The organism is Sulfitobacter sp. IGS-18, from assembly GCF_059628195.1.
Map to the genome: position 1 here is coordinate 3,644,418 of NZ_CM184556.1, position 90,153 is coordinate 3,734,570.

Annotated in this window: 87 protein-coding genes and 1 tRNA gene (1 of these 88 cut by a window edge); 38 read left to right on the forward strand and 50 right to left on the reverse strand. The window is 60.8% G+C overall.

Annotation, left to right across the window (positions count from 1 at the left end; translation table 11 throughout):
- Nucleotides 1-320 carry the 5' portion of a sugar transferase gene (locus ACWNZ3_RS17705; protein ID WP_269362585.1) on the reverse strand. The gene continues 316 nt to the left of window position 1, outside the view, so the window shows 320 of its 636 coding nt (coding positions 1-320); it begins with the start codon at nt 318-320; its stop codon lies beyond the left edge, outside the window.
- Between the two features lie 10 nt (nt 321-330).
- Complete coding sequence (locus ACWNZ3_RS17710; protein WP_496900729.1) at nt 331-1,185, reverse strand: NAD-dependent epimerase/dehydratase family protein; 855 nt, start codon at nt 1,183-1,185, stop codon at nt 331-333.
- Nucleotides 1,186-1,361: 176 nt separating this feature from the next.
- On the opposite strand from ACWNZ3_RS17710, the gene ACWNZ3_RS17715 reads away from it, so the two are divergent.
- On the forward strand, nt 1,362-2,477 hold the full coding sequence (locus ACWNZ3_RS17715) for a polysaccharide biosynthesis/export family protein (RefSeq protein ID WP_269362583.1): 1,116 nt from the start codon (nt 1,362-1,364) through the stop codon (nt 2,475-2,477).
- Between the two features lie 10 nt (nt 2,478-2,487).
- Here the strand turns inward: ACWNZ3_RS17715 and ACWNZ3_RS17720 are convergent, their stop codons facing one another.
- From ACWNZ3_RS17720 to ACWNZ3_RS17730, 3 genes are all read right to left on the reverse strand, one after another.
- Complete coding sequence (locus ACWNZ3_RS17720; protein WP_496900730.1) at nt 2,488-3,483, reverse strand: GlxA family transcriptional regulator; 996 nt, start codon at nt 3,481-3,483, stop codon at nt 2,488-2,490.
- 70 nt (nt 3,484-3,553) lie between these two features.
- Nucleotides 3,554-4,423 carry a DMT family transporter gene (locus ACWNZ3_RS17725; RefSeq protein WP_114273869.1) on the reverse strand — a complete coding sequence of 290 codons (870 nt, stop codon included), beginning with the start codon at nt 4,421-4,423 and terminating at the stop codon, nt 3,554-3,556.
- 101 nt (nt 4,424-4,524) lie between these two features.
- Nucleotides 4,525-4,962, reverse strand: a complete 438-nt coding sequence (locus tag ACWNZ3_RS17730; RefSeq protein ID WP_496900731.1) for a MarR family winged helix-turn-helix transcriptional regulator — start codon at nt 4,960-4,962, stop codon at nt 4,525-4,527.
- Between the two features lie 102 nt (nt 4,963-5,064).
- On the opposite strand from ACWNZ3_RS17730, the gene ACWNZ3_RS17735 reads away from it, so the two are divergent.
- On the forward strand, nt 5,065-5,433 hold the full coding sequence (locus ACWNZ3_RS17735) for an antibiotic biosynthesis monooxygenase family protein (RefSeq protein ID WP_496900732.1): 369 nt from the start codon (nt 5,065-5,067) through the stop codon (nt 5,431-5,433).
- Between the two features lie 55 nt (nt 5,434-5,488).
- On the opposite strand, the gene ACWNZ3_RS17740 is transcribed toward ACWNZ3_RS17735, so the two are convergent.
- The 3 genes from ACWNZ3_RS17740 to ade all read right to left on the reverse strand — a co-directional run bounded on the left by ACWNZ3_RS17740 (nt 5,489) and on the right by ade (nt 9,232).
- A complete protein-coding gene (locus ACWNZ3_RS17740; RefSeq protein WP_067297928.1) occupies nt 5,489-5,779 on the reverse strand; it encodes an HU family DNA-binding protein in 291 nt (96 codons plus the stop codon).
- A 129-nt stretch (nt 5,780-5,908) separates the two neighbouring features.
- The gene (locus ACWNZ3_RS17745; RefSeq protein WP_269362577.1) at nt 5,909-7,369 is read right to left on the reverse strand and encodes an AMP nucleosidase; all 1,461 of its coding nucleotides are present in this window, start codon (nt 7,367-7,369) and stop codon (nt 5,909-5,911) included.
- A 66-nt stretch (nt 7,370-7,435) separates the two neighbouring features.
- Nucleotides 7,436-9,232 (reverse strand): adenine deaminase, encoded by a 1,797-nt coding sequence (ade, locus tag ACWNZ3_RS17750; RefSeq protein WP_496900733.1) that lies wholly within the window; start codon nt 9,230-9,232, stop codon nt 7,436-7,438.
- Between the two features lie 87 nt (nt 9,233-9,319).
- On the opposite strand from ade, the gene arsC reads away from it, so the two are divergent.
- The 4 genes from arsC to ACWNZ3_RS17770 all read left to right on the forward strand — a co-directional run bounded on the left by arsC (nt 9,320) and on the right by ACWNZ3_RS17770 (nt 12,408).
- Complete coding sequence (gene arsC, locus ACWNZ3_RS17755) at nt 9,320-9,739, forward strand: arsenate reductase (glutaredoxin) (RefSeq protein ID WP_114273874.1); 420 nt, start codon at nt 9,320-9,322, stop codon at nt 9,737-9,739.
- 29 nt (nt 9,740-9,768) lie between these two features.
- Complete coding sequence (locus ACWNZ3_RS17760) at nt 9,769-10,191, forward strand: VOC family protein (protein ID WP_496900734.1); 423 nt, start codon at nt 9,769-9,771, stop codon at nt 10,189-10,191.
- A gap of 109 nt (nt 10,192-10,300) precedes the next feature.
- Entirely contained in the window at nt 10,301-11,056 is a 756-nt protein-coding gene (locus ACWNZ3_RS17765) for a class II aldolase and adducin N-terminal domain-containing protein (RefSeq protein ID WP_496900735.1), read from the forward strand.
- 95 nt (nt 11,057-11,151) lie between these two features.
- Nucleotides 11,152-12,408: a glycosyltransferase family 4 protein gene (locus ACWNZ3_RS17770; protein ID WP_496900736.1), complete on the forward strand. Its 1,257-nt coding sequence runs from the start codon at nt 11,152-11,154 to the stop codon at nt 12,406-12,408.
- Between the two features lies 1 nt (nt 12,409).
- On the opposite strand, the gene ACWNZ3_RS17775 is transcribed toward ACWNZ3_RS17770, so the two are convergent.
- The gene (locus tag ACWNZ3_RS17775) at nt 12,410-13,036 is read right to left on the reverse strand and encodes a class I SAM-dependent DNA methyltransferase (RefSeq protein ID WP_496900737.1); all 627 of its coding nucleotides are present in this window, start codon (nt 13,034-13,036) and stop codon (nt 12,410-12,412) included.
- A 21-nt stretch (nt 13,037-13,057) separates the two neighbouring features.
- Nucleotides 13,058-13,576: a glutathione peroxidase gene (locus ACWNZ3_RS17780; RefSeq protein ID WP_496900738.1), complete on the reverse strand. Its 519-nt coding sequence runs from the start codon at nt 13,574-13,576 to the stop codon at nt 13,058-13,060.
- Nucleotides 13,577-13,709: 133 nt separating this feature from the next.
- Here ACWNZ3_RS17780 and msrB point away from each other — a divergent pair, with 133 nt between their 5' ends.
- Together msrB and msrA are read left to right on the forward strand one after the other, a co-directional pair.
- Complete coding sequence (gene msrB / locus ACWNZ3_RS17785; RefSeq protein WP_496900739.1) at nt 13,710-14,153, forward strand: peptide-methionine (R)-S-oxide reductase MsrB; 444 nt, start codon at nt 13,710-13,712, stop codon at nt 14,151-14,153.
- On the forward strand, nt 14,150-14,659 hold the full coding sequence (gene msrA / locus ACWNZ3_RS17790) for a peptide-methionine (S)-S-oxide reductase MsrA (protein ID WP_269362561.1): 510 nt from the start codon (nt 14,150-14,152) through the stop codon (nt 14,657-14,659). The genes msrB and msrA overlap by 4 nt, the downstream gene beginning before the upstream one ends.
- Nucleotides 14,660-14,742: 83 nt before the next feature.
- Here msrA and ACWNZ3_RS17795 read toward each other — a convergent pair whose 3' ends face one another.
- The 14 genes from ACWNZ3_RS17795 to ACWNZ3_RS17860 all read right to left on the reverse strand — a co-directional run bounded on the left by ACWNZ3_RS17795 (nt 14,743) and on the right by ACWNZ3_RS17860 (nt 32,109).
- Nucleotides 14,743-16,005: a SulP family inorganic anion transporter gene (locus ACWNZ3_RS17795; RefSeq protein WP_496900740.1), complete on the reverse strand. Its 1,263-nt coding sequence runs from the start codon at nt 16,003-16,005 to the stop codon at nt 14,743-14,745.
- Nucleotides 16,006-16,092: 87 nt separating this feature from the next.
- Nucleotides 16,093-18,099 (reverse strand): hydantoinase/oxoprolinase N-terminal domain-containing protein, encoded by a 2,007-nt coding sequence (locus ACWNZ3_RS17800; RefSeq protein WP_496900741.1) that lies wholly within the window; start codon nt 18,097-18,099, stop codon nt 16,093-16,095.
- 81 nt (nt 18,100-18,180) lie between these two features.
- A complete protein-coding gene (gene queG / locus ACWNZ3_RS17805) occupies nt 18,181-19,209 on the reverse strand; it encodes a tRNA epoxyqueuosine(34) reductase QueG (RefSeq protein ID WP_496900742.1) in 1,029 nt (342 codons plus the stop codon).
- Between the two features lie 61 nt (nt 19,210-19,270).
- On the reverse strand, nt 19,271-19,936 hold the full coding sequence (gene fzlA / locus ACWNZ3_RS17810; protein WP_114273884.1) for an FtsZ-binding protein FzlA: 666 nt from the start codon (nt 19,934-19,936) through the stop codon (nt 19,271-19,273).
- A 58-nt stretch (nt 19,937-19,994) separates the two neighbouring features.
- On the reverse strand, nt 19,995-20,726 hold the full coding sequence (gene mtgA / locus ACWNZ3_RS17815; protein ID WP_496900743.1) for a monofunctional biosynthetic peptidoglycan transglycosylase: 732 nt from the start codon (nt 20,724-20,726) through the stop codon (nt 19,995-19,997).
- Between the two features lie 19 nt (nt 20,727-20,745).
- Complete coding sequence (locus ACWNZ3_RS17820; protein WP_496900744.1) at nt 20,746-21,444, reverse strand: SGNH/GDSL hydrolase family protein; 699 nt, start codon at nt 21,442-21,444, stop codon at nt 20,746-20,748.
- 53 nt (nt 21,445-21,497) lie between these two features.
- A complete protein-coding gene (locus tag ACWNZ3_RS17825; RefSeq protein ID WP_496900745.1) occupies nt 21,498-22,412 on the reverse strand; it encodes a Hint domain-containing protein in 915 nt (304 codons plus the stop codon).
- A 138-nt stretch (nt 22,413-22,550) separates the two neighbouring features.
- A complete protein-coding gene (gene gltB / locus ACWNZ3_RS17830; protein ID WP_269362549.1) occupies nt 22,551-27,080 on the reverse strand; it encodes a glutamate synthase large subunit in 4,530 nt (1,509 codons plus the stop codon).
- A gap of 14 nt (nt 27,081-27,094) precedes the next feature.
- Nucleotides 27,095-27,766 carry a hypothetical protein gene (locus ACWNZ3_RS17835; protein ID WP_269362548.1) on the reverse strand — a complete coding sequence of 224 codons (672 nt, stop codon included), beginning with the start codon at nt 27,764-27,766 and terminating at the stop codon, nt 27,095-27,097.
- Nucleotides 27,763-28,179 carry a GFA family protein gene (locus tag ACWNZ3_RS17840; RefSeq protein WP_269362547.1) on the reverse strand — a complete coding sequence of 139 codons (417 nt, stop codon included), beginning with the start codon at nt 28,177-28,179 and terminating at the stop codon, nt 27,763-27,765. The genes ACWNZ3_RS17835 and ACWNZ3_RS17840 overlap by 4 nt, the downstream gene beginning before the upstream one ends.
- Entirely contained in the window at nt 28,172-28,618 is a 447-nt protein-coding gene (locus ACWNZ3_RS17845; RefSeq protein ID WP_269362546.1) for a GFA family protein, read from the reverse strand. Before ACWNZ3_RS17845 ends, ACWNZ3_RS17840 begins: the two co-directional genes overlap by 8 nt.
- A gap of 110 nt (nt 28,619-28,728) precedes the next feature.
- Nucleotides 28,729-30,165: an NAD(P)-dependent oxidoreductase gene (locus ACWNZ3_RS17850; protein WP_496900746.1), complete on the reverse strand. Its 1,437-nt coding sequence runs from the start codon at nt 30,163-30,165 to the stop codon at nt 28,729-28,731.
- A 157-nt stretch (nt 30,166-30,322) separates the two neighbouring features.
- The gene (locus ACWNZ3_RS17855; protein ID WP_274573626.1) at nt 30,323-31,123 is read right to left on the reverse strand and encodes an undecaprenyl-diphosphate phosphatase; all 801 of its coding nucleotides are present in this window, start codon (nt 31,121-31,123) and stop codon (nt 30,323-30,325) included.
- The gene (locus ACWNZ3_RS17860; RefSeq protein ID WP_496900747.1) at nt 31,123-32,109 is read right to left on the reverse strand and encodes a complex I NDUFA9 subunit family protein; all 987 of its coding nucleotides are present in this window, start codon (nt 32,107-32,109) and stop codon (nt 31,123-31,125) included. The genes ACWNZ3_RS17855 and ACWNZ3_RS17860 overlap by 1 nt, the downstream gene beginning before the upstream one ends.
- Before the next feature lie 172 nt (nt 32,110-32,281).
- Here ACWNZ3_RS17860 and ACWNZ3_RS17865 point away from each other — a divergent pair.
- The 8 genes from ACWNZ3_RS17865 (at nt 32,282) to ACWNZ3_RS17900 (ending at nt 39,096) form a co-directional block, all read left to right on the forward strand.
- Nucleotides 32,282-32,367, forward strand: a tRNA-Leu gene (locus ACWNZ3_RS17865).
- Between the two features lie 435 nt (nt 32,368-32,802).
- Entirely contained in the window at nt 32,803-33,933 is a 1,131-nt protein-coding gene (locus tag ACWNZ3_RS17870; RefSeq protein WP_496900748.1) for a DUF3734 domain-containing protein, read from the forward strand.
- Nucleotides 33,930-34,673, forward strand: a complete 744-nt coding sequence (locus ACWNZ3_RS17875; RefSeq protein WP_496900749.1) for an acetoacetate decarboxylase — start codon at nt 33,930-33,932, stop codon at nt 34,671-34,673. The genes ACWNZ3_RS17870 and ACWNZ3_RS17875 overlap by 4 nt, the downstream gene beginning before the upstream one ends.
- A 32-nt stretch (nt 34,674-34,705) precedes the next feature.
- Nucleotides 34,706-35,068: a SpoIIAA family protein gene (locus tag ACWNZ3_RS17880; protein ID WP_269362530.1), complete on the forward strand. Its 363-nt coding sequence runs from the start codon at nt 34,706-34,708 to the stop codon at nt 35,066-35,068.
- A gap of 28 nt (nt 35,069-35,096) precedes the next feature.
- A complete protein-coding gene (locus ACWNZ3_RS17885; protein ID WP_496900750.1) occupies nt 35,097-35,879 on the forward strand; it encodes a 3-hydroxybutyrate dehydrogenase in 783 nt (260 codons plus the stop codon).
- 85 nt (nt 35,880-35,964) lie between these two features.
- On the forward strand, nt 35,965-36,486 hold the full coding sequence (locus tag ACWNZ3_RS17890) for a DUF1269 domain-containing protein (protein ID WP_269362526.1): 522 nt from the start codon (nt 35,965-35,967) through the stop codon (nt 36,484-36,486).
- Nucleotides 36,487-36,562: 76 nt separating this feature from the next.
- Complete coding sequence (locus tag ACWNZ3_RS17895; protein WP_496900751.1) at nt 36,563-37,567, forward strand: HlyD family secretion protein; 1,005 nt, start codon at nt 36,563-36,565, stop codon at nt 37,565-37,567.
- The gene (locus ACWNZ3_RS17900) at nt 37,564-39,096 is read left to right on the forward strand and encodes a DHA2 family efflux MFS transporter permease subunit (protein ID WP_496900752.1); all 1,533 of its coding nucleotides are present in this window, start codon (nt 37,564-37,566) and stop codon (nt 39,094-39,096) included. The genes ACWNZ3_RS17895 and ACWNZ3_RS17900 overlap by 4 nt, the downstream gene beginning before the upstream one ends.
- Nucleotides 39,097-39,149: 53 nt before the next feature.
- Here the strand turns inward: ACWNZ3_RS17900 and ACWNZ3_RS17905 are convergent, their stop codons facing one another.
- Nucleotides 39,150-40,517 (reverse strand): sensor histidine kinase, encoded by a 1,368-nt coding sequence (locus tag ACWNZ3_RS17905; RefSeq protein WP_496900753.1) that lies wholly within the window; start codon nt 40,515-40,517, stop codon nt 39,150-39,152.
- Nucleotides 40,504-41,181: a response regulator transcription factor gene (locus tag ACWNZ3_RS17910; RefSeq protein ID WP_496900754.1), complete on the reverse strand. Its 678-nt coding sequence runs from the start codon at nt 41,179-41,181 to the stop codon at nt 40,504-40,506. Before ACWNZ3_RS17910 ends, ACWNZ3_RS17905 begins: the two co-directional genes overlap by 14 nt.
- A 201-nt stretch (nt 41,182-41,382) precedes the next feature.
- Here ACWNZ3_RS17910 and ACWNZ3_RS17915 point away from each other — a divergent pair, with 201 nt between their 5' ends.
- Nucleotides 41,383-41,946: an HdeD family acid-resistance protein gene (locus ACWNZ3_RS17915; RefSeq protein ID WP_496900755.1), complete on the forward strand. Its 564-nt coding sequence runs from the start codon at nt 41,383-41,385 to the stop codon at nt 41,944-41,946.
- 56 nt (nt 41,947-42,002) lie between these two features.
- Here ACWNZ3_RS17915 and ACWNZ3_RS17920 read toward each other — a convergent pair whose 3' ends face one another.
- Both ACWNZ3_RS17920 and ACWNZ3_RS17925 read right to left on the reverse strand, forming a co-directional pair.
- Complete coding sequence (locus ACWNZ3_RS17920; RefSeq protein WP_496900756.1) at nt 42,003-42,506, reverse strand: A24 family peptidase; 504 nt, start codon at nt 42,504-42,506, stop codon at nt 42,003-42,005.
- Entirely contained in the window at nt 42,503-43,087 is a 585-nt protein-coding gene (locus ACWNZ3_RS17925) for a helix-turn-helix transcriptional regulator (RefSeq protein WP_269362512.1), read from the reverse strand. Before ACWNZ3_RS17925 ends, ACWNZ3_RS17920 begins: the two co-directional genes overlap by 4 nt.
- A gap of 604 nt (nt 43,088-43,691) precedes the next feature.
- Between ACWNZ3_RS17925 and ACWNZ3_RS17930 the strand changes: the two genes are divergently transcribed.
- The 8 genes from ACWNZ3_RS17930 (at nt 43,692) to ACWNZ3_RS17965 (ending at nt 51,218) form a co-directional block, all read left to right on the forward strand.
- A complete protein-coding gene (locus ACWNZ3_RS17930; RefSeq protein ID WP_269362510.1) occupies nt 43,692-43,886 on the forward strand; it encodes a Flp family type IVb pilin in 195 nt (64 codons plus the stop codon).
- 125 nt (nt 43,887-44,011) lie between these two features.
- Nucleotides 44,012-45,472, forward strand: coding sequence for a pilus assembly protein TadG-related protein (locus ACWNZ3_RS17935; protein ID WP_496900757.1), 1,461 nt, complete (start codon nt 44,012-44,014; stop codon nt 45,470-45,472).
- Complete coding sequence (locus ACWNZ3_RS17940) at nt 45,469-45,954, forward strand: TadE/TadG family type IV pilus assembly protein (RefSeq protein ID WP_496900758.1); 486 nt, start codon at nt 45,469-45,471, stop codon at nt 45,952-45,954. The genes ACWNZ3_RS17935 and ACWNZ3_RS17940 overlap by 4 nt, the downstream gene beginning before the upstream one ends.
- Nucleotides 45,951-46,577 (forward strand): TadE/TadG family type IV pilus assembly protein, encoded by a 627-nt coding sequence (locus ACWNZ3_RS17945; RefSeq protein ID WP_274573615.1) that lies wholly within the window; start codon nt 45,951-45,953, stop codon nt 46,575-46,577. Before ACWNZ3_RS17940 ends, ACWNZ3_RS17945 begins: the two co-directional genes overlap by 4 nt.
- 10 nt (nt 46,578-46,587) lie before the next feature.
- Entirely contained in the window at nt 46,588-47,868 is a 1,281-nt protein-coding gene (locus ACWNZ3_RS17950) for a CpaE/TadZ family protein (protein ID WP_496900759.1), read from the forward strand.
- Between the two features lie 4 nt (nt 47,869-47,872).
- Complete coding sequence (locus ACWNZ3_RS17955) at nt 47,873-49,264, forward strand: TadA family conjugal transfer-associated ATPase (protein ID WP_496900760.1); 1,392 nt, start codon at nt 47,873-47,875, stop codon at nt 49,262-49,264.
- Entirely contained in the window at nt 49,261-50,226 is a 966-nt protein-coding gene (locus ACWNZ3_RS17960; RefSeq protein ID WP_496900761.1) for a type II secretion system F family protein, read from the forward strand. The genes ACWNZ3_RS17955 and ACWNZ3_RS17960 overlap by 4 nt, the downstream gene beginning before the upstream one ends.
- Before the next feature lie 8 nt (nt 50,227-50,234).
- A complete protein-coding gene (locus tag ACWNZ3_RS17965; RefSeq protein WP_496900762.1) occupies nt 50,235-51,218 on the forward strand; it encodes a type II secretion system F family protein in 984 nt (327 codons plus the stop codon).
- Nucleotides 51,219-51,266: 48 nt separating this feature from the next.
- Here the strand turns inward: ACWNZ3_RS17965 and ACWNZ3_RS17970 are convergent, their stop codons facing one another.
- Genes ACWNZ3_RS17970 through ACWNZ3_RS17985 form a run of 4 tightly spaced genes read right to left on the reverse strand, consistent with a single transcriptional unit; the run spans nt 51,267 to nt 55,541 of the window.
- A complete protein-coding gene (locus ACWNZ3_RS17970) occupies nt 51,267-51,833 on the reverse strand; it encodes a PqiC family protein (protein ID WP_269362498.1) in 567 nt (188 codons plus the stop codon).
- Nucleotides 51,834-51,836: 3 nt separating this feature from the next.
- Nucleotides 51,837-54,284: a PqiB family protein gene (locus ACWNZ3_RS17975; protein ID WP_496900763.1), complete on the reverse strand. Its 2,448-nt coding sequence runs from the start codon at nt 54,282-54,284 to the stop codon at nt 51,837-51,839.
- A complete protein-coding gene (locus ACWNZ3_RS17980) occupies nt 54,277-54,936 on the reverse strand; it encodes a paraquat-inducible protein A (protein ID WP_269362494.1) in 660 nt (219 codons plus the stop codon). Before ACWNZ3_RS17980 ends, ACWNZ3_RS17975 begins: the two co-directional genes overlap by 8 nt.
- Nucleotides 54,879-55,541 carry a paraquat-inducible protein A gene (locus ACWNZ3_RS17985; RefSeq protein WP_269362493.1) on the reverse strand — a complete coding sequence of 221 codons (663 nt, stop codon included), beginning with the start codon at nt 55,539-55,541 and terminating at the stop codon, nt 54,879-54,881. The genes ACWNZ3_RS17980 and ACWNZ3_RS17985 overlap by 58 nt, the downstream gene beginning before the upstream one ends.
- 154 nt (nt 55,542-55,695) lie before the next feature.
- Here ACWNZ3_RS17985 and ACWNZ3_RS17990 point away from each other — a divergent pair, with 154 nt between their 5' ends.
- The gene (locus ACWNZ3_RS17990) at nt 55,696-56,256 is read left to right on the forward strand and encodes a type 1 glutamine amidotransferase domain-containing protein (protein ID WP_269362491.1); all 561 of its coding nucleotides are present in this window, start codon (nt 55,696-55,698) and stop codon (nt 56,254-56,256) included.
- Nucleotides 56,257-56,381: 125 nt separating this feature from the next.
- Here the strand turns inward: ACWNZ3_RS17990 and ACWNZ3_RS17995 are convergent, their stop codons facing one another.
- The 6 genes from ACWNZ3_RS17995 to ACWNZ3_RS18020 all read right to left on the reverse strand — a co-directional run bounded on the left by ACWNZ3_RS17995 (nt 56,382) and on the right by ACWNZ3_RS18020 (nt 66,770).
- Complete coding sequence (locus ACWNZ3_RS17995; RefSeq protein WP_496900764.1) at nt 56,382-57,353, reverse strand: C45 family autoproteolytic acyltransferase/hydrolase; 972 nt, start codon at nt 57,351-57,353, stop codon at nt 56,382-56,384.
- A 27-nt stretch (nt 57,354-57,380) separates the two neighbouring features.
- Complete coding sequence (locus ACWNZ3_RS18000; RefSeq protein WP_114273916.1) at nt 57,381-58,838, reverse strand: biotin carboxylase; 1,458 nt, start codon at nt 58,836-58,838, stop codon at nt 57,381-57,383.
- 17 nt (nt 58,839-58,855) lie between these two features.
- Nucleotides 58,856-61,594, reverse strand: a complete 2,739-nt coding sequence (locus tag ACWNZ3_RS18005; protein WP_496900765.1) for an aminotransferase class I/II-fold pyridoxal phosphate-dependent enzyme — start codon at nt 61,592-61,594, stop codon at nt 58,856-58,858.
- A gap of 76 nt (nt 61,595-61,670) precedes the next feature.
- A complete protein-coding gene (locus tag ACWNZ3_RS18010) occupies nt 61,671-62,783 on the reverse strand; it encodes a carbon-nitrogen hydrolase family protein (protein WP_269362489.1) in 1,113 nt (370 codons plus the stop codon).
- A gap of 163 nt (nt 62,784-62,946) precedes the next feature.
- Entirely contained in the window at nt 62,947-65,697 is a 2,751-nt protein-coding gene (locus tag ACWNZ3_RS18015; protein ID WP_269362488.1) for a TRAP transporter permease, read from the reverse strand.
- A gap of 113 nt (nt 65,698-65,810) precedes the next feature.
- Nucleotides 65,811-66,770 (reverse strand): TAXI family TRAP transporter solute-binding subunit, encoded by a 960-nt coding sequence (locus ACWNZ3_RS18020; RefSeq protein WP_496900766.1) that lies wholly within the window; start codon nt 66,768-66,770, stop codon nt 65,811-65,813.
- A gap of 408 nt (nt 66,771-67,178) precedes the next feature.
- On the opposite strand from ACWNZ3_RS18020, the gene ACWNZ3_RS18025 reads away from it, so the two are divergent.
- Nucleotides 67,179-68,795, forward strand: coding sequence for an FMN-binding glutamate synthase family protein (locus tag ACWNZ3_RS18025; RefSeq protein WP_496900767.1), 1,617 nt, complete (start codon nt 67,179-67,181; stop codon nt 68,793-68,795).
- A gap of 99 nt (nt 68,796-68,894) precedes the next feature.
- On the opposite strand, the gene gabT is transcribed toward ACWNZ3_RS18025, so the two are convergent.
- A complete protein-coding gene (gene gabT, locus ACWNZ3_RS18030) occupies nt 68,895-70,307 on the reverse strand; it encodes a 4-aminobutyrate--2-oxoglutarate transaminase (protein ID WP_114273922.1) in 1,413 nt (470 codons plus the stop codon).
- A 192-nt stretch (nt 70,308-70,499) separates the two neighbouring features.
- Here gabT and ACWNZ3_RS18035 point away from each other — a divergent pair, with 192 nt between their 5' ends.
- Complete coding sequence (locus tag ACWNZ3_RS18035; RefSeq protein WP_496900768.1) at nt 70,500-71,051, forward strand: cupin domain-containing protein; 552 nt, start codon at nt 70,500-70,502, stop codon at nt 71,049-71,051.
- A gap of 75 nt (nt 71,052-71,126) precedes the next feature.
- Here the strand turns inward: ACWNZ3_RS18035 and ACWNZ3_RS18040 are convergent, their stop codons facing one another.
- From ACWNZ3_RS18040 to ACWNZ3_RS18055, 4 genes are all read right to left on the reverse strand, one after another.
- Nucleotides 71,127-71,264, reverse strand: a complete 138-nt coding sequence (locus ACWNZ3_RS18040) for a hypothetical protein (protein WP_269362484.1) — start codon at nt 71,262-71,264, stop codon at nt 71,127-71,129.
- Between the two features lie 108 nt (nt 71,265-71,372).
- On the reverse strand, nt 71,373-73,091 hold the full coding sequence (locus ACWNZ3_RS18045) for a sensor histidine kinase (protein ID WP_269362483.1): 1,719 nt from the start codon (nt 73,089-73,091) through the stop codon (nt 71,373-71,375).
- 2 nt (nt 73,092-73,093) lie between these two features.
- Nucleotides 73,094-73,651 (reverse strand): RNA polymerase sigma factor, encoded by a 558-nt coding sequence (locus tag ACWNZ3_RS18050; RefSeq protein WP_496900769.1) that lies wholly within the window; start codon nt 73,649-73,651, stop codon nt 73,094-73,096.
- Complete coding sequence (locus ACWNZ3_RS18055) at nt 73,644-73,808, reverse strand: NepR family anti-sigma factor (protein WP_205388149.1); 165 nt, start codon at nt 73,806-73,808, stop codon at nt 73,644-73,646. The genes ACWNZ3_RS18050 and ACWNZ3_RS18055 overlap by 8 nt, the downstream gene beginning before the upstream one ends.
- Nucleotides 73,809-73,915: 107 nt before the next feature.
- Here ACWNZ3_RS18055 and ACWNZ3_RS18060 point away from each other — a divergent pair, with 107 nt between their 5' ends.
- The 3 genes from ACWNZ3_RS18060 to ACWNZ3_RS18070 all read left to right on the forward strand — a co-directional run bounded on the left by ACWNZ3_RS18060 (nt 73,916) and on the right by ACWNZ3_RS18070 (nt 75,540).
- A complete protein-coding gene (locus ACWNZ3_RS18060; protein WP_269362482.1) occupies nt 73,916-74,725 on the forward strand; it encodes a response regulator in 810 nt (269 codons plus the stop codon).
- Nucleotides 74,726-74,856: 131 nt separating this feature from the next.
- Nucleotides 74,857-75,171, forward strand: a complete 315-nt coding sequence (locus ACWNZ3_RS18065; RefSeq protein ID WP_269362481.1) for an ElaB/YgaM/YqjD family protein — start codon at nt 74,857-74,859, stop codon at nt 75,169-75,171.
- Between the two features lie 60 nt (nt 75,172-75,231).
- Complete coding sequence (locus tag ACWNZ3_RS18070) at nt 75,232-75,540, forward strand: hypothetical protein (RefSeq protein ID WP_496900770.1); 309 nt, start codon at nt 75,232-75,234, stop codon at nt 75,538-75,540.
- Here the strand turns inward: ACWNZ3_RS18070 and ACWNZ3_RS18075 are convergent.
- On the reverse strand, nt 75,497-75,871 hold the full coding sequence (locus tag ACWNZ3_RS18075; protein WP_496900771.1) for a hypothetical protein: 375 nt from the start codon (nt 75,869-75,871) through the stop codon (nt 75,497-75,499). The genes ACWNZ3_RS18070 and ACWNZ3_RS18075 overlap by 44 nt on opposite strands.
- Nucleotides 75,872-75,959: 88 nt before the next feature.
- Between ACWNZ3_RS18075 and ACWNZ3_RS18080 the strand changes: the two genes are divergently transcribed.
- The gene (locus tag ACWNZ3_RS18080) at nt 75,960-76,688 is read left to right on the forward strand and encodes a Crp/Fnr family transcriptional regulator (protein WP_269362478.1); all 729 of its coding nucleotides are present in this window, start codon (nt 75,960-75,962) and stop codon (nt 76,686-76,688) included.
- A gap of 28 nt (nt 76,689-76,716) precedes the next feature.
- Here ACWNZ3_RS18080 and ACWNZ3_RS18085 read toward each other — a convergent pair whose 3' ends face one another.
- Nucleotides 76,717-77,610 (reverse strand): YihY/virulence factor BrkB family protein, encoded by an 894-nt coding sequence (locus ACWNZ3_RS18085; RefSeq protein WP_338019738.1) that lies wholly within the window; start codon nt 77,608-77,610, stop codon nt 76,717-76,719.
- A gap of 36 nt (nt 77,611-77,646) precedes the next feature.
- Nucleotides 77,647-78,492: a formate/nitrite transporter family protein gene (locus tag ACWNZ3_RS18090; protein WP_269362476.1), complete on the reverse strand. Its 846-nt coding sequence runs from the start codon at nt 78,490-78,492 to the stop codon at nt 77,647-77,649.
- 133 nt (nt 78,493-78,625) lie between these two features.
- Here ACWNZ3_RS18090 and ACWNZ3_RS18095 point away from each other — a divergent pair, with 133 nt between their 5' ends.
- Together ACWNZ3_RS18095 and ACWNZ3_RS18100 are read left to right on the forward strand one after the other, a co-directional pair.
- On the forward strand, nt 78,626-79,897 hold the full coding sequence (locus ACWNZ3_RS18095; protein ID WP_496900772.1) for an aminotransferase class V-fold PLP-dependent enzyme: 1,272 nt from the start codon (nt 78,626-78,628) through the stop codon (nt 79,895-79,897).
- Nucleotides 79,898-79,908: 11 nt separating this feature from the next.
- A complete protein-coding gene (locus ACWNZ3_RS18100; RefSeq protein ID WP_496900773.1) occupies nt 79,909-81,186 on the forward strand; it encodes an acetylornithine deacetylase/succinyl-diaminopimelate desuccinylase family protein in 1,278 nt (425 codons plus the stop codon).
- Here ACWNZ3_RS18100 and ACWNZ3_RS18105 read toward each other — a convergent pair.
- Entirely contained in the window at nt 81,183-82,439 is a 1,257-nt protein-coding gene (locus ACWNZ3_RS18105; RefSeq protein WP_496900774.1) for an Hsp70 family protein, read from the reverse strand. The two genes, ACWNZ3_RS18100 and ACWNZ3_RS18105, sit on opposite strands and share 4 nt — an antisense overlap.
- Nucleotides 82,440-82,573: 134 nt before the next feature.
- Here ACWNZ3_RS18105 and ACWNZ3_RS18110 point away from each other — a divergent pair, with 134 nt between their 5' ends.
- Nucleotides 82,574-84,052 (forward strand): ABC transporter substrate-binding protein, encoded by a 1,479-nt coding sequence (locus ACWNZ3_RS18110; RefSeq protein ID WP_496900775.1) that lies wholly within the window; start codon nt 82,574-82,576, stop codon nt 84,050-84,052.
- A 77-nt stretch (nt 84,053-84,129) separates the two neighbouring features.
- Here the strand turns inward: ACWNZ3_RS18110 and ACWNZ3_RS18115 are convergent, their stop codons facing one another.
- From ACWNZ3_RS18115 to ubiE, 3 genes are read right to left on the reverse strand one after another with little or no spacing between them, the layout of a single operon-like run.
- Nucleotides 84,130-85,020, reverse strand: a complete 891-nt coding sequence (locus ACWNZ3_RS18115) for a cation diffusion facilitator family transporter (RefSeq protein WP_496900776.1) — start codon at nt 85,018-85,020, stop codon at nt 84,130-84,132.
- Nucleotides 85,021-85,061: 41 nt separating this feature from the next.
- A complete protein-coding gene (gene ubiB / locus ACWNZ3_RS18120) occupies nt 85,062-86,594 on the reverse strand; it encodes a 2-polyprenylphenol 6-hydroxylase (RefSeq protein ID WP_269362470.1) in 1,533 nt (510 codons plus the stop codon).
- Nucleotides 86,595-87,338 carry a bifunctional demethylmenaquinone methyltransferase/2-methoxy-6-polyprenyl-1,4-benzoquinol methylase UbiE gene (gene ubiE / locus ACWNZ3_RS18125; protein WP_269362469.1) on the reverse strand — a complete coding sequence of 248 codons (744 nt, stop codon included), beginning with the start codon at nt 87,336-87,338 and terminating at the stop codon, nt 86,595-86,597.
- 102 nt (nt 87,339-87,440) lie between these two features.
- Here ubiE and mutM point away from each other — a divergent pair, with 102 nt between their 5' ends.
- From mutM to rpsT, 3 genes are all read left to right on the forward strand, one after another.
- A complete protein-coding gene (mutM, locus tag ACWNZ3_RS18130) occupies nt 87,441-88,292 on the forward strand; it encodes a bifunctional DNA-formamidopyrimidine glycosylase/DNA-(apurinic or apyrimidinic site) lyase (protein WP_496900777.1) in 852 nt (283 codons plus the stop codon).
- 64 nt (nt 88,293-88,356) lie between these two features.
- Entirely contained in the window at nt 88,357-89,133 is a 777-nt protein-coding gene (locus ACWNZ3_RS18135) for an enoyl-CoA hydratase (protein WP_114273940.1), read from the forward strand.
- Between the two features lie 239 nt (nt 89,134-89,372).
- Nucleotides 89,373-89,636, forward strand: a complete 264-nt coding sequence (gene rpsT / locus ACWNZ3_RS18140; protein WP_269362465.1) for a 30S ribosomal protein S20 — start codon at nt 89,373-89,375, stop codon at nt 89,634-89,636.
- Nucleotides 89,637-90,153: the final 517 nt, after the last annotated feature.

Genomic DNA, 90,153 nt, shown 5'->3' on the forward strand with positions numbered 1-90,153 from the left:
AAGCTCAGGTCCCCCCTGAGGATGTTCCAAAGCTGCGGGAACTCATCCAGCCGCTTGGCCCGCAACCAGGCACCCGTTTCCGTGATCCGGGATGATTTATTGCCCCCGGACACGCCCTGATCGCTGTCGACCACGGTCATCGTCCTCAGCTTCCAAAGATTGAACGGTTCATCCAGCCCCTTCATCCGCTCCGCCACAAAGAACAGCGGGCGGCCTTCCTTGATCAGCAGATAGATCAGCAGCCAGATCAGGACCGGTCCAAGGATCACCACCAGCAAAGAGGCAAAGAACAGATCGAAAATTCGTTTGCGCCAGGTCATTCGATCGCCTTCACTGAGAACTGTCGGGTTGCGCCAGGTAGGCCCGCCATTCCGCGACAAGGCCCTGCGCCTGTCCCGCGTTAGGCGCGAATTCGACAAGCTTTTCAAGTCGCTTCGTTTCCAGCTCCACCCGCGCGATCGCCGCAGGTCCGGCTTCGCGGGCAGTCCAGGCCCGACCGGCGGCATCCAGCAGCGCACCCATATGGACCACGCCGGGTGCCGCGACATTCACAATCCCGGGCAGGTCGTCCGCGGTGCATAGACGATGTATCGCACGGGAAAGGCTTGCCGGCCCGATATAGCTGCGCGCGGGTGTCGTCCCGTCAGGCAGAACATCAAGCTGCATGCCCTCCTTCCAGCCGCCGAGGATCGCATCGGCCCCGGCGACATTGCCGATACGCAACATCGTCACCGCCTGACCGCAGTCTCTGGCAGTGGCAAAGGCATCCCTTTCCATCTCCAGCTTTGCCTGTCCGTATTCCGAAGCCGGTTCACAGATCATGTCTTCGCTCAGCGGACCTTGGGCCGCGCCGTAAACAGCCGCGGAAGAGGCCAGCAGAAGCCGTGGCACCCCCGCCCGGCCCGCCGCGCGGACGGCGGCAAGCGCCAATGCCGCATTGAGAGAGAGCGGATTTCCGCTGGCGGCCGCATGTGCCGGCGTGATCCCCGAAAGGCACAACACCGCACGCCGCCCTTCCATCGCTGCGCAAAGCGCCTCGGCATCCGAAAGCGGGTCGAAACTGACATATCCCGGTCGCACAGACCTGCTGTGACATATCAGTTCCGTATCTGCCGGCCAGAAGGCCTGCACCATTCTGCCAAGACGCCCGGATGCCCCAAGCAGCAATACCCCGCTATTTCGCATCGTCCCGCCCGAAATCGTTGACCTGTACCTTACAGCAGGTATCTTGCCCGAAACAGATATCCAATCGCGACCCTTTTTTATACCGCCGTGCTTTTCAACAGCCGCGTCATTGCGTATGGGAACATTGAGCCCCGGTCTGCGGGATCACAAGAAGTGAGCAGAGTAGAATAATGCGCATGACTGTAAAACGGTGTTTTGGCGTCTTCCTCGCAGTGGCACTTTCCGCCTGCTCCCAACTTCCGCGCGGCGCTGCCGTACAGAACGAAATCACCCGCAACGCGGATTCGCCAACTTCTGACATCGCGGTCTATCCGGTGACCCGCGCCTTTCTGCCCAGCGTGCAGCACTGGCCCAGCGTTGGTGAAAAGAGACATGCCTGGATCGGAAACAGCCGCGGCTCTAACGCGCAGATCATCCGCCCCGGAGATGAGCTTGCCATCCTGGTCTGGGACAGCGGCGACAATTCCCTGCTGACCTCGAACGAACAACGGGTTGCAACTCTGCCCAACATCCGCGTGTCCGAGAGCGGCTCCGTCTTCGTGCCTTACATCGGCAAGGTTCAGGTGTCGGGACGGACCCCCGACAGCGCCCGCCAGCTGATCCAGCGACAGCTTGAGGCGATTGTCCCCTCGGCGCAGGTGCAGCTTTCGATGGCCGAAGGTCGCGGCAACTCCATCGACCTCGTCGGCGGCGTGAGCAAGCCGGGCAATATCCTGTTGCCGGACCAGAATTTCACCGTTCTGGCCGCAATTTCGGCCGGGGGCGGTGTCAGCGCGGCGCTGGATAACCCTCAGGTGAAACTGGTACGCGGCAGCAATATCTATGCAACCTCGGTCAGCACGCTTTACGAAAACCCCCATCTCGACACCCGTCTGCAAGGCGGTGACAAGGTGATCGTCGAGGCTGACAGGCGTTACTTCCTGTCGCTGGGTGCCGCCGGGCGCGAGGCGCAGCACGACTTCAACCGCGACCAGGTGTCCGCACTGGATGCCCTGGCCATCATCGGCGGCGTCAACGATGCCCGCGCCGACCCGCGCGGCATTCTTGTCCTGCGGGAGTATCCCGCTTCGGCCGTCAGTGCCGGCGTGCGGGGTCCCCGCAAGCAGCGGGTGGTCTTCACCATCGACCTGACCTCCTCTGACGGTCTTTTCTCGGCGCGGAACTTCATGATCCAGTCCGGCGATCTGGTTCTGGCGACCGAATCGAACCTGACCGATACACGTACCGTTCTTGGGCTGGTCGGATCGGTCTTTGGTGTGGTGAACACCGCCAGCAACCTTTCTTCGAACTGATCAGACCGGCTCAGGTCTGACCGGAGGGCTGCCAGAACGCCTTGCCATCCACCGACTGCGCGCCGGGCGGGATGCCAAATGTGGCCCGGTAGCTTTTCGAGAAATGCGAAAGCGACCGGAAACCGCAGGCCACGCAGACTTCCGTCACGCTCAGCCCGGTTTGCCGCAAGAGATGGCGCGCCTTCTCCAGCCGCAGCTGCAGGTAATAACGCTTGGGCGACGTGTTCAGATACCGCGCGAACAGCCGCTCCAGCTGGCGGCTCGACAGTTTGACCAATTCCGCGATCTCGTCCGGGCGTAGCGGCTCTTCGAGATTTGCCTGCATCAACTGCAAGGCCAGCAGCAACTTTGGATTTCGCACATCGGCACGGGGTTGCAGCGACCTGCGCTGCGCGTGGTTTTCCGGGCGCGGCAGGGAATATACCATCTGGTCAGCCACCCATGCGGCCAGGTCCTCCCCATAGTCTGCCTGGACCCGGTGCAGCATCATGTCCATCGAAGCCGCCCCGCCTGCCGAGGTAAAGATCCGGCCATCCACGGAATAGAGCGTGTCCTGCATGATGACATCGGGCAGCATCTCCGTCAGGGCGGTCTTGTACTCCCAATGGGTCGTCACACGCCTGCCGCCGATCAGCCCCGCCAGCGCCAGCGTATAGGTGCCGGAGGACAGGGCCCCGAAATCCATGCCCTTGCGCGTCTGGCGCCGCAGCCAGTCCAGCACGGCCCGCGAACTGCCCGCCCCTGCATTTTCGCCCGCACAAACGATCAGCGTCTCACGCCGGTCCAGTTCGACCAGCCCCGCATCCACATTCACCTGCACCCCGTTATAGGCCGCGACGGGCTGCCCCTTTTCGGACAACAGACGCCATGAATAGAACCGCCTGCCCGAAGGGTGATGATTGGCAAGTGACAGGCAATCCAAGGCACAGGCAAAGCCAAGCGTTGAAAAGCCGGGTATCAACAAGAACGCATAAGAACGCGGCAATGGATCAGGTTCAACCGACATGGCCTCATCTTGGGCCCGGCCCTGAGCGCGGCGCGATAATATCTGCGACAGCAGATGCCGCTTACGACACTTATTGCTTTTTTTGCCGCGAAATCTGCACCGCCAGAATGCCCAGCGCCACGATCAGGACACCCAGGATGTCACTGGCGCCCAGCGGCTCGGACAGCAGCAGCGCCGCAATGGCGACCCCGAAGAACGGGTTGAGGAAATGAAAGGTCGCCGCCCGCGTTGCCCCCAGTCGATTGACCAGCCAGAACCAGATCATCGTCGCGGCCAACCCCGGTACGAAACAGGTATAGACGAAGGCAAAGAACAGCGGCCAGCTGGGGTCCAGACGCGGCGTCTCGAACAGCAGCGCCGCCAGCGCCAGCGCAACACAGCCCGCCAGCATCTGCAGGCCCACGATCATCAGGAAATTCCCGCCCGAGGTCGCGCCGCGCACCAGCAGCGTTGCTGCCGTCAGCGCCATCACACCCAGGCCGCAAAGCAGGACGCCGGTCAGGTCCACGCCGCCGCTCAGCCGGGCGCTCATGATGATGAACACGCCGACCACCCCGGCCAGCAGCCCCGCCACCCCCAGCGGCCGCAACCGTTCGCCCAGAAAGGCCCAGGCGGCAAAGCCGACCAACAGGGGCATGGTTGAGGCAATGATCGCGGCCAGAGACGCTTCGACGGTCTGCATGGCGACAAAGTTCAGGCCAAGGTAGGTCGCGTTCTGCAAGACACCGAAAACAATCGTCGCCCGCCATTGCGCCGGGGTCAGCCGCCAGCTTTGGCCCAGCGCAAGCGCGATCCCCACGCCAATCAGGCCGGAAATCAGATAGCGCACCGAAAGCGCCCAGAGCGGCGATGCATATTCGACGATGATCCGGGCAGAGGAAAAGGCCGAGGACCACATCACGACAAAGACCAGACCCGCCAGAATTGCGCGAATATCCATGTTCTGCCTTTACGTAACTGCCTCGGATCACTTCAGGGAAGGGCAACCGTGTGCCTGCGCCTCTGCATCCTGTAACAATCAGGCAAGGCAATGGCCAGAAATCAATCGGACCCTTTGCGCAAGGTCTGGATCATGCGCGCTGCAAGGGAAAGAAAATGCGGCACCTCCTTGTCATCCAGATCTGCCAGCGCGCGGTCGTTTACCCCGGCCGCCAGGGCGAGTGCGCGCTCTTCCAACGCCTTTGCATGGGGTGTCAGGTAGATCAGTCGCGAGCGGGAATCATCGGGGTTCGGCTTGCGCCGGATCAACCCGTCCCGCTCCATCCGTTTGAGTGTCAGCGCCAGCGTCGCCTGTTCCACGTCCACCTCCCGGACCAGTTCAGCCTGTGTCCGCCCGTCCCGTTCCCAGAGGGCGAGAAGGGTGGGAAACTGCCCCGGCGACAGGCCCAGAGGGCCAATCGCTTCCGCCAGCGCCTGCTCCATGAGGCGGGCAAGATGATTGACCAGATAACCGGCCGATTGGTCCTTGAAGTGCGACATGAGGAGACCCTAACCGGAATTTCAACAGCATGCTATACAAAATCCTTGACCAGACCATCAGACAAATATACATAGCATGCTATTCAAGCCAGGAGAAATCACATGTTCCGATTGATTCCACCCGCCCTCACCACAGCCATTCTGATCGCAGGAGGTGCCGCCATGGCGCAGCAGACCGTTACACTCATCAACGTCTTTGAAGTGCCCGAAGAGCGCTATGAAGAAACCGTCGCCATGTGGGAAGCCGCCCGTGATGTGATGAAGGCCCAGCCGGGCTATGTCGCCACCAGCCTGCACACCGCCCTCGATGAAGGCGCGACATTCCGACTGGTCAATATCGCCGAATGGGAAAGCCCGGCGCATTTCCACGCAGCGGCCAAGGCACTGAAGGAAGCTGAGACGCCCAAGGTCCAGGGGCTGAAGTTTCACCCGATGCTCTATCGCATGCTGCGACAGGACCCTGAAAACTGAAAGAGCCGCCCGAAGGCGGCCCAGTCAATTGTTCAAGTCAGCGTAAGGTGACGGCTTAACCGTTCACGCTGTCCTTAAGCGCTTTCGCGATGGTCATCTTGACCACCTTGTCCGCGTCTTTCTTGAATTGTTCGCCGGTGGCGGGGTTGCGCACCATACGCTCGGGGCGTTCGCGGCAATAGATCTTGCCGACGCCGGGCAGGGTCACTGCGCCGCCTGCGGACACTTCCTTGGTGATCAGGTCGCAGACTGCTTCCAGTGCGGCGCCTGCCGATTTCTTGTCAGAACCCATCTGTTCCGCCAGCGCGGCGACGAGCTGAGTCTTTGTCATTGGTTTGGTTGCCATGTTCTTATCTCCTTAGACTGCCCGAATTTGGGGCCTCGTGTGCAGAATGTAACGGTATGTTGTGGGGCAACACAACGCGTTGTAGGTCGAAAATCCTTATTTTCTTCGCTTTTTCGCGGTTTTTCGCCGTCAAAGGAAGGCCGTTTCGTCAAATGACCGCAATTTCCGGCTGTGAATCCGCTCCAGGGGGGTGCTTCGCAGCGTTTCCATGGCCCGGATTCCGATCATCAGATGGCGCGAAACCTGTGTCTTGTAGAAGTCTGACGCCATGCCGGGCAGCTTCAATTCGCCATGCAGCGGCTTGTCCGAAACACACAAAAGCGTGCCATAGGGCACCCTGAACCGGAAACCGTTCGCGGCAATGGTCGCGCTTTCCATGTCCAGCGCGATGGATCGCGACTGGCTGAGCCGCTGCACCGGGCCGGACTGGTCGCGCAGCTCCCAGTTGCGGTTGTCGATGGTGGCGACGGTGCCGGTCCGCATGATCCGCTTCAGCTCATAGCCTTCAAGCTGGGTCACTTCGGCCACGGCCTTTTCCAGCGCGATCTGGATTTCCGCCAGCGCCGGGATCGGCACCCAGATCGGCAGGTCATCGTCCAGAACATGGTCTTCGCGCAGATAGGCATGGGCCAGCACGAAATCGCCCAGCGCCTGGGTGTTGCGCAGCCCGGCGCAATGGCCGACCATCAGCCAGGCATGGGGCCGCAACACCGCGATGTGATCGGTTGCCGTCTTGGCGTTGGACGGGCCGACACCGATGTTGACCAGCGTGATCCCCGACCCGTCCGCCCGCTTGAGGTGATAGGTGGGCATCTGCGGCGTCTTGATCGTATCCGGAATGGCTGTGTCGCCATCCGTGATCTCCACGTTTCCGGTGCTGACAAAGGAGGTATAGCCGCTGTCCGGGTCGTTCAGCTGCGCGCGGGCAAAGGCTTCGAACTCGGTCACGTAGAACTGGTAGTTGGTGAACATGACATGGCATTGGAAATGTTCGGGGGCCGTGGCGGTGTAATGCGCCAGACGCGCCAGCGAATAATCCACGCGCTGCGCGGTAAAGGGTGCCAGCGGGCGCACCCCGTCGGTTTCGACGAAGGTGCCGTTCACGATATCATCGTTTGTCGTGCTCAGGTCCGGCACGTCAAAGACATCGCGCAGGATGAAATTGCCCGCCCCTTCCTGCGGCAGGTTGATGGCAGTTTCCGAGGTGACCGCGAAATGGATCGGGATCGGCGTATCCGAGGTGCCGATGACAACCGGCTGGCCGTGGTTCTCGATCAGCAGGCCGATTTGCTGGATCAGGTAGTGCCGGAACAGGTCCGGCCGTGTGATCGTTGCCGAAAATGTGCCCGGCGAGGACACATGGCCAAACGAAAGCCGACTGTCCACATGCGCATAGCTTGAGGTGGTGAACCGCACCTCGGGGTAATAGGCGCGAATGCGGGTGCCATCCTCCGCTGCCTGTGTCACGGTTTCAAAGCTGTCGCGCAGAAAGGCCGTTGCCTGATTATAAAGTGCTGTCAGCCTGTCCACGGCTGCGGTGGCATCGGTAAAGGCCTCGGCCTTCGGGGTATCTGGTGTTTTCAGTTTCATATCGGTTCCTTCTTTTGTTTTTGGGGCGGTCCTGCCCTCGTTTCCCCGCGTGATAGCTGCGCGATGTTACGACACGATCACATCGGTAAATTCAAATCTGCGCACGTCCACCAGCCCCAGGTCAGAGATCCTCAATTCGGGGATCACCACCAGCGCCAGCAGGGAATGCTGCATATAGGCATTGTTCAGTTTGCAGCCGCAGTCGCGCATGGCCTGCATCATCGCCTGGGTCTTTGCCGCAACCTCCGCTGCCGGGCTGTCCGACATCAGGCCCGCGATGGGCAGTTCCACCAGCGCCAGCTCCTGCCCGTCGCGAAAGATCACGATACCGCCGCCGACGCCGCGCAGCCGGTTCGCCGCCAGCGCCATCTGGTCGGCATCGGTGCCCACCACGATCATGTGGTGGCTGTCGTGGGCCACGGTCGAGGCCATCGCCATCCGCCCCTCATAGCCAAAGCCCGAGACAAAGGCATTGACCACCCCGCCCGTCGCCCGGTGCCGTTCGACCAGCGCGATCTGGCAAACCTCGCCGGTGGCCTGAACCCGGCCTTCCGTCACCGGCAGCTCGAACTGCAGCGCCTTGGTGGGGGCCTGGTTTTCGACCACGCCGATCACATTGGCGGTGACACCATTGGCCCCCTCCGGCGCGGGAATGGCGAAATCATCGCCCACCAGATCACGTGCCATTTTCACCGTCTTCCGGGCCTCTTGCGGCCAGTCATAATGCGGGCATTCGGTCAGGCATACGCCGTCCTGCGCCACGATCTGCCCCCGTGCGATCACCAGTTCGATGGGCAGGGTCTTCAGATCCGACGTCAGGATCACATCGGCCCGCCGCCCCGGCGTGATCGACCCGATCTCACGCTCAAGCCCGAAATGCGTTGCCGTGTTGATCGTTGCCATCTGCAGCGCCACCAGCGGGTCGCAACCGCACTCAATGGCATGGCGCACCACCCGGTTCATGTGCCCGTCATTGACCAGCGTGCCGGAGTGGCAATCGTCGGTGCACAGGATCATGTTGCGCGAATCCAGCCCCTTTTCCGTGATCGCGGTGATCTGGCTTTCCACATCATACCAGGCGCTGCCCAGCCGGATCATCGAGCGCATGCCCTGCCGCATCCGCGCCACCGCATCCGCCTCGCAGGTGCCTTCGTGATCGTCCGCAGGCCCGCCCGCCACATAGGCCGCAAAGGCCGGGCCAAGATCGGGCGAGGCATAATGCCCGCCCACCGTCTTGCCCGCCCGCTGGGTTGCCGCGATCTCGGCCAGCATCTGGGGGTCGGCATTGGACACCCCGGGAAAGTTCATCATCTCGCCCAGCCCGATGATGCCGGGCCAGGCCATTGCCTCGGCCACATCCTCGGCGCTGATCTCGAAACCCGTGGTTTCCATTCCCGGCGCAGAAGGCGCGCAGGAGGGCATCTGGGTGAAGATGTTGACCGGCTGCATCAGCGCCTCGTCATGCATCATGCGCACGCCGGCCAGTCCCAGCACATTGGCGATCTCATGCGGGTCGGTGAACATCGAGGTGGTGCCATGCGGGATCACGGCGCGGGCAAATTCCGCCGGGGTCAGCATCCCGGATTCGATATGCATATGTCCGTCGCAAAGACCGGGGATCATGTAGCGGCCTTCGGCCTCGATGATCCGCGTGTGCGCGCCCCGGCAATGCCCTGCGTCCGGTCCGACAAAGGCGATCCGCCCCGCCACGATGGCAATGTCATGGTCGGCCAGGGTTTCGCGGGTATGGACATTGACCCAGACACCCCCCCGGATGATCGTGTCGGCAGGGGCGCGACCGGCGGCTACATCGACCAGTTGCGCGGCGCTATCGGGCCATGATGGAAAAATATCTTGCGTCATGGCGTAATGGATCAAGAATCGCGACCGCGTGCAAGGGGCGACGCCGGGTTTCTTGAAACTGTCATATTACCCGCCTATGCAGGCCGAATGGACATCGTGATCTTTCATAACCCTGACTGCGGCACATCGCGCAACGTGCTGCAGATCATCCGCGACGCGGGCTATCAGCCCGAAGTCATCCCCTATCTCGATACCGGCTGGACCCGTGGACAGCTTCTGGCGCTTTTTGCGGCGGCGGGGCTGACGCCGCGCACCGCCCTGCGCACCAGCAAAAGCCCGGCGGCGGAACTTGGGCTGCTTGACCCCGACGTCAGCGACGACACCCTGCTGGAGGCGATGCTGACCCATCCCGTGCTGGTCAACCGCCCCATCGTCGCCTGCCCGCAGGGCGTCCGGCTGTGCCGCCCCTCCGAAACCGTACTCGACCTGCTGCCGACCTGGCCCAAGGGACCCTACCACAAGGAAGACGGGGACTTGCTGATAGACGCCCAAGGCAACCGCGCCTAGACTGTTCGGGCAACAACCGGCAGGGCACCATGAACTACGACGACATTACCCCGGAAGATTTCGGTGCTTCCCTGCGCGGACTTGGGCTGAACCTGCTGGTGCGCGATGTGGCGCGGCAGGTCTCCTTCCTGGAACAGGTTTTCGGCATGAAGGCTTTTCAGCCCACCGCTGACTTTGCGATCATGACCTACGGCAATCAGGTGTTCCAATTGCACAGCGATGGCACCTATCACAGCAATCCGCTGCTGGGCCTGTTGCCCGAAAGCCCCCCGCGCGGCGGCGGCATCGAGATCAGGCTCTATGACAGCGACCCCGAAGCCAGCTGCAGCAAGGCAGAAACAGCGGGCGGCACCGTCCTGCAGGCCCCCACCGACAAACCCCACGGCCTGCGCGAAGCCTATATTCTGTGCGAAAACGGCTATGCCTGGGTGCCCAGCCGACCGCTGACCTGACCAGAACGCCGCCTTTTTCCGAGGCGCGGATCACAAACGACATGACCTGCCGGGCCGGGCCTTGGAAAATCTGTGTCATCGTCTAGTGTCAGCCCGAAGGAGCCGCATCATGACCGTTACCCAAATGAAACCGAACATGGATTACTGGCAGGAACGCGTGGACCTCGCCGCCGCTTTTCGCTGGACTGCAAGGCTGAACATGCACGAGGGGGTTGCGAACCATTTCTCTCTCGCCGTGGATGATGCCGGCACGCAATTCCTGATGAATCCCAATCAGGTGCATTTTTCGCGGGTCAAGGCCAGTGACCTTTTGCTGATTGACGCCAATGATCCAGAAACCCTGTCGGGGCCAAACGCGCCGGACCCCACGGCCTGGGGCCTGCACGGCGGCGTCCATCGCGCTTGCGCCCACGCGCGTTGCGTGATGCATGTCCATTCCATCCACGCCACGGTTCTGGCCTGCCTGCAGGACAGCCGCCTGCCCCCCATCGACCAGAATTGTTGCACCTTCTACAACCGTATCGTGATCGACGAGGATTACGGCGGCCTTGCCTTTGAGGACGAAGGCGACCGCTGCGCCGCCCTTCTGTCAGATCCGAAACACAAGGTCATGGTCATGGGATCGCACGGGGTCATGGTGATTGGCGAGACGGTGGCCGAGACGTTCAACCGCCTCTACTATTTCGAGCGTGCGGCAGAGACCTATATCAAGGCCCTGCAAACCGGCATGCCGCTGCGCCGCATCCCGGATGACATCGCGAAAAAGGCCGCGCAGGAACTTGAAAACTATCCCGAACAGGATGCACGGCACCTGACCGAACTCAAGGCGATCCTTGACTCGGAAGGGTCCGATTACGCGCGGTAACATCTGCCCTGTCAACCACAGCGATGCCGCACGCGTTGCCATTGCCACCCGGCTTTGGTTATCTGCCTGAAATCACGCGCTGACAGGGCCCGCACATGAACATTCTTTTCGTCCACCAGAACATGCCCGGCCAGTACCGCGAACTTGTGCAATGGCTGGCGGCGACCGGCCAGCACCGCATCTATTTCCTGACGCAACGCAAGAACGCGCCAGACCTGCCGGGGGTCGAGACCCGCAAGTACCAGACCCACCGCACCCCGGCGAAAGACGCCTATGGCCTGTCCCGTGTCTGGGAGGAAGCCACCGGCGCGGGCTTTGGCGCAGCGGTGGCCGCCCGCCGGATCGAACTGCAGGAAGGCTTCAGGCCCGACATCGTGGTCGGTCACGTTGGCTGGGGCGAACTGACCTTCTTCAAACAGATCTGGGCGGATGTGCCGATCATCGGCTTCTTTGAATATTACTATAACCTCACGGGCGGTTCCGTCGGCTTTGACCCCGATGAACCCATATCGGATCACGCCCCCTTCATGATGCATGCGCGCAATGCCGTGCCGCTGGCCAATATCGAAACCGTCGACCTGGGCCATTGCCCCACCTACTGGCAGCGCGACCGTTTCCCGCGCAGCTTTCATGACCGGATGTATGTCTGCCACGACGGGATCCGCACCGACAAACTGCGACCCGACCCCGATGTCAGCCTTGGCCTGGGGCGGCTGTCCCGCGAACTCACCCGCAAGGACGAGGTGGTGACCTATGTGTCCCGCAACCTCGAACGCACAAGGGGGTTTCACATCTTCATGCGCTCCCTGCCGCGCATCCTGCGCGAACGCCCGGAGGCCCGCATCCTGATCGTCGGCGGCAACGACGTCTCCTACGGCGGCAAAAGCCAGCACCCCGGCGGGCTGCGCGCCGAGATGGAAGCAGAGGTGGGCAAGAACCTCGACTGGGACCGCGTCCATTTCCTGGGCAATATCCCCTACCCCCTGTACCAGAAGATGATCCAGCTCAGCCGGTGCCACATCTACCTGACCATGCCATTTGTGCTGTCCTGGTCGCTGCTGGAATCCATGTCGATGGGGGCCACCATCGTGGCATCGGATGTGGCCCCGGTCCGCGAGGCGATCACCCACAACGAAACCGGCCTGCTGGTCGATTTCTTCGATCCCGACGCGGTGGCGGCACAGGTGGTCAAGGTGCTGGCCAACCCGCAGGATTATGCCCATATCGGCAAGGCAGCGCGGGACCACGTGGTGAAGGAATATGATTTCCTCACCAAATGCCTGCCGGAACACATCGCGCAGATCAATGCGCTGGTGCCTTTGGACAAACAGATCAGAATGCCGGGGAGCTGAGTTAGCGCTTCCGGAAAATGGCGATACTCGCCTGGTCGTCGCGGTGTTCCTTGGCCGCCTTGCCCCCGTAGATATTGACCAGCCGGTGCTCCACCTCCGCGATGGCCGGCGCCAATTGCTCGAATTTCGCCGCAAAACCGCGTGCCTCGAAATGTTCGGCGTTGATGGTAAGCACAAAAGCCGCGCCGGGACGGGCGATCCTGATGACCTCGTCCAGCGCATCCGGCCCCACATGCCCATGGGTAAAGGTGCCTGAGCTAACCACCGCATCATAGGTCGCATCAGGAATGTCCAACGGCCCGGTCAGATCCGCCTCGATCGTCCGGCGGTAATGGCCCTTGGAGGCGGCCGTGGCCAGCATCTGCGGCGAGATATCCAGCGCATCAATTGCCATCGTTCCGCGCATCAGCATGTGATCCGCGATCAGCCCGGTGCCAGCACCAAGGTCCAGCACCGGCCCCTCCCCCTGATAGGTCTCGGCCAGGATCAGCGCCACCATACGCGGCAACTGATAATCCATCTCCCTGGCAAATCCGCTGTCATAGCTGTCGGCCCAATCGGCATAGAGCTTGCGGTTGTCGTCAGGTGTCTGCAGCGCATAGGCCTTTTCAAGGTCGGGATCGGTCATGAACACTCCTTTTCCACGACCCTACCGCGACTTTAACAATGCCTCAATCGCACCGACAATCGCCGGGGATTCCGGCTTTACCGGCGCGCCCCATGTGCCAGCCACCCGGCCATCCGGCCCGATCAGAACCTTGTTGAAATTCCAGCGCGGCTCAAACCCCGTCTCGGCCTTCACCGCCCGGTAGAACGGATGCGCCTTGCTGCCCCGAACCGGGGTGATGTCGGTCATCGGCAGGTCAAGGCCAAAGGAAACCTCGCAGAATTCCTTGACCTCCGCCGCGCTTGCCAGCTCCTGATTGAAATCATCGGAGGGCACCGCCAGCACAACCAGCCCGCGCGCCCTGTAGCGGTCGTAAAGCGCCTGCAACCCGTCATATTGCCCGGTGTAGCCGCATTGCGACGCGGTGTTCACCACCAGCACCGGCTGTCCGGCCCATTGGCTGAACCGGTGTTCGCCCCCGTCGATATTCGAAAACACCACATCGCGCGGCGCCGCCTGCGCCAGCGTTGCACTCAGGATCAAAGCCAGGAACCACCGCATGATCATTCTCCGTTCAGCAATCTGCACCATCAGACACGGCGCGGGATCACATTGAGTTGCACGGAAAGGTAAACCCTTTCATTCTTGCGCGAAAACACCATCTATTGCACTGAGAGTTTCACGGAGGGATTGCATGCCAACCTACACCAAAAACCCCGACGCCATTGCAGCACTTAGTGCGGAAGAATTCTATGTCACACAGGAAAGCGGCACGGAACGCCCCGGCACTGGCAAGCTGCTGGGCAACAAGGAGCCGGGCATCTACGTTGACATCGTGTCAGGCGAACCCCTGTTCGCCAGCGCCGACAAATACGAAAGCGGCTGCGGCTGGCCCAGCTTCACCAAACCCATCGACAATGTGACCGAACACCGCGACGTCACGCTCGGCATGGTCCGGACCGAGGTGCGGTCCAAACATGGTGACAGCCACCTTGGCCATGTGTTCCCTGACGGCCCCCGCGACCGCGGCGGCCTGCGCTATTGCATCAATTCCGCCTCGCTCCGCTTCGTCCACCGCGACGACATGGAGGCCGAGGGATACGGTGAATACCTTGACCAGGTGGAGGACGTGGCATGAGTACCGAACGCGCAGTACTGGCAGGCGGATGTTTCTGGGGCATGCAGGACCTGATCCGCAAACGGCCCGGTGTGGTTTCGACCCGGGTGGGCTACACGGGCGGCGATGTGCCCAATGCAACCTATCGCAATCACGGCACCCATGCCGAGGGGATCGAGATCATCTTCGACCCGGAGAAGACATCCTATCGCGCGCTGCTGGAGTTCTTCTTTCAGATTCACGACCCCACCACGCTGAACCGGCAGGGCAACGACCGCGGGATGAGCTATCGCTCGGCGATCTACTACGTCAACGAGGCCCAGAAAGAGACCGCGCTGGAGACGATTGCCGACGTCGAGGCCTCTGGCATCTGGCCCGGCAAGGTCGTGACCGAGGTCGAACCCGTCAGCGATTTCTGGGAGGCCGAGCCGGAGCATCAGGATTACCTGGAGCGCATCCCGAACGGCTATACCTGCCACTTCCCCCGCGCCGATTGGGTCCTACCCAAACGCGCCGCAGCGGAATAGACCGCGATCACAATTCAAATCCGACAGACCCGGGAACCATCCCGGGCCTGTTGACCGTGCCGCCAGGTTATTACCGTTTTGATCTAGCGATCCGGCTCGGACCAGTCTGACGCAGCGCTGTTGCTGCGTTGCAGTCTGAAGGCCAGGCCCAGGGCAACGCCGACCCCGATGGCAACCGTCAGATCAGCGAGCACCGTCAGCACCAGGGTCAGGAACAGCAGGAAAACATCGGATTTCCGGGCCGACAGATAGCCCCGCCACTTCTGGGGCTCGCTCATGTTCCAGGCGGTCAGGATCAACAGCCCGGCAAGCGCGGGCATCGCCATGTATCCGACCAGCCGCGATGCCAGCAGCATGACAACCAGAATCGTCACCGCATGGATCAGACCGGCCACCGGTGTCTTGCCGCCCGCCCTAATGTTCGTGGCCGTCCGCGCGATTGCCCCGGTTGCGGGCAACCCGCCAAAGAAGGAGGACCCGATGTTTGCGGCCCCCTGGGCCAGCAGTTCTGCATTGGGGCGGTGATGCCCGGAAATCATCCTGTCGGCCACCATGGCGGACAGCAGCGATTCCACACCGGCCAGAAACGCGATGATGACAGCCGAGGGCAGCAGCTCGATCACCCGGTCGAACCCAACGACAGGCAGTGTCGGCCAGGCCGGGGCACTCGGCAACTCCCCGAACTGCGACCGAATGGTCTCCACCGGCAGGTCGAGGATCGCCACACATGCGGATGTGCAGGCAACCGCGACAATCAACCCCGGTAGTTTTGGCGCCGCCCGGCGGAAAAGCACGATCAGCACCATCGTGACACACCCGATCAGCGCCGAGGCGACAGAGAAACTTGAACCAGCTTCCCAAAGGACCTCCAGCTTCGCAAGAAACGCCGCAGGAACCCCCGCCACATCCAGCCCGAAAAGATCCTTGAGCTGACTGGTCGCGATGATGATGGCAATGCCGATGGTGAACCCGTTGATCACAGGCTCCGGAATATGCCGGATCAGGACCCCGGCCCGGAAATATCCGGCCACCAGCAGGATCAAACCAGCCATGAAGGTGGCCATGACCAACCCGTCATAGCCATGTTCCGCGATCACCCCGAACACGACGACGATGAACGCCCCCGTCGGGCCGCCGATCTGAACCCGGCTCCCGCCCAGCAGCGAGATCAGGAAGCCTGCGACAATGGCGGTCACCAGCCCTTTCGCCGGATCAGCGCCGGAGGCAATCGCGATGGCAAGGCTCAGGAGCAGCGCCACCATCGCAACGGTCACGCCCGCAATCGCATCCTGAATCAGAAGCGATCCCGTATAACCCCGCATTGTCGTCAGTATCTTCGGTTTCATGAGCAGACGTTAGGACTCCGACAATCTGTTGTCATTCAAAAGCAGAGCGCCAGATTGCCGCGCCCGCAGGGCATGCACGCCCCGGGGTCAGCCCTCCGCCACCCTTGGCCGCCCAGAGGCCTCCACCGTCACCACCGCTTCGATGAACACTTCGCGCGCCTCGACACCTGCGGTGCGAATGTCGCGGTTCACGGAAATCTGGATGTCAGCGGCACCCGCAGCCTGCGCATCCGCCATCGCAAGGCCGCGCAGGACCTCTTCCAGACGGTCCAGTGCCGCATGCTGATCGCCAAAGTCCTGCGGCCCCTCCACCAGATGCACCCGGTACTTCCCCTCGCTGGGTGCCGTCACGGTGCCGCTCTGGCGCATCGTCACGCGCCCCACCACCGCCCCGATGGCATTGGCGACACCGGCATGCTCCGGCAGGATCATCTCGCAACCCAGCCGCGCACCCACCGCCGGATAATAACTGGCGGCAGAGGCCCCCAATCCGATCACCGGCACATCCAGCCCGGTCTGCAACCGCACCAGCCCGCGATGTCCCGCCATGCCGCGTTGCATCAGCACATGTTGCGCCAGCGCCTCCGGCGCGATCCCGAAAACCGTATCTTCCTCGGCAAACGCGGTTTCGAGAAGCGCCAGACAGGTCTGATGGGTCAGCCGGTCCACGATCATCTGCGCCACATCCTCGGCGCTGTTGGACAGCACATCGCCCGCCCCGGTCCGCCTGCGCCCGAACAATTGCAACGCCTTGCGCGCGGCAGCGGTGTCCCACTCCAGCACCCGGCCCAGCACGTGGCTGGCATCAGAGGGCGTGACTCCCGCAATCTGCACCAGCCCCCGCTCCACCAGCCGCTTCAGCGCACCCTGTTCGATCCGCGCACGCAACACGTCGCCAAGGGGATGCACCCCGGCCCCGATCCGCTCCAGCAAGGCCGCCTCGCGCAGGCCCAGCCCCTCTGTGGTCTGGCCGGGCACCGCCCGCACAAACCGCGCGTCATGTTCGCCCGGCGTCACCGCCCGCAACTGCGCATCCAGCGCATCATGAACCACTTCCGGCGCATCGACCGCCACCAGTGACACCGGCAACAACCGGCGCGGCCCCAGCGTGACACCACCGCGCAGCCCCTCGCTGATGAAATGCACCTCGCTGTCGCCGCCCAGACCGGTGGTGCGCATCGCCACCGCCTCGACCATCGTGCGATAGGGGCCGACCCGCGCCCCCGCCGGGTCAATCGCCGGCCTGCCGCCGCGCAACAGCGCCACATCCGTCGTTGTCCCCCCGATGTCGCTCACCAGTGCCAGTTCTGCCCCGGTCAGCCAGCGCGCCCCCACGATAGAGGCGGCAGGCCCGCTCAGGATTGTCTCGATCGGGCGCTCGCGGGCCTGGGCGCTGGAAATCAGCGCACCATCGCCCCGCACGACCATCATGGGCGACGTGATCCCCAGCGACTTCAGCTCATCCTCGGCGCGTCCGATCAGCCGGTCGATCATCCCGATCAGCCGCGCATTCAACACAGCCGTCATCGCGCGCTTGGGGCCGTTCAGCTTTGCCGACAACTGATGCGAGGCCGAAACCGGCCGCCCGGTCACCTGCGCCACCAGTTCCGCCGCCCGCAGTTCATGTGCCGGATTCCGGGTGGCAAACTGACCGGCCACGGCAAAGCCGCTGACATCCTGTCGGTGACGCTCCAGAAAGGCGATCAGCCCGGCCTCGTCCAGCGCCTGCACTTCCGCGCCAGCGTGATCATGACCACCCGCCAGCACGATGGCCGGATCCCCCTTCAAAGCGTCGGACAGCCCATGCGCCTCAAGATCCCGCTCTCGGAAACCGATATAGATCAGCGCAACGCGCCCGCCCTGCCCCTCTACCAGCGCATTGGTGGCAAGTGTGGTCGACAGCGACGCCAGCGAAATCTCCGACGGCGCGATGTCGGCCGAGGCAAGCACCGCACGGACGGCACCGCCAATCCCTTCGGCCAGATCATGCCGGGTGGTGAGTGACTTGGCCGAGGCGACCACCACCTCATCATCGCGGATCAGCACCGCATCCGTATAAGTTCCGCCCGTGTCCACGCCCAACAGCAACGCCATGCCAGTCTCCACTCTGTTCCGCTAACGGTGTACCTGACCCCGCGCCGTGGTCCATACCCCAGGGCTCAGGCCGCGTTAATCCTACGCAGGCTCCAGACACGCAACCGCCCAGCGCGCAGCATCGGCCACCGTGGCGTCCGCGTCCTCGCACAATGCCTGCGCAGCCTGCCGCAATTCGGGCAGGCCAGAGTTCCCGATGGCGTAAAGCACGTTGCGCACAAACCGGTCCCGCCCGATCCGCTTGATCGCCGAACCTGAAAAACGCGCGCGAAAGGCCGTGTCGTCAAGCGCCGCCAGCGCCACAAGATCCGCCGCGCGCACCTCTGGCCCGTGATAGCGCAGATCGCTGGCGGCGACGGCGAACTTGTTCCAGGGACAGACCGCAAGGCAATCGTCGCAGCCATAGATGCGGTTGCCCATCAGGCCGCGCAATTCGAGGTCCACCGGGCCCTTGTGCTCGATCGTCAGATAGGAAATGCAGCGTCGCGCATCCAAACGGTAAGCGGCGGGAAAGGCACCTGTCGGACATATATCCAGACAGGCCCGGCAAGACCCGCAATGGTCAGCCTCCGGCGCATCCACCGGCAGGTCCAGTGTGGTGAATACCGACCCCAGAAAGGCCCAGTTCCCCCAGTCCCGGCTCAACAGGTTGGTATGTTTGCCCTGCCAGCCCAGCCCGGCGGCCTGCGCCAGGGCCTTTTCCGGCACCGGGGCAGTATCGACAAAGACTTTCACCTCGCAAGGCTCCTGCGCGATCAGCCAGCGCGCCAGCCGTTTGAGCCGTTTCTTGACAATATCATGATAATCGCGCCCCTGGGCATAGACCGAAATCGCCGCCTTTTCCGGGTGTTCCAGCACCGCCAGCGGGTCCTGCTCCGGCGCATAGCTTTCTGCCAGCATGATCACCGACCGCGCCTCCGGCCAAAGCGCCGCAGGGTTGCCGCGCCAGTGCATCCGCTCGGCCATCCAGCCCATCTGCCCGTGATATCCCGCCTCGACAAAGGCCTGCAGCCGCCCCGGCACCTCAGGCACGGCATCGGGCCTGCAGATCCGCGCGGAGACGAACCCCTCGCGCAGCGCCTCTGCCACCAGCTTCGCCTTCAGGTCCATTCTTTTTGGCCTCAAATATCCGCGGGGGGTCCGGGGGGCAAAAAGCCCCCCGGCGCGCGGCTTAAAAATCCAGGTCGTTGTAATGTTTCGGAGGCGGGAAACCGGGCACCTGATCCGCCAGCAAGGCGCGGAACGCAGGCCGCGACTTGATCTTGGCATACCAGTCCTTGACCACATCACTGCGGTTCCAGTCCACGTCCGAGATATAATCCAAAGACGACAGATGCGCCGCCGCGGCGAAATCCGCCAGGGTCATCACATCGCCCGCCAGCCAGCGGCGATGGTCCAGCAGCCAGGCCATGTAATCCAGATGATACTTGATCGCCTTGGCACCCGCCTTGACGTTGGTGCTGTCCGGGTAACCCTGTTTCATCACCTTCTTGTTGACCCGCTCATAAAGCAGTTTGGAGGTCACTTCGCGGTGGAACTTGTCATCGAACCAGCTCACCAGCCGCCGTACTTCAAGCCGCTGCACCGGGTCGACGGGCATCAGCGGCGGCTCGGGGCGGGTTTCCTCGATATATTCGCAGATCGCAGCACTCTCGGCCATCATGATCCCGTCGAGCCGCAGCACCGGCACCTTGCCTGCCGGATTGCGCCGCATGAAATCGGGGTCCTGTTCCCAATAGCGTTCCTCGACCAGTTCCACCTCGATCTTCTTTTCGGCGAGGCTCAGGCGGACCTTGCGGCAAAAAGGCGATAGCGGGACGTGAAACAGACGGGCCATACTCAGCTTTCGGATAATAAAGGAGTGGAGCCATCCATGCCCCTAATCCCGGTGGTTTTCAACTCTCGAAACAGGCCGCACGTCCGTCATTGCGGATCGTTGCCGCCCCGTCGCGCACCTGCCGGGCGCGTTTGAGAACATAATCACTGGGCTTTGCCGCGGACCTCTTCTTGGGCGCGGGCAGGATCGCCGCCAGCCGTGCGGCCTGGTTTGCAGACAGGTCGGAGGCCGGGACACCAAAATAATGCTGCGCCGCAGCTTCGACCCCGAAAACACCCTCGTCGAATTCGGCAATGTTCAGATAAACCTCGACAATCCGCCGCTTGGACCAGACTGCCTCCATCACCGGGGTGATCAGCGCCTCCATGGCTTTGCGCAGCCAGGTGCGGCCATGCCACAGATAGACGTTCTTGACCGTCTGCTGGCTGATCGTCGATGCGCCCCGGTTCGACCCCGCCGCAATCGCCTTGCGGATCGCGATCATGTCGAACCCCCAGTGCTGACAGAAATTCGCATCCTCCGCCGCCACGGCAGACCGCGCCATCACGGGTGCCATCCTGTCCAGGGACACCCAGGTCTGCTTGACCCCGCCCAGCCGGCGGCTTTCAGAGAACATATAGGCTGTCGTCGGCGGATTGATCACCGCGCCCAGCACCACCAGGAACACCACCAGCAGAAACACCGCCGATACCGCCCGCAGCACCAGCCGCGTCACCCGCTTTTTGAACGAGCGCCGGGCGGGCGGCTTTGACGTGGTCTTTTTCAGTGTGGTTTTCGATGCGCGGGCCATCCCCCAGCTATAGGGGGGCTCAGGGGTTTTGTGAACGCCCCGCTTGTGCAATCTGCCGCGCCAGGTAGGCCCCGATCAGTGCCGAGGCCCGGGCCGATGGATGGGTGTTGTCCGCGGCGTAGTTCCCCGGTTCGGTCGGGTCGATCACATCCTCGGAATCCACGAACAGGACATGGGGGCTGGCATTGGCAAACCGCGCAAGGCGTGTTTCCATCCGCACCAGATCGTCGCGACAGCCGTTGAACGACCCTTTGCCGTTGCCCGCGTAATAGCCCATCCACAGGATCCGCGCGCCACTTTCTGCCCGAAGCCTGCTGACAAAAGCCGGAATCGCACCGGACATCCCGTCTGCCCCGATCAGCCTGTCCACAACCCCGGCGCAAGCGCCGCAACCACAGTCGGACCCCAAATCATTCGCGCCGCCGTTGATCACGATCCAGTTCCACCGCCCGCCGGGAAACTGCCGCCTGATGTCAAAGCCCACCGCCCCGGCAAGACCGGAGTCATTGTCGAACTGTGCCCCCGGCACCGCCTTGCTGACCACATTGCGGCCCAGTGCCGCCTGCATCGCATCGGGAATCGCGGCATCGCTGCCCCCGTTCCAGGCCATGACGGAATCGCCCAGCACCAGAATGTCCCCGCCGCCACGCCGGGTCGCGTCGGTGCAGGCGGTCAGCAATGCAACAGCCAGAAGGAAAAGGGAAAGCAGTCTGATCATCAGGCAAGGCAGCTAGCCTGCCCCGGCCCGAGGTAAAGGGCGGGGGTGTCGGTTCAGGCGGCGATCATCTGCGCCTCTGCCCGCCGCAGAACCCTGCGCACGGCACGCCCGTCATCCGCCGGACCTGCAATCTGGTCGGGGAAAAGCGCCAGCAACTCCGCCTGTGCCGCCGTCCCTGCCGCATCCAGCGCATAGGCGGGCAGACAGCTTTCCGACGGGATGCCCTGGCCAAAAATGATCTGATGGCGGTCAAAGACAAGATGGACATAGGTCACCACACCGCCGGACACCTGCCGCACGGTATCTCCGTTGACCAGATGTTTGGCCGCAACCAGCACTTCGTCCTGGCCAAAGTACAATTCCGCCCGCCACCCGGACACAAGTATCCGGTGCTGCGGTGACACCAGCAGAGGTGCCGTGTTTCCGATGGCCCCAAGCGCAAAGCGGATCGGTGCGACATCGCCCGCCGCCCGAAACCTGTCCGCCAGAATCTGACGGATCGGCTGTGCGCCGTGGTCCAGCGTCTCGACTTCATCTCCGATCTCCAGGGTCTCGATGGCCCGCAGCCCCCCAGGCGTCCGGATCATCGTGCCGGGCGTGAAACATGTGGGGCCGAAACTGCCCACCGGCGTCTGTGTGCTGTTGGTGACGAAGGTGGAGGAAACGAAGGTCCCGTTCTGCAAGACCTGCCCGTCTGTCGGAGTAAAGACCGGGGCGCCGGAAGCGAGGTAGAAGGTCACGCCGGTATATGTCACCGTGGAATTGTCCGGCAACCGGATGGTCAGTGTATCGCCCACCCAGACATCGGTGATCGCCGTGCCGTTGAACGTGTCGCCCGAGTTGTTCCGGATCAGACCATCGTCATTCTGATCGGTGAACGTCACCAGCTGGAAGGTCAGCGGCGTGCCCACGGGCGGTGCGGCGCCGGGATCGACGGTGAAAAACTGGTCCTGATAGGATGCGGGCATGGATACACCTTCGGCTCTTGCGGGCTTTGTGTATCGCCGGAAAATCAGGTCTCATTATGACCGGATTTTAGTCAATTATGACCTAATAAAGGGTCCGCGCGCCCCAATTCAAAGCGGGGCGCGCGGCATTTCACAGCCTCATTCGGCGGGGACGGCCGCCTTGTCCAGGCTCAGCGGCGCAGGCAGATGCGCCAGCATCTCCTTTGGGCAAACCTGGATAAAGTTGTGCTTTTCGGTGTCCCAATGCTGCAGGATCTCCTCTGCCTTGCGGCTTTGGGTTTCCTCCAGATGACGCTCCAGCAGCTCTTCCAGCTCGCCCAGCCAGTGGTCGACCGTGACCGGGCAGGTCACAATTGTCTCCCGGTTCATCAACGCCTTGACGGTATTTTCAGGGTCATACAGATAGGCCATCCCACCGGTCATCCCGGCCCCGAAATTCGCGCCGATCTCGCCCAGGATCACCGCGACGCCACCGGTCATATATTCGCAACCGTTGCTGCCGCAGCCCTCGATCACCACTTTCGCACCGGAGTTCCGCACGGCAAAGCGCTCACCGGCGCGACCGGCCGCAAACAGATAGCCGGATGTCGCCCCGTAAAGCACGGTATTGCCGATGATCGTATTCTCCGAGGCCACGATGGGGCTCGCCATATTGGGCCGGACCACGATCGTGCCGCCCGACAGGCCCTTGCCGACATAATCATTTGCATCGCCCGATACTTCGAGCTTCAGGCCCTTGGCCGCAAATGCGCCCAGCGACTGCCCGGCCGATCCGGTCAGTTTCACCGTCAGGTGATCCGCCTGCAGCTTGTTGCGCATGCCGAACTTCTTGATGATATGGCTGGAAACGCGGGTGCCCACGGTCCTGTGCGTGTTCTGCACCGCATAGGACAATTGCATCTTCTCGCCATCCTCAAGGAAACGCGCCGCATCGCGCACGATCTGGGCGTCCAAAGTGTCCAGCACCGCCTGCCGGGGCTTGTCCCGGTCATAGACATTGTGCTGCGCCCCATCGACCGCGATCAACAGCGGGTTGAGGTCCAGGTCGTCCAGATGCGCGGAGCCACGGCTGACCTGCGCCAGCAGATCGGCACGCCCGATCACCTCGTCCAGGCTGCGCGCCCCGAGGCTTGCCAGAATCTCGCGCACTTCCTGCGCGTAGAAGGTGATCAGGTTGACCACCTTGTCGGCACTGCCGGTGAACCTGCCACGCAGCGCCTCGTCCTGGGTGCAGACACCCACCGGGCAGGTGTTGGACTGGCACTGGCGGACCATGATGCAGCCCATGGCAATCAGCGCGGCGGTGCCGATGCCATATTCCTCGGCCCCCATCATCGCCGCCATGACGATGTCACGCCCGGTGCGCAGCCCGCCATCGGTCCGCAGGGTCACGCGGTCGCGCAGGTTGTTCATCGACAGCACCTGATGCGCCTCGGTCAGGCCCATTTCCCAGGGCAGACCCGCATATTTGATACTGGTCGCGGGGGATGCCCCGGTGCCGCCATTGTGGCCCGAGATCAGGATGATGTCCGCCTTGGCCTTGGCCACGCCGGCGGCAATCGTGCCGACACCGCTTGAGGCCACCAGTTTCACCGTCACCTTGCAGCGCGGGTTGATCTGCTTGAGGTCATAGATCAGCTGAGCCAGGTCCTCGATCGAATAGATGTCGTGGTGCGGCGGCGGGGAAATCAGCGTGACCCCCTTGGTCGAATGCCGCAGCCGCGCGATCAGGTCGGTGACCTTCATCCCCGGCAACTGACCACCTTCGCCGGGCTTGGCCCCCTGCGCCACCTTGATCTCCAGTTCTTCACACTGGTTCAGGTATTCCGCCGTGACGCCGAAACGCCCGGACGCCACCTGCTTGATCTTGGCCGAAGGGTTGTCGCCATTGGGTTCCGGCACGAAATGCGCCGGATCCTCGCCACCTTCGCCCGAATCCGATTTTGCCCCGATCCGGTTCATCGCCACGTTCAGCGTCTTGTGCGCCTCAGGGCTGAGCGCGCCCAGCGACATGCCGGGCGTCACGAAACGCTTGCGGATCGACGTAATGCTTTCCACCTCTTCCAGCCCGATCGGTGCGCCCAGGGGCTTGATGTCGAGCAGATCGCGCAGGTGGATCGGCGGGTTCGACTTCATCTTGGCCGAATATTGCTGCCACATCTGATAGGATGCCTTGTTGCAGGCCATCTGCAGCATGTGCATGGAAGAGGCTTCCCAGGCGTGGGTCTCGCCGGATTTGCGCGCCTTGTAGAAGCCGCCGATGGGCAGAACGCTGCCATCGCCCGACCAGCCCCGCGCATGGACCTCTTCGGACTTGCGCTGGATACCGGTCACGCCGATGCCGCTGATCCGGCTGGTCATGCCGGGGAAATACTCCGCGCACATGGCCCGGGACAGGCCCACGGCCTCGAAGTTCAGACCGCCGCGATAGGAGGACACCACACTGATGCCCATCTTCGCCATGATCTTGAGCAGCCCCTGGTCAATCGCATTGCGATAGCGCGCGATTGCGGTGGTCAGCGAGATGTCCAGCAGGCCGCGCTCGATCCGGTCGGCCAGCGAATCCTCTGCCAGGTAGGCGTTGACCACGGTTGCACCGCAGCCGATCAGCACCGCAAAGTAATGCGGATCCACACATTCCGCCGACCGCACGTTCAGCGATGTAAAGGTCCGCAGCCCCTGACGGGTCAGATGGCTGTGTACCGCCGAGGTGGCCAGGATCATCGGCATGGCGACCCTGTCCTTGCCGCTCAGGTGATCGGTCAGCACCAGATGCCCCGCACCGGAACGCACGGCGTCTTCCGCCTCTGCCCGGATGCGTTTCAGGCCCGCGCTGAGGCTGCCCTCACCCGGGGCGAAGGAACAATCGATGGTCACCACGTCCGCGTTGAAATGGCTGAACAACGCGTCGAACTGCGCATTGCCGACAAAGGGGCTGTCCAGCACCAGGATCTCGGTCTGGCTGCTGTCCTCGTCCAGCACGTTCTTGAGGTTCCCGAACCGTGTCTTCAGGCTCATCACCCGGTATTCGCGCAGGGAGTCAATCGGCGGGTTGGTCACCTGGCTGAAGTTCTGGCGGAAGAAATGGCTCAGCGGCCGGTACTGGTTCGACAGCACGGCAGAGGGCGTGTCATCACCCATCGACGCCAGCGCCTCCTTGCCGTCCTCGGCCATCGGCGCCAGGATCTGCTCAAGATCCTCGATGGAATAACCCGCAGCCACCTGCCGCCGGCGCAGTTCATTGCCGGTAAAGACCGGCTTTTCGGTCACCTGCGCAAGCGGCTCGTCCAATTCCACGATCTTGCCGACCCACTCGCCAAACGGCAAAGCCGCGGCCAGCTTGTTCTTGATCTGGGCATCGCCGTAAAGCTTGCCCTTCTTCATATCGACGGAAATCAGCTGTCCCGGCCCCAGCGCGCCCTTGCGCACCACATTGGCCTCGTCCAGCGGAATCATCCCCGCCTCGGACCCTGCGATCAGCATGCCGTTGCTTGTCACCACATAGCGCATCGGGCGCAGACCGTTCCGGTCCAGCCCCGCGCAGACCCAGCGGCCATCGGTCATCGCCAATGCTGCCGGGCCGTCCCAGGGCTCCATCACCGAGTTGCAATAGGAATACATGTCGCGCCAGGCCTGGGGCAGTTCCACGGCCTGTTTGGACCAGCTTTCAGGCACCAGCATGGTCTTGGCCATCGGCGCGGAGCGCCCGGCCCGCACCAGCACCTCGAACACCGAATCCAGCGCCGCACTGTCGCTGGACCCCGCCGCGACGATCGGCTTGATCTCATCCGCCATTTCCCCAAAGGCGGCAGAGGCCATCCTGATCTCGTGGCTTTTCATCCAGTTCATGTTGCCGCGAAGCGTGTTGATCTCGCCGTTATGGGCCAGCATGCGGAAGGGCTGGGCCAGCCACCACTGCGGGAAAGTGTTGGTGGAATAGCGCTGGTGATAGATCGCAAAGGCGGAAATGAACCTTTCATCCTTCAGGTCGGGATAGAATTCCGCCACCTGCTCGGCCAGCATCATCCCCTTGTAGATGATGCTGCGGCAGGACATCGACGCGATGTAGAAATTCGGCACCTGTGCCGCGATCACGGCCTTCTCCACCCGGCGGCGGATCACGTAAAGCTCCCGCTCGAAGGTTTCCTCGTCCACGCCCTTGGCGTTGGAAATCAGGATCTGCTCGATCTCCGGGCGGGTCGCATTGGCCTTTTCACCCAGCACCGAAATATCCACCGGCACATGCCGCCAGCCATAGATGTAATAGCCCATCCGCAGCACTTCGGCTTCCACGATGGTCCGGCATGTCTCCTGCGCGCTGAAGTTCGTGCGCGGCAGGAACACCTGGCCCACGGCAATCAGCTCGTTCTCGCGCGGGGTATGGCCGGTGCGCTGCACCTGGTCGTAAAAGAACGGCACCGGGATCTGTACATGGATACCCGCGCCATCGCCTGTCATCCCGTCCGCATCCACGGCGCCCCGGTGCCAGATCGCCTTGAGCGCCTTGATACCGTTCTCCACCACCGCGCGCGACTTGGACCCGTCGATATTGACCACCAGACCCACCCCGCAGGAGGAATGCTCCTCGGCTTCGCTGTAAAGCCCGTTCTCGGCCAGATACGCACGCTTGGCGGCCATGTCCTCGGCCCATTTTTCATCATAGATCATGGTATCGGATCCTTTCATTCGCTCACAAAGCTGGCCGCAAGCGCGTCACAGCCAAAAAGGGGGGTATCGGACAGAAAACCTTTCTGACCGGGATAGATAAAATCGACAGGCCGGCTGTCATAGGAAAACGTCGTATCGGGGCGGGTCACATCGCCGGTGCCGGAAAAGAACCTGCCATGGGTTTCCGACACGAACTCCGACCCTTCGGCCTCGTAGATCATCGCGCCATCCGCATCTGTCTTGCGGATGGAATATTCGGTGCGGTGCAGCCGCTCGCCATCAATCATGACGTTGCGCTCCGCAATGCGGTCGAATCCGACCACCCGGTGCGTGCCCTCCGCCGTGTCGAGGCTGAAGTCATAGGTATCCAGCCCGCTTTGCAACAGGCCACTCAGGCTCGCCGGATCTGTCGCCGGGGTGATCAGGCTTTCCCGCTCTCCGCTGGTCAGGAAGAACGACTGGACCCATTGCGCCTCTGCGTCGATCTGACCGACATAGACCAGCCCGCGCTGGTCGATCTCGCCACGCCATTGCAGACCGGGGGCATCGGCAGCACAGGTCCACAGATGCTCCACCACGCAACTGCGGGTCTGCACGGTAAGATGCGCGGTGCAGCCCTGCGGCGGGGTGAATGTACCGGCAGCCGCCGGGCCGGCCAGCAGGATCAGGGCAAGGGCGCGCATCATGCATCGCCTCCGCTGAACATCGCGATGGTTTCCTCGGTGCTCAGGCGCTTGTGGTCCCCCGCCAGCCGGTAGCCCTGCGGACACATATCGGCAAAGAATTCCATCTTCAGCGGGGCGCCGCCGCCATCCGCAAACAGGCCCGCCGCCAGGTTGCGGCGCCCGTCATGGAGAGTTTCATACCAAAGGGTCGACCCGCAGGTGCTGCAGAACCCGCGCTGCGCCCATTCGGAGGACCGATAGACCGAAGCGTCACCAGATACCTCAACGCTGCCAGGCACCGTTTCGATGGAAAAGAATGCGCCGGAGGTATGCCTGCGGCACATGTCGCAGTGGCAGGCCCGCAGGATCGGGTCTTCTGTGCGCGCGGTCACACGAACCGCGCCGCACAGGCATTGGCCGCTGATTTCAGACATTGTCGGTCACCTCCTGCGCGCGGGGATATTTTGCACGATACTGCTCTGCCGTGGCCTTGCGGTGATCGCCTTCCAGCGAAAAGGCCGCCGGGGCCTCGTCGCAATAGATTTCGCTGCGCAGCGGCCAGTCTTTTGCCGCCTCGAAAAGACCCGGCATCAGATCGTATTCGGCGGTCTCTTCGCGGTCGCGCATCCACAGATGTGACCCGCAGGTACCGCAGAAGGCGCGTTCCGCCAGCTGGGACGATGCATGAACCTTGACCGGTCCGCTGACCGTTACCGTTTCGGGCGCGGCGGGGAAGCTGGCGAAGACCGATCCGCTCCACCGCTGGCACATGGCACAATGGCAGACGCCGACCCAACCCGACGGGTCGGTCACGGTGATCTTCACCGCCCCACAGAGGCACTGACCGCTGATCACGTCGCTCGGCATTGTCATTCTCCCTGATCCCATACAGGTCTGATTTGCGGACCTGTCGTGTTTCCGATGTCACCGCAGTGGTGTACCCCCTGAGCACGGATGGTGCACAGGTTGTGCCTGCTGCTTTCCTACTCCGCAGCGACCGCGGTCGCGCCCTGATCCAGCCGCTTCAGGATCGCCTCCGCACAGTCGCGTCCGTCCTTGATGGCCCAGACAACAAGGCTCGCGCCGCGCACGATGTCACCCACCGCATAGACCCCGTCGAGCGCGGTCTGCCCGGACACGTAATCCGCCTTGATCGTCCCCCAGCGGTTCACCGGCAGATCGGCCTCGTCCCAGAGGGTTGGCAGGTCTTCGGGTTCGAACCCCAGCGCCATGATCACCAGATCGGCCTCTTCGACATAATCCGAACCCTCGATCAGCTCGGGCGCCTGGCGGCCTGTCGCGTCGGGCTGGCCCAGGCGCATCTTCTGCACCATCACGCCGGTCACCGGATCGCCGACAAAGCCCTTGGGCGCCGAGAGCCATTCGAAAACGACCCCCTCTTCCTCGGCATTGGCCACTTCGCGCTGGCTGCCCGGCATGTTGGCCCGGTCCCGGCGATAAAGACATTTGACCGAGGTCGCACCCTGCCGGATCGAGGTCCGCACACAATCCATCGCCGTGTCGCCACCGCCGATCACCACGACCTTCTTGCCGGAGGCATTCAGCCGCCCGTTGTCGAAATCCTCCACCGCATCGCCAAAGCTCTTGCGGTTGCTGGCGGTCAGGAAATCAATCGCCCGCTCCAGCCCGGGCACGCCACTGCCGGGCGCCTGAATTTCCCGCGTCTTGTAGACACCGGTGGCAATGATGACGGCATCATGCCTGTCCCGGATATCGGCAAAGGAGATGTCCACGCCGACATTGCAGTTCAGCTCGAAATTGACCCCGCCCTGCGCCAGCTGATCGTTGCGGCGCATCACCACGTCCTTTTCCAGCTTGAAGCCGGGGATGCCATAGGTCAGCAGCCCGCCTGCACGGTCATAACGGTCATAGACCGTCACCTGCACACCGGCCCGGCGCAGCACATCCGCCGCCGCCAGACCGCCGGGGCCTGCGCCGATGATGCCCACGCTCTCGGGGCGCTCCCTGCCCGGTTTGATCGGCTGGACCCAGCCTTCCTCCCAGGCGGTGTCCGTGATGTATTTCTCGACCGAGCCGATGGTGACGGTGCCATGGCCGGATTGCTCGATCACGCAATTGCCTTCGCACAGACGGTCCTGGGGGCAGATGCGGCCGCAGATTTCGGGAAAGGTGTTGGTCGCCTGGCTGACTTCATAAGCCTCCTGCAACCGCCCCTCGGCGGTCAGGCGCAGCCAGTCCGGGATATTGTTGTGCAGGGGGCAATGAGACTGGCAATAGGGCACGCCGCATTGGCTGCAGCGGCTGGATTGCTCCTTGGCCTTGGCATCCGCGTATTCTGCATAAATTTCGTTGAAATCTGTCCGGCGCAGATCGGGCGGACGTTTCTCGGGCATGTCCCGTTCGATATTCACGAATTTCAGCATCGGCTGCTCTGCCATGATCATGCCCTTCCAGAATTACTGCGAGACCTTCCCTCTATCCTAGCATAAATTGGAAATAAAGTCAGACATGCTGACCTATATATCAGTTTCTGAGCCCTGCTCGCGATTTTCTGGCAAATATCACCTCTAATTAGTTCCGATCCGGACCTAACCGTCAGTAACCCGCCCACAACGCAGCAATCGCACCCAGCCCGACAATGATTCGCCACCAGCCGAACAGCGCATAGCCATGCCTGCTCACGTAATCCAACAGCCAGCGCACCACGAGCACAGCCGCGATAAACGCCATTACAAAGCCAACGGCGATCTCGCCCATGGCCGAAGCATCCAACACGTCCCGATTCTTGTAAAGGTCATAGGCAAAGGCACCGGCCATGGTCGGCATCGACAAGAAGAACGAAAATTCTGCCGCTGCCCGCTTGCTGGCCCCCAGCATCAACGCGCCCACGATGGTGGCCCCTGAGCGCGAAGTGCCCGGAATCATGGCAAGGCATTGAATGAATCCGATTTTCAGTGCCATCGACAGGGGAAAGGCCATGGCATCCTCGTGCCGGGGTTCCGGCGCGATCCGGTCTACGAACAGCAGGACGATACCCCCCAGAACCAGCATGACCGCGATCAGCATCGGTGTCTCGAAAAGCACCGTCTTGATGAAATCATGGGCAATCACACCGATCACCACGGCAGGCAGAAAGGCCACCAGCACCGACAGGATGAACCGCCGCGCCGCCGGATCACTGGGTGCGGCGGCAAATACCGCCCACAGCCGCGCCGCATAAAGCGTCAGGATCGCCAATACCGCCCCGAGCTGTATCACCACCTCAAAGGTCTTGCCGGCGCTTTCGAATCCCAGAAAATGCCCGGCAAGCAAGAGATGGCCGGTGGAAGACACGGGAATGAACTCCGTCAACCCTTCCAGCAGGCCCAGAAAGGCCGCGACGATTGTGATATCCATCAGCTGTTGCGCAGATTGCGGGCGGAATCCTTGATCGCGTCATACTGGCCCGACGGGCGGAAGCGCCACAGGTAGTCAGGCAGGACAGATGCCATGGAGACCGGCTTGATCCCCAGATCGGCAAAGGTTTTAGCGCCGTCGGACACGACATTGTCCTTGGCAAGATTCCTGATCTGGTCGCGGGTGATCATCCGGTTGGTGAACAGCCCCAGCGTGATGGATTGCAGCAGGTCAAAACCTCCGGCCATGATCCGCGCGATCCAGTTCGGCAGGTTCAGAATCAGCCGGCGGCGGTGGATCACATCCAGCATCCGCCCCATCAGACCCCTGAAGGTATCGACCTCGGGCCCGCCCAGTTCGTAGATGCCGCCCTCCGCCTTGCCCATCACAGCCAACACGGCAGCCTGTGCGACATCGTCGACATAGACCGGCTGAAACCGAATGTCCTGGCCGACAACGGGCAATACCGGGCTGTTTCGCGCCATGCCCGCGAAACGGTTGAAAAAGTCATCCTCGGGCCCGAAAACAATCGACGGCCGCAGGATAACCGCATCGGGCATGTACTTCTGCACGGCCATTTCGCCTTCGCCCTTGCTGGCGGCATAATCGCTGGGCGCATCGGCATCCGCCCCAATGGCGGAAATCTGCACCATCCGCGCGACGCCTTCCTCGGCGGCAAGCCGGGCCACCCGCGCGGCACCTTCCGCCTGCACGGGATCGAACCTGTTACGGCCCTTTTCGACAAGGATGCCCACGCAGTTCACAACTGCCTCGGCCCCCTGCATCGCGGCGCGCACGGAGGCGTCATCGCGAATGTTGCACAGGACCGGCTCCACCTGTCCGACAACACCGTAGGGACGGACAAAGATGGCCTCATTGGGATTGCGCACAGCAACGCGGACGCGCCAGCCTGCCTTTGCCATGCGGCGCGCGATATAGCGCCCGATAAACCCGGAACCGCCGTAGATCGTAACCAGCCTGGACATGATAAAGCACCTCGCGCGATCAAATTCACGTAGCCGGTTTAACGATACCCCCATCCTCGGACAAGGCGCAATCACCAGCCACCCCCGGCAGAACCCCGCAAAGTTCAATTTCATGCCAGAATGCAATTGACACCCGCCCGTTGCCCCCTTACATGCAGCGCTCACGTGACCTGCCCAGGTGGCGGAATGGTAGACGCGCTAGCTTCAGGTGCTAGTACTGGCAACGGTGTGGAGGTTCGAGTCCTCTCCTGGGCACCAAATCCTCAGACAACATTCTGGTAGCACTCCGGTTTATTGCTCAAGCAGGGGCAGTCTGCCGCTTTGCCACCGCTTTCGCCCGGGGCACGGCGGCAGCATGGCCGATGGCCGATCCCCAAAGGAATCCGATCAGCCTGATTGCTGTTGCTGCGGCAAAAGACCCGAGAATCGCAGGATGAACGCCATGCACGCTGCCGATGTGGCTTGCCCCTGCTGTTTGTTGTCGCCGCGATCCTGCCGAAGGGAACGGACAGATATCGTCTTCTGACGCCTGTTGATCAACGCCTCGGTCAGGCGTTTGCACCCCGAGACCCCTGAAAATCCAAACCTTACAAAGAAGTAAGTTTCGCACAACTCCTGCGCGCCATGCCCTGCATATATGTAAGGCCACGGAACGCCAGAAACGATCTGGCGAGGTACCGGAGGTCTTATACGATGTCTGAAATCAGGGAAAATATCGTTCTTGTCTTGCAGGGCGGCGGTGCGCTGGGCGCTTATCAGGCGGGTGCCTACGAGGCGCTTGCGGCGGCGGGGCTGGGCCCGGACTGGGTTGCCGGCATTTCGATCGGTGCGATCAACGCCGCGCTGATCTGCGGGAATCCGCCCAAGGACCGTCTGGGTGCCCTCACCGGTTTCTGGGACCGGGTGACATCGCGGCTGAGCACGGCACCCATGTTGGCAGCGCCGTTTTCGCGCATGATCTACGGCGAGGCCGCTGCGATGAATGTCATGGCGACCGGCGTGCCGGGATTCTTCAAACCACGGTGGCCCGCCGCTTTCTTTCCGATTTCCGCCCATCCGGCGATCAGCGTCTATGACACCTCGCCATTGCGCGAAACGTTGCTCGAATTCGTCGACTTCGACTATCTCAATGCAAAAGGCCCGCGCCTGAGCGTGGGAACTGTCGACGTCGAAACAGCAAACTTTGCATATTTTGACAGCGCCAGGATGGAGATCAAGCCAGAGCACATCATGGCCAGCGGTGCCCTGCCACCGGGTTTCCCGCCTGTAGAGATTGACGGCCACTTCTACTGGGACGGGGGCCTGGTTTCGAACACCCCGTTACAATTCGTCATGGATAATCTGGGGTCCGGCGATCCGGCCCTGATTTTCCAAATCGACCTGTTCAGCGCAAGGGACGCGGTGCCGGCGACCATGTTGGACGTTGGCCAGCGTGAAAAGGATATCCGCTATTCCAGCCGCACCCGCCTGACCACGGACCGCTATCGTCAGCTGCACAACCTGCGCATGGCGGCGAACCGGCTTGCGGCGCGGCTCCCGAAGGAACTGAAAGACGACCCGGACCTGAAGACATTGCAGGCAACCGGGCCGGACTGCCCGATCACGCTGGTCGAGCTGATCCACCGCAAGCAGAGCTTTGAAGGCGGTGCCAAGGACTACGAATTCTCCCGGCTTTCGATGACGCAACACTGGAACGAAGGCCACGAGGACGTGGAGGTCACCCTGAATCACAAGACCTGGAAGGCACGCAAGATCGGCCAGGACGGTTTGCAGGTGTTCGACCTTGGTGCAGCTGAAACCACCAGCAAAGGAAAATCGAAATGAAAATCTCCGACGTCACCGCCCGGGCATTCTCCATGCCACTGACCAGCCCGTCGTATCCGCGCGGCCCCTACCGTTTCGTGAACCGTGAATTCCTGATCATCACCTACCGCACCGACATGGACGCCCTGCGCGCCGTGGTGCCCGAACCGCTTGAGATCACCGACCCGCTGGTCAAGTTCGAATTCATCCGGATGCCCGATTCAACCGGCTTTGGCGACTACACCGAATCCGGGCAGGTGATCCCGGTCAGCTACAAGGCCGAAAAGGGCGGATACGTGCACGGCATGTACCTGAATGACGATGCGCCCATCGCCGGGGGCCGCGAGATCTGGGGCTTTCCCAAGAAGCTGGCCGAACCCGCGCTGCGCGTCGAAAGCGAAACCCTGGTGGGCACGCTGGACATGGGGTCGGTACGGGTCGCCACCGGCACCATGGGTTACAAGCATCACGCGCTGGACCATGACGCGGTGATGCAAAGCCTGACCACGCCCAGCTTCCTTCTCAAGATCATCCCCCACGTCGATTGCACGCCACGCATCTGTGAACTGGTCCGCTACTACATGACCGACATCACGCTGAAAGGCGCATGGGAAGGTCCCGCAGCACTGGATTTGCACGCCCATGCACTCGCCCCCGTGGCCGACCTGCCGGTGCTTGAGGTCGTCAGCGCGGTGCATCTGGTGGCCGATCTGACACTGGGGCTGGGCGAGGTCGTGCACGACTACCTGACCGAATCCTGATCCCCGCAATCAACAAGAAAGGAGCGCTTCCGATGCTGGAGCACATTCAACCGACATCCCAAAACCTCATCGCTGTCAAAGCCATCGGCAAGATCGAGGACGCAGATTACAAGACCGTCCTGACCCCCGCCGTGGACAAGATGGTCGCAGAACAGGGCAAGGCGCGGCTGGTCCTTGAAATCGGCCCCGAATTCGAAGGCTTCACCGCCCATGCCGCTTTGGATGACGCGGCGCTGGGGCTCGAACACTGGTGCGATTTTGAAAAGATCGCCCTCGTGACCGATCACGCCTGGATCAAGGGCACGGTACGGGCCTTTGCCCCCTTCATGCCCGCCCAAGTGAAATTCTTTGACCTGACCCGGCGCGCAGAGGCGCTGGCCTGGGCCGCCAACTGAACAACTTGCAACCGAAAGGACTCAAATCATGAACCTCAAGGACAAAGTCTGCATCATCACCGGCGGTGCCAGCGGCATCGGCCTGCAAATCGCGAAACGCTATATCGCCGACGGCGCGCGTGTGGTGATCGCCGACCTGAAACTGGATGCGGCGCAAAAGACCGCCGATGACCTTACCAAGACCGGGCCCGGCAAGGCGATGGCCGTCGAAATGAACGTGACCGATGAGAAACAGGTCAACGATGGCGTGGCCAGGGTCGTCGAGGAATGGGGCGGGGTGGATGTGCTGGTGTCCAACGCGGGCATCCAGATCGTTCACCCGATCCAGGACTTTCCCTTCGACGAATGGAAAAAGCTGCTGTCGATCCACCTCGACGGCGCCTTCCTGACCTCCAGGGCCTGCATCCCGCATATGTACAAGAAAGGGTCCGGGTCGATCATCTTCATGGGCTCGGTCCATTCCAAGGAGGCCTCGGCGCTCAAGTCGGCCTATGTCACCGCGAAGCACGGCCTGCTCGGTCTCGCCCGGGTGATTGCCAAGGAAGGCGGCGACAAGGGCGTGCGCGCCAATGTGATCTGCCCCGGCTTCGTCAAGACACCGCTGGTGGAAAAGCAGATCCCCGAACAGGCGAGAGACCTTGGCATCTCCGAAGAGGAAGTCGTCAGCAAGGTCATGCTGGGCGAGACCGTGGATACCGAATTCACCACCGTCGAGGATGTGGCCGAGGTCGCCTGGATGTTCGCGGCCTTCGAAACCAACGCCCTGACCGGTCAGTCGCTGAACGTCAGCCATGGCTGGTCGATGACCTGAACCGGTCAACACCCATCCCGGGGCCGGCATCGCAAGCCGACCTCCGGCATCAACCAGGAACCCAGGAAAACCGAAAGGAAATCAAATGTCTGAACTTGTTGTAATCGGGTATGAAACACCTGAACAGGCCGAAGCCGCGCGCAAAGAGCTTTTCGGCATGTCGAAAGAGTATCTCGTCGATGTGGCCGATGCCGTTGTCGCGACGGCGGACAGTGACGGCCATGTCAAACTCAACCAAATGGTGAACATGTGGACGGTCGGGGCCACGGGCGGCGCATTCTGGGGCGTCCTGATCGGGTTTTTGTTCTTCAACCCGCTTCTGGGTCTCGCTGTGGGTGCCGGGGCCGGGGCGTTGTCCGGCGCATTGACCGACTATGGGCTCAACGATGACTTCATGAAAGACGTCGCCCATGTGCTCAAACCCGGCCAGGCCGCGCTGTTCATGATGATGCGCACCGAAGCCTCCGACAAGGTGATCACCCGGCTTGGGATGAAGGGCGGGCATATCCTGCGCACCAACCTCGACACCAGCGCCGAAGACCATCTGCGCCGCGCCTTCAACAAGGCGCATGCCGAAATCCACAAGGATCAAAGCGCAGCAGCATGACCTGTTGCTGACTTGATCACGCGGCGGCAGGCCGACAAACCCTGCCGCCGCCAACATTCATCCGAAAGCCTGCCACATGACGAATTTCAAACTGATCGGACTTGCCATTGCCGCCGTGATCGCCGGGGGTGGCCTGTATTGGTGGTACCAGAACGGGCTGATCTACCCCAGCACCGACGATGCCTATCTGCGGGCCAATATCCTGACCATAGCGCCGCAGGTTTCCGGGCGTGTGACCGAGGTTTCCACCGGCGAGAACAATTATGTCAGGGCAGGCGATCTGATCTTCAAACTCGATACCGCGCAGTTGCAGGCCGCTGTTGAAACAGCGCAGGCCAATTATGACCAGGCGCGGCGCAATGCAGGCTCCACCAGTGCCGATGTCCTCGGCGCCCAGGCGCGTGTGGCAGGCGCGCAGACGGCACGGGATGAAGCCCAGACCAGTTATGACCGGCAGAAAACCCTGTTTGAAAAGGGCGACGTATCACAGGCCGCGCTAGACCAGGCATCCACCGCACTGGATCAGGCCACCGCGACACTTCAGGCAGCGCAATCGGCACTTGCAGCAGCGCGTTCGCAGGCCGGTGAGCCGGGTGACAGAAATGCGGTGGTGCGCGCGGCCCTGGGGCAGCTGACACAAGCGCAGATCGCACTGGACCATGCAACGGTGACGGCACCTGTCGACGGCTGGGTGGCAAATATTACGCTTCGGCCCGGACAGGTGGTGGCAGCCGGACAACCGCTGTTTTCCATCGTTGAGGATGGCCACTGGTGGGTCGACGGTAACTTCAAGGAAACGGACCTCATGCGCATCCGTCCCGGTCAGCCGGTTTCGATTTCCATCGACATGTATCCGGACACCAGGCTGAGCGGTAAGATCGAGAGCATCGGCGCAGGATCCGGCGCGGTCTTTTCCCTGTTGCCGCCTGAAAACGCGACCGGGAACTGGGTCAAGGTGACCCAACGGTTCCCGGTGCGCATTTCGCTGGAGGACAAACCCGGGAATCCTGCGGTTCAATTGCGGGTCGGTGCAAGTGTCACCGCAACTGTCGATACCTCTGCCGACGAAGCCGGACAATGAGCACCTCGGACATCTCTACGCCTGTGCAGGCGGCACGCTGGCCGATCATCCTCGCGGTGGTCCTGACTGCTGTGCTGGAGGTTCTGGACAGCACCATCGTGAACGTCGCCCTGCCGCATATGAAGGCGGCATTCGGCATCACCAACGACCAGACTGTCTGGATCCTTACCAGCTATATCGTGGCCTCCGTCGTGGTCATGCCGCTGACCGGTTTCTTCGTGCGCATGTTCGGTCGCAGGCGGCTGATCACCACGGCGATCCTTGGGTTCATGACCTTCTCCGGTCTTTGCGGGCTGTCGCAAAGCGTCGAGATGATCGTGTTCTGCCGCCTGGGCCAGGGGCTTTTCGGCGCCTTCCTGATCCCGTTGTCGCAATCGATCCTCTTCGACAATTTCCCGCGCGAGAAACGCGGCCAGGCCATGGCGCTGTTTGGCCTGGGCGTGGTGGTCGCCCCGGTCCTGGGCCCGACGCTGGGGGCCATCCTGACCGAAACTTTCTCCTGGCGTGCGGTGTTCTATGTGAACCTGCCGATTGCCGCCTTCGCGCTGCTGATGTTGTCAGGCGAGCTGAAAAAGGAAGACACCAGGCACGTCCGGATTGACTGGATCGGGCTGGGGTTGATGGTCTTTGCCATCGGCGCCTTGCAACTGATGCTGGATCAGGGGCAATCCCGCGACTGGTTCGCGTCGCCGCTGATCCAGATCTGTGCCTTTGTCGCCGCGTTTTCCGGTGCGTTCTTCTTTGTTCGGGGCTGGGGCCTGAAGACAAACATCATCGACTTTTCCCTGCTCAGGGACCGCAGCTTTGCCGGGGCGAACATGGCGATCATGGGCTTCGGTGTGGCGATGTTCGGCACCATTGCCGTGCTGCCGCTGTTCGTGCAGGGGTTGCTGGGCTATCCGGTCCTTGATGCCGGTTATCTCTTCATGCCGCGCGGGCTGGCGGCCGGGTTCTCCATGGTTTTCACCGGGGCGGTGCTGGTCAACCGCTTTGATCCCCGTCTTCTGGTGGCAGCCGGGCTGGTGTTGACGGGATACGGCAACCTGATGCTGGGTTCGGTGAACCTGAACGCCGGCTTCTGGGATCTGGCGACACCGGGGGTCGTGGCCGGGCTCGGGATGGGCCTGTTCTTTGTGCCCATGTCCACGCTCGCATTCCAGAACATCGGACCCGACAAGCAGGACGAAGCATCCGGCATCTATGGCGTGACCCGGTCGCTGGGATCTTCCATCGGGATCGCCATCATCGGTTGGCAGGTCGCGGCGCGAACCCAGCTACATTGGGCCACGCTGAGCGCGGGGATCACGCCTTTCAACCCCAACGTCCTGTCCTGGCTTGCCCCTCTTGGACTGGATGTAAATTCCCAGATGGGCGCAGCGCAGCTTTCGGGACAGGTCATGGCGCAGGCCAGCATGCTGGCCTTTCAGGACGCCTTCACGCTGACAGGCTGGGCTGCATTCCTGATGTTGCCGGTCATCCTGATCATGCAGAGGCCCAGGGCGGGCGCGGCAAGCGCCCCGGTGCATTGAAGGATAGGATGGCAACCGCGCCTGACTGACGCCTTGCAGGCGCACCGGCAGGATCAGCGCGCCGACCGGGGAAACTGAACGGAAAGCCGCAGCCCGGGCGCGTTGTCAGATAAGGTGATCCGCGCGCCATGGCGATCCGCCACGCTTTTCACCAACGTAAGCCCCAGGCCGTTGCCCGGTGTGCTGCGGGATAACTCGGCGCGATAGAAAGCGTCAAAAACCCGGGCGCGATCCGCTTCGGGAATGCCGGGGCCCGTGTCGCTGACCTCAAGGATCGGCCCCGCCGGGTCGTCCAGAAGGGCGAGACAAATGCAATTGCCCGGCGGCCCGTGATTGACCGCGTTCTGCAGCAGGTTCGCCAACATCTGGGTCAGCATGCCCAGGTCACCCCGCTGGAACAGGGTGTCCCCTTCGGGCAGGACCAGCTTGAACGACTGGCCGCTTTCCTCGGCGACCACTTCGAAGGTCTCTGCAAGGTCTTTCACGAGGGCAACAAGATCGACGTCATCGCGCAATCGCGCACCATGGCCTGCATCAATGCGTGAGATCCGCAGAATGGCTTCGAACACGGCGTTGAGGTTGGATAATTCGGCCTGAACGTCTTCCAAAGCGGCCTGCGGTGCCTCTCCCCTCTCCGCGGCATCAAATGCCCTCTCCACGCTCAGCACCGCGCGGCCCAGGGGGCGTTTGAGATCATGTGCGATGGAGGTGGCGCTGGCCTGGGTTTCGAACAGGAGCGTGGACACACGCTCAAGCTGGCCATTCATGGTCTGTGCAACTCTGTCGATCTGATCGTTGGCTGTGGTAACGGGCAGGCGTATGGCTGTATCGCCATCGGCAAACCGCCGCAAAGCCCTGCCCATGTGCTCCAGTTTTATCTGGATGGCCCTGCTGGCAAAATACCCCAAAGCCACAAAACAGGCCGCGAGGAAACTGCCGATGATCATCAAGGTCCGGATGAAGATCGCCTCGATCCGGACAAGCGGTGTCAGATCTTCGCCAACGACAAAGGTATGCGTGCCGATCTTGACCGACTGCAAATAATATTCACTGGATTGACCGCTGTCCTCCTCGGGAACGATGGACCGGACATGCCAGCTTTGCGGGGCGATCCTGAGCTTGAATGCACCACCAATGACGTCGCCGGACTCGCGGTATACGCTGAGCAAGCGGCTCGCCGGATCCTGCCAGTCGGCCATATGCTGGACTCGTTCGGCAACAGCGGCATCGCCACCTTGTGCATAGAGGTTCTGAAATATCCCGATCACCGGTTGTGCCCAGTTCCGCGCGTGTTCGTATTGCGCCTGTTGCAGGTAGCGGTATCCGACAATGCCGGTCAGTACGAAGACAGTCAGAAGTGTCGAGGTCGCATAGACCGTGACGCGAAACGCGCCGCCAGTGAAGATGTTACCGCGGTCCATGCATCGAATATCCCGCATTGCGAATGGTATGGATCAACGCGGTGTCAAAAGGTTTGTCCACCTTGGACCGCAGCCTGCTCATATGTGTTTCCACAACGCTGGTGTTGGGATCGAAATTGAAGTTCCAGACCTTCTCAAGCAGCATCGTGCGCGTCACCACACGACCGGAATTGCGCATCAGGATTTCCAGCATGGCGAATTCCTTGGCCTGCAGTTCAATGTTCTGATCCTGCCTTCGGGCTGTTCGGGTCAGCAGATCGAGAGTCAGGTCATGGACGACAAGTTCCGTCTGGGCCGCATGATCGGTTCTGCGCCGGGTCAGCGACATGACCCGCGCCATCAGTTCCGAGAAATGAAACGGTTTTGCGAGGTAATCATCGGCCCCCGATTGCAAGCCCTCTACCCGGCTGTCGACATCACCAAGCGCGGTCAACATGAGCACAGGCAGGGATTTTCCCGCAGCCCGCATTGCCTTGAGCGCGGACAGGCCATCCATGCCCGGCATCATCCTGTCCAGCACGGCAACGTCGCATTCATTGTACAAAAGATAACTCAACGCATCGCGCCCATCGGTCACGTGGTCGACGCTGTGGCCGTTTTCTTCTATCCCGGCAATCACGAATTTCGCAATCTCGGCGTCGTCCTCTGCCAGCAATATCTTCATGGCGGTCCCTTACCCAGCCGCAACCGGTTTCGGCTGACAGATCATGTTCATCCCCCGATCATCGGGGCAGTCGGGCAGATAAACAAGACTGCGGGGCCTTTCTGACAAAAAAGTAAGATTGGCACAAAGCTGGAGGCGAACCACGGTCGTATCTGGTCAGCTAACCATCCCGAAACCAGTGGAAAGCAAGGATCACTAAAGATGGCGACCGATATTTCAGCGCTGCACAAATCTGAAATCGCGAGAATGCGAAACCGGTTCCGCGCCGTCGGACTGGTTTTTGCCGTGCTCGGGACGCTGGCGATTGTCCTGCCTTCCGTCGCGACCGTGCTGGTCGAGGAATTTATCGCCTGGCTGATGCTGCTCTGGGGGCTGGCGGGTCTGCTGTTCGCGCAGTCTTTCAAGGCCTTTTCCGAATGGCGGATCGTCGCTGTCGGATTTGCAGTGGTTGCAGGCAGCGGATTGTTATTTGTCCTGGTTCCGGGCTGGGGCGCATCCTTCATCACCGCGATCCTCGTCGGTGTTTTTATCCTTGAGGGGGTGTTGTCCGTCCTGCTGGGGCTCAGGATGAGCGGTCAGCTCGAGAAATGGCAATGGATCGTGGCAAGTGGTGCCTGTTCCTTCATTCTGGGCATCGTCATCATGCTGCAATGGCCTTCGACAGCCCGATGGGTCCTCGGCTTTCTCACCGGGCTGAACTTTTTCGCCACAGGCATTGCCATGCTTCTCGTGTCCAGGGCGACCCTGACCCGAATTTCCCGGTGATGCTGCTTTCGTTTCACTGTCTCTGATCCCCTTTGCAATGCGGTCAGCAGCCAGGGTCAGGCGCCGAAGGCCAGCGTCAGTTTTTCTCCGAAGGTTGCAAAAACCAGACCGGCCATGCCGATGCTCAACCCCAGGGGAAACCGTCCGTGTTCACGCAGGCTGCGCCAGCGGGTTTGTTTCCTGTCCGCCAGCCGCCGCATGACCATCAGCCCCAGAACGCCCAGCACAATTCCAACCGAAAACAGCAATCCAAAGACCGGCAGTGCCGCTGTCGGGATCAGCAATGTCAGCGCCGCCATCAGTTTCACGTCACCGCCGCCCATCAACCGCGCAGCAAACAGCGCCAGCCCCGCCCCGAACACGGCCAGCGCCGCCAGCAACCGCCACAGGATTTCAGACAGGGGTTCCGTCAGCGGCAGGCTGACGAGTGCAACAACCAGGAACAATCCCACCAGCACGTTGGGAATGCGCATCAGTCGCAGATCGTAAAGGATAACCGCGATCAGCAAGGGCGCCACCAGCCAGGCCACCGGGATCTCCATATTCGCCAGCGCCGTCATTCGAGAAGCCCCTGCGGATCATTCACCAGCGCGATCAGATCGACCTGACCGCCGGTCTGGGTTTTGGAGTAGATATTGCGCAGATGTGTCCGCACCGTCGGAACCGACAGGCGTAGCGTTTCGCCGATTTCCTTTGCCTTTTTCCCGGTCACCAGCAACTGGCAGACCCGCTGTTCCGCCCGGCTCAGACCGCAGGGATTGTTGCTGCTCAATATGCTGGAGGCGGCAGCCTGTGTCACCGATGCACGGCTCCGGGTGTTTGACAGGATTATTCTGGTAATCAGCCCCGGCGCGCGCAGGGTCCATGCTTCGGCCAGCGCCATCGCAAGCAGCGTTACCGGCACTTCCGGGCTGGTGACAGGTACGGCGTCGTACATGATCTCGAACACATCCAGCTGACCGGGTTGATCTGCGAGAACCACAAGAGCGACATCAAGGATATTCTTGCGCGCATCCCATTCGGCAGCTGCGTCGCTTTGGGCAAAGCCCGCCTCCTGTCTGAGCTCGCTCAGCGTCAGGATCGTTCCTGGCACAATTGACGCGGTCCGGGTGGCGCGCAGGTATTTTGTCAGGGTGCCCATGCTCTTTTCCGGGCCAGATACCTCACCCTGTCGTGCGGATGCCGCGATGTGTATGGCCCGGTCATCCTTGTAGCGATAAAAAGAAATGTTTCGGGCCGAGAGCAGGCGCGTGAGAACGTCGATCACATCACCAAGAGGCGCGTTCCCTGAAATCGCCGCGTGCCAATCGTTGAGCAGTCCGAAACTGCAGGCAATCCGAATTTGCGTATCCGTCGCGCCGTGAAAAGGGACGAGATCGGTTCGGTCCTTGACGTTATACCTGTGCATTGCGGTCTCCGGCATTTGTCCCCCGACCTGACGTTAGACGGGGTGTTTGCCCCATCGACCATCAGAATGTGGCGAAAATTGGGAAGGTGTGCCCGTAAAAGTCGGCTATTCTGCTGCTTATATAGTATCGTGGTTTCCTTGCACCGCAGGCCCCTATTGGAACGCGAAATCACCCCATTCTGGGCAGAACAGCCCCGAAATGGCCTTGAACACTCATCGTCCTGAACGATGTGTTAACCAATAAGCTTGGGTAAATATCCTTTCATCGACGGCCCAAATGGACCGCGGGCCATAATGATTTCGGCCAGTTTCGGCCACTTTTAAAGGAACCAAGTAGATGACGAATACCCTGAAAAAACTGATCGCCCGGCTGCAAAGCTGTGACGAAGGCGCGACCCTTGTTGAATACGGTATTGCACTGGGCATCGCCGTCAGCGTCGGTGCTGGCGCCCTGCTGACACTGGGTGGCGACGTGAACACCAAGTTCAGCGACGCCAAGGATGCCCTGAATCAGCCAGCTGAGGCAGATTAACTACGTTAGGTTTCCTGCCTGAACTCACTGTTGAGGCGCGCCAATCACAGCCGGTTTCGGCCAAGGATTGGCGCGGCTCCCCCTTCCGTAAGGAATGTTTAACGATTTAACGAAGGTGCCTCCCAATGACTCCGGCTGCGACACTCCAACGCTTTCGCAAGAACGAGCACGGGGGCGTACTTTTGCTTTGGGCCGTTTGCGTCGTCATGATTCTGGGCTTCTTCGGCCTGATCTTTGACGTGGGCCGCCTGGCGGCAACCCAATCCGAACTGCAATCCTATGCTGACAGCGTCAGCCTTGCCGCAGCCGCAGAGCTTGATGGAAAAGCCGATTCGATTGCCCGTGCCACTTCAGCCGCTTCCAGCCTGATCAGCGATTCGCAGACCTTTGGCGACGGCGCACGCGCGTTGGATTTCGCAAATGACGTGACGCTGGTGTTCTACAAACCCGGCTCAGACGGCAAGTTCCAGCGCTCAGCCGCGCTCGAAACCACCAACAGCTATGCCGCCCGCTTTGTCGAAGCCCGTATCCGCGACCGTGATGTCAGGGCCGCCGTTACAGCCGCCTTCAGCTCCCTCACCGGTGAAGAAACACCCGACAGCAGCGCATCCGCCAGCGGGGTCGCGGGATTTTCGCTTGAGGCCTGCAACGTGGCCCCTGTCGCCATGTGCCTGCCCGCCGTCGATTTCGACGCCGCCTCCAACATCGGCAAGACACTGGAGGTCAAGCTGGACGTGAACGTCAGCCGCCTGATCCCCGGCCAGCTCAGAGCGGTGCACACTTTGACTGATTCCCTCGACGGGCTGCAAATCTGTGCGGGCCTCCTGGGCAAGAGCCTTGCCGCTTGCCTGCTGGCCGCGCGTCAGCCTGAAACAGCCTGTGCCGGTGGCGGTGGCCTGCATATCACCGCCGATGTTTCCGCCAATGATCTGGCCGATGCTATCAACACACGGTTCGACAAGTTCAGCGGTATCGCGTCGGGTTTCCAGAACAACCCCAACTTCAGCGCCGCGCCCAATGTGCTGACCGGTCTGCTGAACGCAGCCGGGCTCTGCCTGCCGGTGGGCAACCTGCTTGGCCTTGGCAATGACGACATCGGCCTTCCGACCGACGATTGCCTTGCCACGGGCGGGTGTTCAGTGCAGGGAAACGGGGTCTGGGATGCCGGGCGCACCGCCTATATCGAAGCGCATTACGGCGGCGAAGACCCCCATCCGGAGGCGCAGACGCGGTTTGAGTTCTACCAGGCTGAAATCGAAGCTGCCATTGAAATGGAAGGCACACCCCTGCTGGGTGCTGTCGGCGGCCTGTTGGGTGGCATCGCATCCGAGCCCCGCATGTGCGCCCCCCAAGCAAACAAGGACATCAAACGCCGTTTGATGGTTGTGGCAGGCATTGATTGCCTGTCGGCAGAGCTGGATGCCGCCGTGACCGTGCCACCGGTGCAGCAATTCTTTGAGGTCTTCGCCCTTGGTCCTGCCGAAAACGGATTGCTCAACGTAGAAATTACCGCCTGCCTTGGTGGAAACTGCGGTGGCGGGAACCTGGATACCGAAGTTGTCGATGTGGTGAGGTTGGTTGAATGATCCGCAGCCTCCACAGCTTCTGGCGCGATGAAAACGGTGCGGCGCTGGTCGAATTCGCGATACTGCTGCCTACATTGTTCCTGTTCGTCGGCCTCTGTGTCGAGGGCACGCGCACCTATTGGTCCTACCAGACCACGATCACCGGCGTGCGCGACGCAACCCGCTATCTCAGTCGGGTCGTGGATCATGACGTGTGCCGGAACGGCGGCTCGATCAGTGTCTGGGACGACAAGCTGACCGAGATCGTGCGCACCAGCCAGTCGGGCGAAGGCATGTTTCCCCGCGCCGTTTCGATCAGCGGTGTCAGCGCCAGCCTGAGCTGTCAGAATTCCGGCTTTCGGGGTGGCATCACTGGCGTGGCCACCGTCAGCGCCAGCCTGCAGATCGGCGTGCCCTTCGCCTCGCTGTTCAAACTGGCGGGCATCACCGCGAAATCCGTCAATGCACAGGTCACGGACAGCACAAGGATCCTGGGCCTGTGAGACTGCTTGCCCGGATAAATCTGCCCCGGTTCGCCCGCGAAGAGGAGGGCGCGACGCTGGTCGAATTCGCCGTGGTGCTGAGCATCTTCATCTTCATGATTTTCGCATTGATCGACTTTGCCCGCCTGGGGTTTTCCAACGTGATGGCGGAAAAGGCGACCGAGAAAGCGGTGCGGATGGCCGTTGTGCGCGCGCCCGCCTGCCCGGATGTGCCACGGGTCAATCAGCGCGGGCTGGTCGGCGTCGTGTCGCTGGACCTGCCCAACGGGACCTCCTGCACCGCCCGCACCGGTCTGTGCCAGGATGTCGGCACCATTTCCTGCAATGGCTCGCTGGACAATCCGACCGCGCAGTTGATCTGGAGCCGGGTCAGACCGCTGCTGCCCAACACCGCAAAGCCTGAAAACCTGCGCTTCAGCTACACTTATGATCGCAGCCTCAACCGCGTTGCGGCGGCCTATACGCCGATTGTCACTGTCGAACTGGCCTCGCTTCGGTTCGATTTCATTTCGCCCCTCGGCGCGCTGGCGGATTTCGCCAGCAATTCCAGCGGCAGCACGCTGGGGGAAGGGTTCACCTTTCCCGCCATGAGCGCATCCCTGCCCGCAGAATCCATCAACTAGGAATCCTCCCATGACCATCGCCCATCATGACATCGAACAACAGGTTGCAGCCGCCGTCGCGGAGCAGAGCAGCCTGGGACATGCGCATCGCACGAAGGTCATCATCGCCGTTCAGACCCCCGAGCTGGGCCAGAACCTGAGCGATGAGATGGGGCAGGATCCAGGCGTGGACGGAACAATTGTGCAGGGGGATCTGGCTTCCGTGCTTCGGTCCGTTGAAATGGATCTGGGCAAGATCGACATCATCGCCTTTGAGGTCAGCGACGACCCGGAGGCGGATATTGCCGGCCTGGCAAGAATGCAGGACATCCTTACGGTGCCGCAGTTCATCGCCGTATCCACCCGCGCATTGGCGGACGACACCCGGGCGGCGCTGAAAGACGCCAGTGTGCAGGATCTGCTGGTGATGAAACTGCAGCAAACCGATCCGGCAGCCGAACCGGAGCCGCAGGCGGCAGCCCCCGCACCCGAAACACCGGCAATCGCGCCGACTGCTTCTGCCCCGGCCGAAACCGAAACGACCCCTCACATGATCGCAAAGGGCCACGGTGACGTGACCGTCATGTTGCGGGCGCGCGGGGGGGCGGGCGCATCAACCATCGCGGTCAACCTCGCAGCATCCCTCGCCAAGGGCAGCGAAGCAGGCAAGACCGCATTGGTTGATCTGGATATTCAGAACGGTGCCATCGCCCTGATGCTGGACCTGCCAGATTCCGAAGAAGCGACCCGATTTGTCCAAGGCAATGCCACGCCTGACGCCGCCTTCCTGGACAAGGCGATGGTGCGCCACGCAAGTGGGGTCGATGTGCTGACCGCGCCCGATATCTTTGCGCCGCTATCGGCAATCGCCCCCGAGGACATGATCACCCTGATGAGCGCGCTCAAGTCCCGTTATGATCATGTCATCATCGACATGCCGCAAACGATTGTCGACTGGATGGATCCGGTTCTGGCCAACGCATCCCGCGTTCTGGTGGTTGCGGACATGTCCCTGCCCTCGGTCAAGCGGACGCGTCGGCTGATCAACCTGATCGCCGAAGAACATATGACCCTGCCGATCAAGGTTGTGATGAATTTTGAGAAAAAGCCGCTGGTCACCAGCGAAGCACAAAAGGAAGCGGCGCAGCTGATCGGTCGCCCGCTGCTCTATTGGATACCCACCGATGCCCGCGCGGCCAAGCGCGCCATTGACCTTGGCACGCCACTGATCACCAGCGCCAAACGCTCCGCACCGGCAAAGGCGATGGCAGGCCTGCACAAAACGCTCTTTGCCGCCACCCGGAAAGGATAAGCAGATGTTCAAATCCTTCAACGCCTCCTCCAGGCCCACCAAGGCAACACTGCCTTCCGCCGCACCGGCATCGCGCCAACCGCGCCCCGAGCCCGAGGAACGGCCCGTGGCAAGACCGGTTGCGGACCCGAACAACGGCTTGAAAACCGAACTTCACACCTTGCTGCTGGAGCAGTTGAACCTGACCGTATTGGATAAGGTCAGCAAATCCGATCTGCGGCACGAAATCTCCGGTCTTTCCGCGCAGTTCCTGCAGGACCGGGGCCAGCAGATGCCATCCGCCGCCTTCCAGGCGCTGATGGATGAACTGCTGGACGAAGTGCTGGGCCTGGGCCCGCTGGAGCCGCTGCTGGCAGACCCCACGATCAGCGATATTCTCGTCAACGGCACCGACAAGGTCTTTGTCGAACGGCGCGGTCTGCTGGAACGGACGGATGTGCATTTCCGGGACGAGCGCCACCTGCTGCGGATCATTGACAAGATCGTATCAAGCGTGGGTCGCCGCATCGACGAAAGCCAGCCCTGGGTTGATGCCCGTCTTGAGGATGGCAGCCGCGTGAACGCGATCATCCGCCCCTGCGCCATCGACGGGCCAAGCCTGTCGATCCGCAAGTTCTCCCGCACCCCGCTGCACATGGACAAGCTGCTGGAGCATGGTGCGCTGTCCAAACCCGCAGCGCTGTTCCTGGAAGCCGCCGTGAAGGGCCGCATGAATATCCTGATCTCGGGCGGCACCGGATCGGGCAAGACAACGATGCTGAATGCATTGTCCGCGTTCATCGACCCGCGCCACCGGATGGTGACCATCGAAGACGCGGCCGAACTGCAATTGCAGCAGGAACATGTCGTCCGCCTTGAAACCCGCCCGGCAAATGCCGAAGGCACGGGCCGCATCACCCAGCGGGATCTGCTGATCAACGCGCTGCGGATGCGCCCGGACCGGATCATGGTCGGCGAGGTCCGCGGCAATGAAGCCTTTGACATGTTGCAGGCGATGAACACGGGCCATGACGGGTCGATGACCACGATCCACGCCAACACCGCCCGCGATGCGATCAGCCGGTTGGAACAGATGGTCACCATGGTCGGCGGCGATTTTCCGATGCAGGCGGTCCGGTCGCAGATTGCTGCCGGCCTGCAGCTGGTCTTGCAGCTGAACCGCCTGTCGGACGGGCGCCGCAAGGTCACCAGCATCTCGGAGATTGTCGGCCTCGAAGGCGACACCGTGATGATGCAGGATATTTTCGTTTTCAAGAAGATGGGTGTCGATGACGACGGCAATGTCAAAGGCCGGATGATGGCGACAGGTGTCCGCCCCCGCTGCTTTGAGGCGCTGATGTCTTCCGGTGTCAAACTGGCGACCGATGCCTTTTCGATGATGGACGAGGTGGCATGATGCCCATCGACAGCTCTCTGACGCTGATCTGGTATCTGGCCGGTGCAGGCATCCTGCTGCTGGCAATCGTGGCGTTCAGGATGATCTTTGCCCCAGAGAATGCACAGGAGCGGACCGCGGCAAAGCGACTGAAAAAGATGCGTCCCAGGACAGGCCATGGCATCGCCGAGGCCATGGTTCGCAAACAAAGCCGGCGGCCCACCGGCCGGTCCATTCCGCTGATCGGTGATCCGGCCCTTCTGGTGCGCCGCGCGGGGCTGGAAGGCAAGGAGCCCCTTATCCTGGTCGCAATCGCGGTGCTGGCCCTGGGGCTGGGCTTTGCACTGTCACTGCGGTTGAGCGCAGTTGTGGCCTATCCCGCCGGGATCATCGCCTCGGTGTTCATGGTGAAATCCTTTCTGCAGAAACGCCATGCGAAACGGGTCGACGCCCTGACCCACCAATTGCCCGATGCGCTTGACCTGATGATGCGCGGGCTGCGGATTGGCCATCCGGTCAGCGCCACCATCGCCAATGTCGGACGGACCATGCCGGACCCGATTGGTGCCGAATTCCGTCAATTGGCCGAACAGGTCAGCCATGGCGATTACCTGACCGATGCTTTCACCGATCTCGCGGATCGCGTGGGCCAGGAGGATGTCGAATATCTGGCCGTTTCGATCCGCATACAGCACGGCACGGGCGGCAACCTGGCCGATATGCTGGGCACGCTTGCCAAGGTCGTCCGCGACCGCATCGTGATGCGGCGCCGCGTCAAGGCGATCTCTTCCGAGGGGCGCATGTCGGCCTATGTGCTCTCTGCGCTGCCTGTGCTGATCTACGGTATCACATCCTACACGGCACCGGACTACTATGGCGCAATCAGTGACGACCCGATGTACCAGCCCATCGCCATAACCATCATTGCCCTTGTCCTGGCCAATTTTCTGGCACTGCGCAAACTCGTAACCTTCAAGATTTAGGGCATCTCATGCTGACTGCATCCACCCTCACCGACGCCACCCTGTATGGGTCACCGCAGACGCTGATCATGCTCGCCGCACTCGGGGGGTTTGCGATGCTGTTGTTTGCCGCCTATGGCCTGATCCAGACCCGCGATCATTCAGCGGCGCGGATGCGCAGCCTGTCCGCAGCCATGAACGAAGGCAAATCAACCCTGACCAAAGGCAAGGAATCCGCCCCGCGCGGGCTGAAAAAGGCACTGATACCCGAAGATCCCTCCGAACGGGCGCAAATCCGGTTTCAGCTTGCCAAGGTCGGCTTCGAGCGTGCGGATTCAGTCGAGATTTTCTTCTTTGTGCGGCTGTGCCTTGCCCTGGCTCCGCCGGTCGCCGTCTTTGCCGCGATCTTTCTGGCGCAGGGCGGCCTGTTGCCCCCGTTGCTCGCCGACAAGATCGAAGCGACCTCGAAACTCCGGCTTTTGCAGGTTGCCGCCATCGGGGCGGGTGTCGGTTTCTATGGGCCGGGCATGTGGCTCTATTCCCGGATCAAGGCCCGGAAGGACAAGATCTCCAAGGCTTTCCCCAACGCTCTGGACCTGGTGCAGATCTCGGTCGAGGCGGGGCTGGGTTTTGACGCTGCGATCAACCGTGTCGGCAACGAGTTGGGGGGCGTGGCCCCGGAGATTGCCTATGAATTTCTGCTGCTCCAACTTGAGATTCAGGCCGGGCGGGACCGGGAAAGCGCCCTGTTCGACATGGCCGAACGGATGGGCATTGACGAGGCGCGCTCCTTTGCCCTGGTGATCGCGCAATCCCTGCAATTCGGCACCAGCCTGACGACTGCGCTCAAGACATATGCCATCGAGATGCGCCAGATGCGCGAACTGGCGGCGCAGGAGAAAGCCAACAAGCTTCCTGTCCAGATGTCCGGAGTGATGTCGGTGCTGATGCTGCCGGCGCTGTTTCTGATCACCCTGACACCGATCATCATCCGCTACATGGCGATCTACTGATCGTTCAATACAGACCGTCGATGGCCGGGGCGCTTTCCGGGGAAAACCCTATTTCATCCCGTCGCGCGCGATGAAACGTGCAAGATCCAGGATCAGCTGCCCCCGCGCTGCGGCGATGGCCCCCGGTCCACCGGCCGGATCGAAAGCCACGCTCAGGTCGAACAACCCGGAGCGTTCCCGCCCGCCGTCCAGCACGGCGACGAAATATTGCCCCGACGCGCGGAATGATCCCGAAGACATGGCCACCAGATCGGCAAAACGCACCTCAAGCCGTGCATCGGGAAAGGCCTGGAAGGGCCAGGGTTCCGATGCGATGCGGCGCCCCGTCATCCGGGCAAGGTTCTGGCTCAGCTCCAGCGCGATCGCGCGCTCCGGCGCATCGGCCCAAAGGACATCAGAGGAGCTTGTGAGCGTCCCGTCTGCGGCCTGAACAGCGATTTCATCGGATGCCGCATAGCTGGGCAAAGAGACATCGCGCACTTCGACAGAGGCAAAGGCAATGCGCTCACTTTGCGTCACGGCAGGGGTATTGACCGCAAAGCGGGTCGCGTTGCCACCACAGGCTGCCAGGATCAGGATCAGGCCGAAGCCCAGTGCGCGTTTTACAAATACCATCTGTTATCTTCCCAGCAAAAGAGAATTGGGGTTACGTTCAATCGCCCGCGCCAGCGAGGTCAGCGCATCGGCAGCCTTTTGAATGTCGCGCAACGTATCCTGGGCCGTGCGGCTCAGTTGATCGCCCTTGTCATAGCCCTGGATGGTCCGGCTGGCCTGGGCAAACAACCCTGTCAGCCGTTCCATGATCTGCGGCAGGTCCCGTGCCGTCACTGCGATATTGTCCGCTGCATTCCGTGCGGAGGCCAATGTCTGGTTCACATTGTTGATCGCCCCGCCTTCACGCAGCTCTTGCAAGGTATAGTTGACCTCGTCCAGCGCCCGCTTCAACGATCCCGGCAGCGCCTTGGCGTCTTCGGTACCGATCAGCTCATCCGCCGTCCGCGTCAGGGTTGTCAGCTCGGACAGCAGTTCTTCGACTTCCAGAGACTCGGCCTTGTTCGCAACCGCCTCGAACCGGGCAATCAGCTGCGGCACACCGGCCACGGAAGAATTGACCGCATCGGTTGCCTTGGCCGCATCATCCAGAACCTTGCTGATCTTGGCGGAAATCTCCGGCAGGTCGTTCGTTGCCGATGCGACATTGGCGGCGGCCTGACGGGCAGAGGCAAGCGTCTGGTTCAGATCACGAACCGCACCGCCGTCACGCAGCTCCTTCAAGGTCGCGTTCACCTGGTCCACCGCATCTTTCAGGGCAACAGGCAGCGCTGCGGCTTCTTCCGATCCGATAACAGCCTCTGCCGTATCGACCAATGCGGTCACTTCGGTGATCAGTTCCTCTACCTTCAGCGCTTCGGCCTTCTGTGCCACGGCACGAATGTCGTTGATCAGGTCGGGAACCCCTTCAATCGACGTGGAAACCGAATCCGCGGTATCGGCAACCGTGTCGATGGCAGCGACCAGCTTGGCCGACAGCTGCTGTTCCTCCAGCTCGGCAATCAGAGTCTCGATCCGCTTGAGAGTTGCGTTCAGGGCCACCGGAATATTGCGCACGTCTTCAGAAGCGACAAGGCCCTGAATTTCGGCCAGCAGGTTGCGTACATCCTGCGGTGTTTCGCGCAGGGCCTGATCGGAAACCAGCGCCTCGGCAGAGTCGAGGAAGGTGATCGCAGAATTCAGCAACTCCTCGATCGGCAGGCTGTTGATGCGGTTGAACACCCCTTCAACCGTCGCAGCGGCATCCGACACTTCACTTTCGGTGGTCGGCATCTGCGGCGACATCCCGTTTTCGCTGACAAGCTGCGCTTCGGTTGCGTCCGGCACATCAACGAATTCGATCTTGAGCCCGCCGGTCAGCAGGCTTGCCGACGCAAGCCGCGCCCGCAGGCCGGTGGCCACACGCTCTTTGAGGAAGGCCAGAGCGGTTTGCGCCGTCACCTCCCCGGGCAGGCCCAGTCGCGCCGGCTGGACCGAGATATTCACGCTCAGACGAACCCGGCTGTCGCCATAGACATCGTAGTCCACGACACCTGACAAGGCTTCAACCTCGCCAATTTTGAGGCCCGACATTTCAACCGGCGCCCCAACGGCAAGGCCGGATATATTGTCCTCAAAGACCACGCTCAGTTTCAGCGGATCAACCTCGGACGCATTGAAAAGTGAATTGCGCGCGGATTCCTTATCCGGGTAAATCTCGAACACGGACCCATCCTGCACCCGGCCGCCGCCAGAGACGAAAGTGTCGAAAGTGACGCCGCCGCCAACAAGGGTCGCCAGCGAAGAAAAGTCGATCTCGGCGCCTGAGGGGCCGATGTTCACACTGAACCCGGAGGCATCCCAGAACCGCGTATTTTCATTCACAAGTGATCTGTGTTCTTCGAATATCAGCGCCTCGACGATGGCGTAATTGCCGCGCGGAGCAATCTTGGCACGTCCGACGCGACCAACTTCGATCCCCTTGAACAGGATCGGGGCGTTGTCGGTCAGCTGGCCATTGGCCACGGTGCGAAAGGCAATTTCAAGCCCCGCCTGGCCCGACCGGATCAGCGGCGGCTCTGCCGCGCCGACAAACCGTTCCGTCGACGTACCGATCTGGTCATCCCATGACCCTTCGATATGCACGCCGCTCAGCACCGTGGACAGCCCGGTAATGCCCTGGGCCGTCACCTCGGGCTGGACAATCCAGAACACCGAGGAGCTGTCGATATAGGGTGCCACGTCCTTGTCCACACGGATGGAGGCGACCACTTTTCCCAGACCTTCGGTAAAGCCGACGTTTTCGACTTTGCCCACCGTGATGTCGCGGTATTTCAGCTCTGTTTCGCCTGCCTTGATACCTGCGCCGTTCTCGAACTCGACAATGATCAGCGGACCACGGGAATTGTAGGATTGCCAGGCAACACCCAGTGCAACCACCAATGCCAGGATCGGCAGGATCCAGATAAAGGACGCACCGCTGAAAAAAACCTTGCGCACAGGTGATACCGATACATCCGGCAACTCGTCATTCATCGCGTCCTGGACCCCCATCCTTGACTTGCGCATCCCAGATCAAACGGGAATCGAAAGCTTGCGCTGACAGCATCGTGAAAATCACCGACAATGCAAAAAATATGCTCGCCGGGCCGGGATTTATGGACGCCAGTGTCTTGAGTTGCACCAATGCGGACATAATCGCAACGACAAAAATGTCGATCATCGACCAGCGACCGATGTATTCGACCACCTCATACATCATCTGCCGGCGGTTCATGCTGATCCGGGAACCGGCCTTGATGCTGATCGCAAGATAGGCCACCGCCCAGAATTTCCCCAGCGGGATAAAGACGGAGGCAAAGATGATGATCGCCGCGATTCCGAAGTTGCCGTAATGCGCCAGTTCGACCGCGCCGCCGATGATGGTGCTGTCCTCCTCCTGAAACAGGGTGCGGGTTTTCAGCATCGGAAAGATGTTGGCGGGGATGTAGCACATGAACCCGATCACCCACAGCGCCCAGACGCGGCTCAGGCTTTGGGAATCGCGCGACACCAGCTTGTGACCGCAACGACCGCATGTGCTGGCCGAAACCGGCCAGACCTTTGCGCATCGTGTGCAGGCAACAAGGTTCAGGTCCTTGGCGCTGACGACGTTCTGGGGTTTTCCAGTGAGTTCCATACAGACCATTTACACATAAAGCTGTCCTGCGCGATGACAAGCACAACGAGGATGCCGAACATCCAGAAAGCGGGGCCAAATCCGACATGGGCCAGATCCGAAACCTTGACCAGCGCAACCGCACAGCCGATCGCGAAAATCTCTGCCATGGACCAAGGGCGCAGTGCCTCTGACAGGCGGAACGCCTGCATGGCATGCGGGGCCGGGTCGCGGTCCAGCACCACGGGCACAAGGACATAAAGCGTGAGGCAGGCGCGCAGCAGCGGCACGATGATGATCAGCCCCGCCGTTGCCAGCGACAGAAAGATCATCGGTCCACCGGAAAAGGCCAGCGCCGCATCCAGCACCGAAACCGCATTTTGCGTGCCCGCCGCATCAATCGACAGAAAGGGAAACACGGCCGCCCCGATGATAAGAACCAGGACCGCAAGCGCGACGGCAATAATGCGCAGCCCGGCGTTCTTCCTGGGCGCAATCAATACCTTATGGCATCGCTGGCACTGCGCACGCTCTCCCACGCGCGGCCGTTTGAGGTGATAGACGGCGTCGCATTGCGGACAAACAATCAGTTCGTCCAGCGGCGTGCGCGTCATGGGTTCGACTGTGTCCTTCATAAGCGATTGATATAGGAAGGTTTGGCGGCATTACACGCCTATTTTCGCGACAGTCGCCCGGTGCGGTTTTCTGCCGCCCCTCGCGCCATGGTGGAACAACAGCCAGTGGCGGGCGTTCTTACGGCGAAACGCCACTCAATCGAGGATTCACCAAATGACACAGATCAACAACGCCAGTATCCTGATCCTGGCCACCAATGGTTTTGAACAATCCGAACTGGAGAAGCCGCGTGATGACCTGCGGGCGAAAGGCGCCACGGTTCATGTGGCGACACCGGACGGCGCGGACATCAAGGGTTGGGATGCAGATGACTGGGGCAATACGGTGCCCGCCGATCTTGCCCTCTCGGACGTGGATATCCAAAGCTACGATGCAATTGTCCTGCCCGGCGGCCAGATCAACCCCGATCTGCTGCGGGTCAATCATGATGCCGTGAAACTGATCCGAGACTTCGCCGATGCCGGCAAAGTGGTTGCCGCCATATGTCACGCACCCTGGCTGCTGATCGAGGCCGGTATCATCAAAGGCCGCAAGGCAACGTCCTATGGGTCAATATCCACCGACATGAAAAATGCCGGTGCGCTTTGGGAAGACAGCGAAGTCGTTGCCGATCAGGGCATCGTGACCAGCCGCCAGCCCGGCGACCTGGACGCTTTCGTCGCCAAGATCGTCGAAGAAATCGAGGAAGGCAAACACGAGCGCAAGGCGGCATAGACCTGCGTAACCCCGGAGGCTGAGCCCTGCGACCATGGCCCCGCTCAACCTTGGGCGGGGCCATTTCTGGTTAAAAGCGTCGTGTGAACCTTTGCCAGAGGTCTGTCAGCGCGCTTTCCGGCGGGTCACGCGGCGCCCGGCAAAAGCACTTCGCGCGCGCCTTCGGTGAAATCACTCAGCGACAACGCCCAGGTCGTGCCGGGCCAACGCAGCTCCATTTCGCGCTTCCGCGGCCGGTAGACCGCCGTATAAAGCGTGCCGAACCCGGCATTGAAGGCCGTCGAATAAAGCGGCGGCTTCAGAAAGGCATTGATGAATTTCTCTTCGGGATCCTTGTGCAGCCGCAGGCGTTGCAGCAGGAACCGCTCGCGTTCGACCGTTGCCGTGAACCTGGCATGGCTGACCCATTCCACGTTCTCCTGATGGTTTGTTGCCACGGCTGCGCGGGTGATCAGCGCCTCGCGGTCCGGACCCATCATGGCGGTCGCATACTTACGCTTCCTGTCCAGCACGGTCACATTATAGCTCATATGGGTGGGCACCCGCGCCAGAACCGCCGTCGCCTCATCCGTGGTTGTACAGGTCTGCAGGACATAGCGCAGGATCAGCGGCACGCCAAAGCCCTGCCCGACAATCCGCCGGCCACCGAAGGTGAGCGAAATTGCCAGCCCGGCATCATTCACGCCATCGACCAGCCCCCAAAGCCCGTCCGAGGTTCCCATGACCCTGCGGCCCTGCCAGTTGGTCCGCAGGACCAGCTGGTCAAATGCATTCGGGTTGTAGTCATAGTTGCGCACCATGACCGGCTCCTTGCCGGCCCAGATCGCCTGCGAACAGCCCGAAAGGTAAGGCGGCGGGTTGTAGAAGCTGAGAAACCGCGCGGCATTGTCGCCACCGCCCGCAAGCGCGCAAAGGTCGTCGTAAAGCGGCAGCATCTCGGGCATATGCGCACCCAGGGCGCGCCTGCACTCCGAATAGGTCGGCCGGGCAGACGCACCTTCCTTGAGCCACCAGTTACGGTAGTCAGGCCAATATTCGGCGAAAAGCCCGGACCATTTCGATCCGGGCATTTCGATATCAAGTGCGCGCCAGTACATCGCAGCCTTTCAGGGGTGAAAGTTACATTACAGGATCTTGAAAGCCGGGTCTGACAGTTCCGGACCGGCCTGGGCGGTCGGCAGGGGTTTGCCGTCCACGCCGCTTTTGATCCCGTGAATCCACTTTTTCGCGCGCTCGTTCAACTGGAAACTTTTTGTCATCGACCGGCCACGCGTCACGAGGATGCCGATATCCGCTCCTTCGTAACGATAATCGCCGGGTTGCAGGATGCGCAGGAAGAAGGCCTCGTTCTCCGATTCGACGGCACGCCGGTGATAGTCGAAGCGGTCAAAGACCACGCGCCCGTCTTCCAGCATCTTGTAGATGCCGGTTTCCGGCGACGCCGTGCAGATGTCCACACTGTCTTCGGTATGTTTGATCACCATCTGGGACCAGCCGTCGATCATCTCCGGATCGGCCCAGCGGCTGTTCAGCTCATCCACATCAAGGTCGAACTTCTTCTTGGAAAACTCAAGCAGGTGGAACAGGAACAAAGGCGCATCCGCATGGGCAAAGGCGGCGTGGTTCGTCATGGAGGACGCGCCGGTGATGCGTGGGTTCAACTCGCCCAGCCAAAGATCGCCGGTCTTCTTGTCGATCAGGAAATCGAGCTCGAAATAACCGCGATAGCCTTCCTTCCGCAGCTGCTCACCGAATTTGAAGGTCAGGTCCCGCGCCTTCTCCCGCACCTTGGGTGGGAACGCAGTGGCGAGGATCTCGTTGCCACACCAGCCGCCGCGATAGGGGGTCAGCTCCTTGAAACCGACCAGTTCCGTCATCAGCGGGCCGACAATTGTGCCCTCCTTGGTGGCGCAGGCCTCGATCGCCGAACCACGGCAGTCGATCCGCTTCATGATCTTGATCTCGCCTTGGCCCACGATCTCGCTCTCGTGGCGGCGGAAATCGGCTTCGGACTTGATGAAGAACGTCGTGTGCCCACTGTCGCCAAAGGCCGATTGCAGCACCAGGTCGTGGCCCAGGTTTTCCTTCTCGCAGATCTTCTTGAGGTGGTCGTAGTCCTTCACCTCCGACAGCGCGTTGGGCACCGATGGCACCCCGGCCTTGTTGCCGATGCGGACGGTCTCGATCTTGTTGTCCATCGCGGTGCGCAGCTTGGCTTTCGGGAACCAGACCGTCGCGCCCAGCTCCTTGGAAAGGCGTTCGGTTTCCTCGTCGAACATCAGGAAAACGAACTTGGGCTTGCCGCCACGCCGCTTGATGAAGTCGATGACTTCCTTGTGCTGCAACAGGTAGTTGTTGATGTCTTCGATGGACTGGAATTCCGCATGCGGCTGCTCGGAAGGGCAGAACACGTTCGGGTGCTTGCCGCCGTAGCAGTCAATATAGCAGATGTATTTGAAATTCTTCACCCATTCGTCCAGGCCCAGAAGGTTGAAGTTCGTCGCCGAGATGAAATAGACGGGGTCTTCGTTCCGGTGAAAGAACCGGCGGATTTCAGAGATATTCTTGAGAATAGTAGCCATGGTATTGGTCCTTTTCCTTAGTCCGAAGTTGCAGCAAGCCGGTTGGCGCTGACGCCATCCAATGCCTTTTGGGTAAACACACGCAGGCCCAGATCGGGCCGGTAGCCATGGATTTCGCTGACATCCAAAGCGCGCATGAAATCAAGAATTTCCTCAGAGATCACCTGTCCGGGGACAAGGATCGGGAAACCCGGTGGATAGGGGATGATGAAGCTGGCGGAGACCAGCGTCTTGCCCTCTTTCATCGCATCCTTGAGCGAGCCATCAAGCTCAAGGTAGTCGCAGTTCTCATCGTCGTAGCTGAGGTAATACGCCGTGCGGATATCCCCCTCCGGCGTGTCCTGCGCAGCGCGGAAGGCATCGTGGAAGCGGCTGAAGTCAGGCAGCGGCGGGTAATGTTCCATCAGGTTGGTGACCCGCTTGTCGAAGGACAGACGCTCCATCCGGCTGGCATCATCCAGACGCTCATCCAGGCTCTTGGCGATCTCCACCAAAACCTCGATCAGATAGGCGACAGAGGACCGCGTGGTGCCGATATTGGTCATGAACAACACGGTATTGCGCGAGGTCTTGTTGATCTGGATGCCGTATTTATCCATCAGGATCTCGGTCTTGAACGTGTCACCGTCCCAGCCCGTGCCGCCGACCGCCAGTGTCACCCGCGTGGGATCAAGGGCGAATTCGTCATTTTCCCAGCAATCCCACATATCGGTCCAGCCTTGCTGGGTGTCGAAATAGCTGGTCACGCCGCTTTCGCGGTGGGTTTCCGGGATCATGTCCCCGGCCGTCAAAATCTTGAAATATTTGGTTAACAGAGGATGCTCGGAAATGGCCCGGCGCATCGACATCGCGGCTTCGACCTGTCGTTGGACAAATTCAAAGCCTTCCAGTTCGACCTGTCGCCGGCCCACGTCCAGCGACGCGATGATCTGGTAGTTGGGCGAGGTCGAGGTATGCGTCATATAGGCTTCGTGGAAGGATTGCTCCACTTCGCCTTTGAAGTCCTGATCGTTGACGTGAATCATCGACCCTTGCCGCAACGAGGTCAGCGTCTTGTGCGTGGACTGCGTGGCATAGGCCCGCACCCGCGCATTGGGTGGCGGGATCAGACGGGTTTTCAGCAATTTCTCGACATCGGCATTTTCCAGCTTTGCCTGCTGGGCTGCATATTGCTGCGCGTGCTCGTCAGAGCGCAGCTTTTCACGCAGCACGTTGGCGGCATTCATCGCGGTCCGCTGCCGGTACGTCGGGCTGAAACGGGCAAAGGCAAACCATGCCTCGTCCCAGAGGAAGATCAGGTCAGGCTTGATCGCCAGACATTCCTCCATCACGCGTTCGACGTTATAGACCAGCCCGTCAAAGGTGCAGTTGGTCAAAAGCAGCATGCGCACCTTGTCCAGCTTGCCCGCGGCCTTCAGTTCAAGCAATTGCCGCTTGATGTCATGCAGCGGCACCGCGCCATACATCGAGTATTTGTTGAGCGGATAGCTATCCAGATAGCAGACCTGCGCACCCGCCAGCACCATGCCGTAATGGTGCGACTTGTGGCAGTCGCGGTCGACCAGGACGATATCACCGGGCTTGATCAGCGCCTGCACAACGATCTTGTTGCAGGTCGATGTGCCATTGGTGGCAAAGAAGGTCTGTTTCGACCCGAATGCCCGCGCGGCAAGTTCCTGTGCTTCCTTGATGGGGCCATGCGGTTCCAACAGGCTGTCCAAGCCGCCCGAGGTGGCAGAGGTTTCCGCCAGGAAGATGTTCGGCCCGTAGAACGCCCCCATGTCCTGGATCCAGTGCGACCGGGAAATGGACTTTCCCCGGCTGATCGGCATGGCGTGAAAAACGCCGGTGGGTTGCTTGGAGTATTCAACCAACGCCGTGAAGAAGGGGGATTTGTTCCGCGACTGCACACCCCGCAGGATGTTCAGGTGCAGCTCCATGAAGTCTTCCTGATTGTAGAAAACCCGGCGGCAGATTCCCAGATCCAGTCCGGCGATGTCTTCGACCGAACGTTCGGTGACCAGATAGGCATCCAGCTCCGGGCGCACCTTGGCGATCATCCGGCACAATTCGGGGCCGTAGACCTCGGGCGACAGCGCGCTGATTTCCTTGCGCCCGCCGGCACGGGCCAGGTAGCGCGTCAGGATCTGCAGATCCATCGAGGATTTCAGGGTCAGGCCGGGCCGCACGACAATCGCCTGAATGTTGTGGTTGAACATCACCGCGATCAGCGCGTCCTCGATGCTTGGCACGACAACCGCTTCATAGATGAAAGGGTCCTCGCTGCGCCGCATGCGGGCCATGTTCGCCTTGAGCCAGCGTTCCTGATGTTCGTTCACGTTGTCGACGATAAGAACCTCGAAATATGGCTTGGCCAGCGCGCGCGCCTCTGGTGGCAGCATGGCCTCGTCATCATGTTCGTCCTGGTCGATGCTGTCGCGTTCCAGCGGGATATGCCGCCGCCTGTAGGCCCCTGTGGTCAGCGCCCGGGTCACCCGGTTGATCGCAAATGCGACATCTTCGAATTTTTCATGTTCGAGCTGCCTGCGCATATGCTCGAAGGCCGCCATGCCCGGAAAGGCCCAATAAGGTTCGACCATCGCCAGCGAGGCAAACAGCTCCCTGGCGGACTTGGTCAGCCTGTTCTTTTCGGCAGGTTTGGGATCGCGCGTGAGGGCGGAAGTCGCCTCTCTCAATGCGCTCCACCGATCAGAGCGCATTTGGATCGCCGAGGAATAATCGTTCAAGGAATGCATTGTGTTCTCCGTTGTAGCGGGGTCACCAACGACATTCCGCCCCGGCGCTTCTGCGCCGGGGCAAACGTATGGCGGATTACCCGCTGGATGTTTCTTCAGTCCCGGTCAGAATGCCAGGTTTGACAGGTGGGTTTGGTACCCCCCCGGCGGCCGCCGCGGGGATTTGTGATTCAGCCGCGGGAACTGCGGTTCCGGCGGTAGGGTTCGGCATCGGTTCGGGCGCGAAACCGCCCGGGGTGTGCGAAAAGGCAGACATTGAATCCTGCCCCTTGAAGCTCGGAGCCTCCGGCACCCGCTGGGCCGGTACATCCACATGCAATCCCGCCCGTGTGCCCTGATGCGGGATCTCAAGCGGGCCAAGCGTATGCAGAAAGGCATCTGTCCCGCTGGCACGGTCATAGACCGGGAAATCGGTTGATCGGTCGCGGAACGACTTCAACACCTGGCCCAGCCCCTTCATCCCCGTCTCGCGCTGACGGCGCACCATGGACAGGTCGACCTCGATCGGGAACATGTCTTCCTGCCCCGCCGACTGGTGCAGCACCATTGAGGTCGGATCGACAACGCAGGATTTGCCGACGCCGCCCGCGCCCAGGCCATTCACGTCGAATATGTAGCACTGGAACTGCGCCGCGGTCGCCCGCGCGATGGCCAGTTCGGCATCGCGGTCCGTCGTGCCGGTGAGCACCGGGTGCAACAGCACCTCGACGCCCTGGCTGGTCAGCTGGCGCGTGGTTTCCGGGAACCACATGTCATAGCAGATCGACAGGCCGAAACGGCCCACCTCAGGCACATCGAACACACAGAATTCGGTGCCGGCGGCGATGCCGGTCTCATAGGGCCTGAACGGGAACATCTTGGCGTAACGGCGGATCACTTCGCCTTCCGGGTTGATCACCACGGATGTGTTGTAGACGCGGCCATCTTCCGGGTTCTTGAGGAACATGGAACCCGGTATCAGCCAGACCCGGTGCTTTTTCGCAGCCTCCTGAAACTTGCCGATGGTTTCGTTTTCGGGCGGCAGGGCAAAGCGGTCCAACGGACCAAAGGGCGCCAGTTCAGAGAACAGCACCATCTGGGTCCAGGGGAACCGTGCCATCAGGATGTCGAGCCGCTGGATCATGCCGTCGACGTTCGATTGCAGTGCATTGACGTACATCTGTACGCCGGCAATTGCGAATGGGGTCATAACTTGTCACTCCGTGAAAGGCGGTGCGAGGGCTGGGAGAGGCCCTTGAATGCACCGGATTGCACGTCCCTTACGCCCATCAAAGCGGAAGGGGAACAGGTGATGTGACCCCTGCCTGATACGCCCTGCTCAGGCTGATATGACTGCTGTGCCAGGATGACAGTCAGGCCGTCTGAGGTCCGCGCACGGGGCGGCCGTTGCGGCCCCGTTGCAGGAAGACCACCAGCGCCAGCAGCAACAGCGCCGGGATGAACATGATGTACTTCGTCGGCTGCGAAACCGGCTTGAGTACGCGCAGCACCTCCTGGTCCCAATCCAGACCGGCATTTTGCGCCGCGCTGTCGAAACCAACATCGTCGATGATCATCTTGTCGCCATCCTCGCGGAACAGCAGACCTGCGGCCTCCAGCTTTTCCTCACCTGTCGCGCCTTCCCCGATGGGCAGGATCGCCACGAATTCGATGGGATCGCCCAGATCGTTGACCCCGGCGACACGCAGGCGCAGATCGTTGCCCGGCAGCGTGTCGGCCGCAGCCTGCGTGATCTCGGTGGGTGCGACCTCATCATAGGGTGGCGATACCATGTCCATCCAGAACCCCGGGCGGAACAGCGTAAAGGCAACCAGCAGCAGCGCGATGGTCTCGTAGAAACGGTTCTTAGCCAGGAACCACCCCTGCGTTGCCGCCGCGAACAGCAGCATCGCAACCGTGGCCACGACAAAGACGAATATGCCCTGCCCCCATCCGACATTGATCAACAGCAGTTCGGTGTTGAAGATGAACAGGAAGGGCAGCGCCGCTGTGCGCAGCGAATAGAAGAAAGCGACCACGCCGGTCTTGATCGGATCGCCGCCCGACACCGCAGCAGCGGCAAAGGAGGCAAGGCCGACCGGCGGCGTCACATCCGCCATGATCCCGAAGTAGAAGACAAACAGGTGGACGGCGATCAGCGGAACGATCAGCCCGTTCTGCTGACCCAGGGTCACGATCACCGGTGCCAGCAGCGCGGACACCACGATATAGTTCGCAGTGGTCGGCAGCCCCATCCCGAGGATCAGCGAAAGCACCGCGGTCAGCGCCAGGATGGCAAGGATATTGCCGCCCGAAAGCACTTCGACCACATCGGCCAGGGCAGAGCCCACGCCGGTCTGGCTGACTGCGCCCACGATGATACCGGCGGTCGCCGTGGCGATGCCGATGCCGATCATGTTACGCGCGCCCGTCACCAGACCGTCGATCAGGTCCAGGAACCCGTCCTTGATATCTGACGCCAGTTTGCTCTCGCCCCGGAAGATCGCCATCAGCGGACGTTGGGTCAGCAGGATGAAGATCATGTAGGCCGAGGCCCAGAAGGCCGAGAGACCCGGCGACAACCGATCCACCATCAGCGCCCAGACCAGCACGACAACCGGCAGGATGAAATGCAGGCCGGAGCGTGCGGTCGGCCCGGGCATCGGCAGGGCTGTGACTTCGTCGTTCGGATCGTCCAGCTTCAGCGGCTCTTCCTTGCTCGCCACATAGAGCAGCGCAACATAGACGATCGTGAGGAAGGCAAAGATGATGTAGGAAGCCGTTTCCGGGAAGGCCGGGCGCACCCAGCCCATGCCGTAGTAGACCACGAAAGACAGGACACAGATCGCCGCGATGGCAAAGGCCATGCCGATCAGGCGCTGCACGATGGGCTTGGGCGTATAGGCACGGGGCAGACCCTGCATGCCGGCTTTCAGCGCCTCAAGATGCACGATGTAGACCAGGGCGATGTAGGAAATCACCGCCGGCAGGAAGGCGTGTTTGACCACATCGAAATAGGGGATGCCCACGTATTCGACCATCAGGAAGGCCGCAGCCCCCATCACCGGCGGCATGATCTGACCATTGACCGAGGAGGCAACTTCGACCGCGCCCGCCTTTTCAGAGCTGAACCCGACCTTCTTCATCAGGGGGATGGTGAATGTGCCGGTCGTCACCACGTTGGCAATGGACGAACCAGAGATCAGACCCGTCATGGCAGAGGCGACAACAGCGGCCTTGGCCGGTCCGCCCTTCATGTGGCCCATCAGGCTGAAGGCAACCTGGATGAAGTAATTGCCCGCGCCGGCACGGTCCAGCAGGGAGCCGAACAGCACGAACAGGAACACGAATGAGGTGGAAACACCCAGCGCGATGCCAAATACACCTTCGGTGGTGATCCATTGGTGGTTCACGATCTCGGACAGGCTGTTGCCCTTGTGCGCGATGATCGACGGCATGTTCGGGCCAAGCACGGTATAAAGCAGGAAAACCGACGCCACGATCATCAGGGCCGGCCCCAATGCGCGGCGTGTCGCTTCCAGCAGGATCAGGATGCCGATGACGGCAACCACATAGTCCTGCGTGATCGGCGCGCCGACCCGGTTGGCGATTTCACGGTAGAACAGGAAGAGATACAAGGCAGCAAGCGCACCGATGATGGCCAGCGCCCATTCCCAGATCGGGACCCGATCCTTGGGAGAGCCGAGTATAACTGTCGCGGCAACCCCGATTGCCGGGAGCGGGATCCACCAGGTCGCGATACCCTGCTTGGCCGCAACCATGAACAGCGCTGCCAGCGCCAGCGGTACGATGATGCCCAGTGCAACCTGGAATTTGGTCCGCGCTGCGGGGAACGCCATGATCCCCAGAAAGACGGCAAAGCCCAGATGGATCGAGCGGGCAAGCGTGTCGTTGAACAGGCCGAATGGCGATGCGATGTAAAGCTGGAACAATGACCATGCCAGGGCGACCAGCATCAGCAAGGTGCCGATGGGTCCGCCAACAGACCTGCCACCCGTGTCGGAGGATGCGACAAGTTCGTCCAGTTCTGCCTGGCTCAATCCACCACGGCCATCGGCGGCGGCTTCAACCGCGGCGGCCTGCTGCTGATCATTGTTGGTCATTATAGATCGTCCCTGTCTGAGCCCCGCATTTGCGCAGGTGCTTGTTATATGCCCCTTCGGGCGCTCCGGCGGCGATCAGGACCGCCACCGGAAAAAGCATGGAACAGGTTGGCTTATTCGATCCAGCCACGCTCCTTGTAGTACTTCGCGGCACCGTCATGCAGCGGCGCGGACAGACCGCCCGTGATCATTTCCTCTTCGGTCAGGTTCTCGAAGGCGGGGTGCAGACGCTTGAACCGGTCAAAGTTGTCAAAGACCGCCTTGACCACCTGGTAGACAACTTCGTCATCCACGTCGGCAGAAGTCACGAATGTCGCCTTCACACCAAAGGTGTTCACGTCATTGTCGGTGCCCTTGTACATGCCGCCCGGCACGGTTGCGGCTGCATAGTAGGGATTGTCCGCGATCAGCTTGTCGATCTCGGGGCCTTCGACGGGCACAAGGCTGGCATCAATGGTTGAAACCGCTTCCTGGATCGAACCATTGGGGTGGCCAACGGTATAGATGATCGCGTCAACCTTGTTGTCGCCCAGCGCGGCGGCCTGTTCTGCCGGCTTCAGCTCGGAGGCCAGGGCGAAGTCGTCCAGCGTCCAGCCTTTCGCATCCATCACGACTTCCATCGTGGCACGCTGACCGGAACCGGGGTTGCCGATGTTGACCCGTTTGCCCTTGAGATCGTCAAAGGAGGTGATGCCGCTGTCGTTGCGGGCGATCACGTTGAACGGCTCACCATGTACGGAGAACACCGCGCGCAGCTTGTCGAACTTGTCCCCTTCGAACTGCGAGGACCCGTTGTAGGCATGGAACTGCCAGTCGGACTGGGCCACACCCATGTCCATGTCACCCGCCTTGATGGCGTTGATGTTGGCGATGGAACCACCGGTCGAGGGCGCGGTGCATTTCAGATTGTGATCGGCAGTGCCGCGGTTCACCAGACGGCAGATCGACTGACCGACGACGAAGTAGACACCGGTCTGACCGCCGGTCCCGATGGTGATGAACTTCTCTTGTGCGGTGGCCGCAGTACCGGCCGCAACGGCCCCGGCAAGTGCGAGTATCTTGAACATATTCATATAAGTAACTCCCTTTTTATTGTTTCGACGCCCGCCTGATTTCGGCGGACACCGTACCGTCTCGGCAATCCGTAACTGCCCAGAGCAATTTTCGGGCGCATGCGCATTGCCATGCTCCGATCCATGCCGCGGAAAGTCTAAGGCACGGATTAGCGGAATCTCATTCCACGTTAGGCACGTTTGAAATTAGGTTCAAGCAGGCATTACGAAACCGCAGTTATTGCACCTAACTACCTGTATGAAATAACTTATAGATCCTGGCTCACCCAGAGCGACGGTCAGAACCCGGGCGATTTGTCTAGTATATTAAACGCGCAACTGTGTTTCCCCAGACTAGACCTTGCACGAAATCCCAATCCGGTGAAACTGGCATGGCCCCGGATTAGTACATGCAGGACGCAGATATTCATGCCAGATTTTTCCGACTACACCCGCTTTGCCTCCCTGGTCGCGGTCGCGATCCTTTCCTTCGTCAGCCTGGTGTTGAGCGCAAGCTGGTCGGGCTGGTTCCTGTTGCCATTCCTTGTCTTTACCGGGCTGAGCCTTCTGGGCATTTACGATCTCTTTCAGACCAAACATTCAATCCTGCGCAATTACCCGATCCTGGGGCACATGCGATTTATCTTCGAAGGCATTCGACCCGAAATTCGCCAGTACCTGATCGAATCCGACCAGGATGAAGAACCCTTCAGCCGGGATGACAGGTCATTGGTCTATCAGCGCGCCAAGGGACAGGAAGATGCCCGGCCCTTCGGCACCCGCCAGCGGGTCTATGATGCCGGTTATTCCTGGATCACCCATTCCATCCAACCGGTTCACATCGAGGATTTCGATTTCCGGATCACCATCGGCGGCCACGCCTGCAAGCAACATTATTCCGCCTCGATCTACAACATTTCCGCCATGAGCTTCGGATCGCTCTCTGCCAATGCAATCGAGGCGCTCAACACGGGGGCGAAACTGGGCAATTTCGCCCATGACACCGGCGAAGGCTCGGTCAGCCGGTATCACAAGGCAGGGGGTGGTGATCTAATCTACCAACTTGCATCGGGCTATTTCGGCAGCCGTGCAGCTGATGGATCATTTGACCCCGAAAAATTCCGCCAGACCGCGTCGCTTGACCAGGTCAAGATGATCGAACTCAAGCTCAGCCAGGGGGCGAAACCGGGTCACGGCGGCATGTTGCCGTCTTCCAAGATCACTCCGGAGATCGCGGAGGCACGGGGCGTGCCGATGGGCAGCGATTGTGTCTCTCCTGCCGCCCATTCCGCGTTTCACACCCCGATCGAGATGATGCAGTTCTTGCAGCAGCTGCGGGATCTGTCTGGCGGCAAACCGGTCGGCTTCAAACTGTGCATCGGGCACCGGCGGGAATTCATGTGCATGGTCAAGGCGATGCTGGAAACAGGGATCGTACCCGATTTCATCGTCGTCGACGGGGCCGAAGGCGGCACCGGTGCCGCGCCCGTCGAATTCTCCAACCACGTCGGCATGCCGATGATCGAAGGTCTGACATTCGTCCATAACACCCTGCGCGGCGCAGGTTTGCGCGATCAGGTCAGGGTCGGCGCGGCAGGCAAGGTTGTATCCGCCTTTGACATCGCCCGCGCGCTGGCGCTGGGGGCGGACTGGTGCAATGCCGCGCGCGGTTTCATGTTCGCCATCGGCTGCATCCAGGCGCAGGCCTGCCATACCAATCATTGCCCTGTCGGTGTTGCGACACAGGACAAGACCCGGATGCGCGCGCTCAACGTCACGCACAAGAGCGAACGCGTCGCCCGGTTTCACCGCAATACCATGGAGGCGCTGGCAGAAATGACCGGTGCCGCCGGCCTGAGCCATCCCAGTGCGTTCCTGCCCCGTCACCTGATGCTGCGACAGGGCGACAAGAGCATGGTCGAAGGCAACGAGGTCTATGCCTATCTTCCCGAAGGCTATCTGCTGGATGACAACGCGGAGGATTATCACGGGGACAAGACCCGCTGGGCCCGCGCAAGGGCCGACAGTTTCGCGCCCATTGACTAGCAGGTTCAGAATTTCCGGACCGATTTGTCCGAAAAATTCGACACCAAACGCAAAACGCGCGCGGCGAACCGCGCGCGTTTCAGTCCAGGACCGTTAAGTTCAGGCTTCTTCGGCAAGCGCCGCCTGAACAGCCGCTTCAAAGATCGACAGACCTTCCTCGACGACCGCATCAGATGCCGTCAGCGGCACCATCACACGCACCGCGTTACCGTGCATGCCACAGCTCAGCAGCAGCAGACCACGCTTGAGGGCATGGGCAATGACCCGCTTGGTAAAATCCGCATCCGGTTTTGCACTGTCAAAATCGGTAACAAACTCGACGGCAATCATCGCGCCAAGACCACGGATGTCCCAGAAACGGTAGGGGGCAGAGCGCGCGCCGATTTCGGCAAACCGGGCTTTCAGGGTTTCACCCATCGCCGTGGAACGTGCCAGCAGACCTTCGTCCTCGATCGCTTCGATTGCCGCCAGCGCCGCAGCACAGGCGACGGGGTTGCCCCCGTATGTGCCACCCAGGCCGCCCGGCTCCATGGCGTCCATCACATCGGCACGGCCGATCACACCCGCCAGCGGATAGCCGCCTGCCATGGATTTCGCCACAGTGATCAGGTCCGGCACAACGCCGGAATGCTCGATTGCAAACCATGTGCCAGTCCGGCCAAAGCCCGCCTGCACCTCGTCCGCGATCAGCAGGATACCGTGCTGGTCGCAGATTTCGCGCAGCTGATGCATCATCTCGAAAGGTACGGGCGTATAGCCCCCCTCGCCCAGCACGGGCTCGATGATGATCGCTGCCACGCGGGACGGCTCTGCATCGGTCAGGAACAGGTTCTTCAGCCCGGTGATCGCATCCTCGACGGTGATCCCGTCACGGACAGAGGGGAAAGGCGCGCGGAAGACATCCGCCGGGAAGGGGCCGACGCCCTTCTTGTAGGGGCTGACCTTGCCGGTCATGCCCAGCGTCAGCAGGGTGCGGCCGTGGTAGCCGCCGGTAAAGGCGATGACGCCGGGACGGCCGGTAGCCGCACGCGCGATCTTGACCGCGTTTTCGACGGCTTCCGCGCCGGTGGTGACCAGCAGGGTCTTCTTGGGCGCGTCGCCGGGGGCGAGGGCGTTCAGCTTTTCAGCCAGCTCGATGTAGGGGCCATAGGGCACAACCTGAAAGGAGGTATGCGTGTAATGGTCTTCCTGCGCCTTGGCCGCCGCAATCACCTTGGGGTGACGGTGGCCGGTGTTCAGCACGCCAATGCCGCCCACGAAGTCGATGTAGCGGTTGCCCTCCACATCCCACAGTTCGGCATTTTCAGCGTATTGGGCATAGATCGGTGCGGCAGAGGCAACGCCGCGTGCAACAGCGGCATTGCGCCGTGCAATCAACTGGGCGTTGGTGACATCTGCGCCTGCAACAGCGGCGGAAACGATGTTCTTCACGACGGCCTGCGCGGATGCAGCAGACTTCGTGGTTTTTTTCTGGGCAACCTTGCGGCGCGGTTTCTTGGCGGTATCGGACATTGAAAAGGTATCCTTTCGATTGAAAACGCGCAGAGCCGCGTTTAAAAATTGCTATCCTTCCGTTTAATATAATTGTCAATCACAGATTTGCGTATTAAGGGATTGCCAACGGTATCTGGGCCGGATTTTGCTTGTGGCAGACATCGTTTTCGGTGCTTGCAGAACATGTGAAACAGCATAAGGGGCGCTGACTTGGACATCGGCCATAAACTGAAAACCATCCGCAAACAGCGCGGTTTGTCACAACGGGAACTGGCCGCGCGCGCCGGCCTGACGAACGGTACGATCTCCCTGATCGAAATGAACAGAACCAGCCCGTCGGTGGCATCGCTGAAAAGCCTGCTGGACGCTATCCCGATCAGCATGGCCGAGTTTTTCTCGACACTGGAAAACAACGATCAGCCCAAGTTCTTCTATGCGGCGGACGAGTTCACCGAAGTTGCCCCGGCATCGCCGGGCCAGGTTTCTCTGCGTCAGTTGGGAAACATCGAAAACCACAGCCTGCAGGTCCTGCATGAAACCTACCCGCCCGGCGCGGATACCGGGCCGGAATCGCTTTCTCATCAAGGCGAAGAGGCAGGAATTGTGGTCAAAGGGTCAATCGAGGTGACTGTGGATGGCAACGTCACTGTTCTGAACGTCGGCGATGGCTATATTTTCGAAAGCCACCTGCCGCACAGGTTCCGGAATATCGGCACCGAGGTCTGCGAAGTGGTCAGTGCCTGCACCCCGCCAAGCTTCTGATCATCATCGCGAAGGGTGGCGCGGCGTCTTGCTGCGCCACCCTTCTTCCTTCGATTGGTGGTCTCTCGATCGCCTCTATCCTTGCGATTTCTCGTCGGGATCCTGCTTTGATCCGAATGACCGGATGGTTGAACCACCCGAGGTCATTGCAACGATAACGATTGCCGCGAGGGTTAGTACGGCCAAGCCACCAAGGAACAGATCGGCATCCATCTCATGTCCTTTCAGCAGCTTCTGTCACGGAACAAACGGAGCGACGGCACAATTGGTTCCATGTCGCTCTGCAACTGCTGTCGTCCGGCCCACGCCGGGCTCACGAGTTTAGTAGTCATATATCTGTTTGGCGGTTTTCGGGACGTGGAAGGTGACGTTCAAAGTGTAGGTACTGTCGGTTTGTTCAACTTCGACCTGACCGTTCAACTGCCGGGCAAAGGCATCTATCAAGCGTGACCCAAGGCCGGTGCCCGTTACGCTGGGCACCCTACCCAGTGAATTTGTGACGGTCAGCCTTGCCTCTTCGGGGCCGATCAGCCGCAGGTTCGCCTCAAGACGGGCGTCATGCGAAGACTGCGGCAGGTACTTCAATGCATTTGTAATGGCCTCTGACGTGAGCAGCGTCAGCGGTGCGGCATCATCGGCATCAATGCTGATCCGTTCGAAATCCTGGGTGATCTTCACATGGCCGCCCGGCCCCAGGCCGACTTTCAGCAGTTGCCCCATGACCTCTTCCAGCAGCACCTTGGCATCGACCCGGACCAGATTGTCATCCTGGTACAGGTTCTTGTGTACCGTCGCGAGGCTCAGAATACGTTCCTGAAGCCGTCTCAGCACGAAACGCGCATCCTCGGTCTTGGCCTGCCGGATCTGCATGTTCATGATCGAAGAGATAAGCTGCAGGTTGTTCTTGACCCTGTGATGCACTTCTTTCAGCAGAATGTTCTTTTCCCGCAGGCTGTCTTCCAGCGTCGCCTCGTCGCGCAGAATGGATTCCGCCATCGCCACAAACGCCGTTTCCATCTCTGCCAGTTCGGTGGGAATTGAGGGAGACAACGTGTCACGCGGCAGCGTCCTGCTTAACGCGAAACGTCTCATCTGGCGGCCGAGTTTGCGGATATGCCGGATCGCCAGCCGGTTCAGCGCCCAGAAAGCAACGATCAGGCTCGCAGCCCACATCGCGACAGGCAGCAGCGTGCTGAGCCGCGTTGACAGATCCATCTGCAAGAATGGCGTGTTTTCCGGCCAGACAGACAGCGCATAGACGGTGTCAGGTACAATCGGCAGGACAGCATAGGCGCGGTTCACGGCCTTGGCGTTCTCGGCAAAGAAAACCTTGGTGTCGGTTCCGGCAAAGACCGACAAAGAGATGTTCTCCGGCATTTCAACGCCGGAAACATCCATCCCCCGTTCCGAGGTCAGTATGTCGCCCTTGGCGTTGAAGGTAACCATGGCCAGCGGCGTGAGGGACAGTTCAGGTTCTTCCTCGGACGCGATGACATCCGCCGGGATGGAAATTGCCATGAATCCGATCAGTTCTTCATCCTCGTACACTGGCACCTGAACCACCGTTACAGATTTGCGGGACACTGCCCCGGAATCCACGGTGGTCGCGGCCCGGATCGGGTTCGCCATGGCTGATTTGAACCAGGCCCTTTCCGAAAGGTCATAGGTGCCACCTGAGGACGAACACTCCATTTGCCCATCCACCTGAACAAAGCCCACAACCTCATAGTTGCGGGTGGCATTCCGGTATTCGCGAAACAATTCGCTGCATTCCACAGGGTCATCACGGTACAGCCTGACCAATGCGCTCAGGGCATCCACGGCACCGAATGCTTCTTGCAGGACGCGCCGCTCGGCGGATGAGGCCTGTTCCGTCACCGCCAGCAATGACAGTTCTGCGCTTGTCTGGTTCTGTCTGGAAATTTCCCAGGTCTGGACGATTGCGATCAACCCGATAGGCATCAGGGCCAGCGACAGGAAGAACAGAACCCTGACCGCCAGCCCTTTCAGGAGGCTTCCGGAAAAGAACCCGGAAGTCATCGTCAGAAACTGGCGACCTTGGAGGCAGAGATAACGGACATCGTTGCATCGTCCGTCATTTCAAGCGACTCGTTTTCGCCATGCTCCATCAACTCTGCCAGCTGTGCCCTTGCACGGTTGACCCTGCTTTTGATTGTCCCGACGGCAACGCCGCACATCTGGGCCGCTTCCTCGTAAGAGAAACCGGAGGCACCGATCAGCAGCAAGGCTTCGCGCTGTTCGACTTTCAGCTTGCCCAGCGCCTTGCGGAAATCGTTCATCTGCATGTGACCATCGTGTGCGGGTTTCTCTGCCAGGCTTTCGGTGAACACGCCGTCGACATCTGCGACTTCGCGTTTGGATTTCCTGCGAGACGAATAATAGGTGTTCCTGAGGATGGTAAAGAGCCACGCACGCATGTTCGTTCCCGGCTCGAACTTCTCGATATTCGTCCAGGCCTTCACCAGGGTGTCCTGCACCATGTCGTCGGCCAGTGACCCGTTCCGTGTCAAACTGATTGCAAATGCGCGCATGGCAGGCAGATGCTCCACCAGCTCGTCGCGGGGACCCTTGTCAGTCATTTTCGGAACCGCGCTGGGATTCTTGCTGCTTCAACTTACTCAGCAAGTCCTTGAATCGATCCGGGATTCCCTCTTCCAGCGTCTCGTTGAAAACCTTCTTCAAATTTTCATCAATAACGCTTTCGCGATCCTCATTCTTCGCAGATTTCACAAACATACCTCTGGTTCTTCAACCTTAATCATAGATATTTTATACCCACACTGGAACTTAACCAGCGCGCGCGGCGTTTGGTTCCAAGAATTATTAAATAAAGGACTGCCGAAATGAGTGATGCCAATGAGCCACGCAACATCAGTGATGAATTGGGAGAAAACATTCCATACCTGCGCAGATTTTCCCGCGCGATGACCGGCAGCCAGCAGAGCGGTGACATGTTCGCCGCCGCAGCACTGGAAGCGATTCTGGCGGATCGGTCCGTTCTTGACGGCACCGATGTCAGAACGGGTCTGTTCAAGGTATTGTATGGCATCTGGGCCAGCGCGGGCGCACCGATCGAAGAAGGCGAAAGCGGTGCACGCGCCAAGGCGCAAGTCCGGCTTGCGACTCTTACCAACAATTCGCGCGAGGCATTGCTGCTTCACACCATCGAGGGTTTCTCCTTTTCTGCGATTGCCCAGATCATCGGCGTCGAGCAGGCAGAGGCCGAAGAACTTGTCGAGATCGCGCGCCGTGAAATGGCGGACAGCGCGACAGGGTCAGTGATGATCATCGAGGATGAGGCAATCATCGCGATGGACATCGAAAGCATCGTGGCCGAGATGGGTCACCGGATCACCGGCGTGGCCCGCACCCGGAACGAGGCCGTTGCACTGGGCCGTCAGGATCCGCCCGATCTGATCCTGGCCGACATTCAGCTGGCGGACAATTCATCCGGCATCGACGCGGTGAACGACATTCTGACAGAGATGGGCACCCGCCCGGTGATCTTTATCACCGCCTTCCCCGAAAGGCTGCTGACCGGCGACAAGCCGGAACCGGCGTTCCTGATTTCCAAGCCCTACACGGTGGAGCAGGTTGTTTCATCCGTATCGCAGGCCATGTTCTTCTCCTCGACAGAGACGCTCAACGCCTGACCGTTTCAACAACCGAAAAATGAACAAAGCCCTGCAGCCTTCTGCGGGGCTTTTCCTTTGCACGGAACATTTGGCCGCGCGCGACGTTAACTCCCAGACAAATGATCACAAAATCAAACAGGAGTAATGATATGTCGAACGTTACCAAAGCAATCCACAACAAGGCCGGTGACGTCACGGTCGAGGACCTCTCCAAACAGTTGCAGGTGTTGAAAGACGACATTGCATCACTGACCTCCACGATCGGAGCATACAGTCAGAACAAGGCCGCCGAAGTCCGCGACACCGCGCAATTGAAAGCGTCTGAACTGGGTGGTGCGGCGCAGGCACGGGCCAGGGAAACCCAGAAGCAGGCAGAAGATTTCATTCGCACCCAGCCTGCGACCGCAATCGGCATCGCCGCCGGCGCGGGGTTTCTGATCGGCCTGCTGACGGCACGCCGCTGAATGTTGGATCACCTCGCACAAAAAGCACAGGTGAAAGCCACCCAGGCCGCACAGACCGCTGTGCTTGGTCTGGGTGCTTCCTTGCTGCTTGTCGTTGGCCTTGGTTTTCTGACGGCCGCTTTCTGGATTTATCTGGCAACCGTATCGACCGCCCTGACCGCCGCGACGGTCATCGGCGGGATCTATTTCGGGGCGGGCCTGATCGTGATCGCCATGATTTCAGCCAGGAACCGATCCGCCCGGCGGGAACTGGAAAGGCTGGAACTGGCAAGACAACACAAGAGCGGTGATCTGCAGGGCACCTTGTATCAGATCATTTTGGCGTTCATGTCTGGGATGCAAGCTGGTCAGAAAGGCCGTCGCGGATAGCGGCGATCAGTCCATGCGTGCTGAAGGGTTTGGACAGGTACACGGCATCGCGACGTCTTGGGAAATCCGGAGGCACTTCATCCGCGAGGATCACCAGACGACCGACCGGTGCCATCCTGGAAAGCCATTCCAGTTCCGCCTCCGACTCGTCGGCCGAAACCGCAAAGGCAACGCAGGTCTGCTGCAGCCGGTCAGAATACACCGCCAACCCCTGTTCGAGGCTTTCCAGAGTGTCGCATTCCACAACAGGCTTGCCCTCAAATTCGCCGACCAGCGCTTCGCAGATGTCGACACGAACAAAGGGGTCGCGCTCGTAAACTAGGTAAAACATGGCAGTCTGACTTCCGGCCTAAAAACGACGACATACAGCAGAACATCCTACACTGCATTAAACTATGACATAACGAGGTAGTGATCGAATGGCGACCAAATGCAAGAATTGTCCGCTCAGACAAAAGGACCTTTTTATCGCTCTTTCCTCGGACGAAGTCGATTTCATGCAGAAATTCAAAGCCGGTGAACTGACCATCGACCCCGGCACGCCGATTCTGATGGAAGGATCGAATGCACCCCAACTGTTCACGGTTTTGTCAGGCATGGGTATCCGCGATAAAATGCTGGAAAACGGGGAGCGTCAGGTGGTGAGCTTCGTTTTTCCCGGAGAATTCCTTGGCTTACAGGCCGGCCTGATGGGAAAGATGGGGCATTCCGTCGAAGCGCGGACGCGCATGCGGCTCTGTGTCTTCGACCGCTCTGAATTCTGGAACTTTTTCCGGTCCCACCCCAGCCGCGCCTTTGACATCACCTGGCTTGCCGCAATCGAGGAACATTTCCTGGGTGAAACTGTCGCGACGCTGGGCCAGCGGACTGCCACGCAATCCCTGGCCTGGGCGCTGATCAAGGTCTACCAGCGCGGTCTGGCCTTGGGCATGGTCGAAAACAATCAGATGGCGCTGCCCTATACCCAGCGTGATCTTGCCGATGCGCTGGGTCTTTCCCTTGTTCACACCAACAAGACGCTCGCCAAGCTGAGAGAGGCGCAGTTGGTTTCCTGGAGCAACGGGTCACTGCACATCATGCAACCTGAAGAATTGGCCAGGCTTGGAATGACATCCTTTCACGCACTCCGGCCCAGACCGCTCATGTAATTTGACATCCCGGTGGTTAGGCGCTGATCTACTCGGAGACTTCCACGATTTCATCTGCCACGACCGCGCCACGCTGCCCCATGGGTCTGGATGGGCCGACGGTTGAATCCTCCCAGGTCCGCAGTTCGATCTGGGCATTCAGTGAGGCCCCGAACAACACCAGAAAGCTTGAGATCCACAGCCAGATCAGCATCGCGATTACCGCGCCGATGGACCCGTAAACCTGGTTGTAATTGCCAAAATTCGCCACGTAATAGGAAAAGCCGAAAGACAGGATCGCCCAGGCGACAACCGCAAGAACGGCACCGGCAGACAGCCAGGGCAACCGCGCCGCCTTCCGGTTCGGGCCGAACCGATAAAGCACGCCGACACCGGCGAACAGAACGGCAATTGCGATCACCCAGCGGATCAGTTCGACCACCAATGTCCCGAAGGGACCCAAGGGAAAGAACGCCAACACAACCGGCGTCACGACAAGCGCCAGCATCGCGACGATTGCAACCACAACCAGCATGACAGTCAGCATGAGCGCACGCAAATAATGCCAGGCCGTGTTCCGGTTTCGCTGTTTATAGACGTTGTTGAGTCCGACCATCATCGCGCCGACGCCTGCCCGTGCTGACCAAAGGGCAAAGAACAGTGACAAAAGCCCTGCCCAGCCCAGCGTTTCGCTGCTGGCGGTGATCAGCGACGTGACCTGACCATTTATGATCTCATAGACATCGTTGGGCAGGAAACTGCGCATGTCCTCAAGCTGCGGCAGGACAACAGCCGGGTCCGAGATGAGCCCCAGAATGGCGATGACAGCAGCAAGAGCGGGGAACAAAGACAACATTGCAAAGAAGGCGACGCCGGCAGAGACAAGGGAAAGGTCGTTTTCCGCGACATGGCTCAGGCTCGCCTTGAATGCCTCCCAATACAATCGGGGACTTCTCGGCAGTTTGAGCGTTCCCATAAGCTATCCTTCCTCAACATCGTCGCGCACCTGCCCCCATGCGACGAGGGTGAAGATAATCGTCCCACCGATGATGTTACCAGCAAGAACCGGCACGAAAAACCCGAAGATTGCCTGCATGCCGGCAAGTTCGCCACGCAACAGCAACACGGCCATTTCGACGGACCCGGCAACAATATGCGTGAAATCACCCGCAGCGATCAGCCATGTGAACGTCAGTATCAGGAAAAACGCCGCTTCGTCCGCCTGCGGCAGCATCCAGACGATGAGGGCGACAATCACCCCTGCGGGAATGGCGCGCCAGAAACTTTCCGATGCGGGCATCCCGGTGGCATGTTCCGACAGGGCCAGGATGGCCGCCATCGTCTCGCCCGGAATGGCCGGGGTAAAGACGAAGAGTGAGGCCGCCGCAAAGGCCCCGATGACATTCGCGGTCAGCACGATCGTCCACAGCCGCGCCATGCAGAGCAGCGAATGCACGGACCTTTGATGCATGATCGGCAGAACTGTCGTGATGGTATTTTCCGTGAACAATTGCATTCGGCCCATGATCACGGCCAGAAAGCCCAGCGAATAGCCCAGATTCTCCAGCAGTGGCCGCCAGGAGGCATCAGGCAGATGCGCCCTGAATATCGCCTCCCCCAGCACCGAGAGGCTGATCAGCATGCCCGCGGCGATGCCTGACCAGATCAGGGATCTCTTGGTGCGGGCCAGTTCCTCTTCACCATCCCGCCGGATGACCTCATAGATCATCCGCGGCGACAATGCCGCCGCTTCGTGGACCGATTTCTCTTCCGCCGCGTCTTCGAATTCTTTTTCACTGGGGTGATGCCGGATCAGTGGCGCCATGGCGATCATCCTTTAAACCGATTTCTGTGGGAACTAGTGCAGTTCTTCGATGCGGACAGCGCCTTTGCGCAATTAGCCTTCTTGCACCTGCCGCGTGGAGCTTTCAAAACAATGCTCAGCAAAGGAAGAATCCATGAAACCTCACTCCGACCGTCTTAGCGATGAAATCCGTGCAAGATTTGCACATGTCGACACCTGCCCGTTCACGGGGCCGCGCATCTTCTTCGAGAACGCGGGCGGCGCGCTTACCCTGAAATCCGTGGTGGAGACTTCTGCAAAATTTGCTGCGATCCCGGACAATCAGGGCCGGGACAACCCGGCCTCGGCCGCACTGGTAAAGGTTATCGCCGACGCCAAGGCGGACATGGCCCTGTTCTTCAACGCAGACTCGGGCCGCTTCTTTGTCGGTGAATCGGGGACCGAACTGCTGTTCAGGCTGATACGGACCGCAATCATGGGGCCTGCGCACCGCGGCGCGGTGATCGGATCAACGGTCGAGCATCCTGCGTCCCGCAGCGCGGCACAGCATTGGGCGCAGCAAGCGGGTGTTGCATACCTCAGTGTGCCGCATGACGACGCTACCGGCCAGGTCACGGCCTCCGCCTATCGCGATGTCATGCGCGAAGATGTCACTGTGGCGACCATCCTGCACACCTCGCCTGTCACAGGCATTGCCAACGATGTGGCCGCCATCGCCAGGGCGATCCGCGCCGAGGCACCGGATGCCTTCATCATCGTGGACGGCATCCAGCACGCCAGCCACGGGCAGGTCGACATTGCCGCCTATGACATCGACGGCTATGTCGTCTCGCCTTACAAGATGTTCTCCCGGCACGGCTATGGCGTGGCCTGGGCCTCCGACAGGCTGACCGCTCTCAAGATCGAGACGCTTGCGGGCGGACCTCAGGGCAACTGGGAAATGGGCACCCGCGACACCGGAGCCTACGCCACGTTTTCAGATGTCGTGCACTATCTGGATTGGCTTGGTGGCGAGGTATCGGACAAGACCGACACCCGCAGCCGGATCATCGCTGCAGGTGCCAGCATCCATGCCCATGAAAAGGCGCTGACGGATGCCCTGCTCTATGGCTTGGGCAACCTGCCCGGACTTACCTCGCTGCCGGGTGTCACGATACTGGGCGGGGCCGAAAATGAAGATCGCGAGGGACTTGTCTGCTTTGCGCTTGACCGGCTTCCCGCCGACCGGATCGTGGCGAATTTGAACGACAACGGAATCCGCACCCACATCCGCCGCGCCGATCATTATTCGGGGAATGTCCTGACCCCGCTTGGCCTTGACGCTGCGGTGCGTGTCTCGCTTTGTCACTACAACACCCTCGCGGAAGTCCGGGCGCTGTTGCTGGCCATGCAAGAGATGACCTTGCCAATCGTCTCAGACCAGTGAACGATGCTGGTATGAACACATCGCTCCGCACTGCCATCTCTGCCAAGCGTGATGACCTCATCGCGCTGACCCAGGACCTGATCCGCATTCCCACCCTGAATCCGCCGGGCCGGGACTATCGCCTGATCTGCGAATATCTGGACAATCGCCTGCGCAAGCATGGTTTCGAGACGGAACTGATCCGCGCCACCGGCACCCCTGGCGACAGCGACAAATATCCGCGCTGGAACATCGTCGCCCGGCGCGAGGGTACGCGGCCCGGCGACTGCATCCACTTCAACAGCCACACGGACGTGGTGGAGGTCGGCGCGGGCTGGACCTTCGATCCCTTCGGCGGTGACGTCGCCGACGGCAAGATTTACGGACGCGGTGCATGCGACATGAAAGGCGGGCTGGCCGCCTCCATCATTGCGGCCGAGGCCTTTATCGAAACGCATCCCGACTTCGCAGGTGCGATTGAGATTTCAGGTACTGCAGACGAGGAAACCGGCGGCTACGGCGGCGTCGCCTACCTGGCGGAGCAGGGCTATTTCAACCCGAGCCGCGTTCAGCACGTCATCATCCCCGAACCGCTGAACAAGGACCGCATCTGCCTGGGCCATCGCGGTGGCTGGTGGGCCGAGATCGAGACAAAGGGCGAAATCGCCCATGGTGCGATGCCATTTCTGGGCGATTGCGCCGTCCGCCACATGGGCGCGGTCCTGCAGGAGTTCGAGGACAAGCTGTTTCCCGCGATGGCTGCCCGCTATACCGACATGCCGGTCGTGCCTGAAGGCGCGCGGCAATCGACGATGAACATCAACTCCATCCACGGCGGAGAGGCCGAACCGGAGGAAGGTTTCACCGGCCTGCAGGCCCATTGCGTCCCCGACAGCTGCCGCATCGTGATTGACCGGCGGTTCCTGATCGAAGAGCCGCTGGATCAGGTCCGGGGTGAGGTCATGGAGCTGCTGGAAGGGCTGCGCGCCACACGCGCCAATTTTGACTTTGAACTGACCGAGCGGAACTCGGTCCTGCCCTCCATGACGGACCGTGACGCGCCGGTGGTTCGCACCGTGGCAGACGCCATCGAACAGGTCATGGGCAAGGCGCCTGAATATGTCGCCTCGCCCGGCAGCTATGACCAGAAACACATCGACCGGATCGGCACCCTGAAGAACTGCATCGCCTACGGGCCGGGGGTGCTGGAACTGGCCCACAAACCCGACGAATGGATCGGCATAGATGACATGATCGACAGTGCCATGGTCATGGGTGCCGCGATGGAAAGCCTGCTGATGAAAGGCTAGCCGTCAAAGGCGGTCGCGGCACCGATGGCCAGCCCATCGACAATTGCCGTCAGCGCCGCACCCCGGTGGATCTCGGCATTCGGAAGACGCATGCGCAGGGCGTTTTCGACCACCTGCATCAGGCTGGAGCCGCCGACAAAGATCACCTTGTCGACCTGTTCCGGCGCAACCCCTGCCGTGGCCATCGCATCAGAAGCCGCCGCGCCGATCTCATCCGCGAGCGGGGCCAGCCGCGCCGTCATCCAATCCGCAGGCAAGGGCAATGTGGCACCGGGTTTCAGCATCCCGACCTTGACCACCGGGTCGGCGACCCCCGGCGTATTCGCCATGATCTTTCCCGCCTCGACGGCAAAGGCGAGATCATGGCCCAATTCATCTTCCAGCACCCTGACCAGACGACCCAGCCGCTTGGGATGCACCGCAAATTTCTCCAGCTCCGCCGCCGCCTTCCGGGTATCGGGGCCATAGAGAAACGGGATCTTGGCCCAGGTCGCAAGGTCATTGAAGATGGCATTCGGCGCGATATGCGTGTCATCGCCAAAGGCATGGCGGATCGGACTGCCCATGCCGAGCTGCGGCATGACCCGCCCGATACTCAGATGGCGGTCGAAATCGGTGCCGCCGATGCGAACGCCGTGGCTGGCCAGAATGTCGATCTCTGCCGTGCCCTTCTGCCGGAACAGCGTGAAATCCGACGTGCCGCCACCGATGTCCACGATCAACGCCAGATCGCCGGGGGCCAGCACCTCGCGGTTTGCCAGCGCCGCCGCCTCCGGCTCGTTCATGAACCGCACCTCTGCAAACCCGGCGCGGCGGTAGGCTTCTGTCAGGTCCAGCAATGCCTGGGTGTCGCGCCTGGCATCGGCGGAATGAAACCGGACCGGCCGCCCGGAAAGCGCCCGATCAAACTGAAATCCGGTTGCCGCTTCGGCCCTTGCTTTCAGCTCCGCCAGGAACCGCGCGACGATGTCGATGAAATCCAGCCGCTCGCCCAGCAGCATCCTGCTTTCGCGCATCAGCCTTGTGCCCAGCAGGCTTTTCAGCCCGCGCATATAGCGCCCCTCATCACCCGCAAGCAGGGCGGCGCTCGCCCTTTCTCCCACCACCATCTGACCCGCCGCGAAATCGAAAAAGACCGCTGTCGGCAAGGTCTGCGCATCGGCCTCCAGCGGAATCAAATGCGGTCTGCCATCCACGAGGATCCCGGCGGCAGAATTTGATGTGCCGAAATCTATACCCAATGTCGCTGACATGCCGCCGCCCGCCCCTGAATCAAAGGTCGCTGACTAGGCGTTTCGTGCATGAATGGCAATTGACCGATTAAGAACGCTGGCAAGAAGTCTGCGATTTGGCTAGCCTTTCACCATAATCAAAAGGGAGACCACCCATGTTCCACCTTCGCCACTTGCTGCTTGGCGTCAGCACCGCCGCCCTGATGGCAGGCGCGGCTGTTGCCAAGGACGACATCACCGTCGCGCTGCAACTTGAGCCGCCTCACCTTGACCCCACATCAGCTGCTGCCGGGGCCATCGATTCCGTGCTCTATTCCAATGTGTTCGAGGGACTGACTCGCTTCATGTCCGACGGCTCCGTCGTGCCGGGCCTCGCCGAAAGCTGGGAAATTTCCGAAGACGGGCTGACCTATACCTTCAAGTTGCGCGAAGGCGTCACCTTTCACGACGGCACCACCATGGACGCAGAGGATGTGAAATTCAGCCTTGACCGCATCAATGCCGAGGACAGCGCAAATGCGCAAAAGGCGCTTTACTCAGCCATTTCCGAAGTCAACGTGATCGACCCCGCGACCGTCGAGGTCAAGCTGAGCGAGCAGAACGGCAGCATGCTGTTCAACCTTGCCTGGGGTGACGCGGTGATCGTGGCACCCGAAAGCATCGACAACATCAAACAGCAGCCGATCGGGACCGGCGCCTTCAAGTTCGACAGCTGGACACAGGGCGACAAGATCGTGCTGTCGAAGAACCCCGATTACTGGGGCACGCCCGCGCAACTTGAATCGGCAACGTTCAAGTTCATCTCCGACCCCACCGCCGCCTTTGCCGCGATGATGGCCGAGGATGCGGATGTCTTCGCGGGCTTCCCTGCGCCGGAAAACCTGCCCCAGTTCGAGGCTGATCCGCGCTTTCAGGTCATCGTAGGATCGACCGAGGGTGAGACTATTCTCTCCACCAACAACACCCGCGCGCCCTTTGACAACGTGAAAGTGCGCGAGGCGATGGCCCATGCGATTGACCGGCAGGCGATCATCGACGGCGCGATGTTCGGCCTTGGCACGCCCATCGGCACACATTTCGCCCCGCACAACCCGGCCTATGTCGATCTGACCTCGCTGAGCGCATATGACCCCGAAAAGGCCAAGGCGCTGTTGGCCGAAGCAGGCTTCCCCGACGGGTTCGAAACCACGCTGCACCTGCCGCCCCCCTCCTACGCCCGGCGCGGCGGAGAGATCATCGCGGCGCAGCTTGCCGAAGTGGGCATCAAGGCGGAAATCACCAACGTCGAATGGGCGCAATGGCTGGAAACCGTGTTCAAGGGCAAGGATTTCGGCCTGACCATCGTCAGCCATACCGAGCCGATGGACATCGGGATCTATGCCAATCCCGACTATTATTTCCAGTATGACAACCCCGATCTGCAAGCGCTGATGGCCGATCTGAACCGCACCACCGACCCGGACAAGCGGAACCAGATGCTGGGTGATGCGCAGCGGATGATCTCGGAGGATTACGTGAATGGCTACCTGTTCCAGCTGGCCTTGCCGACGGTGGCCAAAGCCGGGATCGAAGGCCTGTGGGAAAACGCCCCGACACAGGCGACCGACCTGACGGCCGTTCGCTGGACCGAATGATCTGACGACAAAACAGAAGGCCTCCGCACCGGCGGGGGCCTTTTCATGTCCGGCGCTGAGCTGCGAACAGCATATGCTCAATCGACGATGAAAATGCCCGTGCTCTTCGACTTGTGCTCGGGCTCCACGTGAATGGTGATCTGCGCCTCGCCAAGTTCGGACCGCAACCTGTTCTCCACACGGTCGCAAATCTCATGCGCCTCAAAGACGGAGGTCTCTCCCGGCACCACGAGATGAAAGTCGATAAAGGTGATCGCGCCTGCGTGCCGGGTGCGCAGGTCGTGTGCCTGCGTCGCGCCGCCCGCTTCGGTCGCGATGATTTCCCTGATCTGGTCCAGCTCGCTCTCCGGCACCGCTTCGTCCATCAGACCGCTCAGCGATTCCTTGACCACCTTCGAGCCGGACCAAAGGATATTCAGCGCCACCACCACGGCCATCAAAGGGTCAAGCACCCAAAGGCCGGTGGCAAAAGCCAGCAATATCCCGAATGCAACGCCGAATGACGTCAGCACATCGGTAAACAGATGCCTGCCGTCCGCAACCAGCGCGGGCGATTTGTAGCGACGCCCCCGCGTCACCAGCAGCCAGGCCCAGACACCGTTAAGCGCGGTGGCACCAAGATTGATCAACAGCCCCTCGATCGGCGCATCCAGCTCACGGGGGGATGCGAAGGCGGCATAGGCCTGGTTCAGGATGATCAGGGCGGCGACGATGATCATCACCCCCTCCAGCACCGCGCTGAAGAACTCGGCCTTGTGATGACCGAAGGGATGGTTCGAATCCGGGGGCCGCGCCGCAATCCGGATCGCGATCAGTGCGGCAATGGCGGTGGCCACGTTCACGGAGCTTTCCAGAGCATCGGAAATCAGCGCGACAGAACCGGTAACCCAATAGGCAATCACCTTGAGCAGCAGCACGACAATGCCAATCGCAATACTGCCTGTGGCCAGTTTCATCGTAGGGCTCATCGCGCGGTCTCTTGTATTTGTCTGTCGCAGGGTGCGACGGATCAGGTCAGGGCTTCAACCAGAACGATCAGGCCCGCCATTGCGGCGGCCCCGCCCAGCGCGGACAGGGCGATCCAGCGTTTGCGCGGCGGGCGCACAATCGTCGTCTCGTTGCTCTGCCGCAAAAGCGCCGCTTCCACCAGACCCGGCAACCGTGGACCAAACCGCGCCAGCACCTGCGCCGTGCCGGCAAGATCGCTGAGCAGCGCCCTGGGACCGATGGATTTGGAAATGTAATTGGTCACGATCGGGCTGGCCACTTCCCAGATGTTGATATGCGGGTTCAACGAGCGTGCAACCCCTTCGACCACCACCATCGTCCGTTGCAGCAGGATCAGTTCGGTCCGGGTTTCCATCCCGAACCGCTCCGTCACTTCAAAGAGATAGGTCAACAGCCGCGCCATGGAAATCCGCGTGGCATCCATGCCAAAGATTGGCTCGCCCACAGCGCGCAGGGCGCGGGCGAATTCGTCGACATCCTTGTCGGCAGGCACATATCCCGCCTCGAAATGTACCTTGGCCACACGCATGTAATCGCGGCGGATGAACCCATAGAGGATCTCGGCATAGACGCGGCGGGTATAGGCGTCGATATGGCCCATGATCCCGAAATCATAGGCGATGATATCGCCGTTCGGCGCCACCTTGAGGTTCCCCTGGTGCATGTCGGCGTGAAAGAAGCCGTCGCGCAGCGCATGGTTCAGGAACAATTGCAGCACCCGGTTGCTCAGCGCCACCCTGTCATGGCCGGCGGCATCAATGGCGTCATTGTCACCCATCGACACGCCATCCGCCCAACCCAGGGTCATCACCCGTCGCGCCGAAAGGTTCCACTTGATTGCAGGCAGCTGGAATCCTTCATCATCCTTGGTGTTGGCGGCGAATTCCGACGCCGCAGCGCTTTCCAGCCTCAGATCCAGCTCGCCCCGCACAACGCCATCGAAATGCTCGATCACATCCATCGGGCGCAGGCGGCGCGAACCGGGAGAGAACATTTCAACCATGCGGGCCGCCAGATAGAAGGCATCGACATCCTTGCGGAAGGCGCGTTCGATGTTCGGGCGCAACACCTTGACCGCAACCTGCTCGCCCGTATCCGCCAATGTCGCCTTGTGCACCTGCGCGATGGAGGCCGCGGCCACCGATTCGCTGAAATCGGAGAACAGATCACTCACCGGCTCGCCCAGCTCACGCTCCACCTCGGCCTTGGCTTCTTCGATGGAAAAGGGCGGCAGCTTGTCCTGCAACACGCGCAATTGCACCGCAAGCTCATCGCCCACCACATCGGGACGGGTGGACAGGACCTGCCCGAACTTGATGTAGGCCGGTCCCAGCGCCGTCAGCGCGCGGGTCGCGGGCGGCATCGACGGATCGCCCTTGTAGCCCAGCCATTTGAACGGCAGGCCAAGCGCACGGGCCACAAACCGAAGGGTCGGCGTCGCCTCGAAGGCATCCAGCACCAGGTTCATCGCACCTGTCCGCTCAAGCGTGGCACCGGTGCGGATCAACCGCCATATGTTATGGGGCCCACGCACCTAAAGCTTCCAGCCTGAATGCAGGGCGGCAATGCCCATGGTCAGATTTCGGTACTTGGCCTGTTCGAATCCCGCGGCGCGGACCATGTCCAGAAACGTCTCCTGGTCGGGGAAGTTGCGGATCGATTCCACCAGGTACTGATAGCTGTCGCGGTCGTTGGCAATGACCTGCCCCATGCGCGGGATCACGTTGAAACTGTAAAGATCATAGGCCTTTTGCATCATCGGGTTCGGCAGCTGGCTGAACTCCAGCACCATCAGCCGCCCGCCGGGACGCAGCACGCGATAGGCCTCGTTCAGCGCTTCTTGCGGACGCGTCACGTTCCGAATGCCAAAGCTGATGGTATAGACGTCAAAGCTGTTGTCGTCGAAGGGCAGGTTCATCGCGTCGCCGACAACCCAGTCCAGACTGTCGGCCAATTGCTCTGCCTCGGCGCGCTTGCGCCCCTCGACCAGCATCCCTTCGGTCAGGTCGCAGACGGTGGCATGCCCCTGCCCTGCGCGTTTGAGGAACTTGAACGAAACGTCACCCGTGCCACCCGCCACATCCAGCAGCCGCTGCCCGGCGCGCGGGGCAAGCCAATCCATCATCGCCTCTTTCCAGATACGGTGGATGCCCATGCTCATCACATCGTTCATGATGTCATATTTGTTCGCCACATCGGAAAACAGGTTGCGGACCATTCCGGCCTTGTCATCTTCGCGCACGGTCTGCGCGCCGAAATGCGTGGTCTTGTCTGTCATGATCAGCGTCCCGATATTATCAAGGCGGAGATATAGCCTAGACACGCGGGATACAAACCGCCAATTGCCGCAGGCCCCGACTGCCCGTGAAAAGGAGGCCAGATGCCCGAACTGCCAGAAGTCGAAACCGTGCGCCGTGGCCTTGCCCCGGCGATGGAAGGCGTTGTGATCGAACGGGCGCAGGTGAACCGCCCCGACCTGCGCTGGCCCTTTCCCGCCGGAATGGCCGAAAGGCTGACGGGGCAGATGGTCGAGCGTCTGCGCCGCCGGTCAAAATACATACTGGCCGATCTCGCATCGGGGGAATCGCTGTTGATCCACCTCGGGATGTCGGGCCGCATGCTGGTTTCCGGTGACCCGCTGGGCCAATTCGTGCACAGCCATCCCGCGCCCGAAAAACACGACCACGTAGTGCTGCACATGGCCAATGGTGCGCAGATCACCTTCAACGACCCGCGCCGCTTTGGCGCGATGGACCTGATGCAGACCGCCCGGGCCGATCAGCACAAGCTGCTGGCCATTCTGGGGCCGGAACCTCTGGGCAACACCTTCAACGAGGCGCATCTGATTGCCGCGCTCAAGGGGCGCAACACGCCGATCAAATCCGCGCTGCTGGATCAGCGCATCGTCGCGGGATTGGGAAATATCTATGTCTGCGAAGCGCTTTACCGCGCCCGCATCCATCCCGCACGCAAGGCCGACCGTATCTCGGCCACGCGGATTGCCACCCTGGTTCCGATCATCCGCAACGTGCTTTCAGAGGCGATTGAAGCTGGCGGATCCTCGCTGCGCGACTTTCGTCAGGCGGATGGCGAACTGGGGTATTTCCAGCACAATTTCGATGTCTACGGGCGCGAAAACGCCCCCTGTCGCACGCCGGGCTGCGGCCAGGTCATAAGACGCATCGTGCAGTCCGGACGCTCTTCGTTCTATTGCGGTGAATGTCAAAGATAGCTTGAAACGTATTTTGCCCGTGTTATGCGTGGCGACCTGAGCGCAACGATAGAGAGACCCTCTGATGGCATACGAAACGATCATCGTGGATGTGGAAAACCATGTGGCGCTTGTCACGCTGAACAGACCTGATGCCCTGAACGCGTTGAACGATGTTCTGATGTCCGAGCTTGCCGACGCGCTGAAGGGTGCGCAGGACAATGAAAAGGTCCGCTGCATCATCATCACCGGCTCTGAAAAGGCTTTCGCCGCCGGTGCCGATATCGCCATGATGCGCGACAAGACATTCGTCGAAGCCTTTTCCGGAGATCTTTTCACACCCGAAACCGAACAGATCATGCGCGTCCGCAAGCCTATCATCGCTGCCGTATCCGGCTATGCGCTGGGTGGCGGCTGCGAACTGGCGATGATGTGCGACTTCATCATCTGCTCCGAGACCGCGAAGTTCGGCCAGCCCGAGATCAACCTTGGCGTCGTGGCCGGGATCGGCGGCACCCAGCGGCTGACCCGCCTTGTCGGCAAATCCAAGGCGATGGACATGAACCTGACCGGCCGCTTCATGGACGCAGAAGAGGCCGAACGTTCCGGCCTGGTCTCGCGGGTTGTCCCGGTAAAGAAGCTGATGGAAGAAGCCATGAGCGCCGCCGCAAAGATCGCGGAGAAATCCATGATCTCCGTCATGGTGGTCAAGGAGGCGGTCAACCGCGCCTACGAAGTGCCGCTGCGCGAAGGGCTGTTGTTTGAACGCCGGATGTTCCACTCGCTGTTCGCGACCGAGGACCAGAACGAAGGCATGTCCGCCTTCCTTGAAAAGCGCGAAGCACAGTTCAGGGACAAGTAAGGCCGTCCTGCTTCGGATGGCCCGCCAACCGGCCGGTGCCTTGCAATTGCCTGAACGCCGCCGCGCCATTGCGGCCTGACGTTCCGATGGCTTTACAACCGGCTGCATTTCCCGCTATAGCGCGCCCAATACATGCGCGTGCAGCCCGCTCAGGCTAGAATCACCTTCCCGGTACATCCGGCACGGGTTTGGCGTCACGCGCCTTGAACCGAAATTGAAAAACCCGAAGGCTGATCCTCATGGCAAACACAGAACAATCCAAGAAGCGCGCACGTCAGAACGAAAAGCGTTTCCAGATCAACAAGGCGCGTCGTTCGCGCATCCGCACATATCTGCGCAAGGTCGAAGAAGCGATCGCTTCCGGCGACAAGACAGCAGCGACCGAAGCGCTGAAAACAGCACAGCCCGAGCTGATGCGCGGTGTGACAAAGGGTGTGTTTCATAAAAACACCGCATCGAGAAAAATGTCGCGCCTCGCGGCACGGGTCAAAGCTCTGGGTTGATTTTCAGGGTTCTCGCGAACCGAATCGACTATCTGCTTGAATCAAAAGGCGTCGCATAGCGGCGCCTTTTTTCGTGTCTGAGGTCTCAAAAAACCAACATAGATTCTTTCCCGACAAAAAAGTGAGTCAAGTCGGAAGATATGTTGAAGCGCGGCCTCTGTCCTTGCTACCTACATAGAGCGATTCATTTCGCGTGGGGGGACAGGCCCTGTAAATAGGCACTTTCGGAATCGGATAGTATCTATTTTGGGACGCGGGTGGATGTGGTTTGGTCACGTCACACCCGTATTGCGAATGCTGCTGCTAGCGCGTTTGCCCTGTTCGTTTTGATACGGACGGCTTTTGCCAAGACCGATGCACCTGGCTGCATCGATTGGCGAAATCCTTGTTTGAAAGGTCCAGATGCTTGGGTCGGTTTCCGTTTGGGACCGGACAATCGATCTGTGTTCTGGATTGTGTGTAGTGCCGGACTGCTCCGGCGCTTGTTAGAAACCTGGCTGGGGACGAGTTAGAAAAA

Excerpts from the sequence above, each read along its gene's own strand:
- ACWNZ3_RS17710 (WP_496900729.1), bottom strand. The coding sequence starts at position 1,185 with ATGCGAAATAGCGGGGTATTGCTGCTTGGGGCATCCGGGCGTCTTGGC.
- ACWNZ3_RS17715 (WP_269362583.1), top strand. The coding sequence starts at position 1,362 with ATGACTGTAAAACGGTGTTTTGGCGTCTTCCTCGCAGTGGCACTTTCC.
- ACWNZ3_RS17720 (WP_496900730.1), bottom strand. The coding sequence starts at position 3,483 with ATGTCGGTTGAACCTGATCCATTGCCGCGTTCTTATGCGTTCTTGTTG.
- ACWNZ3_RS17725 (WP_114273869.1), bottom strand. The coding sequence starts at position 4,423 with ATGGATATTCGCGCAATTCTGGCGGGTCTGGTCTTTGTCGTGATGTGG.
- ACWNZ3_RS17730 (WP_496900731.1), bottom strand. The coding sequence starts at position 4,962 with ATGTCGCACTTCAAGGACCAATCGGCCGGTTATCTGGTCAATCATCTT.
- ACWNZ3_RS17735 (WP_496900732.1), top strand. The coding sequence starts at position 5,065 with ATGTTCCGATTGATTCCACCCGCCCTCACCACAGCCATTCTGATCGCA.
- ACWNZ3_RS17740 (WP_067297928.1), bottom strand. The coding sequence starts at position 5,779 with ATGGCAACCAAACCAATGACAAAGACTCAGCTCGTCGCCGCGCTGGCG.
- ACWNZ3_RS17745 (WP_269362577.1), bottom strand. The coding sequence starts at position 7,369 with ATGAAACTGAAAACACCAGATACCCCGAAGGCCGAGGCCTTTACCGAT.
- ade (WP_496900733.1), bottom strand. The coding sequence starts at position 9,232 with ATGACGCAAGATATTTTTCCATCATGGCCCGATAGCGCCGCGCAACTG.
- arsC (WP_114273874.1), top strand. The coding sequence starts at position 9,320 with ATGGACATCGTGATCTTTCATAACCCTGACTGCGGCACATCGCGCAAC.
- ACWNZ3_RS17760 (WP_496900734.1), top strand. The coding sequence starts at position 9,769 with ATGAACTACGACGACATTACCCCGGAAGATTTCGGTGCTTCCCTGCGC.
- ACWNZ3_RS17765 (WP_496900735.1), top strand. The coding sequence starts at position 10,301 with ATGACCGTTACCCAAATGAAACCGAACATGGATTACTGGCAGGAACGC.
- ACWNZ3_RS17770 (WP_496900736.1), top strand. The coding sequence starts at position 11,152 with ATGAACATTCTTTTCGTCCACCAGAACATGCCCGGCCAGTACCGCGAA.
- ACWNZ3_RS17775 (WP_496900737.1), bottom strand. The coding sequence starts at position 13,036 with ATGACCGATCCCGACCTTGAAAAGGCCTATGCGCTGCAGACACCTGAC.
- ACWNZ3_RS17780 (WP_496900738.1), bottom strand. The coding sequence starts at position 13,576 with ATGCGGTGGTTCCTGGCTTTGATCCTGAGTGCAACGCTGGCGCAGGCG.
- msrB (WP_496900739.1), top strand. The coding sequence starts at position 13,710 with ATGCCAACCTACACCAAAAACCCCGACGCCATTGCAGCACTTAGTGCG.
- msrA (WP_269362561.1), top strand. The coding sequence starts at position 14,150 with ATGAGTACCGAACGCGCAGTACTGGCAGGCGGATGTTTCTGGGGCATG.
- ACWNZ3_RS17795 (WP_496900740.1), bottom strand. The coding sequence starts at position 16,005 with ATGAAACCGAAGATACTGACGACAATGCGGGGTTATACGGGATCGCTT.
- ACWNZ3_RS17800 (WP_496900741.1), bottom strand. The coding sequence starts at position 18,099 with ATGGCGTTGCTGTTGGGCGTGGACACGGGCGGAACTTATACGGATGCG.
- queG (WP_496900742.1), bottom strand. The coding sequence starts at position 19,209 with ATGGACCTGAAGGCGAAGCTGGTGGCAGAGGCGCTGCGCGAGGGGTTC.
- fzlA (WP_114273884.1), bottom strand. The coding sequence starts at position 19,936 with ATGGCCCGTCTGTTTCACGTCCCGCTATCGCCTTTTTGCCGCAAGGTC.
- mtgA (WP_496900743.1), bottom strand. The coding sequence starts at position 20,726 with ATGGCCCGCGCATCGAAAACCACACTGAAAAAGACCACGTCAAAGCCG.
- ACWNZ3_RS17820 (WP_496900744.1), bottom strand. The coding sequence starts at position 21,444 with ATGATCAGACTGCTTTCCCTTTTCCTTCTGGCTGTTGCATTGCTGACC.
- ACWNZ3_RS17825 (WP_496900745.1), bottom strand. The coding sequence starts at position 22,412 with ATGCCCGCATCCTATCAGGACCAGTTTTTCACCGTCGATCCCGGCGCC.
- gltB (WP_269362549.1), bottom strand. The coding sequence starts at position 27,080 with ATGATCTATGATGAAAAATGGGCCGAGGACATGGCCGCCAAGCGTGCG.
- ACWNZ3_RS17835 (WP_269362548.1), bottom strand. The coding sequence starts at position 27,766 with ATGATGCGCGCCCTTGCCCTGATCCTGCTGGCCGGCCCGGCGGCTGCC.
- ACWNZ3_RS17840 (WP_269362547.1), bottom strand. The coding sequence starts at position 28,179 with ATGTCTGAAATCAGCGGCCAATGCCTGTGCGGCGCGGTTCGTGTGACC.
- ACWNZ3_RS17845 (WP_269362546.1), bottom strand. The coding sequence starts at position 28,618 with ATGACAATGCCGAGCGACGTGATCAGCGGTCAGTGCCTCTGTGGGGCG.
- ACWNZ3_RS17850 (WP_496900746.1), bottom strand. The coding sequence starts at position 30,165 with ATGGCAGAGCAGCCGATGCTGAAATTCGTGAATATCGAACGGGACATG.
- ACWNZ3_RS17855 (WP_274573626.1), bottom strand. The coding sequence starts at position 31,123 with ATGGATATCACAATCGTCGCGGCCTTTCTGGGCCTGCTGGAAGGGTTG.
- ACWNZ3_RS17860 (WP_496900747.1), bottom strand. The coding sequence starts at position 32,109 with ATGTCCAGGCTGGTTACGATCTACGGCGGTTCCGGGTTTATCGGGCGC.
- ACWNZ3_RS17870 (WP_496900748.1), top strand. The coding sequence starts at position 32,803 with ATGTCTGAAATCAGGGAAAATATCGTTCTTGTCTTGCAGGGCGGCGGT.
- ACWNZ3_RS17875 (WP_496900749.1), top strand. The coding sequence starts at position 33,930 with ATGAAAATCTCCGACGTCACCGCCCGGGCATTCTCCATGCCACTGACC.
- ACWNZ3_RS17880 (WP_269362530.1), top strand. The coding sequence starts at position 34,706 with ATGCTGGAGCACATTCAACCGACATCCCAAAACCTCATCGCTGTCAAA.
- ACWNZ3_RS17885 (WP_496900750.1), top strand. The coding sequence starts at position 35,097 with ATGAACCTCAAGGACAAAGTCTGCATCATCACCGGCGGTGCCAGCGGC.
- ACWNZ3_RS17890 (WP_269362526.1), top strand. The coding sequence starts at position 35,965 with ATGTCTGAACTTGTTGTAATCGGGTATGAAACACCTGAACAGGCCGAA.
- ACWNZ3_RS17895 (WP_496900751.1), top strand. The coding sequence starts at position 36,563 with ATGACGAATTTCAAACTGATCGGACTTGCCATTGCCGCCGTGATCGCC.
- ACWNZ3_RS17900 (WP_496900752.1), top strand. The coding sequence starts at position 37,564 with ATGAGCACCTCGGACATCTCTACGCCTGTGCAGGCGGCACGCTGGCCG.
- ACWNZ3_RS17905 (WP_496900753.1), bottom strand. The coding sequence starts at position 40,517 with ATGGACCGCGGTAACATCTTCACTGGCGGCGCGTTTCGCGTCACGGTC.
- ACWNZ3_RS17910 (WP_496900754.1), bottom strand. The coding sequence starts at position 41,181 with ATGAAGATATTGCTGGCAGAGGACGACGCCGAGATTGCGAAATTCGTG.
- ACWNZ3_RS17915 (WP_496900755.1), top strand. The coding sequence starts at position 41,383 with ATGGCGACCGATATTTCAGCGCTGCACAAATCTGAAATCGCGAGAATG.
- ACWNZ3_RS17920 (WP_496900756.1), bottom strand. The coding sequence starts at position 42,506 with ATGACGGCGCTGGCGAATATGGAGATCCCGGTGGCCTGGCTGGTGGCG.
- ACWNZ3_RS17925 (WP_269362512.1), bottom strand. The coding sequence starts at position 43,087 with ATGGGCACCCTGACAAAATACCTGCGCGCCACCCGGACCGCGTCAATT.
- ACWNZ3_RS17930 (WP_269362510.1), top strand. The coding sequence starts at position 43,692 with ATGACGAATACCCTGAAAAAACTGATCGCCCGGCTGCAAAGCTGTGAC.
- ACWNZ3_RS17935 (WP_496900757.1), top strand. The coding sequence starts at position 44,012 with ATGACTCCGGCTGCGACACTCCAACGCTTTCGCAAGAACGAGCACGGG.
- ACWNZ3_RS17940 (WP_496900758.1), top strand. The coding sequence starts at position 45,469 with ATGATCCGCAGCCTCCACAGCTTCTGGCGCGATGAAAACGGTGCGGCG.
- ACWNZ3_RS17950 (WP_496900759.1), top strand. The coding sequence starts at position 46,588 with ATGACCATCGCCCATCATGACATCGAACAACAGGTTGCAGCCGCCGTC.
- ACWNZ3_RS17955 (WP_496900760.1), top strand. The coding sequence starts at position 47,873 with ATGTTCAAATCCTTCAACGCCTCCTCCAGGCCCACCAAGGCAACACTG.
- ACWNZ3_RS17960 (WP_496900761.1), top strand. The coding sequence starts at position 49,261 with ATGATGCCCATCGACAGCTCTCTGACGCTGATCTGGTATCTGGCCGGT.
- ACWNZ3_RS17965 (WP_496900762.1), top strand. The coding sequence starts at position 50,235 with ATGCTGACTGCATCCACCCTCACCGACGCCACCCTGTATGGGTCACCG.
- ACWNZ3_RS17970 (WP_269362498.1), bottom strand. The coding sequence starts at position 51,833 with ATGGTATTTGTAAAACGCGCACTGGGCTTCGGCCTGATCCTGATCCTG.
- ACWNZ3_RS17975 (WP_496900763.1), bottom strand. The coding sequence starts at position 54,284 with ATGAATGACGAGTTGCCGGATGTATCGGTATCACCTGTGCGCAAGGTT.
- ACWNZ3_RS17980 (WP_269362494.1), bottom strand. The coding sequence starts at position 54,936 with ATGGTCTGTATGGAACTCACTGGAAAACCCCAGAACGTCGTCAGCGCC.
- ACWNZ3_RS17985 (WP_269362493.1), bottom strand. The coding sequence starts at position 55,541 with ATGAAGGACACAGTCGAACCCATGACGCGCACGCCGCTGGACGAACTG.
- ACWNZ3_RS17990 (WP_269362491.1), top strand. The coding sequence starts at position 55,696 with ATGACACAGATCAACAACGCCAGTATCCTGATCCTGGCCACCAATGGT.
- ACWNZ3_RS17995 (WP_496900764.1), bottom strand. The coding sequence starts at position 57,353 with ATGTACTGGCGCGCACTTGATATCGAAATGCCCGGATCGAAATGGTCC.
- ACWNZ3_RS18000 (WP_114273916.1), bottom strand. The coding sequence starts at position 58,838 with ATGGCTACTATTCTCAAGAATATCTCTGAAATCCGCCGGTTCTTTCAC.
- ACWNZ3_RS18005 (WP_496900765.1), bottom strand. The coding sequence starts at position 61,594 with ATGCATTCCTTGAACGATTATTCCTCGGCGATCCAAATGCGCTCTGAT.
- ACWNZ3_RS18010 (WP_269362489.1), bottom strand. The coding sequence starts at position 62,783 with ATGACCCCATTCGCAATTGCCGGCGTACAGATGTACGTCAATGCACTG.
- ACWNZ3_RS18015 (WP_269362488.1), bottom strand. The coding sequence starts at position 65,697 with ATGACCAACAATGATCAGCAGCAGGCCGCCGCGGTTGAAGCCGCCGCC.
- ACWNZ3_RS18020 (WP_496900766.1), bottom strand. The coding sequence starts at position 66,770 with ATGAATATGTTCAAGATACTCGCACTTGCCGGGGCCGTTGCGGCCGGT.
- ACWNZ3_RS18025 (WP_496900767.1), top strand. The coding sequence starts at position 67,179 with ATGCCAGATTTTTCCGACTACACCCGCTTTGCCTCCCTGGTCGCGGTC.
- gabT (WP_114273922.1), bottom strand. The coding sequence starts at position 70,307 with ATGTCCGATACCGCCAAGAAACCGCGCCGCAAGGTTGCCCAGAAAAAA.
- ACWNZ3_RS18040 (WP_269362484.1), bottom strand. The coding sequence starts at position 71,264 with ATGGATGCCGATCTGTTCCTTGGTGGCTTGGCCGTACTAACCCTCGCG.
- ACWNZ3_RS18045 (WP_269362483.1), bottom strand. The coding sequence starts at position 73,091 with ATGACTTCCGGGTTCTTTTCCGGAAGCCTCCTGAAAGGGCTGGCGGTC.
- ACWNZ3_RS18050 (WP_496900769.1), bottom strand. The coding sequence starts at position 73,651 with ATGACTGACAAGGGTCCCCGCGACGAGCTGGTGGAGCATCTGCCTGCC.
- ACWNZ3_RS18055 (WP_205388149.1), bottom strand. The coding sequence starts at position 73,808 with ATGTTTGTGAAATCTGCGAAGAATGAGGATCGCGAAAGCGTTATTGAT.
- ACWNZ3_RS18060 (WP_269362482.1), top strand. The coding sequence starts at position 73,916 with ATGAGTGATGCCAATGAGCCACGCAACATCAGTGATGAATTGGGAGAA.
- ACWNZ3_RS18065 (WP_269362481.1), top strand. The coding sequence starts at position 74,857 with ATGTCGAACGTTACCAAAGCAATCCACAACAAGGCCGGTGACGTCACG.
- ACWNZ3_RS18075 (WP_496900771.1), bottom strand. The coding sequence starts at position 75,871 with ATGTTTTACCTAGTTTACGAGCGCGACCCCTTTGTTCGTGTCGACATC.
- ACWNZ3_RS18080 (WP_269362478.1), top strand. The coding sequence starts at position 75,960 with ATGGCGACCAAATGCAAGAATTGTCCGCTCAGACAAAAGGACCTTTTT.
- ACWNZ3_RS18090 (WP_269362476.1), bottom strand. The coding sequence starts at position 78,492 with ATGGCGCCACTGATCCGGCATCACCCCAGTGAAAAAGAATTCGAAGAC.
- ACWNZ3_RS18095 (WP_496900772.1), top strand. The coding sequence starts at position 78,626 with ATGAAACCTCACTCCGACCGTCTTAGCGATGAAATCCGTGCAAGATTT.
- ACWNZ3_RS18100 (WP_496900773.1), top strand. The coding sequence starts at position 79,909 with ATGAACACATCGCTCCGCACTGCCATCTCTGCCAAGCGTGATGACCTC.
- ACWNZ3_RS18105 (WP_496900774.1), bottom strand. The coding sequence starts at position 82,439 with ATGTCAGCGACATTGGGTATAGATTTCGGCACATCAAATTCTGCCGCC.
- ACWNZ3_RS18110 (WP_496900775.1), top strand. The coding sequence starts at position 82,574 with ATGTTCCACCTTCGCCACTTGCTGCTTGGCGTCAGCACCGCCGCCCTG.
- ACWNZ3_RS18115 (WP_496900776.1), bottom strand. The coding sequence starts at position 85,020 with ATGAGCCCTACGATGAAACTGGCCACAGGCAGTATTGCGATTGGCATT.
- ubiE (WP_269362469.1), bottom strand. The coding sequence starts at position 87,338 with ATGACAGACAAGACCACGCATTTCGGCGCGCAGACCGTGCGCGAAGAT.
- mutM (WP_496900777.1), top strand. The coding sequence starts at position 87,441 with ATGCCCGAACTGCCAGAAGTCGAAACCGTGCGCCGTGGCCTTGCCCCG.
- ACWNZ3_RS18135 (WP_114273940.1), top strand. The coding sequence starts at position 88,357 with ATGGCATACGAAACGATCATCGTGGATGTGGAAAACCATGTGGCGCTT.
- rpsT (WP_269362465.1), top strand. The coding sequence starts at position 89,373 with ATGGCAAACACAGAACAATCCAAGAAGCGCGCACGTCAGAACGAAAAG.